Source organism: Clostridium algidicarnis DSM 15099 (assembly GCF_002934235.1).
Classification (GTDB): Bacteria; Bacillota; Clostridia; order Clostridiales; family Clostridiaceae; genus Clostridium_L; species Clostridium_L algidicarnis.
The window spans coordinates 1-115,343 of record NZ_PTIS01000008.1; the positions used below are offsets into that span (position 1 = coordinate 1).

General features: G+C 30.0%; 106 protein-coding genes, 2 pseudogenes, 1 riboswitch and 1 other annotated feature (1 of these 110 running past the window's edge). Of the genes and pseudogenes, 22 read left to right on the plus strand and 86 right to left on the minus strand.

The window, feature by feature from the left end:
• Nucleotides 1-109: 109 nt before the first annotated feature.
• The 7 genes from BD821_RS06870 to BD821_RS06900 all read right to left on the minus strand — a co-directional run bounded on the left by BD821_RS06870 (nucleotide 110) and on the right by BD821_RS06900 (nucleotide 11,095).
• Nucleotides 110-955, minus strand: coding sequence for a PRD domain-containing protein (locus BD821_RS06870; protein WP_104409838.1), 846 nt, complete (start codon nucleotides 953-955; stop codon nucleotides 110-112).
• Between the two features lie 106 nt (nucleotides 956-1,061).
• Entirely contained in the window at nucleotides 1,062-2,180 is a 1,119-nt protein-coding gene (locus BD821_RS06875; RefSeq protein WP_207719915.1) for an AI-2E family transporter, read from the minus strand.
• 82 nt (nucleotides 2,181-2,262) lie between these two features.
• Entirely contained in the window at nucleotides 2,263-3,333 is a 1,071-nt protein-coding gene (locus tag BD821_RS06880; protein WP_104409839.1) for a DUF4097 family beta strand repeat-containing protein, read from the minus strand.
• A 189-nt stretch (nucleotides 3,334-3,522) separates the two neighbouring features.
• Complete coding sequence (locus BD821_RS06885; protein ID WP_242971470.1) at nucleotides 3,523-4,962, minus strand: MATE family efflux transporter; 1,440 nt, start codon at nucleotides 4,960-4,962, stop codon at nucleotides 3,523-3,525.
• Nucleotides 4,963-5,271: 309 nt separating this feature from the next.
• Nucleotides 5,272-7,359 (minus strand): helix-turn-helix domain-containing protein, encoded by a 2,088-nt coding sequence (locus BD821_RS06890; RefSeq protein WP_104409840.1) that lies wholly within the window; start codon nucleotides 7,357-7,359, stop codon nucleotides 5,272-5,274.
• Between the two features lie 214 nt (nucleotides 7,360-7,573).
• Nucleotides 7,574-10,132 carry a magnesium-translocating P-type ATPase gene (mgtA, locus tag BD821_RS06895; RefSeq protein WP_104409841.1) on the minus strand — a complete coding sequence of 853 codons (2,559 nt, stop codon included), beginning with the start codon at nucleotides 10,130-10,132 and terminating at the stop codon, nucleotides 7,574-7,576.
• Between the two features lie 380 nt (nucleotides 10,133-10,512).
• Nucleotides 10,513-10,686, minus strand: a riboswitch (M-box (ykoK) riboswitch).
• Between the two features lie 148 nt (nucleotides 10,687-10,834).
• On the minus strand, nucleotides 10,835-11,095 hold the full coding sequence (locus BD821_RS06900; RefSeq protein WP_104409842.1) for a cysteine-rich small domain-containing protein: 261 nt from the start codon (nucleotides 11,093-11,095) through the stop codon (nucleotides 10,835-10,837).
• A 379-nt stretch (nucleotides 11,096-11,474) separates the two neighbouring features.
• Between BD821_RS06900 and BD821_RS06905 the strand changes: the two genes are divergently transcribed.
• A complete protein-coding gene (locus tag BD821_RS06905; RefSeq protein ID WP_104409843.1) occupies nucleotides 11,475-12,365 on the plus strand; it encodes an MBL fold metallo-hydrolase in 891 nt (296 codons plus the stop codon).
• Nucleotides 12,366-12,936: 571 nt separating this feature from the next.
• Here the strand turns inward: BD821_RS06905 and lplA are convergent.
• From lplA to BD821_RS06940, 7 genes are all read right to left on the minus strand, one after another.
• Complete coding sequence (gene lplA, locus BD821_RS06910) at nucleotides 12,937-13,914, minus strand: lipoate--protein ligase (protein WP_104409844.1); 978 nt, start codon at nucleotides 13,912-13,914, stop codon at nucleotides 12,937-12,939.
• Nucleotides 13,915-14,153: 239 nt separating this feature from the next.
• Entirely contained in the window at nucleotides 14,154-15,551 is a 1,398-nt protein-coding gene (gene lpdA, locus BD821_RS06915; RefSeq protein WP_104409845.1) for a dihydrolipoyl dehydrogenase, read from the minus strand.
• 15 nt (nucleotides 15,552-15,566) lie between these two features.
• Nucleotides 15,567-17,027 carry an aminomethyl-transferring glycine dehydrogenase subunit GcvPB gene (gene gcvPB, locus BD821_RS06920; protein ID WP_104409846.1) on the minus strand — a complete coding sequence of 487 codons (1,461 nt, stop codon included), beginning with the start codon at nucleotides 17,025-17,027 and terminating at the stop codon, nucleotides 15,567-15,569.
• Nucleotides 17,028-18,371 (minus strand): aminomethyl-transferring glycine dehydrogenase subunit GcvPA, encoded by a 1,344-nt coding sequence (gcvPA, locus tag BD821_RS06925; RefSeq protein ID WP_104409847.1) that lies wholly within the window; start codon nucleotides 18,369-18,371, stop codon nucleotides 17,028-17,030.
• Nucleotides 18,372-18,374: 3 nt separating this feature from the next.
• Entirely contained in the window at nucleotides 18,375-18,758 is a 384-nt protein-coding gene (gene gcvH, locus BD821_RS06930) for a glycine cleavage system protein GcvH (RefSeq protein ID WP_104409848.1), read from the minus strand.
• Between the two features lie 12 nt (nucleotides 18,759-18,770).
• Entirely contained in the window at nucleotides 18,771-19,883 is a 1,113-nt protein-coding gene (gcvT, locus tag BD821_RS06935) for a glycine cleavage system aminomethyltransferase GcvT (RefSeq protein ID WP_104409849.1), read from the minus strand.
• 242 nt (nucleotides 19,884-20,125) lie between these two features.
• The gene (locus BD821_RS06940; protein ID WP_104409850.1) at nucleotides 20,126-21,169 is read right to left on the minus strand and encodes a M42 family metallopeptidase; all 1,044 of its coding nucleotides are present in this window, start codon (nucleotides 21,167-21,169) and stop codon (nucleotides 20,126-20,128) included.
• A 176-nt stretch (nucleotides 21,170-21,345) separates the two neighbouring features.
• On the opposite strand from BD821_RS06940, the gene BD821_RS06945 reads away from it, so the two are divergent.
• Nucleotides 21,346-21,615, plus strand: a complete 270-nt coding sequence (locus tag BD821_RS06945) for an ATP cone domain-containing protein (RefSeq protein WP_169994032.1) — start codon at nucleotides 21,346-21,348, stop codon at nucleotides 21,613-21,615.
• A 146-nt stretch (nucleotides 21,616-21,761) separates the two neighbouring features.
• On the opposite strand, the gene BD821_RS06950 is transcribed toward BD821_RS06945, so the two are convergent.
• Complete coding sequence (locus BD821_RS06950; protein WP_104409852.1) at nucleotides 21,762-22,622, minus strand: CorA family divalent cation transporter; 861 nt, start codon at nucleotides 22,620-22,622, stop codon at nucleotides 21,762-21,764.
• A gap of 143 nt (nucleotides 22,623-22,765) precedes the next feature.
• Here BD821_RS06950 and BD821_RS06955 point away from each other — a divergent pair, with 143 nt between their 5' ends.
• Nucleotides 22,766-23,341, plus strand: coding sequence for a DUF3867 domain-containing protein (locus tag BD821_RS06955; RefSeq protein WP_104409853.1), 576 nt, complete (start codon nucleotides 22,766-22,768; stop codon nucleotides 23,339-23,341).
• 47 nt (nucleotides 23,342-23,388) lie between these two features.
• On the opposite strand, the gene thrS is transcribed toward BD821_RS06955, so the two are convergent.
• The 10 genes from thrS to BD821_RS07005 all read right to left on the minus strand — a co-directional run bounded on the left by thrS (nucleotide 23,389) and on the right by BD821_RS07005 (nucleotide 33,233).
• Nucleotides 23,389-25,311 carry a threonine--tRNA ligase gene (thrS, locus tag BD821_RS06960; RefSeq protein ID WP_104409854.1) on the minus strand — a complete coding sequence of 641 codons (1,923 nt, stop codon included), beginning with the start codon at nucleotides 25,309-25,311 and terminating at the stop codon, nucleotides 23,389-23,391.
• 73 nt (nucleotides 25,312-25,384) lie between these two features.
• Nucleotides 25,385-25,609, minus strand: a binding site (T-box leader).
• A gap of 253 nt (nucleotides 25,610-25,862) precedes the next feature.
• Nucleotides 25,863-26,687, minus strand: a complete 825-nt coding sequence (locus tag BD821_RS06965; protein ID WP_104409855.1) for an aldo/keto reductase — start codon at nucleotides 26,685-26,687, stop codon at nucleotides 25,863-25,865.
• A 357-nt stretch (nucleotides 26,688-27,044) separates the two neighbouring features.
• On the minus strand, nucleotides 27,045-27,635 hold the full coding sequence (locus BD821_RS06970; protein ID WP_104409856.1) for a 50S ribosomal protein L25: 591 nt from the start codon (nucleotides 27,633-27,635) through the stop codon (nucleotides 27,045-27,047).
• Between the two features lie 271 nt (nucleotides 27,636-27,906).
• The gene (locus tag BD821_RS06975; RefSeq protein WP_104409857.1) at nucleotides 27,907-28,284 is read right to left on the minus strand and encodes a RidA family protein; all 378 of its coding nucleotides are present in this window, start codon (nucleotides 28,282-28,284) and stop codon (nucleotides 27,907-27,909) included.
• Nucleotides 28,285-28,467: 183 nt separating this feature from the next.
• Nucleotides 28,468-29,304: a YkgJ family cysteine cluster protein gene (locus BD821_RS06980; RefSeq protein WP_169994035.1), complete on the minus strand. Its 837-nt coding sequence runs from the start codon at nucleotides 29,302-29,304 to the stop codon at nucleotides 28,468-28,470.
• Between the two features lie 319 nt (nucleotides 29,305-29,623).
• Entirely contained in the window at nucleotides 29,624-29,989 is a 366-nt protein-coding gene (locus tag BD821_RS06985; RefSeq protein ID WP_029451137.1) for an HsmA family protein, read from the minus strand.
• Nucleotides 29,990-30,009: 20 nt separating this feature from the next.
• Nucleotides 30,010-30,459, minus strand: coding sequence for a MarR family winged helix-turn-helix transcriptional regulator (locus tag BD821_RS06990; RefSeq protein WP_104409859.1), 450 nt, complete (start codon nucleotides 30,457-30,459; stop codon nucleotides 30,010-30,012).
• 241 nt (nucleotides 30,460-30,700) lie between these two features.
• On the minus strand, nucleotides 30,701-31,018 hold the full coding sequence (locus BD821_RS06995) for a P-II family nitrogen regulator (RefSeq protein WP_104409860.1): 318 nt from the start codon (nucleotides 31,016-31,018) through the stop codon (nucleotides 30,701-30,703).
• A 12-nt stretch (nucleotides 31,019-31,030) separates the two neighbouring features.
• Nucleotides 31,031-31,729, minus strand: coding sequence for a DUF1538 domain-containing protein (locus tag BD821_RS07000; protein WP_242971471.1), 699 nt, complete (start codon nucleotides 31,727-31,729; stop codon nucleotides 31,031-31,033).
• 166 nt (nucleotides 31,730-31,895) lie between these two features.
• Nucleotides 31,896-33,233, minus strand: a complete 1,338-nt coding sequence (locus BD821_RS07005; RefSeq protein ID WP_104409861.1) for an MATE family efflux transporter — start codon at nucleotides 33,231-33,233, stop codon at nucleotides 31,896-31,898.
• Between the two features lie 137 nt (nucleotides 33,234-33,370).
• Here BD821_RS07005 and BD821_RS07010 point away from each other — a divergent pair, with 137 nt between their 5' ends.
• A complete protein-coding gene (locus BD821_RS07010; protein WP_169994038.1) occupies nucleotides 33,371-34,558 on the plus strand; it encodes an amidase domain-containing protein in 1,188 nt (395 codons plus the stop codon).
• Between the two features lie 115 nt (nucleotides 34,559-34,673).
• Here the strand turns inward: BD821_RS07010 and BD821_RS07015 are convergent, their stop codons facing one another.
• The 3 genes from BD821_RS07015 to BD821_RS07025 all read right to left on the minus strand — a co-directional run bounded on the left by BD821_RS07015 (nucleotide 34,674) and on the right by BD821_RS07025 (nucleotide 38,750).
• Entirely contained in the window at nucleotides 34,674-36,554 is a 1,881-nt protein-coding gene (locus tag BD821_RS07015) for an LTA synthase family protein (protein ID WP_104409863.1), read from the minus strand.
• A 182-nt stretch (nucleotides 36,555-36,736) separates the two neighbouring features.
• Nucleotides 36,737-38,458 (minus strand): ABC transporter ATP-binding protein, encoded by a 1,722-nt coding sequence (locus tag BD821_RS07020; protein ID WP_104409864.1) that lies wholly within the window; start codon nucleotides 38,456-38,458, stop codon nucleotides 36,737-36,739.
• A gap of 34 nt (nucleotides 38,459-38,492) precedes the next feature.
• Nucleotides 38,493-38,750: a DUF1653 domain-containing protein gene (locus BD821_RS07025; protein WP_029451149.1), complete on the minus strand. Its 258-nt coding sequence runs from the start codon at nucleotides 38,748-38,750 to the stop codon at nucleotides 38,493-38,495.
• A 463-nt stretch (nucleotides 38,751-39,213) separates the two neighbouring features.
• Between BD821_RS07025 and BD821_RS07030 the strand changes: the two genes are divergently transcribed.
• Nucleotides 39,214-39,540, plus strand: coding sequence for a hypothetical protein (locus tag BD821_RS07030; protein WP_029451151.1), 327 nt, complete (start codon nucleotides 39,214-39,216; stop codon nucleotides 39,538-39,540).
• 135 nt (nucleotides 39,541-39,675) lie between these two features.
• On the opposite strand, the gene BD821_RS07035 is transcribed toward BD821_RS07030, so the two are convergent.
• The 3 genes from BD821_RS07035 to BD821_RS07045 form a co-directional block, all read right to left on the minus strand.
• A complete protein-coding gene (locus BD821_RS07035) occupies nucleotides 39,676-40,806 on the minus strand; it encodes a glycerate kinase (protein ID WP_104409865.1) in 1,131 nt (376 codons plus the stop codon).
• Nucleotides 40,807-40,896: 90 nt separating this feature from the next.
• Nucleotides 40,897-42,147: a GntP family permease gene (locus BD821_RS07040; RefSeq protein WP_423236760.1), complete on the minus strand. Its 1,251-nt coding sequence runs from the start codon at nucleotides 42,145-42,147 to the stop codon at nucleotides 40,897-40,899.
• A gap of 230 nt (nucleotides 42,148-42,377) precedes the next feature.
• Nucleotides 42,378-43,448 carry a CdaR family transcriptional regulator gene (locus BD821_RS07045; RefSeq protein WP_104409867.1) on the minus strand — a complete coding sequence of 357 codons (1,071 nt, stop codon included), beginning with the start codon at nucleotides 43,446-43,448 and terminating at the stop codon, nucleotides 42,378-42,380.
• Nucleotides 43,449-43,837: 389 nt separating this feature from the next.
• Here BD821_RS07045 and BD821_RS07050 point away from each other — a divergent pair, with 389 nt between their 5' ends.
• Nucleotides 43,838-44,494, plus strand: a complete 657-nt coding sequence (locus BD821_RS07050) for a pentapeptide repeat-containing protein (RefSeq protein ID WP_104409868.1) — start codon at nucleotides 43,838-43,840, stop codon at nucleotides 44,492-44,494.
• Nucleotides 44,495-44,653: 159 nt separating this feature from the next.
• Here the strand turns inward: BD821_RS07050 and BD821_RS07055 are convergent, their stop codons facing one another.
• The 21 genes from BD821_RS07055 to BD821_RS07155 form a co-directional block, all read right to left on the minus strand.
• Nucleotides 44,654-45,124 carry a cupin domain-containing protein gene (locus BD821_RS07055; protein WP_029451162.1) on the minus strand — a complete coding sequence of 157 codons (471 nt, stop codon included), beginning with the start codon at nucleotides 45,122-45,124 and terminating at the stop codon, nucleotides 44,654-44,656.
• A gap of 123 nt (nucleotides 45,125-45,247) precedes the next feature.
• On the minus strand, nucleotides 45,248-46,339 hold the full coding sequence (gene eutH / locus BD821_RS07060; protein WP_104409869.1) for an ethanolamine utilization protein EutH: 1,092 nt from the start codon (nucleotides 46,337-46,339) through the stop codon (nucleotides 45,248-45,250).
• 74 nt (nucleotides 46,340-46,413) lie between these two features.
• Entirely contained in the window at nucleotides 46,414-46,956 is a 543-nt protein-coding gene (locus tag BD821_RS07065; protein ID WP_104409870.1) for a BMC domain-containing protein, read from the minus strand.
• A 23-nt stretch (nucleotides 46,957-46,979) separates the two neighbouring features.
• On the minus strand, nucleotides 46,980-47,249 hold the full coding sequence (locus BD821_RS07070) for a EutN/CcmL family microcompartment protein (RefSeq protein ID WP_029451165.1): 270 nt from the start codon (nucleotides 47,247-47,249) through the stop codon (nucleotides 46,980-46,982).
• Between the two features lie 59 nt (nucleotides 47,250-47,308).
• Nucleotides 47,309-48,019 carry a TIGR02536 family ethanolamine utilization protein gene (locus tag BD821_RS07075; protein WP_169994041.1) on the minus strand — a complete coding sequence of 237 codons (711 nt, stop codon included), beginning with the start codon at nucleotides 48,017-48,019 and terminating at the stop codon, nucleotides 47,309-47,311.
• A 26-nt stretch (nucleotides 48,020-48,045) separates the two neighbouring features.
• Nucleotides 48,046-48,876 (minus strand): ethanolamine utilization protein EutJ, encoded by an 831-nt coding sequence (gene eutJ, locus BD821_RS07080; protein WP_104409872.1) that lies wholly within the window; start codon nucleotides 48,874-48,876, stop codon nucleotides 48,046-48,048.
• An 11-nt stretch (nucleotides 48,877-48,887) separates the two neighbouring features.
• Complete coding sequence (gene eutD / locus BD821_RS07085) at nucleotides 48,888-49,529, minus strand: ethanolamine utilization phosphate acetyltransferase EutD (protein ID WP_104409873.1); 642 nt, start codon at nucleotides 49,527-49,529, stop codon at nucleotides 48,888-48,890.
• Nucleotides 49,530-49,541: 12 nt separating this feature from the next.
• Nucleotides 49,542-50,303 (minus strand): cobalamin adenosyltransferase, encoded by a 762-nt coding sequence (locus BD821_RS07090; RefSeq protein WP_029451169.1) that lies wholly within the window; start codon nucleotides 50,301-50,303, stop codon nucleotides 49,542-49,544.
• Nucleotides 50,304-50,419: 116 nt separating this feature from the next.
• Complete coding sequence (gene eutM / locus BD821_RS07095; RefSeq protein WP_029451170.1) at nucleotides 50,420-50,704, minus strand: ethanolamine utilization microcompartment protein EutM; 285 nt, start codon at nucleotides 50,702-50,704, stop codon at nucleotides 50,420-50,422.
• 54 nt (nucleotides 50,705-50,758) lie between these two features.
• Nucleotides 50,759-52,228: an acetaldehyde dehydrogenase (acetylating) gene (locus BD821_RS07100; RefSeq protein ID WP_104409874.1), complete on the minus strand. Its 1,470-nt coding sequence runs from the start codon at nucleotides 52,226-52,228 to the stop codon at nucleotides 50,759-50,761.
• A gap of 13 nt (nucleotides 52,229-52,241) precedes the next feature.
• Complete coding sequence (locus tag BD821_RS07105; RefSeq protein WP_104409875.1) at nucleotides 52,242-52,910, minus strand: BMC domain-containing protein; 669 nt, start codon at nucleotides 52,908-52,910, stop codon at nucleotides 52,242-52,244.
• Between the two features lie 15 nt (nucleotides 52,911-52,925).
• A complete protein-coding gene (eutL, locus tag BD821_RS07110; RefSeq protein WP_104409876.1) occupies nucleotides 52,926-53,582 on the minus strand; it encodes an ethanolamine utilization microcompartment protein EutL in 657 nt (218 codons plus the stop codon).
• Between the two features lie 18 nt (nucleotides 53,583-53,600).
• The gene (eutC, locus tag BD821_RS07115; RefSeq protein WP_029451174.1) at nucleotides 53,601-54,485 is read right to left on the minus strand and encodes an ethanolamine ammonia-lyase subunit EutC; all 885 of its coding nucleotides are present in this window, start codon (nucleotides 54,483-54,485) and stop codon (nucleotides 53,601-53,603) included.
• A gap of 14 nt (nucleotides 54,486-54,499) precedes the next feature.
• Nucleotides 54,500-55,867, minus strand: coding sequence for an ethanolamine ammonia-lyase subunit EutB (locus BD821_RS07120; protein WP_029451175.1), 1,368 nt, complete (start codon nucleotides 55,865-55,867; stop codon nucleotides 54,500-54,502).
• 23 nt (nucleotides 55,868-55,890) lie between these two features.
• Complete coding sequence (gene eutA, locus BD821_RS07125; RefSeq protein WP_104409877.1) at nucleotides 55,891-57,327, minus strand: ethanolamine ammonia-lyase reactivating factor EutA; 1,437 nt, start codon at nucleotides 57,325-57,327, stop codon at nucleotides 55,891-55,893.
• A gap of 308 nt (nucleotides 57,328-57,635) precedes the next feature.
• Complete coding sequence (locus BD821_RS07130) at nucleotides 57,636-59,051, minus strand: histidine kinase N-terminal domain-containing protein (protein ID WP_104409878.1); 1,416 nt, start codon at nucleotides 59,049-59,051, stop codon at nucleotides 57,636-57,638.
• Nucleotides 59,052-59,065: 14 nt separating this feature from the next.
• A complete protein-coding gene (locus tag BD821_RS07135) occupies nucleotides 59,066-59,644 on the minus strand; it encodes an ANTAR domain-containing response regulator (protein ID WP_104409879.1) in 579 nt (192 codons plus the stop codon).
• A gap of 66 nt (nucleotides 59,645-59,710) precedes the next feature.
• A complete protein-coding gene (locus BD821_RS07140) occupies nucleotides 59,711-60,145 on the minus strand; it encodes a EutP/PduV family microcompartment system protein (protein WP_169994044.1) in 435 nt (144 codons plus the stop codon).
• Between the two features lie 11 nt (nucleotides 60,146-60,156).
• Nucleotides 60,157-60,501, minus strand: a complete 345-nt coding sequence (eutS, locus tag BD821_RS07145) for an ethanolamine utilization microcompartment protein EutS (protein ID WP_035794219.1) — start codon at nucleotides 60,499-60,501, stop codon at nucleotides 60,157-60,159.
• 196 nt (nucleotides 60,502-60,697) lie between these two features.
• On the minus strand, nucleotides 60,698-61,879 hold the full coding sequence (locus BD821_RS07150) for a 1-propanol dehydrogenase PduQ (RefSeq protein ID WP_104409880.1): 1,182 nt from the start codon (nucleotides 61,877-61,879) through the stop codon (nucleotides 60,698-60,700).
• Nucleotides 61,880-62,208: 329 nt separating this feature from the next.
• Nucleotides 62,209-63,444 (minus strand): hypothetical protein, encoded by a 1,236-nt coding sequence (locus tag BD821_RS07155; RefSeq protein WP_104409881.1) that lies wholly within the window; start codon nucleotides 63,442-63,444, stop codon nucleotides 62,209-62,211.
• 256 nt (nucleotides 63,445-63,700) lie between these two features.
• Between BD821_RS07155 and BD821_RS07160 the strand changes: the two genes are divergently transcribed.
• The 3 genes from BD821_RS07160 (at nucleotide 63,701) to BD821_RS07170 (ending at nucleotide 66,608) form a co-directional block, all read left to right on the plus strand.
• A complete protein-coding gene (locus BD821_RS07160) occupies nucleotides 63,701-64,369 on the plus strand; it encodes an ABC transporter ATP-binding protein (RefSeq protein ID WP_104409882.1) in 669 nt (222 codons plus the stop codon).
• 18 nt (nucleotides 64,370-64,387) lie between these two features.
• Complete coding sequence (locus tag BD821_RS07165) at nucleotides 64,388-65,293, plus strand: COG1361 family protein (protein WP_104409883.1); 906 nt, start codon at nucleotides 64,388-64,390, stop codon at nucleotides 65,291-65,293.
• A 73-nt stretch (nucleotides 65,294-65,366) separates the two neighbouring features.
• Complete coding sequence (locus BD821_RS07170) at nucleotides 65,367-66,608, plus strand: ABC transporter permease (RefSeq protein WP_242971472.1); 1,242 nt, start codon at nucleotides 65,367-65,369, stop codon at nucleotides 66,606-66,608.
• 71 nt (nucleotides 66,609-66,679) lie between these two features.
• Here the strand turns inward: BD821_RS07170 and BD821_RS07175 are convergent, their stop codons facing one another.
• From BD821_RS07175 to arsD, 8 genes and pseudogenes are all read right to left on the minus strand, one after another.
• On the minus strand, nucleotides 66,680-67,420 hold the full coding sequence (locus BD821_RS07175; protein WP_169994046.1) for a Yip1 family protein: 741 nt from the start codon (nucleotides 67,418-67,420) through the stop codon (nucleotides 66,680-66,682).
• A 90-nt stretch (nucleotides 67,421-67,510) separates the two neighbouring features.
• A pseudogene (locus tag BD821_RS07180) lies at nucleotides 67,511-69,193 on the minus strand (WG repeat-containing protein); the annotation flags it as partial.
• A gap of 186 nt (nucleotides 69,194-69,379) precedes the next feature.
• Nucleotides 69,380-69,874, minus strand: coding sequence for a GNAT family N-acetyltransferase (locus tag BD821_RS07185; protein ID WP_242971474.1), 495 nt, complete (start codon nucleotides 69,872-69,874; stop codon nucleotides 69,380-69,382).
• Complete coding sequence (locus BD821_RS07190) at nucleotides 69,871-70,269, minus strand: arsenate reductase ArsC (protein ID WP_029451190.1); 399 nt, start codon at nucleotides 70,267-70,269, stop codon at nucleotides 69,871-69,873. Before BD821_RS07190 ends, BD821_RS07185 begins: the two co-directional genes overlap by 4 nt.
• Nucleotides 70,270-70,285: 16 nt before the next feature.
• Nucleotides 70,286-70,672: an ArsR/SmtB family transcription factor gene (locus BD821_RS07195; RefSeq protein ID WP_104409886.1), complete on the minus strand. Its 387-nt coding sequence runs from the start codon at nucleotides 70,670-70,672 to the stop codon at nucleotides 70,286-70,288.
• 192 nt (nucleotides 70,673-70,864) lie between these two features.
• Entirely contained in the window at nucleotides 70,865-71,923 is a 1,059-nt protein-coding gene (gene arsB / locus BD821_RS07200) for an ACR3 family arsenite efflux transporter (protein WP_104409887.1), read from the minus strand.
• A gap of 15 nt (nucleotides 71,924-71,938) precedes the next feature.
• Entirely contained in the window at nucleotides 71,939-73,696 is a 1,758-nt protein-coding gene (gene arsA, locus BD821_RS07205; protein WP_104409888.1) for an arsenical pump-driving ATPase, read from the minus strand.
• A 1-nt stretch (nucleotide 73,697) separates the two neighbouring features.
• Complete coding sequence (arsD, locus tag BD821_RS07210; protein WP_104409889.1) at nucleotides 73,698-74,075, minus strand: arsenite efflux transporter metallochaperone ArsD; 378 nt, start codon at nucleotides 74,073-74,075, stop codon at nucleotides 73,698-73,700.
• A gap of 402 nt (nucleotides 74,076-74,477) precedes the next feature.
• Between arsD and BD821_RS07215 the strand changes: the two genes are divergently transcribed.
• Nucleotides 74,478-75,326, plus strand: a complete 849-nt coding sequence (locus BD821_RS07215) for a class I SAM-dependent methyltransferase (protein WP_104409890.1) — start codon at nucleotides 74,478-74,480, stop codon at nucleotides 75,324-75,326.
• A gap of 83 nt (nucleotides 75,327-75,409) precedes the next feature.
• The gene (locus BD821_RS07220) at nucleotides 75,410-77,056 is read left to right on the plus strand and encodes a SulP family inorganic anion transporter (protein WP_104409891.1); all 1,647 of its coding nucleotides are present in this window, start codon (nucleotides 75,410-75,412) and stop codon (nucleotides 77,054-77,056) included.
• Between the two features lie 262 nt (nucleotides 77,057-77,318).
• Here the strand turns inward: BD821_RS07220 and BD821_RS07225 are convergent, their stop codons facing one another.
• The 11 genes and pseudogenes from BD821_RS07225 to BD821_RS07275 form a co-directional block, all read right to left on the minus strand.
• Nucleotides 77,319-78,368: a PTS sugar transporter subunit IIC gene (locus tag BD821_RS07225; RefSeq protein WP_104409935.1), complete on the minus strand. Its 1,050-nt coding sequence runs from the start codon at nucleotides 78,366-78,368 to the stop codon at nucleotides 77,319-77,321.
• A gap of 140 nt (nucleotides 78,369-78,508) precedes the next feature.
• Nucleotides 78,509-79,384: a DNA-binding domain-containing protein gene (locus BD821_RS07230; protein ID WP_104409892.1), complete on the minus strand. Its 876-nt coding sequence runs from the start codon at nucleotides 79,382-79,384 to the stop codon at nucleotides 78,509-78,511.
• Nucleotides 79,385-79,388: 4 nt separating this feature from the next.
• Nucleotides 79,389-80,711 carry an ATP-binding protein gene (locus BD821_RS07235; RefSeq protein WP_169994049.1) on the minus strand — a complete coding sequence of 441 codons (1,323 nt, stop codon included), beginning with the start codon at nucleotides 80,709-80,711 and terminating at the stop codon, nucleotides 79,389-79,391.
• Between the two features lie 327 nt (nucleotides 80,712-81,038).
• Nucleotides 81,039-83,708: a transglutaminase domain-containing protein gene (locus BD821_RS07240; RefSeq protein ID WP_169994052.1), complete on the minus strand. Its 2,670-nt coding sequence runs from the start codon at nucleotides 83,706-83,708 to the stop codon at nucleotides 81,039-81,041.
• A 6-nt stretch (nucleotides 83,709-83,714) separates the two neighbouring features.
• Entirely contained in the window at nucleotides 83,715-85,157 is a 1,443-nt protein-coding gene (locus tag BD821_RS07245; RefSeq protein ID WP_104409895.1) for a leucyl aminopeptidase, read from the minus strand.
• Nucleotides 85,158-85,304: 147 nt separating this feature from the next.
• A complete protein-coding gene (locus tag BD821_RS07250) occupies nucleotides 85,305-87,302 on the minus strand; it encodes a beta-galactosidase (protein ID WP_104409896.1) in 1,998 nt (665 codons plus the stop codon).
• Between the two features lie 19 nt (nucleotides 87,303-87,321).
• Nucleotides 87,322-88,170, minus strand: coding sequence for a carbohydrate ABC transporter permease (locus BD821_RS07255; protein WP_029451205.1), 849 nt, complete (start codon nucleotides 88,168-88,170; stop codon nucleotides 87,322-87,324).
• Complete coding sequence (locus BD821_RS07260) at nucleotides 88,170-89,069, minus strand: carbohydrate ABC transporter permease (RefSeq protein WP_029451206.1); 900 nt, start codon at nucleotides 89,067-89,069, stop codon at nucleotides 88,170-88,172. The genes BD821_RS07255 and BD821_RS07260 overlap by 1 nt, the downstream gene beginning before the upstream one ends.
• An 87-nt stretch (nucleotides 89,070-89,156) precedes the next feature.
• Nucleotides 89,157-90,470, minus strand: coding sequence for an ABC transporter substrate-binding protein (locus tag BD821_RS07265; protein ID WP_104409897.1), 1,314 nt, complete (start codon nucleotides 90,468-90,470; stop codon nucleotides 89,157-89,159).
• A 132-nt stretch (nucleotides 90,471-90,602) separates the two neighbouring features.
• Nucleotides 90,603-91,604: pseudogene (fucI, locus tag BD821_RS07270) on the minus strand (L-fucose isomerase); the annotation flags it as partial.
• An 11-nt stretch (nucleotides 91,605-91,615) separates the two neighbouring features.
• On the minus strand, nucleotides 91,616-93,097 hold the full coding sequence (locus BD821_RS07275; protein ID WP_104409899.1) for a rhamnulokinase: 1,482 nt from the start codon (nucleotides 93,095-93,097) through the stop codon (nucleotides 91,616-91,618).
• A 63-nt stretch (nucleotides 93,098-93,160) separates the two neighbouring features.
• Here BD821_RS07275 and BD821_RS07280 point away from each other — a divergent pair, with 63 nt between their 5' ends.
• The gene (locus BD821_RS07280) at nucleotides 93,161-93,916 is read left to right on the plus strand and encodes a DeoR/GlpR family DNA-binding transcription regulator (RefSeq protein WP_029451212.1); all 756 of its coding nucleotides are present in this window, start codon (nucleotides 93,161-93,163) and stop codon (nucleotides 93,914-93,916) included.
• A 77-nt stretch (nucleotides 93,917-93,993) separates the two neighbouring features.
• On the opposite strand, the gene BD821_RS07285 is transcribed toward BD821_RS07280, so the two are convergent.
• The 9 genes from BD821_RS07285 to BD821_RS07325 form a co-directional block, all read right to left on the minus strand.
• A complete protein-coding gene (locus BD821_RS07285; RefSeq protein ID WP_104409900.1) occupies nucleotides 93,994-95,316 on the minus strand; it encodes an MATE family efflux transporter in 1,323 nt (440 codons plus the stop codon).
• 112 nt (nucleotides 95,317-95,428) lie between these two features.
• A complete protein-coding gene (locus BD821_RS07290; RefSeq protein WP_104409901.1) occupies nucleotides 95,429-95,611 on the minus strand; it encodes a hypothetical protein in 183 nt (60 codons plus the stop codon).
• Between the two features lie 82 nt (nucleotides 95,612-95,693).
• Nucleotides 95,694-95,981: a hypothetical protein gene (locus BD821_RS07295; protein ID WP_104409902.1), complete on the minus strand. Its 288-nt coding sequence runs from the start codon at nucleotides 95,979-95,981 to the stop codon at nucleotides 95,694-95,696.
• Nucleotides 95,982-96,178: 197 nt separating this feature from the next.
• On the minus strand, nucleotides 96,179-98,062 hold the full coding sequence (htpG, locus tag BD821_RS07300; RefSeq protein WP_104409903.1) for a molecular chaperone HtpG: 1,884 nt from the start codon (nucleotides 98,060-98,062) through the stop codon (nucleotides 96,179-96,181).
• Between the two features lie 532 nt (nucleotides 98,063-98,594).
• Nucleotides 98,595-99,482 carry an SPL family radical SAM protein gene (locus BD821_RS07305; protein ID WP_104409904.1) on the minus strand — a complete coding sequence of 296 codons (888 nt, stop codon included), beginning with the start codon at nucleotides 99,480-99,482 and terminating at the stop codon, nucleotides 98,595-98,597.
• Between the two features lie 317 nt (nucleotides 99,483-99,799).
• A complete protein-coding gene (dcuC, locus tag BD821_RS07310; protein WP_104409905.1) occupies nucleotides 99,800-101,206 on the minus strand; it encodes a C4-dicarboxylate transporter DcuC in 1,407 nt (468 codons plus the stop codon).
• Between the two features lie 27 nt (nucleotides 101,207-101,233).
• The gene (gene rihC / locus BD821_RS07315; RefSeq protein ID WP_104409906.1) at nucleotides 101,234-102,154 is read right to left on the minus strand and encodes a ribonucleoside hydrolase RihC; all 921 of its coding nucleotides are present in this window, start codon (nucleotides 102,152-102,154) and stop codon (nucleotides 101,234-101,236) included.
• A gap of 130 nt (nucleotides 102,155-102,284) precedes the next feature.
• Nucleotides 102,285-103,202 (minus strand): ribokinase, encoded by a 918-nt coding sequence (gene rbsK / locus BD821_RS07320; RefSeq protein ID WP_104409936.1) that lies wholly within the window; start codon nucleotides 103,200-103,202, stop codon nucleotides 102,285-102,287.
• Between the two features lie 8 nt (nucleotides 103,203-103,210).
• On the minus strand, nucleotides 103,211-103,624 hold the full coding sequence (locus BD821_RS07325) for a GNAT family N-acetyltransferase (RefSeq protein ID WP_104409907.1): 414 nt from the start codon (nucleotides 103,622-103,624) through the stop codon (nucleotides 103,211-103,213).
• Nucleotides 103,625-103,815: 191 nt separating this feature from the next.
• Here BD821_RS07325 and BD821_RS07330 point away from each other — a divergent pair, with 191 nt between their 5' ends.
• The 5 genes from BD821_RS07330 to BD821_RS07350 all read left to right on the plus strand — a co-directional run bounded on the left by BD821_RS07330 (nucleotide 103,816) and on the right by BD821_RS07350 (nucleotide 107,653).
• Nucleotides 103,816-104,829: a LacI family DNA-binding transcriptional regulator gene (locus BD821_RS07330; RefSeq protein ID WP_104409908.1), complete on the plus strand. Its 1,014-nt coding sequence runs from the start codon at nucleotides 103,816-103,818 to the stop codon at nucleotides 104,827-104,829.
• Nucleotides 104,830-105,065: 236 nt separating this feature from the next.
• Nucleotides 105,066-105,503: a GNAT family N-acetyltransferase gene (locus BD821_RS07335; protein WP_029451223.1), complete on the plus strand. Its 438-nt coding sequence runs from the start codon at nucleotides 105,066-105,068 to the stop codon at nucleotides 105,501-105,503.
• Between the two features lie 72 nt (nucleotides 105,504-105,575).
• The gene (locus tag BD821_RS07340; RefSeq protein WP_104409909.1) at nucleotides 105,576-106,694 is read left to right on the plus strand and encodes a hypothetical protein; all 1,119 of its coding nucleotides are present in this window, start codon (nucleotides 105,576-105,578) and stop codon (nucleotides 106,692-106,694) included.
• Entirely contained in the window at nucleotides 106,691-107,122 is a 432-nt protein-coding gene (locus BD821_RS07345) for a DUF6773 family protein (RefSeq protein WP_104409910.1), read from the plus strand. The genes BD821_RS07340 and BD821_RS07345 overlap by 4 nt, the downstream gene beginning before the upstream one ends.
• A 99-nt stretch (nucleotides 107,123-107,221) precedes the next feature.
• Nucleotides 107,222-107,653, plus strand: a complete 432-nt coding sequence (locus BD821_RS07350) for a hypothetical protein (protein WP_104409911.1) — start codon at nucleotides 107,222-107,224, stop codon at nucleotides 107,651-107,653.
• 111 nt (nucleotides 107,654-107,764) lie between these two features.
• On the opposite strand, the gene BD821_RS07355 is transcribed toward BD821_RS07350, so the two are convergent.
• Both BD821_RS07355 and BD821_RS07360 read right to left on the minus strand, forming a co-directional pair.
• On the minus strand, nucleotides 107,765-108,148 hold the full coding sequence (locus BD821_RS07355) for a hypothetical protein (RefSeq protein WP_104409912.1): 384 nt from the start codon (nucleotides 108,146-108,148) through the stop codon (nucleotides 107,765-107,767).
• A 358-nt stretch (nucleotides 108,149-108,506) separates the two neighbouring features.
• Nucleotides 108,507-108,740 carry a hypothetical protein gene (locus tag BD821_RS07360; protein WP_104409913.1) on the minus strand — a complete coding sequence of 78 codons (234 nt, stop codon included), beginning with the start codon at nucleotides 108,738-108,740 and terminating at the stop codon, nucleotides 108,507-108,509.
• 107 nt (nucleotides 108,741-108,847) lie between these two features.
• Here BD821_RS07360 and BD821_RS07365 point away from each other — a divergent pair, with 107 nt between their 5' ends.
• The 3 genes from BD821_RS07365 to BD821_RS07370 all read left to right on the plus strand — a co-directional run bounded on the left by BD821_RS07365 (nucleotide 108,848) and on the right by BD821_RS07370 (nucleotide 109,918).
• A complete protein-coding gene (locus BD821_RS07365) occupies nucleotides 108,848-109,420 on the plus strand; it encodes a nucleoside/nucleotide kinase family protein (RefSeq protein WP_104409914.1) in 573 nt (190 codons plus the stop codon).
• An 87-nt stretch (nucleotides 109,421-109,507) separates the two neighbouring features.
• The gene (locus BD821_RS13770; protein ID WP_278335151.1) at nucleotides 109,508-109,636 is read left to right on the plus strand and encodes a hypothetical protein; all 129 of its coding nucleotides are present in this window, start codon (nucleotides 109,508-109,510) and stop codon (nucleotides 109,634-109,636) included.
• A gap of 18 nt (nucleotides 109,637-109,654) precedes the next feature.
• Nucleotides 109,655-109,918 carry a DUF6483 family protein gene (locus BD821_RS07370; RefSeq protein ID WP_242971475.1) on the plus strand — a complete coding sequence of 88 codons (264 nt, stop codon included), beginning with the start codon at nucleotides 109,655-109,657 and terminating at the stop codon, nucleotides 109,916-109,918.
• Between the two features lie 129 nt (nucleotides 109,919-110,047).
• Here BD821_RS07370 and BD821_RS07375 read toward each other — a convergent pair whose 3' ends face one another.
• The gene (locus BD821_RS07375) at nucleotides 110,048-110,611 is read right to left on the minus strand and encodes a hypothetical protein (RefSeq protein ID WP_104409915.1); all 564 of its coding nucleotides are present in this window, start codon (nucleotides 110,609-110,611) and stop codon (nucleotides 110,048-110,050) included.
• A 119-nt stretch (nucleotides 110,612-110,730) separates the two neighbouring features.
• Nucleotides 110,731-111,918, minus strand: coding sequence for a replicative DNA helicase (locus BD821_RS07380; protein ID WP_341456783.1), 1,188 nt, complete (start codon nucleotides 111,916-111,918; stop codon nucleotides 110,731-110,733).
• A gap of 256 nt (nucleotides 111,919-112,174) precedes the next feature.
• Between BD821_RS07380 and tnpB the strand changes: the two genes are divergently transcribed.
• Nucleotides 112,175-113,260 (plus strand): IS200/IS605 family element RNA-guided endonuclease TnpB, encoded by a 1,086-nt coding sequence (gene tnpB, locus BD821_RS07385; protein WP_104409917.1) that lies wholly within the window; start codon nucleotides 112,175-112,177, stop codon nucleotides 113,258-113,260.
• A 63-nt stretch (nucleotides 113,261-113,323) separates the two neighbouring features.
• On the opposite strand, the gene BD821_RS07390 is transcribed toward tnpB, so the two are convergent.
• Nucleotides 113,324-113,626: a hypothetical protein gene (locus BD821_RS07390; RefSeq protein ID WP_104409918.1), complete on the minus strand. Its 303-nt coding sequence runs from the start codon at nucleotides 113,624-113,626 to the stop codon at nucleotides 113,324-113,326.
• A gap of 586 nt (nucleotides 113,627-114,212) precedes the next feature.
• On the opposite strand from BD821_RS07390, the gene BD821_RS07395 reads away from it, so the two are divergent.
• On the plus strand, nucleotides 114,213-114,770 hold the full coding sequence (locus BD821_RS07395) for a GNAT family N-acetyltransferase (RefSeq protein ID WP_104409919.1): 558 nt from the start codon (nucleotides 114,213-114,215) through the stop codon (nucleotides 114,768-114,770).
• A gap of 146 nt (nucleotides 114,771-114,916) precedes the next feature.
• On the opposite strand, the gene BD821_RS07400 is transcribed toward BD821_RS07395, so the two are convergent.
• Nucleotides 114,917-115,343 carry the 3' portion of a DUF4276 family protein gene (locus BD821_RS07400; RefSeq protein ID WP_104409920.1) on the minus strand. The gene runs 185 nt beyond the window's last position, so the window shows 427 of its 612 coding nt (coding positions 186-612); its start codon lies beyond the right edge, outside the window — the gene reads right to left on this strand; the stop codon is at nucleotides 114,917-114,919.

Sequence of the window (115,343 nt, forward strand, 5' to 3'; positions counted from 1 at the left end):
ATGGATAATTTATGTATTGGGGAGATGTTTTTGCATCTCCTTTTATTTATATAGTTTTTTATACTAGTTCTGCCTACTAAAATTATACTCTAACGAAAATATTATATGATTATGTGTTTTTACTTGAAAGTATATTTTGTATATGGATAGTTAAATATCCAATTTCACCTTCTGGAAACTTTACATTATAATCTTTATAAACCATATCTGCTAATTTACTTGCAAGATCATAAGTTTCTTTATAGTTTTCTTTAATACTTTCAATTAAAATATTTTTTATATTAATTTTATTTCTTGATCTTTCTAGAGCAAATCTAAGATGAGTAAGCATTCTACAATATTCTAAGCTCTCTTTATTTAAATCTATATTAATGTTTTCTTCAATAAATGTTATCATATCGGATATTATAGATGTATCTATTGATGATTTTGAAACATCTTGATTGTTAATAGAAGCATGAATATGCATTGCAATAAATCCAATTTCATCCTCTGGTAAGTTTACATTTAATCCATTATTTATTGTTTCCCATACTTCTTGTGCTGCTTCAAATTCTCCTTTATAAAGAAACTTTATTTCATGCAATAACACATTTTTAATCTCTATACCACTTTCTAATCTTTTTAAAGCGAAACCAATATGATCCGGTAGCGTAATATGTATCTTTTCATTTAATTCTTTATGAAGTTTCTTAGAAATACTTGCTATAGCTTCTTCAGTAATCCCTATTATATTTTCATCTACGATGTTTGATAAGTTCTGAAACTTTTCCCTATTATAGTTATCTACAAGAAAAAACTCCTTTTCTATATTGTTAACATTAATTATACTATCTCCAGATTTAATTCCAAATCCAATTCCTTTTCCAATTAAGATACATTCTTTATTGTCTTTGGTGCATAAAACCACATTATGATTAAAGGGTCTTAAGACCTTATACATTTTTCTACCCATTATTGCGCCCCCTCACCATAGTATATTAAAACTTACCACAGTAATATCTAAATGTGCCTTTTTCTTTATTATTTTTTCTGTATAATTATGAACTGTCCCCTATTTTCTATAATTGTGAACTGTCCCCCACCTTTTCCTTGTGGTTTTTTATAAATTTATCTAAGTACACTTTTACCACTGCTACTATTGGGACGAATAAAACCATTCCGATTGGTCCATACAGTCCACCACCTAATGTAACTGCGAATATTACTAAAAATGGACTTAATCCAACTTTCCCACCTATTAGCTTTGGATCTAGATACCACGCATCAAATTGCTGTAAAACTAGCAAGAAAATTAGCGAAACAGTAGCTTTTATAGGACTAAAGAACACATTTATTGTAAATGCTGTTACCATGCCTATAAATGGTCCAAAGTAAGGTATCATATTAGTAATTGCAACAATAACCGCTATAAGTAGGGCGTAAGAAGACCCTATAATACTTAGTCCAATAAGAGCGATTACTCCTATAATTGCTGAATCTATGGCTTTAGTTCCAACATATGCTCCAACCATATTGTGTAGATTTCTTGTTAAAGATAGTATTTTAATACTATGTTTCTCTTTTAAAAGTAAATAGCACATCTTTTTAAACCAACTAATTATCTTTTCTTTATCATACAATATATATATGGATATTAAAAATCCAAATACCCACTTTATAAAGGAGCTAGTAAAACTTATCGTTTTAGACAACATAGAATTCAAAAATGACATACTAATATTACTTACTTTTGCTAATATATCATCGAATTTGAAACTTGAAAGTGTTGATGAATTAAGAACATCACTTAATCTACTATTGTTTATTAAATTATTAAACCACTTTTGGGTTTCTTCTGCAAAATAAGGTGTGTTTTTTATTATATCAATAATACTATTACTAATTTTAGGTATCAAATAGATGCTTGTAATAGTTATAATACCTATTATTAATAAATAGGTTAGCAGTATGCTAATTCCTCTTTTAAGTTTAAATCTTTTTTCAAAAAATTTCATTATTGGATTCAATATATATGCTATTATAAATGCATATATAAAAGGAGATATTATAGCTATAAGCTTAGTAATAGCTCCAAAAAAATACGCATAATTATCTATAACTTTTATAAGTACGTACGCTGCAACAATTGAAATTACTAAATTAAAATACTTTTTCTCTTTGTACTTTTTAATATTCAAATTCTAAGTTCCTTTCTTAGTAAAATATATTATATATTTTATTTTATTTAAATCTTCTTTTTTAAACAGTTATCTTTTTCTTTTAAAAGTCGTTATTTGCTTGATCTACATTTATTACTCCAAGATCTATTTTTATTTTAATATTTCCATCACCTTCATTTTTATTAAAGGTATTCACACTGATTTTTTTATCATCTACGGTTATTTTACCCTTAGATGCTTGCAAATCCAATTTACTCTTATTTCCAGATTCTAATTTTATCTTACCATTATTACAATTTATATCTGCTTCATTTATTTGGCTACTTTTCACATCTATAGATGAAATATTTGATTCTATATTTAACTTTTCAATATCGCCTAAAATATGAGCCTTTATGTTATTTGATGATATATTAATATTTCTAGTATCTTTAATATTAATGTTACCATTATTAACATTTAAGCCTATAGATTTAAAATTATTTAATATGAAGTTACCGTTATTATTATTTATTTTAAGATTTGAATCGCTCATATCATCTTCATTTTTTATTTCAGCATTATTAAAATTTAAATTTATGTTACTACTACTCGGAACATAAATAACAAAGTTTATAGCCTTTATTTGATTATCATCTAACCTTACATATATTGTGCCATCTTTATCCTCAATCTTTATTCGATAGATATCATCATAATAATTATCAGACACATTAATATCTCCAACTATTCTAATACTGTCACCTGTGGACCTTTTTAAAGTTATTTTTGCATTTACTCCATCTATCTTTATATTTTTATTTAAACTATAAAGTTCCTGGTCTACATTTATTTTTCTTCCATCACTATATTTATCTATGTTAAATTCTTTGACTTCAGCCTTATCAAAGCTTTTAAATTCATCAATAACGTTAATCTTAAATCCATAAAACCCTTCCATAATTATAAAAATTATTATAACAATTATTATTCCAAAATTAAATGAATGACTTACCTTATCATGTTTTTGTTTTCTGTTAACTAAAAGATACTCTATTCCAAGTATAATAAATATTCCTGGCCAAAACTTAAATATAGTCATTGACATAGCAGGATCTATTTGTTTAATAATCAGTACAGCACCTAAAAATATCAATGATAACGCTAATGTAAATGTACCTACCTTTTTCATTTATTTCACTCCTTACCCACTTAAATATTTATTATATTCTATTATAAATATATCACACTTTAATGTATTTGTATTTCAAAATATATATAAATTAATACCATTAAATATAAGTAAATCAAAAAATAGCTTGTATAAAATAAGCATTATACAAGCCATTAGATTAATTCAATAAATTATATTCTAGGTTTTTTATATATCATTTACATAACTTCCAATAGTTCTTCTTGGTTTTTCTACATACCTTTCCTTTTCTAACTCTTCATCTGCCTCCACTTGTCTTTCATCCATTATAGAAAGTCCAGTTTTTAAATAGTAAGCACCAGTAATTGCTGAAATTATATCTGCTGCTGGATAAGAAATCCATGTTCCTTTAACTCCAAATAATCTTATGAATATAAACAGTATTGGAATGAAGATAAGTAACTGTCTATATATTGACAGAATTAATGACAATCTTGCCTCTTCAATAGCTTGATAATAATATATAGCTACAAAGTATATACCGACACAAGGAAATATTGATATTACAATCCTAAAGTCCTTTACAGCCTCTGACAATATATCTGCTTCCTTTATAAAGCTTCCTAAAACCGGTGTTGAAAATACCATCATGCTTACCCAAACCACTATAGACGTTAAAGTAACTGCTACAGTTGACTTTTTTACTACTTCTTTAACCCTTTCATAGTTCTCAGCTCCATAGTTATATGCAACAATAGGTTGCATTGCGGATGTGATTCCAAGCATTGCAATATACATAAACATAGATACCCTTGAGACCACACCAACTATAATTATTGCTGTATCCCCATGAGCACTGAGTACATTATTTAATATAACCGCTACAACAGCATCTGATATTTCTATTATAAATGTAGAAAATCCTATAGTTATTATAGATTTTGTAATATCGCCTTTCAAATTTAAACTTAAAGAAATATTAAAATTCTTTTTTATCTTTAGAAAATGATAATACGCATACGCTGCCGACAAAACTTGTGATGCTACTGTTGCAATTGCTGCACCTTTAACACCAAGTGGTATTGCAACAACAAATATATAATCTATAATTATATTACAAACTGCACCTATAGATATAGCTATTAAGTTAGCCCTTGAATTACCTAATGCAATTAATATATATCCTATTATTACAGTAAAACTCTGAAATATTCCACCTATTATTACAATACTAATATAATCATTTGCATAAGGATATATAGTATCTGTAGCTCCTAAAAATTTAATTATATTACTTTTAAAAATAAATATAAGTGCTATTATAATAGACATGCTTATTAACATTAATGTTAAAGCATTTGCTATGATATGTTTTAGTTTAGATTGGTCTTTTTCTCCAAGTGCTCTAGCAACCGCCGTTGATGCACCTACAGCTATTAAAAGTCCAATGGATATCATAAGTCTTTGCACTGGAAAAGCTATAGTAAGTCCTCCTATTGCTGTGGCTCCTATAGCCCTTCCTACAAACATGGTATCCACCATATTATAAAGTTCTCCTACTAATAATGATATTATTGCTGGTATGGCAATCTTTAATAATACTTTTGTAATATTGCCCGTGGCGAATTCTTCCCCACTTTTGGCAATAGACTTACTGCTTAATGCCACACTAATCACGTCTCCTTTTAATTGATTGTTATAAATTTCTTGTAATAGAGACTTAATTTTGCATAAAAATTAAACATTAAAATCAATAATTTTCATACGGTATTATGTATTCAATATACAATCTTTAAATTTATATTTTAATATATACTAATATTAAATTTATATTAAAATATAAATTCACATTAAAACTCTATACTATAATTGTATTAGAAAAGAGCACTTAAGTACACTCACTTAAATGCTCAGAATAAAGTACTATTTTGCTTTGTTTGAAAAGGAGACTTATATGCAAATAAACAAAAAGCCACCTTAATAATCGTATTTTTGTACCCTTTTAAGTTCAAAAAGTGTAGCTCCATACCCTTTTACCTTACTTACTATGTTAAATACGGAACTCTTTTTGGCAAAATTGAAAGATATGTTAGGAAAAGATGCCTTTTTAAAAAGTTCTAACTCTTCATCATTTATTCTATTTGGTTTTCCAAAACTTATCCAATAGTTGTATACAGATCCTATCGATTCATTTATCTCATATTTAGTTATAGTATAATCATCTATTAGATTTATTATATTAATAGAAAAGTTTCTTTCAGCTATATTTTTACTTCCTCTTCTTTTTAGAATATCATGAAAAGATATTATTTTATCTATATCTTCATTATAAGTATAAATTAATATTTGAATATCATCTCCAGATTTAGTTACAATATACCCTTCACCTTTTTCAATTAAGGTATTACCAAGTTTAGCTAATAAATAATAAGCATAATATGAAGGTTTTCTTATTCCATTTTGGGTTATTATACCGTTATCCCCCATAAATATTTCATTATTTAAATCCTTATCAAAATCTGTTTGATCAAATGCCTTAAAATAAAATCTATTGCCATTTAAAGAGTTTTCAATTATATGAGGTATCATATAAGAAGTATCATATATAGCATCTCTATTTGTAACATCCATTTTTACATTTATTAATTCGAAGTGGCACTCTAAAAGCTCTTTTAATTCTCTAATGTCTTCTAATTGATCCATGGCCTCTAAATCTTCTAAATTAGAAAGTTGAATTCTCCACTTACCCACCTCATAATCTCCATAAAGTTCTCTAAAAAACTTTATAAAACTTTTAAGTGCGCTAACTCCTTCTGAGGAAAACATAGCTTTTTCTAATACTATAAAGGGCCTTAAATTAATAGACAATAAAAATGCTATGACTCTTCTTACTTCTTGCCAATTATAAAAATCACTATATCCTATAGCAACTCCCATTTCTTCTGAAAAAACCTTATCTATTAATGCATATTTAAACTCTATATCATTTTGTATTGATGTAATAAATGTTCTTTGCTTTTCTTTTAATAAATCCCTTGAATCACCAAGGTTTATGAAATCATTAAACTCTTCTTCAAAATCCTTCCCCTCTGATGATGCATCTACATTTAATTTAAATATTCTATCCTCATAATTAAATCTATCATAATCTTCAAGATATACTAACATATACTGTAAGGATTCATTTAAATCTAAGACTTCAATCTTCTTCATATTTTCTAAAACTTCTTCATCTACCTTATACTTTTTTCTATACTGAAAAGGCGTACATTCATAATGCCTTTTAAAATGCTTATTAAAATATCTTATATGAGAAAACCCAAGTTCATCCGATATTTCTGATATAGTTTTATCAGAATCTAAAAGCAACTTTACAGATTCTTCAACTCTAGTTAAATTTAAAAAGTCCTTAAATCCATACCCTACAGTGTTTTTTATTTCATGGGAAAGATAGTAGGAACTCAAATATTCTTTCTTTGCTATATCCTGTAGACTTATCTTATCTTTGTAGTTATTATATATATATCTAACAATTCTATCGTACCTTTCAAATTGTTCACCATTTTCCTTTAAATCTTCCTTTTCATATATTAATTGATGAAAGTTATTTATTAAATGATATAAAAGTTCTACTAAAGTATCATCTATATAATCCTCATACTTATCTCCTTTTTGAATAACCTCACACAAAATTATAGATAAATATCTTCTAAGAATATGATATTTTTCATCTTCTTGAGCACCCTCTTCTGAAGAGTTTGTATAAAAAAATACACTTCTTATATCGTTAAAATATTTCTCGAAAAAGTTAGGGTCTATTTGAAACATTAAAACCTTGTTAGAATCTCCCATACTTTCGTAGCTATGAGCTTCATCACAATTAATTATTTCAAGTTCTCCTTTTTCTAGTTCATATATTTCCGTTTCTATTGTTATCCTAAGTTTACCTTCAAGCACATATAAAATTTCTACACAATCATGCCAATGTATTGGATAACCTTCTATATTAAGCAAAGAAACATTTACTGGAGTTTCTTTTAAGTAACTTATATATTCTTTTCTCATTTTTCCTCCTGTATACAACATCTTATATATTAATTTTATTCATATCTATTATACTATAAAATCTTAGTTCATATGAAATATTAGGTAACAGCGTATCTAAAATTAAGTATAATCTATTTATATTGTGATTTTTACATTATTCTACTTATTAAAAGTATTTTCAGCAATATATTTCCCGGGAAAGTACTTTTTTATATAAAAGCTACGATAACCATTATTCTACATTATACCTTTTTATATACCAACTTTTCATTATTTGGGTTAAGAATATATAGCACATTATTATAACTGACAATATTAAATAATAGGTAACTGGTAATTTAGTAAATCCAAAAGCAGATGCTAGTGGTGAGTTAATTAATATTATTCCAGCTGCTACTATTAGTAGTGAAGTTATCGTAAGTGGCTTACTTGCTCTACTTTGTATAAATGGAATTTTATTTGTTCTTATAACATGAATTATTAGTGTTTGGGTTATAAGTGATTCTAAAAACCACCCTGATTGAAACAAAGCTGGATTATCAAAAGCATGAAATCCATATAACATTATAAAATAAGTAGCATAATCGAATATAGAACTTATAGGACCTATATGGAATATATACCTTTTTATTTCTTCTATATCCCATCTTCTTGGTATCTTTATCCACTCTTCGTCTACAGTGTCTGTAGGTATTGTAGTTTGAGAAATATCATATAATAAATTATTTGTCAAAACTTGAATTGGAAGCATTGGTAAGAACGGTACAAATATACTTGCACCTATAACACTAAACATATTTCCAAAATTAGAGCTTGATGTCATCTTTATATATTTAACTATATTACCAAATATCCGTCTTCCCTCGAGCATAGCCTCTTCTAATACTAATAAATTATTTTCTAAAAGTATCATATCTGAAGATTCTTTTGCTATGTCTACGGCTGTATTTACAGAAATGCCTACATCTGCTACTTTAAGAGCTGGTGCATCATTTATTCCATCTCCCATAAAACCAACTACGTGACCTTTCTTTTGAAGGGCTCTTATGATTCTTTCTTTATGCATTGGTGAAAGTTTTGCAAATATTGTTGTATTTTCTGCCTTAACTTGTAGTTCTTCGTCAGATAGCTTATCTAAATCACTACCAAGTAGCAATGAATCTGCTTTAAGATTTACTTCTTTACATATTTTTCGAGTTATAATTTCATTATCCCCTGTTAACACCTTCACATCTACATTATATTTATGGAATTTAGCTATAGCCTCTTTTGAGGTGTCCTTTGGTGGATCTAAAAATGCCATAAAGCCAAGAAGTGTTAAGTTCTTTTCATCTTCTACAGAATATTCCTTTTTATCCGCATTTCTAACCTTATAAGCAATTGCTATAACCCTAAATCCATCTTCATTTAAAATTTTAACTATAGAGTTTGTTTCCTCTATCATTTCCCCCTTAAAGGTTTCAGTTCCATCTTTTGTTTCATAATTATTACATAGGCTTAAAACTTCTTCCACAGCCCCTTTGCATATTAAAACATCTTCCATCCTTTTATTCCTTACAACTACAGACATTCTTTTTCTCATAAAATCAAAGGGTATCTCATCTATTTTTTCATACTTTCCATCAATATTAAAATCTTCTCCATCTAATTTATGTTCTAATATGGATTCATCCATCATATTTTTTAATCCTGTTTGATAAAAACTATTTATATATCCATATTTCAAAACTCTACTACTATCTTCCCCATATATATTTAAATACTTTTCTAATATTACTTTTCCACAAGTTATAGTTCCTGTTTTATCTGTACATAAAATATCCATAGCTCCAAAATTTTGCAAGGCATTTAATCTTCTTACTATTACCTTTTTCTTAGACATTGCAATAGCACCTTTAGATAAATTAACTGTAACTATCATTGGAAGCATCTCTGGTGTTAATCCAACCGCCACTGCTATTGCAAACAAAAAGGAATCAAACCAATTACCTTTTACAAATCCATTTATTAAAAAAACTAAAGGGGCAATAATAAATATAAGTTTTATCATAAGCCAGACAAACTTATTTATTCCCTTGTCGAAATCTGTAATTTCTTGTTGTCCGCCAAGCTTACTTGTAAGTTTACCAAAGTAAGTTTTATTACCTGTATTTAAAACTATTGCTATTGCTGTACCACTTTCAACGTTAGTACCCATAAAGCATAAATTAGTATTTTCAAAATCATTATCATATTCTTTATCACTTACAATCTTTTCAACAGGCAAGGATTCACCTGTAAGTGCAGATTGATTTACAAATAAATCTTTAGATGTTATTATTTGTACATCTGCTGGTATCATGTCCCCTGAAGAAAGGTGTATTATATCTCCAGGTACTATTACCTTAAGCGGAATCTCATTTGCTTTTCCATCTCTTATAACTGTTGCTGTGGTTCTTACCATAGACTTTAATTGTTCTGTTGAATTATCCGCCCTAACTTCTTGAACAAACTTTAAAACTACACCTAAACTCACCATTACTCCCATTACTATAGCGGCCTTATTATCACCACTTAAATAGGAAATTAAAGCTAATGCCATAAGTAATATTACAAGTGGATTTTTTATATTTTCATATATTCTTTTTATTATAGTAGGTTTCTTTTCACTTTCTAATTCATTAAATCCATACTCATCTAATCTATCTTCTACTTCCTGTTGTTTTAATCCCTCTAAGGAACTATTAAGTTTTTTTAATAATATCTCTGTATTTTTATTTTCAAAACTATTTAACATCTCTTTTAATACCATAGTAATTCTGTTGTTAAAAATCTATAGCTCCTATAATTTTCATAAAATTATAATCTTTATAAGATCTCAAAACAATTATGAATGCTGTAAATTACGCCTCTCACTTTATAATGTTATAATCTTAGTAAAATTTTAATTATATAAATCATATAGTTTCTATAGGAACTTATAGATATCCTACAACAGTTCACCTCCTTTTATTAGGCATCACTATCCTCTCCTAGATGAATATCCGGAAGGGGGTCTATGCCATCTGATTGATTTTTACTTTTTTCATTTTCACTATTAATAATACTTTCTCCCAAGAATACTCACCTCCTTAAAATAGAAAAATCTCTTCACCCAGCGGATGAAGAGATTAAATTGCTCATGAAAAATAAAGACTACTTCATTCGTTGAGCTTTAGCACTATATAACTTTGGCTTTGTTTTAAAACATACCAGCTACATTAAGTAAAGCCTTAATCGACAGTACTTGCTAACCCGTTGGCGTCTCTCGACATTTCTGGGCAGTAGCTTATATTTATATAGTAACCTCACCTAACAATTCTATATTAATTTTTATTTTGTATAATTCATTTTTACTTCTTTATAATAAGACTAAGATTTTTAAAAGTCAATCATTAACCTAAATAAACATTATATTTACAATTAATATAAGCTATGCCTTATACTAATATATTAGGTTTTTTTCTTTCTGTGATTACTTTATTGATTCTCTCTTAGTTTTGTTTACGTCCATTATCTTTTTTACTATGTAGTCATAGCCTTTAGGTGAATGTGGTATTAAACAATTTGAACAATCCTTTATACCATTGATATCATTTTTATTTCCACCACAATCTTCTAAAAAATAAAGTGGACAATAGCAAAACAAGCAGTTAAATTCTTCTTCATTTTTAACTTTGTGACATGGAAAATACTGACACCCATCATTTTTAAAAAACCTATAATTATTATCCATACAAACTCCCCCTATTTTAAACTACATCTTAAAATTAACTTATATAAATAAGTTGTGTCTATAGTTTCTAATTAATAACCTTATTTTAGCTTGTTTGTTAAGAACTTTATAAAGCTATTATATATTAATATCATTAATATAACTTAAATATACATATGGAAATTTTTAAAGTCAACCTTTTGTCCAAACTTTTAAATCTATCTTTTACCAATTCTAAGCTTCTAAACGAAGTATATCCTGCATACTTAATATGCTTTACATCATTTATATTCCTATTTTTAAGTTTATTAATAAAAAAAGTCCTTAATATCCCTATAAATTAAATATTATTTGTTATAATCTAAATAGAAGAACTTAAACATGAGGAGGCCAACTTTATATGGAACTAAAAAAGATTAATGGAAATAGCTATTATATACCCTCTGGTACTAACATTGGAGTATATACATTTAAAAATAAAAATTGCATTCTTATAGACACAGGTATAAATAACACTTCTGCTAGGAAAGTAGAAGAAGCTTTAATAGAAAATAATCTTCACCCTAAATATATAATAAATACTCATAGCCACCTAGATCATTGTGGTGCAAATAATTACTTTTTAAATAATTATCCCGGATGTATAACCTATGCTTCTTTAAAAGAAAAGATTTTTATGGAGAATCCTGAAATTATGCCCTATGCATTATTTTCATCCTACGCTGCTAAAGAACTAAAGAAATCTAATACACCTATAAATGTTGATGAAATATTAGATTATGGTATAAATAAAATTAACGATGAAAAAATAGAAATAATTTCACTAAAAGGTCACTCTATGGAACACATAGGAATAATAACTCCTGATAAAGTATGTTATCTTGGAGATTCCATATTCAGCGAAGAAATCATAAAAAGGCACCCTTTTCCTTACCTATATAATATAGAGGAATCATTAAACACTTTAGAATATATAAAGACCTTAGATGCTGACTACTTTATGGTAAGCCATGCAAAAATCATCTATTCTAAAGATGAAATAATAAATCTTGCAGATATAAATATAAAAAACATAAACAAATATATAAATCAATGTTTAGAACTCTTAGATCAGCCTTTAACAAGGGAGGACCTCTTAGAAAGCATTGCATTATTAAATGATATAGATTTAGGTTTTAATGAATATTATATAAATTTAGGTGCTACCTCTGCCTTTATAGCTTACTTATATAACAAATCATTAATCCATCACTCTGCAGAAGATGGCAAGCTATATTATTTTAAAAAATAGTCTGTTTATTATCAAAATCATCAACAAAACATTGTATAAACTATAAATACTTGTGAACTGTCCCCAAGTATTTATAGTTATGAACTGTCCCCTATATTCCTTATATTTTTTTAAAAGCTATTGACTTAATATTCTGAATAATATATAATTAGTTTAACAACATGAATTAGCAAAACTATCCTCTTCATATTCATAAATCGATTGTAGGAGGTGGTAAAATATTTATAAAGTAATACTTCTAGAATATTAATAAGAAGAGAGGTGAGACCACCAGAAAATTAAATTTCACAAATAAACCGCTTAAATTTGTTTTCCTCTTTGCAAAGGGTTAATTATAAATATAAATATAACCGTTAAGTAATATATAAGAGAGAATAACAAGTGAATCGAAGGAAGGAGACCCTATATTGACAGACACAGAAAGTAGTCCGCCAAAAAACAATGAAAGTTAGAGTGCTTACTAAAGGTATTTATATATATAGTAAGCACTCTAACTTTTTAATTTTATCAACTCATATTCAATAACTTTTACTACTCAGTATTTTAATACTGAAATATGTGGGTAATAAACTTAAAATAATACTTGGAGAAAATCTTCCTTGGTAACATTTGATATATAATTAGACATATCAACATCTTTTAAAGATTCAATAACAGCAGCCTTTTCATGTTTTATTCCTTTAAGTTTATCTTCTAAATTTCCTATGTCTTCTTTACCAAAGAAATCTCCATATATTTTAATTTCATTAATAACTCCAAGCTTTACATCAACATTACATTCTACTGTTCCACCTTTAAACTTCTTTTCTTCTTTAAAATTATACTTAGGTGACTTACCAAAGTTCCAATCCCAGGTACTGTACTTTTCTTCTCTAAGCTTTTCTATAGTCTTTATTTCTTGTTCATTAAATTCTTCAATCTTTGCCCCTTCTTTAATAGCTAAGTGGTGAAATATTTCATCTTTAAATTCTAATACATCCATAGGATTATTTTTAAGATGATCACTTATATTTGTAACCCTGCTGCTAATGGATTTTACGCTTTTATCTGTAAATTTAATAGGTTTTGAAATAAGGGCTTTACTTAAGTCGGACATACTAGAAGAAAATAATAAGGTTCCATGATGCATTACCCTATTCTTGTACTTACACTGAGCATTTCCTGAGAATTTCTTACCTTCTATCAAAAGGTCGTTTCTTCCTGAAAACTCAGCCTTAACTCCAAGTTCACTTAAAACTTCAATTATTGGTTCCACGAACTTTTGGAAATCATTAAAACTTTGTCCATCGTTTACTATAAAGGTGAAGTTTATATTTCCAAGATCATGAAATACGGCTCCACCTCCTGTAAGTCTTCTAACTACCTTTATATTATTTTCTGTTATATAATCTAAATTTATTTCAGAAAGGGTATTTTGATTCTTTCCTACAACTATACAAGACTCGTTTCTCCAAAGCATAAAATATTCCTCATCAGTATGCTTTAATAAATATTCTTCTGATGCTAAATTAAAATAAGCGTCTGTATTTAAATTATTTATATATCTCATGAAATTTCTCCTTTGATTTTATGTAAGATTTTAATAGTTATTATGATTTATTAAAAATATTTATGTATATAATATTTCAAAAAATATCTACTGAATAAAATATATCCAATCTTTTGTCTTTTATTTTTTGCCCTTTATCCATATCTAATGTCTTTTATAACTAAAATCCACATACCCTTAGGTTACTCTAAGAATATGTGGAAGCTAGTATTATTTCTCTCATAACATCATAAGTTTTTTTATTTTCTAGGAGGTGCTATATGAATTGCTTCTTTTTTGAGTCCTAAAGCAGCTTCATAAAATGCTTCGCTTAATGTTGGATGTGCATGAACTGTCTTCTTTATATCCTCTACACCAAGCTTATTATTTATTGCAAGTGCACCTTCATGAATTAGGTCAGAAGCATGTGGCCCCATAATATGTACTCCTATTATGGTATCATCTTCTTTAAGTGATAGTATTTTAATGAATCCATCTCCTTCTCCAAGAGATAATGCTTTTCCGTTAGCACCAAACATAAATTTACTTGCATTATATTCTAGTTCTCTTTTTTTAGCCTCATCTTCAGTAACCCCAACTGAAGCGATTTCTGGGAATACAAATATGCAATCTGGTATTATTGCTTCATATCTTTTATTTGTAAGTCCAGCTATATGTTCTACTGCATAAACTCCTTGACTTGATGCAGCATGAGCTAAAAGTGATATACCGTTCACGTCCCCAATGGCATATATCCCCTCTATATTAGTTTTAAGATTCTCATCTACCCTTATTCCCTTTTTATCCATAACTATTCCTAATGATTCTATATCCAAGCCTTTTACATTGGCTCTTCTCCCCTTAGAAATCAATATTGTATCTGCAGTTATAGACATTTCTCCCTTTTTACCCTCAGCTTTTATTACAAGTTTTTCGCCTTGTCTTTCAATAGATTTTACATCTACTGATGATTGAACTTCTATGCCTTGTTTCTTTAGATAAGCAGAATATCTTTTGGTAATATCACTATCTACAGATGGAAATATTGTTGTTGAAGCTTTAATAACTTTAACCTTAGTTTTCATAGCATTAAATATTCCAGCGAATTCTAATCCTATTACGCCTCCTCCTAAAACTACTAACTCTTCTGGTATTTCCTCAAATTCTAAAAGTTCATCACTAGTTACAACACCTTTTTCCTCAATACCTTTTATGCTCGGCATGTACGGAACAGATCCTGTAGCTATTATAATATTTTTAGTTCTAATATTCTGCACACCATCTGCAGTCTTAACAGTAACTGTATTTTTATCCTTTAAAGTAGCTTCTCCAGAAATAACTTCTACCTTATTAGCTTTTAAAAGTTGTTCTACTCCTGATACTAGAGTATGTACAATTTTATTTTTTCTATCTTGTACCTTTGCTACATTTATGCTGTAATCAGAAACATTTATTCCAAACTCATCTATATTTTCTAATATATTAAGTATTTCAGCATTTCTATAAAGAGCTTTTGTAGGTATACAACCTCTATTAAGACAGGTACCACCTAGCTTATCTTTTTCTACTACTGTAACGTTAAGTCCAAGTTGGGCTGCTCTTATTGCAGCCACATACCCACCTGGACCTCCTCCTATTACAATTATATCCTTATCCATTATACACATATCCTCCTAATTCTCTTTACTCCATTTTACAATTGGAGTTCTTGCAGCCTTTACCTCATCTAGTCTTCTAACTGGAGTATTGTGAGGAGCGGTTTTAAAGATTTCAGGATCTTTTTCTGCTTCTTTAGCTATTTTAATCATAACATCAATAAACTCATCAATAGTTTCTTTGCTCTCAGTTTCAGTAGGCTCTATCATAAGCGCACTATCAACTATAAGAGGGAAATAAACTGTTGGTGGATGGAATCCATAATCTATAAGCCTCTTTGCAATATCAAGGGTTGAAACCCCTGTTTCTTTATTTTTTATTCCTGCAAATACTACTTCATGTTTACATACTTTATCAATAGCTATTTTGTAGTAGTCTCTTAACCTTTCTTTAATATAGTTAGCATTAAGTACAGCTACCTCAGTAGCTTCTTTTAATCCATCACTACCTAAAGTTAATATATAAGTATGAGCTCTTACTAAAACACCAAAGTTTCCATAAAAATTCTTTATCTTTCCTATAGAATCTGGCTTATCATAATCTAAGGTAAATGCATCATTTACTTTCTTAACTGCTGGAACAGGTAAGAACTTTTCTAATTCTTTCTTAACTCCAACTGGTCCTGATCCTGGTCCTCCTCCACCATGAGGGGTAGAGAAAGTTTTATGAAGATTCAAATGACATACATCAAATCCCATATCTCCAGGTCTTGTAAGTCCCATTACTGCATTTAGATTAGCTCCATCATAATAAAGTAATCCACCTGCTTCATGAACAAGATCTGCTATTTGTCTTATATCTTTTTCAAACAAACCTAATGTGTTAGGATTTGTAAGCATAAGACCAGCTATCTCATCATTTAACACCGCTTTTAATGCATCAAGATCTACAGTACCATCTTTATTTGATTTTATTTCTACTATATCAAATCCAACTACTGTTGCACTAGCTGGGTTAGTTCCATGAGCTGAGTCAGGAACTATTATTTTATTTCTCTTTTTATCGCCTCTACTCCTATGATATTCTTTAATTATCATAAGCCCTGTAAGCTCTCCATGAGCACCAGCTGCTGGCTGAAGAGTAAATGCATCAAGCCCTGTAATTTCGCATAAATTTCCTGATAGATTATACATAAGTTCTAGAGCACCTTGTATTTGATCTTCTTTTTGATAAGGATGAATCCTAGAAAAACCATTTAAAGATGCCATATCTTCATTTATCTTAGGATTGTATTTCATAGTACAAGATCCTAGTGGATAAAATCCCATATCTACACTATAATTCTTATTAGAAAGAGCTGTGTAATGTCTTACTACATCAACCTCACTAACTTCTGGCAATTCTATTTCACTATCTCTTAAAAAATCCTTTGGAAGTAACTCTTCAAGGTTCATATCTGGAACATCTAACTTTGGAAGTGAATATGCTTTTCTTCCGTTTTTTGAAAGTTCAAATATTAATTTACTATAATCTTTCACCTATATCACCTCCATTACCTTAACTAACTTATCTATATCAGATTTAGTTCTTTTTTCTGTAACACATAAAAGCATAGCATTTTTATGATTATCGTAGGCTTTTGTTACATTGTAGCCACCTAATATTCCCTTATCTTCAAGACCTTCATTAGCTTTATCTACATCTTTTTCTAAAACTACTGCAAATTCTTTAAAGAATGGTTTATCTTTAAATAAAGGTTTTACCTTACCAGATTCAATCAATTTGTTATAAGCATAGTGGGATTTTTTTATGCACTGCTCTGCTACTTCTTTAATTCCTTGTTTTCCAAGTGTGGACATATAAATAGCTGCTGATATAGCATTCAATGTCTGATCTGAGCATATATTTGAAGTTGCCTTTTCACGTCTTATATGCTGTTCTCTTGCTTGAAGAGTAAGTACAAAACCTCTTTTTCCATCTACATCTTCAGTTTGTCCAACTATTCTTCCTGGCAATTTTCTCATAAGCTTAGAAGTTGCTGTCATAAATCCTACACAAGGTCCTCCAAAGTTTATATTTTGTCCTAGCGCTTGTCCTTCTCCCACTGCAATATCCGCCCCTAGTTTTCCTGGGCTTTTAAGTATACCAAGTGAAATTGGATCCACACTCATTATGAAAAGTGATTTATTGTCGTGTATTATTTTTTCAGCCTCACTAACATCTTCTATTATTCCAAAGAAATTAGGACTTTGAATTAACACTCCTGCAGTGTCTTTATCTATAAGACCTTTTAAACTTTCTATATCTGTAGTCCCATCTTTTTCTTCTATTTCAACATATTCTACATCTCTAAACTTTAGGTAGGTATCTAAAACCTTTCTTGTTTCAGGATTTACTGTTTTAGATATTAATACCTTTTTCCTTCTAGTTGATACAGATGTTAATATTGCTGCCTCCGCTGCTGCTGTAGGGCCATCATACATTGATGCATTTGCTACATCTAAGCCTGTAAGCTCGCAAATCATACTTTGAAATTCAAATACTCCTTGTAATGTTCCTTGGCTTATCTCTGGTTGATATGGAGTATAAGCTGTATAAAATTCAGATCTAGATACTAAATGCTTTATTACTGATGGTACATAATGGTCATAAGCACCTGCCCCTAAGAAACAAATATAATCATCTATGCTTTTATTCTTTCTTGCAAGTTCACTAACCTTATTAGATACTTCTATTTCAGAAGCTGACTTTTCAATTTGAAGTTCTTTATTTAATAAAACGTTTTCTGGAACATCTATAAAAAGATCTTGCATAGTTTTAACACCTATGGCTTTAAGCATTTCTTCCTTATCTTGGTCTATATTTGCGATATAAGGATACATATTTTACCCCTCCTTATTACATAACTCCTGATAATTTTCAGCGTCTATTAATTCATTTAATTCTTCTTTATTAGTTACTTCTACACATAATAACCAATTATCATATGGATTATCATTTAAAATACTAGGGTCATCTACTACTTCTTCATTAATTTCTAAAATCTTTCCACTAATTGGCATAACAGAATCTGAAGCTGCCTTCACTGATTCAATAACTCCAAACACTTCTTCTTTTTCAAATTCACTATCTATTTCTGGTAATTCAACAAATACTATAGATCCTAAAGAATGTTGAGCAAAGTCTGTAAGTCCTATATAAGCTTTATCCCCTTCTACCTTTACCCAATCGTGATCCTGTGTGTATAATAATTCCTTTAAAACTTTCATATTTAATACCTCCTATTTACTTTTAGTTTGTTTATTATAAAACTTTTTACTTATTATAGTTGCCTTTAATTTTCTATTTCTTACTTGAATAAATATCTCTTTACCCATCTCTGAATTTTCTACATTTATTAATGCACAGCCGATATTTTTCTTTAATGTTGGGGAGAAATATCCTGTAGTAACTATTCCAATTTCTTTTCCATCTTCATCTACTACATTATATCCATGTCTTGCAATTCCTCTATCTGTCATTTCAAATCCAACAACTTTTCGCTTTAAACCTTCAGCTTTTTGTTTTTGTAAAACATCTTTACCTATAAACTCTTCTTTATTTAATTTAACAAAATATCCAAGTCCACCTTCTAGTGGAGTTATATCTTGAGAAATCTCATTCCCGTATAAAGGAAGGTTTGCTTCGAATCTTAAAGTGTCTCTAGCTCCAAGTCCTATAGGCTTAACCCCATCTTCTTTTCCTTCTTTTAATATTTCATCCCATAAGGTTACAATTCCTGAAGGGTCCATATATATTTCAAATCCATCTTCACCTGTATATCCTGTCCTAGATACTAAACAATCTATACCTTTAATTTTAACATTTCTTTTAAAATAGAAAAATTTAATATCTGACAGATCTACATCTACCATTCTTTGAAGTATTTCTTGTGCTTTTGGTCCTTGAAGTGCTAATTGAGCATATTTAGGTGAAACGTTTTCTATTTCTATATCAAAACCTTCTTTGTTGTCGCAAAGCCATTTGAAGTCTTTGTCTGCATTACTAGCATTTACAACTAAAAAGTAATCGCCCTCATCAAATTTGTATAATATTAAATCATCTACTACTCCACCATTTTCATAACACATTAAAGTATAAACAACTTGGTTATTTTCTAAGATGCCTATATCATTTGTCATAATATATTGTAAAAACTTTAACGCATCCTTACCTTTTACTGTAATTTCTCCCATATGGGAAACATCAAATAAACCTGCATTATTCCTTACGGCTTCATGTTCTGGGATTATTCCTTCAAACTCTACTGGTAAAAGCCACCCAGCGTAATCAACTGCCTTGCCACCGTATTTTTCATATGAGTCAATAAGTGGTGTTTTCCTTAAATTATCCAATATTAGCCCCCCTATCATTTGAAATATATTATAAATAAACTTGAATTAACAAATTTATATAAATATCAAACTTACTAAGAACTGAAAATACTATAATAACTTGTTCTTTAAGGCTATTATAAAGTTTCCTATAGAAAATTTCAATACATTTCACTGTTAATTACGAATTTTTCGAATGTTTAATTGATTATATTTTTTTACAAGATGCTCTAACTCATTTATGTGCCTTGATTCTAAGTACTTTAATTGTTCTCAACGTACTTTACTAAAAGTTTCACATTATTTTCTATAGCTGAAAAATGTGTTCTTTCATAGTGATGTGTAGAGTCTACTCCAGGTCCTATACATGCAAATTTAAAATCTCCACCTTGAAGTATAGCGTGAGTAGCATCTGAACTATAAAAATTAAAAACATCTACCCTGTAATCTATATTATTTTCTTTTGCTATGCCTGAGAGTTTACGTCTTAATTCATAATCATAAACACTCTTTCTATCTTTAGCTGCAATGGTTACAGCATACTCTGAAGACTCTTGCCCCTTTCCTACAGGTGCAATATCAATAGCTACCATTTCTTTAACTTTATCTGATATATTATTGCCTGATACTCCATGTCCCATTTCTTCATAATTACTAATATAAAATTTTGTAGTACAACATGGTGTTATTTTGTTTTCTTTTAAATATCTGCATACTTCAAATACCATTGCCACTGCTAATTTATTATCTAAATATCTAGATTTAACAAATCCACTTTCTGTTATCTTTGTTCTCGTATCCATATAAATAAAATCGCCAACATTTATACCAATATCTAATACATCCTTCTTACTTTCAACCTTTTCATCTACTCTTATTATCATATTATTTTCATTTCTACTTAAATTTGAAACTTCTTGTCCATGTATATGAGTAGATGCAGTTCTAGGCATAACGGATCCACTTATATCCCGTCCTGACTCAGTTATTATATGACAATTCTCTCCTTCAATAGAACCAAAGCACCCTCCACCTATTCTTTTATATTTAAGCTTACCATCAGCTTCTATTTCCTTTACCATAGCTCCTAATGTATCCATATGAGCAGATATTATTATTTCTTCTTCGGTGTTTTTACCCTCTAACGTAGCAATTAATGCACCTTTTTTTGTTATAACTGTTTTCAATCCTAGCTTTTCAAAATCTAATCTAGCTTCCTCAATAGCCATTTTCGTATAACCTCCAGGGCTTGGTATCTCCATATACTTTTTCATCATATTAAGCAAGTATTCCATATCAATATTCATATTTATTCCCCCTATAATTATATATTACGGTTTTAATTATATCACAAATATTTTTTACATAACCTTACCTTAAATGCTTATAGTGTAAAGTATCTTTACACTTTGTGTAATAAAAAGATAGTCTATATTTTGCAATATTAAAAAATGGGGTTATAATGAAAAAAGGAGGTGTTTATATGAAAGTAATAAAAAAGAATGGTAGAATTGAAGATTTTGATGAAAAGAAACTCGGAACTAGCATATTAAATGCTGCTTTGGATGCCAAAACCAACTTAACTCAAGGTGATATAAATAATATAACCAAAGAGATTTATACAGAACTAAAAAAATTCCGTAATAAAGAGACTTCCAGTTATGAACTATTTGCTTTAACTATTACTATTTTAAAGAATCAAGGTTTTAAAAACTTAGCAAAAGAATATGCAAGTTATTCAATAAATTTTTAATAAAAGCAGCCTAATAAATGAAATTAGGCTGCTTTTATTAAAAACTTATATACAATATATAATTGACACCTTTTTAACAATCCTCATCTTTTGTCGAATAATATGTAATTGATTATTATATAACAAACTAAATATTCCATAATCTTTTATGGTCTCTTTCTATTTGTAAAAAAGTATATTATACCAAATGCTACAGCCGACATCATAACAGCTACAGTTATATAAAATCCTTGTGGATGATCTAATAATGGCATAAACTTAAAATTCATACCAAATATTCCTGATAATATACTAGCTGGAAGTAGCATCACCGTTATAAATGTTAAAAGTTCCATAGTCTTATTCATTCTATTAGAATATATTGAGTTATAAATATCTATACAAGAATATATAGAAGACTCAACATTTTCAGCTAGATTCAATGTATCTTGAAAAGAAAAAAATAATTTATCATAAAGTTTAATATCATTAAATTCATCTTCAAGATAAACTAGTATAGACTTATAATAATTAGTACATCTTTTAATCATATATATTTTCTTCTTATCCTTTAGAAGTGATTCAAGTTGTATACTATCCTTAGCAACAGCATCTTCGAATCTAATTTCCACATCATCTTCTAGCTTTATTAACTTCTGGTCATAACTTAACATAAGGAACTGAAATAATGACAAAAACACAGTTTTATAATCTATTTCCTTATTCCTGCTTATCTTTTCTTCCATAAATTCTATGAACCCTTTTTCTTTAAAATATAAGGATACTAATCCATCTTCAAGCACAGCCTCAACTCTTTTTTTATTTAATTCATCTACATAAGGCATATTAATAACTATCTTATTTTTATCTTTTATCTCTATGTCCCTACTAAAATTAATATTTGAACTCCTTTTAGTGAACATATCTTCATATACGTCTGTTAAATATAATACTGCATCTCCACTTTTTATTTCTTTATATCTTTTATCTTTTTCTATTTTACCATCTTTATATAATACTATACCCAAATTAACCCCTCCTTTAAACTATTATAATTAATTAAGTTATATATTTAAAACAGCGTGGATGCAATAATTACTTTAAATATATGTTGTATACTATTATAATGTATTTAAGAATAGTATAATAGAGTAACTAAGGAGGATTTAAGATGACTGATAATAAAGATGATAGAATTGTTGATTTTAATGAACTTAAAAATAAAGCTAGGGAAAAGGATATAGATAATTTTGAACAATATATATATGATCTATACTATTCTTTATCTCAAGGCGAATTATCTATAACAGCATTTTCTTCAAAAATCAAAGAATATATGGACAAGAACTCCATTTCTTCTGAAAAACTTTTTAACATTCAAAAAGAAATGATGAAAAGATATGGTTTAGATCCTGAAGATATAGAAGCTCAAATGAAAAGTTTAGGTCTAAACTTTTCTGAAATGCCAATAGAGTCGGATTATGAAAATATAAGGAAGGCTATAGGATTTAATGAAAAATATAAGAACAGCCTAAATTCAAAAGTGGTTAGTACCTATTCTATATCCAATAATTCTAATAATGTAGATATAATCTTAGATAAAGAAAATGTAATTCTTAGAAGCAGTAATGCCATAAACCTTAAAGATTTAGAACTAAATGACTTTTTATGTTCATATAAAAAGGTACTAGAAGATAAGCCTTTAAATATATCTTTATGTGAAAATATAAAAACTTATGAATATTAATTAAAAGCGACCCTAGGGTCGCTTTTTTATTATACTCTATTTACTTTTTAAACTTCAACTAAGTAGTTTTCTTTAGTCTCTACTTCTTTTTGTATCTTTTCTATAAAGCTATCTAGTGATGAAACACCTTCATCCCCATTTTTTCTACTTCTAACTGAAATCTCATTATTTTCCACTTCTTTTTCACCTACTATTAATAGATAAGGCACTCTTTCCATACGTCCTTCGCGGATTTTGTAACCAATCTTTTCAGCTCTAAAGTCAGTTTCAACTCTTATATCTTTTTCTTTAAGTTGTTTTTCAACTTGTTTTGCATAGTCATGGAACTTCTCAGATATAGGTAATACCTTAACTTGTACTGGCGAAAGCCATGTTGGGAATGCTCCAGCAAAGTGTTCTATTAATATACCTATAAATCTTTCAATGCTTCCAAATACAACTCTGTGTACCATAACTGGTCTATGCTTTTCTGAATCTGCACCTATATAGGAAATATCAAATCTTTCAGGCATTTGGAAATCTAATTGTACTGTTCCACACTGCCAAGTCCTTCCTATACAATCTCTTAAGTGGAAGTCTATCTTAGGACCATAAAATGCTCCATCGCCTTCATTTACCTTATATTTAAGCCCGGCTTTATCTAAGGCTAGCTTAAGACCATTTGTTGCAAGTTCCCAGTCTTCATCGCTTCCCATAGAGTTTTCTGGTCTAGTTGAAAGTTCTACAAAATAATCAAATCCAAATTTCTTATAAAATTCATCAATTAATTTAATAACATCTACAACTTCATCTGTAATTTGGTCTTTAGTCATGAATATATGAGCATCATCTTGAGTAAAACATCTAACTCTCATAAGTCCGTGTAAAGCACCTGAAAGTTCATGTCTATGAACAAGCCCAAGCTCTGCAAGTCTTATTGGTAACTCTTTGTAAGAGTGCATACCATCTTTATATACTAATATAGATCCAGGACAATTCATAGGTTTTATTGCAAAGTCTTCTTCATCTATCTTTGTAAAATACATATTTTCTTTATAGTGATCCCAGTGTCCTGACTGATGCCATAAAGATTCGCTTAATATAATAGGAGTTTTTATCTCATCATATCCTGCTTTTCTATGAACCTCTCTCCAGTAATCTTCTAAAAGATTTCTTAGAACCATTCCTTTAGGATAAAAGAATGGGAATCCTGGACCCTCTTCATGCATCGCAAAAAGTCCTAGCTCTTTACCTATCTTTCTATGATCTCTTTTTTTAGCTTCTTCTAACATATTTAGGTATGCCTCAAGCTCGCTTTGTTTTGCAAAAGCTGTTCCATATATTCTTTGAAGCATTTTCTTTTTTTCGTCACCTCTCCAATAAGCTCCTGCAAGAGACAACAATTTAACTGCTTTAACCTTTTTAGTAGAAGGTACATGTGGGCCTGCACATAAGTCTACAAATTCACCTTGCTTATAAAATGATATAATGGAATCCTCTGGCAAATCTTGTATTAATTCAACCTTATAATCTTCATTTTTATTCCTCACATACTCAATAGCTTCTGATCTCGGAAGTTCAAATCTTTCTACTTGTAAATCTTCTTTTATTATCTTTTGCATTTCTTTTTCTATCTTTTCTAGTATTTCTGGTGTAAAAGAAAAGTCAGCTTCAAAATCATAATAAAATCCATTTTCTATAGCAGGTCCTATGGCTAATTTAACCTCTGGGTATAACCTTTTAACTGCTTGAGCCAAAATGTGAGATCCAGTATGTCTTAATGTCCATTTCCCGTCATCATCCTCAAAAGTTAATATTTCAAGTTCACAATCTTCATTTATCTCAGCCATAAGTTCAGATCTTTTTCCATTTATCTTAGCTGATAATGCTTTTTTATAAAGACCTTGACTTAAACTTTTTGCGATTTCACTTACCTTTGTTCCTTTTTCAACCTCTATAATACTTCCATCTTTTAGTGTAACTTTAATCATAATAATCCTCCTTCTTTAATCTATATTAATTTGTTTAAACTTATTTTTTTATAAAATAAAAACTCCTCCCGAAAAATGGGACGAGTAAACGCGTTTCCACCCAAATTGGCAACAAATTTTTAAAAAAATTTGTACCCCCTCGAAACTATTAACGCTAGTACACGGAAATGCTTACTATATATTTCAGCACTCTACTCAGAGATGGTATTCGGTTGATTTTATTTAAGAATACTTTCAGCCAAGGTATCCTATCTCTTTAAATTTCTATCCAACCTACTGTTCTCTTCACTGTATTTATATTTTTAATATTGTACAAAATTATATCATGTTATAGCATAATGTCAATACTATTTATGTAAATAAATAAAAATATTTAATATTCAAATATTAGTTAATGAAAAGTCACCTCATAAATACATGGTACATGTCTTAACAATACGATAATATATTTTCACATATCATACTTAAAAAAATTGAGGATTCCATTTAAATTTTCAAATGGAATCCTCAATTGTATTAAGATATATTTTTAAAATGGCTTAATTAATAGGTTAAAAAGTAATTTCATCTGGGTCAGGCCCAATTCTTTTTTCTTTGTTCAAAGAAGCTATCTTTTCCATATCCTCTAAAGAGATCTCAAAATCAAATATCTCTGTGTTTTCTTTTATTCTACTTTTTGTTACTGATTTGGGAATTGCTACAACGCCCATTTGAATATCCCATCTTAATGTAATTTGTGATATGGTTTTATTATATTTAATCGCAAGATCTTTCATAAGATCTATTGAGAAGACTTCACCCTGCATAAGTGGTCCCCAGGCTTCTACCTGAATATTATTTTTTAGACAAAAATCTAAAACCTCTTTATTTTGAAGCTGAGGATGAAATTCAACTTGATTTACCATAGGACATATATTAGCTTTTCTCATAATTTCATTTAAATGATGTACTTTAAAATTACTAACCCCTATAGCTCTTATAAGCTTTTCATCGTAAAGCCTTTCTAAAGCTTTCCAGGTTTCTTTATTTAAATTTTTGGGCCAATGTATTAGGTATAAATCTAAATAGTCTGTTTTAAGTTTTTTAAGGGAAGCTTCAAAAGCTTTAAGGGTACTATCATAGCCATGATCCCCATTCCAAACCTTACTTGTTAAAAAAATCTCTCTTCTTAAAACATCACTTTCTTTAATTGCATTTCCTATTCCCTCTTCGTTTTTATACATAGATGCAGTGTCTATATGCCTATATCCCACATTTAATGCTTCTAATATGGAGGCCCTAATAGCATCATCCTTCTCAATTTCAAAAGTACCAAATCCTAAACAAGGCATCTGTATACCATTATTCAACTTAAAACTTTTAGTCAAAGTTTTCATCTTATACCTCCTGATATGTTACATGCTTTTTAAATATATAGCTTTATTATATAAAATCATTAATAAACAAACTATAAACTTATTACATTCAAGGTTATAGTATGTATTTATTATAACATAGATAATTAAATAAGCATTATATTTTTTGTAATTTTGTATCTATAGAATTGTAATCTGTACTAGCTTTTTAATGTTATTTGAATCAAAGCTTAAAAATTTCATTATTTTAATAGCTAAAAAACACTATATAGTAGACTTTTTAATATCTACCACATAGTGTCTCTTATTATATATGCTGTTTATAATCAACTTTATAAATCATTACTTTTCATAACTTATAAAATTCATTAAAATGCTTTATTCTTCAGGAGTTAAAACTTCTTCTGTTTCATCCTCATCAATTTCTTGTTGTTTTGCTGAAGATATTAATGCTACAACTTCATCTTTGTCATCAAGAACTTCAAGATTAGAATCTATTATTATATCGCTTACGATAATTTTATCACCCAATTCTTTATCTTCTACATCTATTTCAATTCCCTCTGGCATATATTTCATCTTACCACTTAACTCTAATTCAGTTAGGTAATTTTCAATCATTAAGTTTTTACTTTCAATCATTCTTTTACCTGTAAATGTAATTGGTACTTTAATCTTAATTTCTTCATTTTCACTTATAGATTGCATATCTATGTGAATAAGTTTTCCAGTAGCTGAGTCTCTTTGAATTTCTTTAACTATACACCTTGTGCTGGAATTTCCAATATTAACTTTAAATCTAGATGTCTTTGTGTTATCTTTTAGTAATTTATTTAGTTCAAGAAAATCAAATTGAACAGATTTTGCTTCAAAATCTTGTCCGTAAATTATTCCTGGTATGAAGCCCTCTCTTCTTATTTTTTTTGCATTTGAGCTTCTTTCTAAAGCTAGTATATTATCTACTGGCATCTAATCTACCCCTTTCTTAAAATAAATTCAAGTAGACCAGTCATCTACAGTCATTTATACGTTTAATTGTATACCTATGGCTTTTTATGTCAAGCTTTAAGAGGCTTTGTTTATACTTTGTTAACCCTTTGTTCAAATAATTATCTTAAAATTTAGAATTTTTCACATATTTCTTTTAAAAAAAGCCTTGTTTAAAACAAGGCTTTTTAAGTAAAATATTTCTTATATAAAATTTAATCAAATCATAATAAATATGAGTCTAAAAATCACTTTATATTAAAGCTACCACTTCTATTTCTACAATAGCATCTTTAGGTAATTTGGAAATTTCTATACAAGATCTTGCTGGTGGATTTTCTTTAAAATAACTTGCATAGACTTCATTCATATCTGAAAAGTCATTTAAATCTTTTAAAAATACTAGAGTTTTAACAACCTTGTCCATGGATGTTCCAGCTTCTTCTAATATAGCCTTAACATTTTCAATACACTGGGCTGTAGCATTTTTTATATCTTCAACTAATTCATTGCTTTTTGGATTAATTGGAAGTTGTCCTGAAGTATAAATAAAGTCACCTGCCTTTATAGCTTGTGAATAAGGTCCAATAGCCCCTGGAGCCTTCTTTGTAGATATCACTTCTTTATTCATTTCTATTCCTCCTTGTATGTTTTATGTATAAATCTTAGACTAGTTAATAGCATTTTAAACCTATTAGTACCTTCAAGTCTCTTTGCCATATCACTTAGTCTCTAGTATTATAATACATTTTAATTCCTTTTATTTCAACTTTTAATTCATGTACCTCCTTAACTTTATAGATAAAAGCTTAATTTAAGGTTGTCTATTTATATCATCAAAGTCTTCTTTAATCCACTGTATAAGAGGTCTTTTAATTGGACTTTTATCACCTTCATTTATGTAAATTAAGCTCTTATATCTTCCTGTAATCATGGACAAGTGATCTATTGAAAGTCTCCCTATATTAGTTGGAGCCAAATTAGGTGATATTACTTTTGAAACATTATCTTCACATTTATCCCTAGGTGAAAATACTATAAACTTTCTACAACTTAAAGGTCTTGCTTTGTATACACTACAAGATCCATCTTTATTTAAAAACATACAAGGTATATCTTTTAAAGCATATTCATAATGCAGATTGTCTAAATCTTCTTTACTTAATTCATAAGGTCTTGAAGTAGTTTCTACCTGTTCTTTAATTTCTTTTAACTTTGTTTTGTAAATATTTATTTCATCATGGCTTTTATTGTCTACAACATATCTTCTAATATTTTCAGCTTCAATAGCTGTAAGGTCTATATAAAGACTGCAACAAGAGGAACACCCCTTTTTACAAGGAGCAAAATCTACAAATTGACTCATTCCTTTATTAACCTTTTCATATATGTTATTTAAAATTTCTATGGATTTACTAATGGTTAAAACTGATTGTCCTTCTAAATCAAAAATATTATACATAGCATAATCTGTTATCTCATCATAGACTTCCATATTAAATGTATGATTAAATATTATGTCTTTATCTTCATAATTTTTTCCTAAAGTATAATACTCTTGTTTTTTTAATTTACAACAATCCTCATAAGCTTTACCACTATTACAAAGACAAAGGTTTTGATCTTTAATCTTTACCTTTTTTTCTTTCATAAGAATACTGCCCAACTAACTCACTCCTAAAGATTTTTTAAAGCTTTTATATTCCCATTTGGAAAGCTTATTATATTCTATCATATATTTAAATAATATGTCTAATATTTACACATAAAATGGAACTCATTGTATTAAATCCCTTGTGATTTCCAGTTAAATACTATGTAGCTATTAAAATGCAATACACTTTAAATACAAAAGAGATATTAATTACTTTTAATTTAAAGTAATTAATATCTCTTTTATAGCTTTAACTTTGTAATTAACTTATTTAAGAAAAACTATACTTCAGCCTTTCTTTAAAATTACTAAATCTTTATCTTTTCATTGCAATAACCATGCCTGTTATATATGGTATGAGCCATATAACCCATACTACCAAGCTAAACTTATGGAAGCTTTTTGCACCCTTTTCTCTTTTTTTATAGATAACAACAGTAGCCCATATTGCATGTATTAACATCAAAGCTAAGGCTGAACCTCCAGTTACAGAGTGTAGATTAAAACTAGTACTACCACTAAGTTTTTTCATAAGAGTTGTTCCAATTGTATCAAAAACAAAGCCTATCCAAAAAAAACTTAAATGCCATGTTTTTAATTTGCCTTGTATCTTTTCACTCCATACTCCTATGGTATAACAAACAAGCGCTAAACTTATAGAAATTATAGCTGCTACTAACATAATACCCTCCTAAACTATTTTTATTTGTCTTCCTTACAATTTTCATCTAAAACACTTTTAAGTATATCTAACCCATTTATTATCTTTTCCATATCCTCTTCCTTACATATTGAAAAAATAGTATCAAAATACTTATTTATTGTTCCACGCATAGTTTTAGTTATATCTTCACCTTTATTTGTAAGTGCTACACTCACTATTCTTTTGTCTTCATTAGATCTATTTCTTTTTACAACTTCTTGGTTTTCAAGCCTGTCTATAATGCCAGAAACTGTACCCTTAGTAAGAAACATTTTTTCACTTATTTCACTAACATTAAGAGGCCCCTCTATTGAAAGCAGCTTTATAAGTAATATTTGAGGCGTAGTAAATCCACTATTTTTAAAATTATTACTTATATTATTATTAAGCTTTAAATTGATTTCTCGTATTAAACTTGCAATTTTAATACCTTGAGGCTTTTTCTCCAATTAAATCACTCCATACCATCTTTTTTATGAAAAAAGTCAATAAACTCATTTACCATTTAAGTACTATTACTTTTTAATTTTAACCCTTACAAAAAAATGAACTATAATTAGTTTCTATGCAAACTAATTATAATTCATTTTTTTATTTAAATCAATATTTAATCTACTATTATAAATTACATCAAAATCACAGTTTAATATTAATTTTTTCTTTATGAACATCATAACTATAAAAATCTATTTAAAGTTCTCTATGATGTAAGCCTACTATGCTAGATACTGGTACTGTAAATACTATTCCTGTACCTGGTTCATTAAGCTTTCCTACTTTAATTATTTCATCCATTATCTTTTTACTATTTTCTTTTTCGGAAAGTATAATTATAACCTCTTTAGAGGGTTCTACATCTAAATTGAAAAACCTTTTCCCTTCACTTTCCCCTGTTCCTCGTCCATAGAAGGTTGTAGCACCTTTTGCTCCTACACTTTTGGCACTTTGAATTAACTTGTGAGCTCTTCCTCTATCAACTATGACTATAATAGCCTCTACTTCAAACATAAAATACCCTCCTTAAAACTTTACTATAATACCTAATAATAATACAGCAATTATAGGAGTAATGGAAGCTAGACCTATTATACCAAATCCATCAATTAAAGGGTCGCTGCCACTTATTACAGAGGATAACCCTATAGCTAGTGCCATATTTAATGGAACCGTAACAGGACCTGTAGTAACTCCCCCTGAATCAAAGGCTATACCAGTTATGCTACTTGGTGCAAAATAAGCAAGAATTGATGCAAGCAATACCATTGGTATTATTATATGAGTATACGGAATATTATACATTATCTTTATCATACCAAGTGATATACCTATTCCAACACCTGTTGCTACTGCATGAATGAGCCACTTATTCTTCATAGTTCCAACTGAAAGTTCCTCTATTTCCATAGCTAAGGATGCTAGTGCTGGTTCTGCAAGTGTTGTGGTATATCCAAGTATAAATGCAAAAACTATAACTAGTAGCTTATTATCTAATAGTGGTAATTTAGATCCTACAGAGCTTCCTAGTGGCATAAGTCCAATTTCTAGCCCTTTTATAAAAATATATAACCCAACAGTACTTAATAAAATACCTAATATAAGTGGCTTAATATCGCCTATAGGACTTTTAAGTACAAAAATCTGAAATATTATTAAAAATAAAGATACCGGTATTATATCTTTAGCTGTTAAAGCCAGTCCTTTTAAAATGTTTAAAACCAAATAAACCCCTCCCAAAATGTCAAGTGTTATCATATTTAATAAACAAATAAATATCATTAAATATGGTCATTTTTACGGTGAAACATCTTTATATCTTACCATATCCTTTTAATACGCACCTTATTATAACAAGCTAGTCTAGTTATATCAACAAGTTACAATATTCTTAATACTTTGTTAACCTTTTAAATATCTTATACTTAAAACATATAAACATTAAAACACCATCTATTCCCCATTGTAATGCAGTAATCCACCATACTGCTCTTATGCTATATTTTAATATATACAGAAAATAATATATTAAAGGAAGTCTTATAAAAAAAGCAGTAAACACAGATATATAAAAGGGTGTTTTGGTATCTCCAAGTCCCTTTAATCCTCCTGCAAAAACTAAGGATACAGCAATAAGAGGTTGTTCTATCGCTCCTATAGCAAGACATTCCCCTGCAAGATAGGCTACCTTTAAGTCACCCTTACCCACAAAAAACTTAACAAGAAAATTAGGCATAAAAAGAAATAGTAGAGAAAAGCTGCACATCATAATTAAAGCATAAAATGCACATTCAAAGGCAACCCTGTTAGCTTCTTTTATATCCCTTTCCCCTATTTTAATTCCAACAAGAGTAGTTGTAGCAATACCAAAACTAGTACCAGGCATAAAAGATATAGATTCTATAGTATTTGCAATTTCATTAGCTGAAAAATACATACTTCCTGAGTACATAATTATACTTGTACATATAAGCCTACTTATGCTATAAGCTGCCTCCTCAAAAGAAGATGGAATAGATAGCTCTATTATTTCCTTTGCTATACTTAACGAAAACTTAAGATTCTTAAATAAGATATTAAATTTAAATCTATATTTTCTAACCATGCAAATACAAAATATAAAACCAGCTATATAGGAAATTAAAGAAGAAATAGCTACAACATTTATGTTTATGTGGTTTTTAAATAGAATAAACATAAAAATATAATTTAGAAATATTTTAGTAACAAATTGAATCAAAGAGCTTAGTAATGGAATATAACTATATCCATAAGCTATAAACATGGCATTTATTAAGCTAGATATTATATAAAAAAACATAGCTACTGCATTTATCTTACTAAAGCTCAAAGTTATATATAATAAATCACCTCTAGCTCCCATTAGATGCAATATCTGATTTCCAAATAAGAATGTTATGGCAGTTATAATTAAACCCATAAACATCCCAATCATAATTCCATTATAAGAAAAAAGAGATGCTTTATAACTATCTTTAGCACCTATATACCTTGATATTATTGATATCATACCTATTGATATACCATTTATAATAATTATATTTATAAGAATTGTAACCATAGCATTACTAAGGCCTAATATATTTACAGCTTTATTTCCTGCATATTTTCCTACCATCATCATATCAAAAATAGACATGAAGGTATAAACTACCATCTGACTAATTATCGGAAGCGATACACTTAAGACGTCATTTTTTTTATTCATAAAAAACCTTCTAAGAATTGTTATTAGTTATAAGCATTTCCTTATATATCACTAAATACTTATAACTTTTATCTATATTAAAGTGTATCTTTGGAAATACTATATTAGAACCATGTTTAATGCTGGAGGGATTTATTATGAAAAATTTTTCTAAGATTTTAACTATATTTTTAATTTTATTTTTTACTATGTTTAACCTTTCAAAAGCTAGTGCTTCTAACGAACAAAAGGTAAGCGATGAAACAAAAGAAGAGATTGAAGAAGTAATAAACTCTATATATAATTCTAGATGTATGTCCTTTTTAGATGGTGATCTTTCAGTCCTTCCTAGCCATTTTGACACCTCAAATAAATTTGGAAGGTGGTCCCTTGAGCATGAGGTTAAGAGGATAAAATATCTTAGGGACTGGGCATATAAAAGAGATATGATCTTTACTGATGTAAGCTCTCAATCTACAATAAAAAGGATAAGTCCTACTAATAAAGGTTTCAAAATAACATTAGATGAGTACTATAAATTTAAATATACTTACAAAGATGACGATCTATTAACTGAAAACATATTTGGTGTAGGATTACTACATTCATTAGAGATTATAAAAAGAGAAGATAAATTTGTAATATATAATGATTGGTATACTGACTGTTTCGAAGATGCACTAAAGGCTTATTCTGGTGAAATAAAAGAGGATATTCATATTTCAAAGTCCCCTTTTGATTTTAAAATACCTAATTATGATAAGCCTAAACCTTCTTATCCTAATGTAAAAAAGGGTCAATACCATAGATTAGAAGCTGTAAATTATGCTGATAGATATTGCGGAATACCCTGGGCTATTGGTGAGGGTAAACGGTACAATAAAAAATACAAAAACTTCACTGGAATTGGAGGTAACTGTACCAATTATGTATCTCAATGCATAGGTGACAAGGAGGAGGGTGGTGGATTAAACTTTGATGGCACTTGGTTTTGTGTTTATAACAAAGCTGAAGGTGCTAATGGTAGTTCCGCCTTTGTAAATGCAGATGCTTTTAAAAACTATCTTATATATAGCGGCAGAGGTACCTTAATAAAAAAAGGCACATTTAACACTCTTGCAGCACCTTCCAACACTAGTGCAAATGGAGAAGTTTCAAAACTTAATCTCGGAGATGTAATTGCATATGCCAAGGGCAATGATATAGATCACTTTGCCATAGTTACAGATTTTGATTCTCATGGATATCCTTTAATAAATTCCCATACTACAGATAGATATCACGTTCCTTGGGATTTAGGTTGGGGAGATAAAAATATAAGTTTTTATTTAATTCATATAAGATAGGCCCTTAACGCATTAAAAATAGCACACTCATAAAGATACAAATTATGTACAGTAAAGGCTAAAGAACTTTGGATAAATCCTCCAAGATCCTTTAGCCTTTCATCTATATTTAAAACTATTTATTAGATTTTAATTTAAAGTAATTTCCTTTTATAATATTATGAGAAACCCAAAATCCATCTAATATGTGCGCTTTTTCCTCTTCTTTTACATCTCCAACTATACTATTGTCATTTAAGAGAGCATAGTTTTTGTTAGTATTTACAAGAACTTTTCCTACAGAGGAATTTTCATATTTATCTTTGTCCACACCTAAAAGATAGGACAAGGTAGGTAGTATGTCTATTTGGCCTCCTATGGTATCAACAGTCTCTCCCTCAAATCCTTCACTGTATATTATGAAAGGAACCTTTGGGTGCTCTCCTGCTATCCATGGATAGCTATCCTTAAACATTGAAACATCTTCCACACAATACTTGTTTAGCCCACCATGATCTCCTGTTATTATTACTATAGTATCTTTAGTTAAATCTTTTTCTTTAAGTTCATTTATAAAGTATTCTATTTCTTTATCCACATAATTTACACTTTGAAGATACTTTTCCACCATACTACCACTTAAATCTGAAGGAAGATTTAATCTCCATTCCTCTCTTGGCACATATCCAAACCCAAAATGTGAATTTAAAATTACACCATGGCCATAAAATGGCTTTTCCATCTGTGTTATATTATCTAAAAATGACATTAATATAGTCTTATCTGATATACCACCAAAATAATTTACCTCTTCAGGCTTTATATCAATAGCTCGTCTATCTAAAACCGTATCAAACCCCATATTTTCTGTAGCAATTTTGAAATTCCAATTACCACCCTTCTCTCCGTGAAGCAATAAGGAATTATAATTATAATATTTTAATATTTTAGGTAGAGATTCATACTCAGTATAAGGATTTTCCCAAAATGTACTTTTACCCCTTATAGGAAATAACCCCGTATTTGTCATAAGATCTGCATCAGAACTTACTCCTGAGTTTGTTTGATCATAAAAATTTGGGAAATATAAACTACTTTTAATCATCTTATTCAAATAAGGAGTAATCTCTTCCCCTCCAATAGATTGATTTATCATAAAATTTTCAACTGACTCAGTTTGAATTAAGATAATATTTTTCCCTTTAAAGATTCCTTTATAATCATTTTCAGGAATATCCTCCTTATTTACATCAAACCATTTCTCAATATCATCTGTCTTCTCTTTTGTAATTTCAGATCTTTTATTTCCCTTTAAATCATCATAAAAATCAAATGCAATATATCCTAAAGGTGAAGTGTCATATATGCTACCAAATGGTTCCCAGTAATGAGTTATAAATCCTACATCATCCACTTTTTCCTTAACATCTAGCATCTTATGCAGGTAATTTGCACTAAATATAGCCACAAGAAATACAAGTAGGAATACTGGTATTCTTCTTTTTTCTCTATATAATAAAGCATCCCTTTTGTAATACTTTATAATAAATGGTATGTCTACTAAAAATATTATATCTATAGGTCTTAGGTATTTATAAAAATTTAATATCTCCTTAAAGCTTAAATTTCCATGTTTTAAATAATTTATTGTTATAAATCCTCCTATAGATCTAGCCGTTATAAGATCTACAATCATAAGTAATGAAAATATAATATCTACAGTAATATAAAACTTTAGTCTACCCTTTTTCTTAAATAAGAATGCAAAAGATAAGATTATAATTATTACTAAAGAATGTGTAAAAATCCTCATCTTTCTTGGGTCCATAAATTGTATTATAATATCTTTATTAAAAACATTTATATTATCACTGTGGATAATAGATAACATGAATATATCCTTAATTAATATAATAGACCAAGTTAATATAAACATATAATCCACATTTTTATTGTTCTTATTAACATTATTAACAACAGATCTATTTTTTTCTTCTTCTAGCTTACACTTATTCATAAAATTCCTCCTAAGTTAGATCTAATATCACTCATAATGATATTTTATGTACTATATAATCATTTTTACTTTAAAGTTCTTAAATTAACTCTATACTTAAACGAAAACAATCCACAGCTTGTCTTATTTCTTTAATGCAGCTGTGGATTATTTGTTAAAAATTAATTAGTTTAACTATTTTACTAAGAAACTTCATTTGTAACAAATTGAGCGTTATATAATTCGCTATATATTCCATTTAAATTTAATAACTCTTCATGACTTCCGCTTTCTTCTACACCATTATCAGTTAAAACTAATATTTTATCAGCATTTTTTATAGTTGATAATCTATGTGCTACCACAATTGTAGTTCTACCTTTGCATAACTCTTCTAATGACTTTTGTATCATATACTCTGTAGTATTATCTAGGGCTGAGGTTGCCTCATCTAATATAAGTATTGGTGGGTTCTTAAGAAATACTCTTGCTATGGATATTCTCTGTTTTTGACCACCTGATAACTTAATACCCCTCTCCCCAATAAATGTATCATAACCTTTTGACATTGACATTATAAACTCATGTATATTAGCTCTTTTAGCTGCTGTTATAATATCCTCATCACTAGCTTCTTGATTACCATATAAAATGTTTTCTTTTATTGTACCTGTAAATAAAAATACTTCTTGTTGTACAAGCCCTATGCTGCTTCTTAAATCTTCTAAGCTTATATCATAGATACTTTTATTATCTATTAGTATATCCCCAGAATCCACATCATAAAACCTTGGTATTAAGTTACATAAAGTTGTTTTACCTCCACCAGAAGGACCAACTAAGGCAAGCGTCTTACCTGCTTGTATTTCTATATTCAAGTTACTTAAAATATATTTATCTTCATATTTAAACGATACTTCCTTAAAGTCTATCTTCCCTTTAACATTATTAAATTCTATTGGGTCTTTCTTATCTTTTTCAGGTTCTGCATTTAATATCTCTATGTATCTCTTAAATCCAGTCATTCCATTTTGATATTGTTCTACAAAGTTTATAAGTTTCTTTATAGGTTGAGTAAACATCTTAACATACAATATGTATGCCATAAAATCTCCAATATTTATCTTTCCCTGATAAGTAAAATATCCACCAACTATTAAAACTACGTAATCTAATAAATCTGTACAAAATCCAAGGCCTGAATGGTATTCTGCCATAGCCTTATATGCTCTTTCTCTTGCTGCCTTAAAATTTCTATTTCCTACTTGAAATTTTTTAAGCTCATGATTATGACTTACAAAGGCCTTTGATACTCTTATTCCAGATATGCTATTTTGTAAACTAGCATTTATATCCCCTGTTTTCACTCTAGTTTCCATAAAAGCCTTTTGCATCTTATTCTTTTTAACAAAAGCAAATATAAAAACAAAAGGAACAAATGCAAAAACTATTAAAGTTAAAGGTGTATTTATTGTAATCAATATTAAAAACGAACCTATTATCATAACTATAGATATAAACAAGTCTTCCGGACCATGATGTGCAAGCTCTGATACATCCATTAAATCGTTAATCATCTTAGACATAATATCCCCTGTTTTGTTGTTATCAAAATAATCACAAGGAAGCTTTTGAAGGTGTTTAAACAAGTCCCTTCTCATATCTGCTTGCATTCTTACACCAACTACATGTCCCCAATACTGCATAAAGTAAGTGCAAGCAACCTTAACTATATATATAACTAAAAGAGCTCCTGCAAATATAGTTATCATCCTTATATTTTTATTTGGGATGCTATCATTTACTAATTTTCTTGTCATCATTGGATAAAACAAATCACATAAAACAGCTATAATAGCAAATAGCATATCTAAAAAGAAAAGTTTTTTATAAGGCTTGTAATAACTTACAAATTTTTTAAACACTAAAACACCACCTCAATTTTTATAATTGAACACTCTACTTATATTCTGTTATACTTTCTAAATCTAAATTAGAGCACTCTTCAAATCTATTTACCATATTCCCGTTGAATTCAACCCTTTCTAAAAACATAGAAAGTGGTCTTACCCATATATTCATCTCTCCATATTGTGGCTGGTAAACCACCATATCTTCAAGAGTTTCTGAATGTGTAGCTATATATATTACTTTATAATAATTACCTTTAAAATGTTTATAAAAAGTCCCTGGTTTAATTTTTCTTTCACCACACATATTTAAAGCTCCTTTATTAGTTACTTAATATTTTCATACAAAATTCTGTCACACTTTAGTTTGTTACATTGATAGCACTATCTTCTCATTATATTCTACCACATTATTATTTTAAATTGTATATGGCAATAGTTAAATCATACAAATCTGTTTCGTACCACATTTTTTTTGCATTTTCAAATTTAGATATTTTAGATATTTTAGATATTAATGAAGCTAAATTAAACTAAACCTTCTTTGTTCGGCAAAATCTGCTAACACATTGAAAATTATCCCTATTTTACACTAATATTTATATTTATTTTTATTTAATATTAAATAATATATTTACATTTTCCACATAATATATTAATATTAAATTTGTCTATTTTACAATCTTGATGTGCTAAAGTGACTTTTGTTTATGTATAAACATAAATATCGAAGTAAAATGGCATAATATAGATTAGAAAAGGAGTTTATAATGAAATTATTTCAAAATCTTATGGATGAAACTTTAGAGGTTGAGGACTTAGAAGAATTAGAATCAGCAGCAGATCTTTTCCAATTTGGAGCTGAAAAAGGATATTATAACAAAAGACAATCTGATGAATTCAACAAACGTTACTGGGATATAAAACACAGATTTTTAGCTAAAGAATTAGCAGAAAACATAAAAATCAATAGATTAGATCTTATTAACATAATTGCCAATGCACCTTTAGAAATTAAAAATGATAGGAAAGAACTATCTATTTATGTAAACGGGCGAATTAAAGCTTTAAAAGGAAAAATAACCGGCTTAAGATAGGCCATGTTTATTCTTTCAATTTAATTATATAAAAATGAAGGACTGTGCCAAACCAAAAGTTTTATACAGTCCTTCAACTTTACATAATTTAAAAAATATAATTATACTTTTCTATATTCAAATCTACTTATATGCTTATATACTTATAAGTCTTACTACACTTTCTGTAGCTCTTTCTATATTTTCTTCACCATTTTCTAAAGCTTCTTTTAATGTTACTATTCCTGGAACTATGCCTATAATGGCTGTTATTCCTTCTTTATATAGCTTTTCTCTCTCTTTACAACAGACCTTCCCTGCAAAGGCTACTACTGGTATGTTGTGTTTTAGTGCTGTTTTAGACACCCCAATTGGAGTCTTACCAAAAATAGTTTGATCATCTATGCTTCCCTCGCCAGTAAATACATAGTCTGCACCTATCATCTTCTCTTCTAAACAGGTATGTTTTATAACTATATCCACACCCTTTAAAAGCTTAGCATCTAAAAACGCCATAAGTCCTGCACCAAGGCCTCCTGCAGCTCCAGCTCCTGAAACCTTTGCTATATCCTTATTAAGTAAATTCTTAATTATATTTGCATAATGAGTAAGGCTCTTGTCAAGTACCTCTACCATATCTTTTGTGGCTCCCTTTTGTGGCCCAAATATATAAGATGCACCTTTAGGTCCTATTAATGGATTATTAACGTCGCAAGCAACTTCTACGGTAACATTCTTTAGTCTCGGGTCTAGGCCTTTAAGGTCTATACTTTTTAAATTTATAAGGTATCCCCCTCCGTAAGGAAGTTCATTTAAGTCTTTATCTAAAAGTCTTGCCCCTAAAGCTTGAACCATACCCGCACCACCATCATTGGTTGCACTTCCTCCTATACCTATAACTATGTTAGTAGCTCCCTTGTCAAGAGCAGCCTTTATAAGCTGTCCTGTACCATAGGTTGTTGTATAAAGCGGATTACGTTCTTCCTTTTTAACAAGTTGAATACCACTGGCACTTGCCATTTCTATAACAGCAGTCTTTCCATCTCCAAGCATTGCAAATTCTGCCTTTACAGTATTCAAAAGAGGTCCCTTAACATCTATTTCATACAATGTCCCCTCTGTTGCATCTATAAGTGACTGTACCGTACCTTCCCCTCCATCTGCCATAGGTACATGGATACACTCTGCATCAGGCATAACCTTTTTAATACCTCTTTCCATTGCCTTAGCTACGCTTTTTGCGCTCATACTCTCTTTAAATGAATCCGGTGCTAAAACAAATTTCATAAATAATCCGCCTTTCTAATAGTTATTAAAGTATTTTTACAAGATAATTAATTAACATTTTATTATATAAACTAATATTCTTTGGGCTACTTATTTAAGTAATCCAAATATGATAGTAGATACTATTGTCATAGTAAGTCCTACTAAAGATTCATAAGGTATAAGTTTAAGCCTTTCTTTCATATCCATAAACACACTACCCCCAGTTGCATGGAAGAAGCTTCCGTGTGGAAGATGGTCAAGCACAGTAGCCCCTGAATGAATCATAGCAGCTGCTGATGTTGGTGCTATACCAAGTTCCAGTATAGTTGGTCCAAAAACTTGGCTACCAACAGCTGTACCCGAAGTAGTTGATGCAGTAGCTCCTGACATTAATATACCTGCTACAGGTGCTAATAAGAAAGCTGGAAGTCCTAAAGTTTGTAGTCCATTAATTATTACATCCTTTAACCCTGAGTTAGCTATTATTCCTGCTATGGTACCTGTTCCTATAAGCAATATAGCAACTCCACTCATTTTACTTAATCCTAAAATAGAATATTTGTTTAAATTCTTTATTTTACCCATACACAAAGCCCCTACAGCTCCTCCAACAGGTAATGCAATAAGTGGATCTATGTTAATTTTAAATAATGGTCTTAGTGAAAGCAGTATTATAGCAACTAAAGGTCCTGATATAGCCGCTATAAAGCTTGGCTTATCTTCAGATGATGTTTGAATTTCTTCATTAATTATGTATGATCCTTTATTTATAAGTTTTTTAGCAATTATACAGGTAACTATAACTCCAAATATGGCAGGTATAATCCCAGCTGCCATAACTGATGTTAATGGTATCTTAAAAGCATCCGCTGCTGCTATAGCGTTAGGATTTGGAGACATTATATTTCCAGCTTTTCCTCCACCTATCATTGCAATTAATATAGATGATCTACTAAGCTTTGCTTTATTTGCTATAGCAATTGCTATTGGTGCTACAGTTATTACTGCAACATCTATAAATACGCCTACACAAGTAAGTACTAATGTTGCAATTGTCAATGCTATAAGTGAATTTGATTCACCTACCTTATCTACTATAGTTTCTGCTATTTTAGCTGCTGCTCCAGATTCTATAAGTACCCCTGCTAAAACTCCTGCTGTTAAAATTCTAAGTATAGCTGGCATTATTCCCTTTGCCCCATCTATCATAAGTGTTACAGTTCCAGTAAGTCCAGCTCCGCCTACAAGTCCCCCTACTAATGCCCCTAGAATAAGACCATAGGCTGGATGAACCTTTTTAATTATAAGTACAATTGCAACAATTAATGCTACTATTGCACCTAGTGCTGTTACTCCCATAGATATACCCCCTATTTTTTATATATTTAATATTAATATATCAATTGTAACCCTTTGCATTTCATAAATCATCGTCATATTGTTAAAATTTCAGTTCATATTATGGTGCATTCGCCCTATAATATATGTAATTATTAATTTAAGTGACGCTCTAAATCTTCGATTTAGCTAGCGGAACTTACTCCTACGTAGAGTAGTGCAGTAGGAGTTTCCTTTAGTTTATGATACTATTATTTACCTTCATTACAATCTAACTTATAAATTGTATAAGCACTAAATAACTGAAACAAATCTAAATAATTCTTAGTATTCTTTCCTGTAATGTCTTGTATCTTTTGTAATCTATAGTTTAAACTATTCCTATGAATATGAAGAGCTTCTGCTACTAAATTTATTTCACCATTTAAATTTATATATTTATCTAATGTATTTATTAGGTCAGACCCAGTGCCTCCCTCTATAAGTTTTAATATAGGCTCTAAGATCTCTTTTTTATCTCCACCTTCATATATCCTATGAATAAGCACAAAATCCTTATAATTGTAAATATATTGATTAGGTTTAAGCCTTTCTCCAAGCTCAATTGATTTGAATGCTTGATTTACAGACAATCCAACTATCTCTTGTTTAAACCCAATACCTATATAAACATTATCTATTAAAGATGATATTCCTTCAATTAACTTATCTAAGTTTTTGTTAAACTTTATAAATAGTACACAGATTTGAGGATTAAGTCTTATTAAATATTCATCTTTTGATATCTTAATCCTTAATTTGTCGAAATTAGGATCTTTTACTGAATCTATGGACTTTACAATTACAGCTACCCTTTCTATATTAAGATTTATATTTAAGGCCTTTGCCCTTTCTTTAAATACTGCATCATACTCTTGATTTAAATAAGCCCATTGGTGTAGAAATTCATCCTTCAATCTTTCTTCCATTCTTTTTTCCTTGAAAGTGTATTCCTGACTTATTAAAAGCTCTGCAGTTATTTTTACAAGCTCCGCGAAAGATCCTACAACTTTTGGATCGCCGCTTATACCTATAACACCCATTATCTCATTGTTATAGTATATAGGCATATTAACTCCAGGCTTAGCTCCCCCTGAAGACTTATAAACTTCTATTAGTATTCCTCTTTCTATAGCTTCAAATGCTCCCTTATGTACCTTACCCACCCTTAGGCTGTCTCCACTAGCTATAATAATGCCTTTACTATCCATAATATTTACATTGTAAGGTATGACCTTCATCATCCTATCAACTATCCGCTGCGCAAAATTATAAGTCAACATAATACTTCATCCTTTCCATAGCTTTTGCATATATCTACAACTTTTACAAGTTCCATGTTGCTCTCCCCTTTTCCTATGACTTATATATTTAAGATATCTCTTATATATTAAATGATAAAGCATTATTATTACAATTCTATAAATATTATTATTACAACTTTGTAATAATAGATTCTTTACCTTGTATGTAATTAATACAAAGTGTACTTCCTAAAATCACATTGACTTTTATGAAAGTTATGTATAACATTTATAATGAAATACGTGAAAATACTTAGTAAAAGGTTAGAATATTAAAACTTCTATAACTTTTAAATTAGCTAGGAGTTTTTTAAAGGTGTTTTGAAAATAAAAGACTGCAAATAATATTATTTGCTTTGGAGGTAAAAATGGCTAGAAATCAAAGCGTTAAAGGGAACTTTAATTACAACAATATAGAAAAAAAAGATAAGAATTTTATGTACAAAAACCTTGCTAGAAGTAACTGCTATAATTGTAACTTTTCAAACTCAAATTTTGATTATGTGAGTTTTAGAGGTGCGCATTTTAAGTCTAGTGATTTCTTTCAGTGTACTTTTAGATGGGCTGAATTTATTGGTGCTAACTTAAAGGGAAGTAGTTTTAAAGATGCTATATTTGAAAATGCTATATTTGATTCAGTAAATTTAGAGGCAGTTAACTTTAAAGATGCAACCTTTATAAATACTGTATTCTTATCTACTGATGTAAAAAAGGCTAAAAATTTAGATAGGAGCAATCCTAATATCAAGATCTTTGATGAGATGCCAGATATAAAAATAAGTGAAGATTTAAGAATTGCCACTGAAAATGTAATGACAAATGCCCATGTAAAAGCTGCTAGGATTTTTGATACAAAGGATGGAGACCTGAATTTATTAAATTTAATGATTTTATTAGAATACTTTGATGAAAAGACTTTAATTGAAGGCTTACGTAGAATTCAACTTGAATTAGATAGAGATTTTCATACATTAAGTTATGTAATTAGACTTTTAAAGGATTCTAAGATAGATAAACCTTTATAGTACCATTATAACCATCAGCCTATTCCCCGGTAGCATTGTGGTGTATAAAATTTAAGAAATATAGATTCTTGCTTTACCCTATACCTATCTCAATACATAAAAGACCTATAAGACTTTATAACGTCTTATAGGTCTTTTTATATTTAAATTATAATATTCTTATTTTGCTTGATCTGCCCAATCTGCTGGGTATGTTACATACATAAACTTTGAATAATTTGGAACTGTAAAGTGAATTGTAGATGCTTTTGGTATATATATTATATCCCCTTTATTTCCTACAACCTTTTTACCGTTTATATCTACTTCTAAAGTTCCTTCTATTACATAGTCTATTTCATCATACATTAATGTCCACTCAAAGCTAGTTTCTTTCATTTCCATGATTCCACAACCAAGTCTTGGACTTTCTTCTACTGATACTACGTCTTTTAAGAAAACTTGGTCTCCAGCGTGTCCTGTATCAAATTTTTCTGGCTTAACTGTTTCTGTCTTTATTGACATGATACCACTTTTTGGTTCTATGTCTCTTGACATTTCAGGCTCAGCTTTTTTAGATACATCCCCTAATTTTTCTGTTATTAATTTTCTAACTATTTCTTCTATCATTGCTTCATTTAAATTTTCCATTGTAATCTCTCCCTCATAAGTTTTTATTTGTGTGATTTTAAAACCTACTAGACTTATAATTTAATATCTTCTATAAGTCCAGTGATTTCAAAATCTCTATCTTATATAATATTTAGATTTATATTAAGCTTTTTTAGTTTCTCCAAGGTTTTTAGTCATCATAACTGCTACTATTACTGCAGTTACACCACCTACTAATTTACCTACTATCATAGGAGCTATAAGTTCTGGATTAACTCCTGCTGCAAATCCTAGATGATCTCCAAATACGAAGGCTGCACTTACTGCGAAAGCAACGTTAATTATCTTTCCTCTTTCGTCCATATCCTTCATCATTCCAAACATTGGTATACTATTTGCAAGTGATGCTATCATACCTGCTGCTGCAACATCATTAATCTTAAGTAATGATCCAACTTTCATAAGAGGTTTCTTAAATACTTTTGTTATAAAGTGTACTAGAGGATACGCTCCTGCAAGTATTACAACAATATCACCAACAACACTTAGTCCTTCTTCTATTGGTGCCATACCTTTTATTAAAACAAGTCCTGTAGTCTTTTGTAATACAGCTGCTACAAGTCCTATAGTTATAACTATAGTTATAAACTTTCCAAAATAAGTGAATCCCTTTATCATTCCGTCTGGTGCAAACTTAAGTCCTATAACTATAAGTAATGCAACTATTATTATTGGTGTTAAGTTTTGAAGTACAACTAGTGCTGGAAGTCCTGATAGAAGTCCTCCTACGAAAGTTCCAACTGGTACTGTTATAATACCTGCTAAAACACCTTTAGCTAAATATTTTTGATCTTCTTTTTTTATTATTCCAAGTGCTACTGGAATAGTAAATACTATTGTAGGTCCCATCATTGCTCCAAGGATAAGTCCTGCAAATTGTCCTACTGCTGCATTTTCTGCAAGTTCTCCTGCTAATTGATATCCGCCCATATCACAAGCAAGTAAAGTTGTAGCAAACATTGATGGATCTGCTCCTAATGCTTTATAAATTGGTACTATTACTGGTTTTAATACATTTGCTAAAACTGGTGCTAAGCATATAGCTCCTACCATTGCTAAAGCAAGTGCTCCCATAGCCATAAATCCTTCTTCAAACTGTTCTCCATATCCAAACTTATTTCCTAAAAGTTTGTCTATAGCACCTATAACTAAAAATACCATCATAATATATACAATAATTTCATTTATTCCCACTTATTACACCTCTTTTTTCATATTTTTATTTCTATAAATACTTATGTATTCAATTTTAAAATGCCTCATTAAATTTAAAGGTTACCTAAAAGAATTTCATTAGGTGAGGGGATCACTGAACTATGAACTATTTTATTAGGGTTTATATTAGCTTTTGCTGACTTTATACCTTCTTCAACACTTGATACGGAACCATTAATTATAAAATAAGCCTTTCCTGCAATACCGTTTCCTAAAACCAATTTAACAATCTGAGTATCTGAGGCCTTTAAAGCTATGTCCAATGCCTTTAATGCTGATGTAACATTTAAAAACTCCATTATACCTATGGCATTAAAATTTACTACAATAGGTCTTTTCTTAAATGCCTTTATAATTTCTTCACTAGCATTTGGTATAACGGTATCTTCAACTAATTTCTTTTGATCTCCAGCCTTAGCCTTTTCCATGGCTTCTTTAACCGCTTCTACATCACCTGAAATTATGGTTAAAAACTTTCCAGGGCATATATGTTTAATCATCTCTACATCTACAAAGGATGCCTTTAGAAGTACATCACTCACTTCGATACCTCTTGATATACTACTAAATTCTAATATTCCTAAAGCTTTTTTCATACTTTAAATCTCCATATCTTTTCTTACTTTTCAAGTTCTAGTGTATCTATAATGCCTACTATAGTAGCATCTATTGGTGCTTTCTTTTCTCCAAGGACATGCCTTGCAGAGCTTCCTCCAACTACAATAACTTGATCCCCTGACCCTGCTCCTACAGAATCCACCGCTACAACCATATCTTCAGTAAGCTCGCCTTTATAATTTAGCTTTCTTACAACCAAAAATTTAAGCCCATTAAGGTTCTCATCTTTTTTAGTTGCCCATAAGTTTCCTGTTACTTGCCCTATAAACATATTCAGCTCCCCTTTCCCCTCCTAAGAGTTTCCTTAATTTTGTATATTAGTTTTTTATTTTAACCTTCTATTTTAATATCAATATTGTTTATTCTTGCAAAATCTTTTGCAAGTGGAGTTACTATAGAGCCCTTACAAATCAAAATTTCATTTAATCCTTCTTTTTTTAAGTTTCTGATATCACTTTCTGATATTAACTTTTTATTTAATACTGAACTTAAACACTTATTATTATCTGAATTTCCTATGTTACAGCTTTCCTTAACTAAAGATTTTCCTAAAACTTCAATATTATTGTTTTCTTTAGTATTACCTAAGACAGCTCTTAATGATTTAAATTCTATGCCAAAAGATACTAGTTTATCTTTATAATTTTCAAATATTTTTAATAATGCTTTAGGTGATTTACTTTCATGCTCTTTATACTGTAATCCTTTTTCTAAAGCATATAACCTTTTACCTTTTAAAAGCATATCTATAATCATTTTTTCCTTAGGTGAATTTCCATATCCCTTTGATATATTAACTAATTCGTTATTAGAAAGATTTTGTATTAATATAATTTCATAAGAATCTACATCTTTCATAGTATCTATATAATCTACTGACATTTCATTTTGCTCTATTTTTCCCTTAACTACTTGGCATGAGTTCTTAGTCTCTTCTAATATTAATACTGTTTTTTTATTAATACTACTAGTTTCCATCATAAACTTAATTCTTTTCATGACTTCTTTAGTTATATTCTCTACTAATTCTTCGTTATTCATAAGTTCAACTCCTTTCATTAGATAAATTATTGTTTATCAGCACAATTAATTGCAATTCCTAAAGGAGTAACTAAAAATGGATTTAATGGTTTAATGGTTTCTATGCCTGTTTCTTTTTGAATTACTTTTTCAAAATTCTTTAAACAACAGGTACCACCAACTAAATAAATTTTATCTACATTGAATGCTTTTATATGTGTGTTAATAATAGATGCTACCTTTTGAATAACAGGAGTTACCATATGAAATATCTCTTCTTGATTTTTAGTACTCTTTTTCTTTTCTTCTGCCTCTTCAAATGGAATCTTATATGCACCTGCAATTACCAAAGATAACTGTGTACCTCCTGTAGCTTCATCTGCGGTATATATAACCTTTCCATCTTTAAATATGGAAAGGCCTGTAGTACCACCACCTACATCTACAACTACTCCATTATCAATTTGTAATACAGCATTTGCAGCTGTTGGTTCATCTTCTACAGATATAACTTCCATACCCGCACCTTCAACTACATAAGAATGAGTCTTTATGTCTCTTTCATCAGTTCCCGGTGGCACAGCTATTGCAGCCTTTGTAAGTTCGATGCCTATTTTATCTTCAATTTTTCTTTTAAGCTCTTTTACTATTTTAGTAGCTCCAATAAAATCTACAACTAAGCCATCTCTAACCACTTGTGCAAATTGCATTTCGCAGGCTACTGGCCTTTTTTTGTCATCTAAAACTACTATAACAATATACGCTGTACCTAAGTCTACACCTACATAAAGTTTTTCATCTCTGTTAACTTTTCTTGGTTTTTTTATTGAGCTTTCAACTTCTTTTATAATGGTATCAACTCTACCTAAATTCATCATAATTAACCTCTTTATTTAAGTATTTCACCACGAATATTCTTAACAAATCCGCATGCATTTGCCTCATCATAGTCTATGTGAATTACTGTACTAAATTTATCACTTACTCTAACGGCTACCTCATCAAAAATTAAGCTTCTATCACCACTCACTTTAACTTTAATAATATCTTTGTCCTTTACTCCATATTTTGCTGCATCTTCTGGAGTTATATGAATATGTCTTTTTGCAACTATTACACCTTCATCAAGTCTTATAGCTGCAGTTTTAGTAGCTAAACTTACAGCTGCACTTTCTTTTGTAGATCCTGACATTCTAACTGGAGCATTAACTCCTATTGAAACCGCATCACTTTTAGAAAGTTCAACCTGTGTTGTTTTTCTTATAGGTCCTAATACAGCAACATTTTGCATTACACCCTTTGGTCCTATTACAGTTACCTTTTCTTCGCAAAGATACTGTCCTGGTTGGGATAAGTCTCTTGCTTTCTTTAGTTCATATCCAGGTCCAAATAATGTATCAACATCCTTCCTTGAAAGATGAACATGTTTTCCTGATGCTTCTATTAGTATACCCTTATCTTCTTGTTTTTCTTTTAATCTTTTTAAAACTTCGGCTATTATATAATTAACTTCAATATTTGATATTTCCATTTTCTTCACCTCTTATTTGTACTTTCCAGAAACGACCTTACACATCATGACATAAAAACAACTACTAAGCCTATTCATGGCTAGAGCTATATCATTTCTTGAAAGTTCACCGTCCTCATTTTTAAATGCATTAAAGGCTACTATCTCTACTTCTCTGCTTTCAGTTCTTAATCTATTTAATTCTACAACTACGTCTCCCATTTTATAACTTGGATATATTATATGATCAGTGTTTAGATACTTTTTAGGATCATGAGAATACGCTCTTAACTCTTTTTCAGAGAGTCCTATAAGATTAACCATTGGCAATGGTTTTTCTGTCACTTCACATTCTAATATCTTTCTTACGTAATCTAAAATTTCTTCTAAATCCTTTAAAACTAACTTTTCATCTAAATTTTTACATAAGATTTGTGCTCTTAATATTTTAGATTGTAGTGAGTCAAGTCTGCCCCTTAAAACTATTCTCCTATGATCTTTACATACTAGCTTATTTCCATTAAGCTGAGTCATATGCTCTGGCTTATCTTCAAAAAATCCACCATCTATATGTTCATATCTAGGATTAAATGTTTTTTCTTTAAGTTCTAATGCATTTGAACTTTTAATAGTCTCATTAACTTTTATATCATTGTTGTAAACTAATTTTATCTTTTTGTCTTGTAAATATTGCTTCGCGGATGGGGTTATTATAACTCCCTTTTCCACTATATACTCACTGACATTTTGATTTTTAAGTTTACTTCTAAGTGTACTCTCTGTTAAAACACTCATTATTTCACATCCTTTATAAGATGTTTTATTATTATTTTAATCATGCCCATGACCAATAAGATATAAGTTCATGAGCATGATATAATAGTTTACAAAATATTTTTTATATTTTTATTTTATAATTCGGATTTTGGAAGTAAAACTTCAACTTCACTATGTGGTCTTGGTATTACATGAACAGAGATTAATTCTCCAACTCTTTCAGCAGCAGCAGCTCCTGCATCTGTAGCAGCTTTAACAGCTCCAACGTCACCTCTTACCATTACTGTAACAAGTCCTGCACCTATTTGCTCTTTACCTATTAAAGTTACATTTGCAGCCTTAACCATTGCGTCTGCAGCCTCTATTGCCCCTACTAATCCTTTAGTTTCTATCATTCCTAATGCGTTCATATTTGCCATTTTGAATTCCTCCTAATATTTATTATTATTTTTTGTTATTTATAATTTATAATCTTAAGAAAGTGCTGATAGTTGTTCAACAACTTTTCTTATTATTAGCTCTAATTGATCCTTAGACATTGAAGTTTCATTTGAATTAACTTCTGAAGTAGTACCTGTAATCTCTTCTTGCTCTTTAACTCCAAAAGCAACTCTTTTAATGTCTAGTAAGTTTAAAGGTCCTATATTGTCAGAAGTTGAACTTCCTCCAATAGCTCCACAACCTAGTGTAAGTGCTGGGACAAGATTAGTTGTTGCTCCTAATCCTCCAAAAGTACCTGAAGTATTAATAAGTAATCTAGATACTGGCATTCTAAGTGCAAAAGCTTTTATAACTTCTTTATCTTCTGTATGAAGTGTTGATGTGTGTCCTTTTCCTTCATTCATTAATATTTCTATACAAAGCTTAATTGCTGCCTCTAGGTTATCTACTGTATAAAAAGCTAATATAGGTGTAAGCTTTTCTCTTGAGTAAGGGTTATTTTTACCTACTGTATTTTCTTCAGAAATTAATACTCTAGCACCCTCTTTAACATTAAGGCCAGACATTTCAGCAAGTTTTTTTACACTCTTACCAACTATTTGTGGATTCATAGTTCCATTAGCTCTTAGTATAAACTTCCCAAGCTTTTTGGATTCAACTTCATTTAAGAAGTAAGCTCCTTGTTTTATAAGCTCTTCTTTAACAGCTTCTTTCATGCAATTTTCAACAACTATTGATTGTTCTGATGCACAAATTACTCCGTTGTCAAAAGTCTTACTATCAAGTATTCTTTTAACAGCTAATTTAACATCTGCTGATTTATCTATAAATGATGGTCCATTTCCAGGTCCAACTCCTATAGCAGGTGTTCCTGAACTATATGCAGCCTTTACCATTGCTTCTCCACCTGTAGCTAATATAAGTGCTGTATCGTTATGTTTCATAAGTTCTGTAGTTGCAGGAAGTGAAGGCATTGTTGTAACCCCTATTAGTCCTTCTGGTGCTCCAGCCTTAGTTGCTGCATCACTTAATATTTTTGCTGTTTCAACAATACAATTTTTAGCATTTGGATGTGCTGAAATTACTACAGAATTTCCTGATTTTATTGAAATCAATGTTTTATAAATTGTTGTTGATGTTGGATTAGTTGATGGTATAAGAGCTGCTATGACTCCAAGTGATACACCAACTTCAAAGTACTTATCTACATCATTTTCTTTTATTATTCCAACTGTTTTTAAATCTTTTATACTTTCATAAACTACTCTGCTTGCAAAAGTATTCTTTACTACTTTATCTTGCCATATTCCAAATCCAGTTTCTTCATGAGCCATTTTAGCAAGTTTTACAGCTTCTTTTTCAGCAGCTTCTGCTACGGCTTTAACTATTGAATCAACCTTTGATTGAGAAAATGTTTTGTATATATCATGGGCCTTTTTAGCCTTAGATATAAGTGTTCTTGTTTCTTGTAATGATAATAAATCTTTATCTAAAAGTTCCATATCTCATACTCCTCTATTTCTCATTAAGAATAGCTTTTATCAGTTCATCTTTTTTACTAAACTTAATTTGTTTTTTAGTCAAAGAAAACTTGTGATTTTCTTTTAATACTCTAGCCATAGTCCTAAGCTCTTGAACTTTTAATGCCTCTAATTGCTTTTCTGACATTTTTATAATTTCTTCAACTTCAAACCCTTGGTTCAAGCCTCCATCTTTATTCTCTAAATCTTCTTTAATAACTATCTCTTTTTTAATGACTTCTTCTGTCTTTTCTTGCTTCTCAGTCTTTTCCAAGTCATTTATTTGCAAATCATCTGTTTCTTTTGATTTATTTATAGATTCTGTTACATTCTGAACTTTAGAGACTACATGAATATTTTCTTTTTCTAAATCTTTTACTTGATCATTATGATCTTTATAAAACATATCTAAAACCTGATCATCGGTTCTAGCTATTACATTGGCACTTCTTAAAGTTCCTATCCTATCTATTGCTATGCATGCAGCTTCCACTGCAGCTTTTACAGATGATACATCTCCTGTAATTATAACGGTAACTATTCCACTGCTTATAAATTCACAGCTAACAAGCTCTACATTGGCAGATTTCAAAGCTACATCAAGGCCTTCTACAGCAGCAACAAATCCATAAGTTTCTAAAAACCCCAAGGTGGATTTATTCATATCTTTCACCTAATCTTAGTATTCTTTAGGGTTTTCTGCTACAAATTTAACTGCTGATGCGAAAGCTTCGCAAGCTGCCTTACATGCTGATTGGCTTCCTGTTAAAAGTGCTCCACCAAAGTTAGTTTCAGATGGTGGACCAAAGAATGCCTTAAGATCAACTGCTGCTGCTTTCATAGCTGCATCTAATGCATACATTGCTTCTAGTGGTGGAGCTATTAGATAAGCTAATGCTTCGCCTTCTTTTATTCCTGCTGTCTTAGAAAGGTATGAACCTGTTCTTGATATACATTGTGCATAGTATGGAATTGAGTCATCATCATTGGCACTATAAAATGTAGCAACACCACTTTCTATAAAGTCAACGATTGTATTAATTCCACTTCTAACTTCTGCTGGGCTAGGTCCTGCTAATATTCCTATAACTTCACCTGCAAGTTTACTATTAGCATTTGCAGCTCCTGCATATAAGGATTTAGCATAAACTACTTCAACCTCTACAGATTTAGTAGCTTCATCTAAAGCTGTATAAGTAACATCATCACAATCTGATGTTATGATTCCTATGCTCTTATGTTCTGGTTTCAAATTAAGTTCTCTAGCCATATCAGCACTTACATTAGGTATTAACTTAACGCTTAATACTGATGGACGAAGTTGATCGTTTTTCATAATAATATCCTCCTTAGGTTATAATTTTAGATCGAGTCCACTTGCTTTTTTCTCTAACATAAGTTTTATAATATCGGCTATATAAGCTCCAGCTTCAACTGCAGGAGTACCGCCTCTATGTATGTTAGATACAACTGTTCTTCTTGATTCTTCCATACCAATTGTTCCCTTGTAAGCTATATAAGCACTCATACTTTCTGCTGTTACAAGGCCTGGTCTTTCTCCTATAAGAACGCAAGTTACATCTGCTCCAAATTCTTCAGAGATAACATCCATAGCTCCAACTCTTCCAAGCTTTACAAAGAAAGGCTTTCCTACAGATATTCCGTATCCTTCAAGTCCTTGTATTAATGCAGGTAATATACTCTTAACATTAGCTTCTATAGCTTTTGAACTTAGTCCATCAGAAACATATATTTGCACTTGTGGATTTCTCTTATAAGATTTTAACTTATCGAGCTCTTCCTTTGAGATCTTTCTTCCAAGGTCTGGTCTAGTTATGAATTCATCTTTAGATGAACACATAGTTTTAACTATTTGAAGATCCATATCTTCCAATACCTTTTCATCAACATCTGTAAATACAGCATCTTGAGCTGCAGCATGGTCTGCTCTAAATCTGAGTGTTGTTTCTGTCTTGTATCTTGCCCCTGCTCTTCCAACACCAAGTCTAGCTGGTGTATGCTTTTTCATTTTTAGATATCCTTCTCTATCAGCTGGATTCTTTACTAAAAGATTTGTTCTAATATCAACCTCTGTAATATCTGGAATCATTCCATCTTCAACTACAGTTGCTGTTTCTAAAATCTCTTTAGCTATACCTTCTGCACTTGATCCTTCTTTTGTAGTCATCTCAACTAAAACTTGTTCTACTAATCTTTTTAAATCACTTTCTGAAAACATATTCTTACCTCCTTTTACTTTTTAAGAAATACAGAAGCATCTCCTGCTCTTGCTGTTAATTTACCATCTTTTATAAATTCCCATTTTTCTAACCAAGCTTCAAATTCAGCAATTGGTCTTTTATTTAACAATTCTCTTAAAGCTGCTGTTTCATGGTATCCTGTAGTTTGGTAGTTAAGCATTACGTCATCTCCATGAGGTATTCCCATAAAGTAGTTACATCCTGCTGTAGTTAACAATACTGCTAGGTTTTCTACATCATTTTGGTCTGCCTTCATATGGTTTGTATAACAAACGTCGCATCCCATTGATATTCCTGTAAGCTTACCCATGAAGTGATCTTCAAGACCTGCTCTTATAACTTGTCTGCTGTCATATAGATATTCTGGTCCTATAAATCCAACAACTGTATTAACTACAAAAGGATCATATTTTTTAGCAAATCCGTAACATCTAGCTTCCATTGTCACCTGGTCAGCACCAAAATGTGCTTCTGCTGATAACTCTGAACCCTGTCCTGTCTCGAAATACATAACATTCGGGCCAGCTGCTGTTCCTTGTGTTAATGCTAACTGTCTAGCTTCTTCTATTAAGTCTGCTGTAATTCCAAATGCTGCATTTCCTTTTTGAGATCCTGCAATACTTTGGAATATTAAATCTGTTGGAGCTCCTTGTTTTATAGCTTCCATTTGAGTTGTTACGTGAGCTAAAACACAGTTTTGTGTTGGTATTTCATATGTTTGTTTTACCTCTTCAAATTTCTTTAATATCTTAACTACACTTCCAACTGTATCATCAACTGGGTTTAGTCCTATAAGTGCATCACCAATACCAAATGTTAATCCTTCTAATAAAGAAGCAACTATTCCATCTACATCATCTGTTGGGTGATTAGGTTGTAATCTTGCAGATAATCTTCCATCTTCACCTATTGTAGTATTACAATGAGCTGTTATTTTTATCTTCTTTGCTGCATATATTAAATCTAAATTAGACATAAGCTTTGCAACAGCTGCAACAACTTCACTAGTAAGTCCTCTTGAAACTCTTGTTATATCAGCACCTGTTGTGTTTTCATCTAAGATCCATTCTCTTAAATCTGAAATTGTCCAGTTTTTGATTTCAGCATATATCTTTTCATTTACTGCATCTTGTATTATTCTTGTAATTTCATCCATTTCATAAGGAACAACTGGGTTGTTTCTTATATCTGAAACTAAGAGATGACTTAATACAACCTTTGCTGCAACTCTTTCTTGAGCTGATTGTGCAGCTATTCCTGCTAATTTGTCTCCGGACTTATCTTCATTAGCTTTTGCTAATACTTCTTTAACGTCCTTAAACTGATACGTTTTTCCAAATAATTTAGTTTTAAGTATCATTTTGTTCACTCCTTTTAATAAATTTATGAATTAAATACTAGGGTTTTTATTACTACTGGGACTACCTTACCATTTACTAATGGTTTTCCAATATCGATATAATCTCCATTTTCTACCTTCACACTATCTATGCATATTACATTGTTCTTCCTTCCAAGTTGTGCATAAATGGTTTGCCCTAAAACTTTCGCTATATCATTTTCTACAATTACAAACAACGGATAATTGCTTTTTATTAATGACTCCATTCCCTTTATAATTGAAGCTGCTAAGTTTTGTATATCTATAAAAGAAGGATTTTTACTCCCTTTTAAAGCTAATGCTATTAATTGACTTTCATTTTCTATATTAAACCAACTTATTTTTTCTCTTACTGCCTTTTCTATGGATTCAAATCCTTGCTCTTCATCACTCTTTGACAGTTTCAAAATAGGAAGATTTTTTATTGGAAAGACATCCTCTGTAGTATAAGTAATTGTGCTGCCACTAATATCTGTGGTATGTGATCCTGCTCCAACTACTGTAGCTCTTATAGTTTCAAGAGCTGGTTTTAATTTTAAGTTTGAAAGTATACTGGATTTTTTTATTTCTTCTCCTAAAATTACTCCCATATCTCCAAATTTAAAGTAGTCACTGTAATCTTCTTTGTATACATAATCTGCTACTCCACCTGAAAATGTTATATATTCTATGTTGTAACCATCCTTTAGTCCCTTATTGGTTTGAAGATAGTCATACATCTTACTTCTTTCTTTTAAACAAACAGATTCTTCTAAGATTCCAACCATTCTTTGTGCTATCTTTCGAAGCTTATATATGTCTGCTTTATCTCCAACTTGAACTTTTACGCCTATAGATTCTGCAAGTTCTTTAATTTTAGGATATATATAATATATTTCTTTGGTATCCATATCTATTTTAATAAGTCTACCGCCTATATCCATGCATCCTGTATCAACAAGTTCTCCATTTTTAAATAGTGCTAAGTTAGATGTTCCTCCACCTATATCAATATTTACAACATAAGCATTTTCTTCATCTGATACCTTATCAGCACCAGCTCCTCGTCCTGCTATTATTGATTCTAGGTCAGGTCCAGCTGTTGCCACAACAAAGTCTCCTGCAAATCCACTTAATGTTTGAAGTACATCATTAGCATTTTCTTTCCTTGCAGCTTCTCCTGTTATTATTACAGCTCCAGTCTTCACATCATTTATGTTTACTTTAGCTTTTTCATATTCACCCTTTATTATCTCTTTTACCTTTTCTTTATCTATTTTCTTTTGAGTAATAAGTGGTGTAAAATAAATTTCACTTCTATATATTATTTCTTTATCTACAATATTTACTCGTGGAACTGAAAAATTACTAGCTGTATTTTCAATTGTAATATGAGTAAATACTAACTGTGTAGTAGACGTTCCTATGTCAATACCTACGCTTAAAATTTGTTCTTTCATATCGTTACCGCATATAACTTTAATTATTATAATAATAAGTTAAGTTATAAGTTACGGGCTTCCCCCTTTCTTGTTTTTTATAAACTAAGGCCAAGGTTGGATATACTATTGGTAATGATCTTAATTTAAGGGTAATACAATTTTATCTTTCCCTAAAGAATGAGTTATTAAACCTACTGTCTTAGATAAAATAAAGCCCAGAATATTCATTAGCATATCTAAAATTACTTTTAAATATTTTCTAATAAATATTCTGGGCTTCATTGCCTTCTATAACCAAAAACCACTTTGTCTTTGGATTTCCTAATTTAATTTTTAAAATCAAAAGTCATGGTTGTTCCATTAGAGTTAGATTGAATATCAAGCTGTCCTTTTAACTTATCTGAAATTAAACTATTCATTATCATAAGACCTAAACTAGTTTTTGGTGCTTCATCTACTTTAAATCCTACGCCATTATCTATGACAGATATTTTTGAATAGACATTTCCTTTTTCTACTTTTATTGTTATCTTTCCAGTTTCCCTACCAACAAAAGCATGCTTTAAACAATTTTGAATAGATTCATTTACAATTAATGATATTGCTGTAGACTTATCTGAACTAATAATTAAATCATCACCTATAACCTCAATTGCTAAATCCAACTTTTCACTTTTTTCAAAGCTTATCATATAAGATTTAATCTTATATATAACATCTTTTATATTAACATCATCAATGCCTTCTTTTGCAAGCATTTCATGAGTTATTGCTATGCTTAAAATTCTATTTATACTATCATCTATAGCAGATCTAAACTCTTCGCCTTGAATCCTTCTTGATTGAAGTCTTAAAAGGCTTGCTATAGTTTGAAGATTATTTTTCACTCTATGATGTATTTCTTTTATTACCACAGATTTTAAAACTAATTCTCTTTCTTTTTCCTTTAAATCTGTAATATCTTTTATAAGCATTACTACCTTTAAAACCTTACTACTTTGAACTATATACTTTACCTGGAAACACATTTCTCCAATATCTACTTCTTCTACTTCTATAGACTTACCAACAATTAGCTCATCTATAGTATACTTTGATAATGATAAATTGGAAAAGTCCATTCCAACTAATTGTTGATGATAACCGAGCTTTTCGTACAGTTCTTCTGCTACTGGGTTTTTGAATCTTAATACTCCATTTTCATCAAATACAAGTATAGCATCATCTATATGATATGTTATATTTCCATCTTCATACTTGCTCTTTTTACTTTCTATTTGCGATAGTAATTCTTCATTAGTTTCTGCTAATATAGCTAGCTTTCTACTTTCTTTTGTGTCTTCTGTAACATCTTGTTCTGAAATAATAACAGCAATAACTTCATCTTTATGATTCTTTATAGCTTCAACATTTTGTTTTACAATTATATTTTCTTGTGTAGTTGCTTTAATATCTCTTGAAGGCATCCCCGTTTGCAGTGTTCTTAGTACAGCAGGTTCATTTTGCCTTATGGCAAGCTTCCCTACAACATTTTCTTTGTAAAATGATGTTGCATCTCGATTTTTTGCACTAGCAATTACTATTGCAGCATCTTTTTCATTTTTCACCATACAATCTATAAACACGTCAGCTTTTGAAGAATCAGCTACAAATTGGAGAGTTTTAGCTATGCTCTGTATTATTTCAATATCATCTTCAGTTAAAGAAGTATACTTTAAACACATTTCTCTTATTTCATTCATATTCATTCCTACTTTTAAGCTTCTTCTTCGCTAATTATTATTATTCTAGCTACTTCTTCCATGGTTATTCTCTTTTGCATACTAATATCTCTTATATTTGTATAAGCATCATTTTCAGAAATATTATTTTTTGCCATGAGTATGCCCTTGGCCTTTTCTATAATTTTTCTTGACTCTAGCTTCTTTTCTAAAACTTTAACATCTTTTTTTATCTTTTTGATTTCCTTATGTCTTGATAAACAAACTTCTATAGTTGCAACTAAAGATTTATTGTCTATAGGTTTCACTAAATAACCGATAGCTCCAACTTCTTTAGCTTTTTCTATAAATATTTTATCACTATAAGCGCTTAATAATATTACCTCTCCTGCAAGCTCCTCTTTTAAGATTATCTTAGTGGCATTTAAGCCATCTAAAAGTGGCATCTTTATGTCCATAATTATTAAATCAGGTAAATGCTTTCTTGCAATCTCTATAACATCAAAACCATCTGAGGCTTCAGCTACCACATCGTAGCCTTCTTCCTCAAGCATTTCCTTCATATCCATTCTTGTAATAGGTTCATCATCGGCTATTACAATTCGTTTGTTCATGGTCTTCCACCTCTTTTAATAAACATCTATAGGTTATTTCTTTAAAACCATTTTATCATAAAAATCTTAATTGCACTCTAAAAATCTTTTTAATTCCTCAATTTCTTTTTTTTCTGCAGCATTTACACAAAATATTTTTTCAGCTCCTGCTGTAATTAAAAATTCTTCAGTTCTTTTTAGAGACTTTTCATCCTTACATAAATCAATTTTAGTACAAATACCTATAACTTCCTTATTAAACATACTACCAAAGCCTGGTGGAAAGTTACTTGTGTCATTGCTTGAGTCCTGAACTAATGCAATTACGTCTGCTTCTGCTGATGTTACTATTAGTGCATTGTAATATACTCTGTTATCTAAATACTCTCCTGGAGTATCTATTATATAATCACCAAACTCTATAGATTGCGTCTTTTTATATCTTATGATTTCATCTATTAAAGCTTGACTTAATGTAGTCTTTCCAGCTCCTATAGATCCTATAAGCATTATTTTTTTCAAACTATTTCCTCCTAGGATTTTGTTATATCAGTGATTGTGAATTTTAAAACATTTTTAAGTACATTACAGACTTCTCTTAAAGCTGCCTCTACACTTGAAACATCTCCAAGCACCACAAGTGATCCGCTAAATCTATCAATAAATCCTATTTCAACTCCTGCTGCTTTAGTAGCAACATCTGATGCTATTATGGCTGCTTCACTTGGAGTTATTGTTAGTATTCCTATTGCTTCTGCATTTTCTTCACTAAGTCCCAACTTTTTGTATATTGATTTATTAGGATGTGCAATTAAGTGAGCTAAAGTAACCTGTTTACCAGGAACATATTCCTGAATAACTCTTTGTTTCTCTTCCATCTTTCCCACTCCATTCCATTTAAAGACATAAAAGCTCCTTAAAGCATTATTAATGCATTTTAAGGAGCTTCATTGCTCTAATTATAATTGTACGCCGTTGCACAATTAATGTTTGTTTAACTTATATTTAAATTATAATAGTATCTACTTTAATTGTCAAATGTTTTTGAAAACCTTTTTCAAGTTTATATCACAATTATTTTCCTTCGTAGACAGCATTAAATAATGTGTTAAATTCTTCTACTGTTGGCTTTCTAGGGCTTGTAATTGTACAACTATCATTTAAAGCTATTTCTGAAAGCTCTTTTAGATTGTCATCAAAATCCTTTTTGCTAATATTAACCTCTTTAACGCTATATGGTATGCTTAAAGTTTTCTTTAAAGAATTTATAGCTCTTACTAAAGATTTAACGCCTTCTCTAACATTATTGCTACTTGTAAGATTTAAAAACTTAGCAATTTGTGCATATCTTATTGCAGTATCACTATATTGAGTTTTATTATCGAATCTATTTTCAGAACTTAAGTCTGCATTAAATTCTATAACATAAGGAAGTAATATTGCATTTGCTTTCCCATGAGGAATATGGAATCTTCCACCTAGTATGTGAGCCATGCTATGATTTATTCCAAGTGAAGCATTTGTAAATGCCATTCCTGCTATACAAGAAGCGTTATGCATTTTTTCTCTTGCCTCTAGGTCATTTCCATTTTTATATGCTTTTTCTAAATATTCAAATACTAACTTTATAGCTTTTTCTGCTAAAGCATCACTAAAATCTGAATGTTCAGTAGATACATAAGCTTCTATAGCATGAGTTAGAACGTCCATACCTGTATCTGCTGTTATAAAATTTGGAACACTTTTTACAAGAGTTGCATCTAATATAGCCATCTCTGGAACCATAGACTCTTCAACTAATGGATACTTAACATTATACTTTTTATCTGTTACAACTGAGAAAGATGTAACTTCTGATCCTGTACCACTAGTAGTTGGTATAGCTATAAGCATAACCTTTTTGTTTTCTGATACATTGTTTAATCCTTTATTTATAAGATCTCTAAAGTGACTTATAGCCTTTGCAGCGTCAATAGCTGAACCTCCACCTAATGCAACTAGAGCTTCTGGTTTAAATGCATCCATAGCTTTAATTCCTTTTGATATTGTTTCAAGTGGTGGATCTGGAACTATGTCAGAAAAGATTTCATATTCAATATTTGCAGCATCTAAATTTTCTGTAACCTTAGTTACCATTCCTGATGTAACCATAAATGGATCGGTTACAATGAACACCCTTTTACATTGAAGTTTACTAAGCTCTTCAAGCTTTCCAACTCCAAAATAAACATTAGGCCCTACTTTAAAATTACCCATACTTTCACTTCCTAAGTTTAAATTTTATTTTTCTTTAGTTTCTTTAGTTTCTTTAGTTTTAACCTTATTTATTCCTTAGCCAGCTTTATTTAAATTTATATTTTTATATAAAAATATAAAAACCCCCTAAGAAAATTCTTAAGGAGCTTCATCACTCTTTATAATTACACGCCATTGTGTAACTTTATCTTTATTATCTTTTTAAATTGTATACCCTTAACTTATAATTTTGTACATATTCATTTTATAACTTTAAAATATTACTGTCAAGGTGATTTGAAGTTGTTCATATGGATAATACTAAGTAATCCTCTATTAAATCATACTTATCACTTTAGCTCATAGTAAGTATCTACTTTAATTCCATTACCATCCTTATCCTCTTCCCTAAAGATTTTGTTAAATACTATAGAATTGCTATTATTAAATTCATATCCATATGCCGCTAATTCCTCATCCACCATATCTATATACACTTTATTTTTTCTATCAAAAATATAACGTGATGAGTGTCCACCGATACTTATGAATATATATTTATCCGTTATTTGAACTTCACCTGTAGCAAAGTAACCATATCCTTTATAAATTTCATTATCTTTATATATAAGTTTGCTTAACTTATCCACATCTAGGTCATAAATTAATAAATCATCCTCAAGCTCTTCACCTGGCTTTTGTATTGATATAACTATAGTATTATCCTTAATAGCTCCCGAGTTTACAAACATGTCCTTTGTTACAACCCTTTTTTCTTCGGTTTTAATATCATATAAATACAAATCAGAGTATTTATAAAAGTTTCTTCCGTAATCAACAAATGTTCTTAACTTCGTCCATATTATCTTGTCACCATCAGTCTTAGGATGATTTAACAGCTCATTTTCCACCTCTTCTGAACCTTCAACTTCTTTAAGCTTATTTTCAGATAAGTTATAACTCATTATCTTTGTTATTACAGCTCCATCTTCTCTCTTATCTGTAGACCTATAAACAACTATATCATTTGCTATTGAAATTCTTATAGGATTATATATTTCATCCGCCTTCAATTCAAATTCATCTTTAGTATATTTAGCTTTATCAATTATTATGACCCTACCATCTTTTATATTTTTTGCTGCTACAAACCAATTGAACCCTTGGCTTAGATTTTCATTTCCTACAGCTTTGTCCTCATCTTCAATCCAAACAACCCATTCTCCATGGTTTGAGACCTCATATAGATAGTTTTTATCATCAATAACTTTACAAACCTTTTTCGCCTCTTTTGTTTCTAAATTATAAGAGTATATATTCTTACGATCATCTCTACGGGTCACCGCTATTTCACTTTCATTAATTTTTCCCCTATATGATAAATTTTCATCTATCACTACCTTTTTTACATAATCATCCTCCGTCATATTCCGAATGGGATAATCTAGTAATTCATGCTCTACTTCTTTGGATTCTATATTATCTTTTTTTTCATTATCCAAATTATTTATACCAGTATCTTTCTTGCAAGAAATAAATAGTGTACTCATGAGCAAAACAAGAGCCAATAGCTTTTTAAATTTCATATATGCATTCCCCTTTATATTATTTGTAATACTATACCATCGCACCCCCTTAATGTCAATATATTCTTATTATGTAATATTACTGTCAAAATGTTTTAACTATATTGGGGACAGTTCACAATTAACGATACGATGGGGACAGTTCACAATTTTAATATTTATGGGAAATTTAATATAACATATATTAGCAAAATGTTATAATAATAGTAGTTCGTATTTTTCAGCATATTTTTTAATGTGAAATGGAGGTTAATTAATGTCCTTAGTACAATGTTCTAATGTAATAAAGAACTTTCAAATGGGTAAAGTACAAGTTGAAATTTTAAGAGGGGTTAGTTTAAATATTGAAAAGGGAGAATTTGCTGCTATTATTGGCGAATCAGGCTCTGGTAAGTCTACTCTTTTAAATATTTTAGGGGGACTTATGCCCTTTGATAAGGGTGAGGTATCTATAGCTGATACTAATTTGCATAATTTAAACGAAAATCAGCGTGCGCTTTTTAGAAGAAAAAGTATTGGATTTATATTTCAATCTTATAACCTTCTTCCACAATTAACAGCCTTTGAAAATGTTGAGATGCCTTTAATTTTTACTGGCATGTCTAAGGTAAACAGAAAAAAAACTGTTCTAGATATTTTAGAACATGTAGGTCTTAAAGATAGGATGAATCATAAGCCATCAGAGCTTTCAGGGGGACAGCAACAAAGAGTTTCAATTGCTAGAGCCTTAGTTAATAATCCTTCTATAATTCTTGCAGACGAACCCACAGGAAACTTAGATAGTAAGACAAGCGTTGAAATCTTAGATTTACTGAAAGGACTTAATGAGTCGTTAAATATGACCTTTGTAGTGGTTACTCACTCTAAAAGGGTTTGTGATTATGCTGACAGCATAATTAAAATGAAAGATGGTCTACTAGAATAATTATTACAGGAGGTTTATATGAAAAAGACTTTTATAAAAATTACTTTAGCCTTAGGTCTTGCTTTATCCATTGGTATTAACACTATTCCAGCCTTCGCTGAAACCCAAGGGGGAATTCCCGGAATGCCAAGTGATGGAGCAATCCCAAACAGCATGCAGCAAGTACAAACTCCAATCCAAGGTATACAATCCAAAAAGCTTATTATATCTGAAGTTACAACAGACCCTGCTTTTATAGAACCTGGGAAGGAATTTACCCTTAATTTCAAGATACAAAATAAATCTTCAAATAAACTTGAAAATATCGCTTTAAGTATATTAGGTATTGAAGGTAAAAATGTTCTTGAAGGATTTTCCCCTGTTGGAACTACAAATGAAATCTATTATGGAGGATTAAACAAAGGCGGAACTGGAGAAATATCCTTAAAACTTATAGGTTCTCCATCCATTAAATCGGGAATATACAACTTTAATATTAATTGTTCATTTAATGAAAGTGGAAGCTCCCCAGTAGAAATAAATAAGGTTTGTGGAATAATTGTAAAAAACACTTCTAATATGATGATTACTGAATTCAAACCTTTAGAAAATGGAAATGTAACTGGAAGCTTTCTAAATGCAGGTAAAGGATCTTTAAATAACGTTATGGTAAACATCACAGCTGGCGATAAAAATATTTCAAAATATATAGGGGCCATGGAAGCTGAAGTTGAGGAAAGTTTTGATGAAGCTCTTGGAAGTTTTGAATCAGATACTTCTGGTAATGTAGTCATTAGCTTTAATGATGAAATGGGCATAGAAAACAAAATAGAAAAACCATTCACAATTAAAGGTACTAATGTAGTAACTGCTTCAAAACCAGCTTCAGAAAAAAAGTGGTCTTTTAAATCTGTGTTTAAAAAGCTTTTTGGACTAGGTTCTTAATATGCGTCTTACAGATTTATTAGAAATGATCTGGAAGAATCTTTGGAAAAGGAGAAGCAGAACTATATTTACCATGATAGGTGTTATAATTGGCTCTGTAGCCATATTTACCATAATATCCCTTGGAAATGGTTTTAAAAAATATATAACCGATGAGATTGGCTCTGTGTTTGATACCTCAGTAATCTCAGTATCTCCAGCCATACCACCCTCAGCTTATGGGGCGCCTGTAACCCCTGATGAAAAAAAGCTAAAAACTAAATTAGATAAAAAGGCCATAAAAGATTTAAAGAGCTATTCCTTTGTTAAATCAGTTATTCCAAAACTTAATGACTACGGTAATATAGAATATAAAAAGATTAGCACCGGTGCTAGTATTACTGGTATGCCTATGAAAGAACTATCTAAAAAAGATGATCTTTTAGTAGGCCGCTATCCAACAGATAATAAAAATGAAGCAATCCTTGGATATAAAATGGCTACTCTTCTTTTAGACTATAAACCTACTGACAAAGTGGATTCAAAGGAAATTGAGTCCTTATTAAGAAGATCCTTTAAGTTAAATATCTCTAATAATGGAATGATGCCAGGTACTAAAGACTCTTCTAAAAAAGAAGATGAACATATTATAAACTTAACTATAGTTGGAATATCTAAAGAAAATGCCATGGATGACTTTACAGTTAAAGTTCCACTAAGCACTGTAGAGGATATTAAAAAATGGAAGGCCTCTAAAACTCAAAATGATGATAATAAAGAAGAGGGATATACCAGTGTAGAGGTGGTTTTAAAAGATACTAATAAAATAGATGAAGCAGAAAAGACTCTTAAAGAAAACGGATACCAAATAAATTCTTTTAAAGAGATACAAGGCAGCATAGGAAAGCTTTTAGATGGTGTTAAAATAATATTAGCAGCCCTTGCTGGAATTTCCTTATTAGTAGCTGCCTTTGGTATAACAAATACCATGAACATGGCTATATATGAAAGAAAAAAAGAGATTGGTATTATGAAAGTAATAGGCGGAAGTGTTAATGATATAAAGAAAGTATTTGTAGGAGAAGCTTGCACTATCGGTCTTATGGGTGGAACTATTGGACTTACCCTAGGATTCATAGCTAATTTTCTTATAAATATGTTAGCTAATGCCTTTATAACTAAAGGACAAGTTCCAAAAATAAAAATAGCATCTGCGTCGCCAGGTCTTATTCTATTCATATTACTCTTCAGCACCCTAGTTGGCTTCCTCTCAGGAGTAGTCCCTGCTTCAAAAGCAGCAAAACTAGATGTTATAAGTTCTATAAAAGAAGAATAAACGTATTGGAATAAAAAGGAAGCACCTCTGGGGTGCTCCCAATTAAAGGGAGTACCCCAGAGGTGCTTCCTTTATTTTACTGGTGATACGGATGTTGCAGGCGGTACTATATTCTTTATTGAGTTTGACCCAATAGCTAATATAAATCCTAAAGTCCATACTATGATTACAACTGCTGCACTCTTTTTCTTTGATATGTTTCCAATAACTGCAATACCTATAGCTATTAAAACCATTTGCCATAAACCGAATACATTAAGCTTTGTAATTAAAATATCAGCTATTGTCATATTTGCAGTGGCTTCAGCAATAGCTGCTAAATCTAAAGGCTTATTTGCTATAATATCATAAATAGCTTTTATTATTCCACCTATTAGTACTGGAAAATATGATATTAAATAAACCCCTACCATTTGACGATAAGTTGCAGTGCTCTTAAATATCTTAGCTATTAAAAAATAAACTAAAGACATAAAATACACGGCTATTATCGTTACAATTATCGTGGTAATTACTGCTGAAATAGGTGATGTAAAAACTCCTGCTAATTTCTGAGCCGTAGCTGCAGTAGCAGGATCCACCCCTTTAACTGATTCACTTACAGCTCCACTTAGTTTGTCCTTAGAAGCTATTGCTAAAATAAGCGCTGTGATAGCAGAGCATACCACCACAATAAGAAGCCTAATGCCGTAACTTTCATTATCCTTATAATACTCAAAAAGTTTCTCGGGACTCACAAAAAAATTCTTTACCTTTTCCCCCAGTGTTAACTTTAAAACTGGCACATTATCTACTGAATTATTATCTTCCATGATTATCCCCCTTTTATTTACTATTACCATTTTATCACATCACTATGCTAATTTCCATAATTTTAGTCACTTGTATGGTAGATTTAACATTTAATTAAATGACCTCCAAAAGTCCCCTTTTAAATCAATTATATTAATAATATCTTTGTATAGTATTTTAAAAGTAGGAAATCCTGCAGAGTAAGGCCCAATATCATAAGGATAAAAGTAAATATATAGTCCATCTTCTGATACATAAAATGCTTGATCTTCTTTTATTCCAGTATAAGAATACTTAGGATCATTTTTTATTTGGTATCCTATTATGTCACTTAGAACTTTTACGTAATTGCTATGCTTTTTAAATAAATCTTTTAGCTCATAGAAGGCTCCTGTAACTAAATTTATATGAGCATATATCTTAGTTGGCATACCATGAGCTGCTCCAAAAGGGTAATTATATCCATTAAACTCTAATACTAATAGTTCCTTCTTAAAAAATTGTACCTGAAAGTTTCCAACATAACTATAACCTAATTGAACATCCTCTTCTACCTTCTTTACCTTTGATAAAACCTTAAGCTTATCATTAACCTGACTTTGTAAAATTCTATCTCCCATGCCTTCAATTCTTGGGTAATAAACTAGATAATCCTTATTAGGCTTATACTTTTCTTTTACAACCTTATATTGCTGATTTAAATGAATTACTAAATTTTCTTTCCATAATAAGATACCTTGTTTATCAAAATAGGAAGTTATATAATCCACAAATGCCATTATAAGATTATTTTGTAATGTTAAAGTCCCGCTGCCACTTACTACAGGTAAATCTTTAGCTCTCTTACCCTCTTTATCAATAAAAAAGGTTTCCTTGTCATCATAAACAGAAGCAACTCCGCCTTTATAATTAGAAACTCCGTAATAAATAAACTTTGTAAGCGCATTACCATCTGTATCATAAATAGCATATTTTGAACCTATATAAGGTGAATTTTCATCTATTGGAATACCGACAGCTACCCTGCTTTCTCCTATTGAAATTATAGAATTATACTGAGGTTTTATTATATAAAAGCCAAGTTTATCTATAAGCCCATAATTGTTTTTAATATCCTCTGAATTATTTACTATAGCTCTTCCAAAACTAAAGTCATCTGCATAATAAAATTGTGGTTTTATAACTACCTTACCATTTATATCAATATATCCATATTTCCCATCCTCATTTTCCTTAAATGCTAGGAGTCCATCACCTAAGCTACCTACAAAGGCATAATTGTATTTACTTAGTATAATTCCATCAATATTTATTAAAGCATACTCATTTTCTTTGATCTTAACTACAGCCTTTCCATGTCTAAAGTCATTTACATATTGATATTTTGCAGGTATAACTTCTTTCCCTTCCTTACCTAAAAATCCATAAAGAAAGTCATTATTAGAAGATTCGATATTAAACTGTGCTCTTCCGTCTTTAAAGTTTCCTATATAGCTATAAGTCTTATTTGTTAATATCTTTCCCATTTCATTAATTATGTTAAACCCTTTATCATCCATAACTGCAGCCCTATTATTTGAAAACTCGCCTATAAAATTATATTTAGGACTTACTATATAGTTATTGTTATAATCTATAATTCCATAAAGACTCCCTACCCCGACAATAGCAAGTCCATTATCTTGGAAACTTGAAGCTGAATCGTAATAAGGCTTAATTATGAACTTACCACTTTCATTTATATAACCCCACTTAGTTCCACCTATCATGTTCAAAGGTGCTGGATATAAATTCGCCCTTATTATTAGAGGCTTATTATCTTCTGTAATTACTATTTCAGCCCCTATAGGTAAGTACATTTTTATAAAATTGATTAAACTTATATTATACAAAATAATACACCTTTCATATAGTACTTCTAAAAATATTATATGAAAGGTGTATCGAGTAAGTTACCATTAGCCCTTTATAATAAATACCTAAATTATCTTTTCATAGCAAAAGAAGTTTTCCTCTCTTCCTTGAAATCGTAGTATACCAGCATATTTGTAGCCACACTTTTCAAATAACTTTTGTGCATTTGGATTTGAAAACATGGTATCTGTCTTTAAATAATTTATGTTGTTTTCTATAGCTAAGCTTTCAGCAAACTTCATAAGCTTATAAGCATTCCCTCTTCCCCTGTATTTACAAGCAATAGCTAATCTATGTATTATGTACGCCTCCTTGTCTTTTGACCATTTTATGTCTTTATATTCTATAGGCTCATCCTTATTAATACATGCAAATCCTGAAACCCTTCCCTCTTCTTCTATTACATATAGTTCTTTATTTTCTATATCCTTTTCAAAATCCTTGCTTAAAGGATACTCATTATTCCATTGATGATTATTATTTTTATCCATATCTACAATTGTTTCCTTAACGATATCCATAATTTCATTCATGTCTAAAATAGTAGCAAGCCTAATCATTTTATCCCCCTAACCCTTTTCACTAAATCTATTACTTTTTCTTCAATTATATCTCTAACTCTTCTAAATTCATCTAAAGATTGCCCTGCAGGGTCATCTAGCCCCCAGTCTTCTTCTATTTTTGAATTTACTACTGGACATCCTTTTATGCATCCCATGGTTATTACAATATCTATATTCTCTGGTATACTTTTAAGTGTCTTTGGATATTGTGTTCTTATATCCACTCCCACCTCTTCCATAACCTTAATTGCATCAGGATTTACAGATTCCACTGGTATAGTACCTGCACTATATATATTTAAAATATCAAAGCCATACTTTTTAGCAAATCCTTCTGCCATTTGACTTCTGCAAGAGTTTCCTGTACATATAAATGCTACAATTTGTTTCATATGAAGCCTCCCAACATTATTTACAGTTACATGGGCTTTTTGAGTTTATATCACATTCCTTTAAAGTCTCACAGGTTATCCCACTTTTTCTATACTCACTTAACTTTTCTAAATCTTTATTATAAATATCTATACCTTTTAATTCATTATTAATTAATTCTTCTAAAAACTTATAATCAGTTAACATTTCTTCATTAATTTTATAATAAACCCATTGAGCCTTTTTCTCATAAGAAACTAAGTTTAACGCGCCGAGTTTATTTAAATGCCTAGATGCATTAGATTGATTTATATCTAATACATGCTCTATTTCTCCAACACACATCTCTCCATTTTTTAATACATTTAGTATTCTCATTCTATTTTCATCTGCTAGTGCTTTTAGTATTTGTATTAAATCCATTTTATTCTCCTATATGATTATTTTCTTATTAAACAATAACTTTCTTTGGTAATTACGTTATCTTTGTATAATTACGCTTTCTTAACATTAACATATTTTCTTACTATAATTACATTGTCTTAACGAAATTACATTTCTATAATATAATTCTACTTATATTATAACATTATTAACCTTTAATAATGTAGACTTCTATGCATTGTCATATTTAAAATACTTCCTTGTATTATTAGCTATTCTAACTAGAACAAGCATCACTGGAACTTCCACTAGTACTCCAACTACAGTTGCAAGTGCTGCCCCAGAATTTAATCCAAATAGTGAAATAGCTACAGCTACAGCAAGTTCAAAGAAATTGCTAGCACCTATCATTCCTGCAGGAGCTGCTATACTATGTGGTAATTTCCATGCTCTTGCCCATCCATAAGCCACTCCAAAAATCAAGAAGGTTTGTATTATTAGTGGAATTGCAATTAGAACAATATGAATTGGATTATTTAATATTGTTTCTCCTTGGAAGGAAAATAATATTATAAGTGTTAATAAAAGTCCTATTATTGTTACATTACTAAACTTTTTAATATATACATTTTCGAAATAATCTAGTCCCTTTTTCTTAACTATTATAACTCTTGATAGGTACCCTGCAAGTAGCGGTACTACAATAAACAATATAACGGATAAGAATAATGTATCATAAGGTACAGGTACATTGCTAACACCTAATAAAAATGCTACTATAGGTGCAAAAAGTACTAATAATATCAGGTCATTTATAGCCACTTGTACTAATGTATATGCCCCGTCCCCCTTAGTCAAATAACTCCAAACAAATACCATGGCAGTGCAAGGTGCTGCACCTAAAAGAATAGCTCCCGCTAAATAACTTGTAGCAAGGTCTGCTGGTATAATAGACTTGAAAACTACCTTTAAGAAAAACGAAGCAATTATATACATAGTAAATGGTTTTATAAGCCAATTAGTTACACAGGTAACAATAAGTCCTTTAGGCTTTTTAGTGGCTCTTACTATACTTGAAAAATCTATTTTAAGCATCATTGGATATATCATAAGCCATATTAATATCGCAACTGGAATAGATACCTTAGCATATTCAAATTTACTTAATGTTTCAGGTATTATAGGTATAAATTGTCCTATCATAACCCCAAGTACAATACATACAATTACCCACAAAGTTAGATATCTTTCAAAAAAACTAATGCCTGAACCACCTTTACTCTTTTCCATACTATCTCCTCTTTTCTATTTAATTAAGTTTACTAATTCTTCACCTTTTATTTCTTCACTTTTCCAGGGTATTACAACGAAGTTACCCTTTGAGATTTCATCTACTTTATTTATCCATTGTATTTCACTTGAGGCTTTGGTTTTAAGTAAGGGACTTTTAGTATTAGTCATAAATAAGCTGGAATTTATTATCCACCATTTATTTTTGATTCCAGCTCTTTTTAAATCTTTTTCAAGTCTCATAGCCTCATATACTGGGGTTGCTTCTGGAAGAGTTACAATTACAACTTCTGTTTCATCTTCATTTCTAAGCCTTGGCAATAGATTTTGAACTGAGGATGGTATATCTCCCTTTGATCTTTGTATTTCTTTATTATAGCTTTCAGTAGAATCTAATAATAATAAGGTATGTCCTGTTGGTGCAGTATCTATTACAACTACCTCTTCTTCCGCCTTTTCTACTATCTCAGCAAAGGCACGAAATACCGCTATTTCTTGGGTACATGGTGAACGTAAGTCTTCTTCTATATATTCAATATCTTCTTCACTCATAGTTTCTCTAGATTTTTTTAATACCTCTTCTTTGTATTTATTAAGTTCCTCTTTTTCATCTATATTACTTAATGTTATTCCTAAATCTTCATTTACCACAAATTTTAAATGGTGTGCTGGGTCTGTAGTTGCCAAATGAACCTTTACACCTTTTCTTGAAAGTCCAACAGCAATAACTGCCGCTAAGCTTGTCTTTCCTACCCCTCCCTTCCCCATAGTAAATATGACCCTTTTCTTTGAAATATATAAATCATCAATTAATTCTTTAAGATTTGGTATGTCTTGTCTTTTTAATTTACCTTCTTCAGTTTCTAAATAGTTTTCCTTAAGCATCAGCCTTATATTCTTGACCCCTGTCATGCTGTAAGATCTTAGTGGAATTCTATAAGTTTCCATATCCTTTAAATAATCAGGTATATTTTTTAATGCTTCTTGTTGTTTTGAATATAACTTATTTGATACATCATCATCTTTTGAGCCTTCGTCTAGCTCTAATATCCCATTTATAATCATCATTTGATTATTAACACCTAAATCTCTAAGCTCTTTTGATGCCCGCTTTGCTTCCTTAAGTGGTGAATATTCTGCTCTAGCTATTAATATTAATTTAGTTACCTCACCATCTCCTAAAGTTTCTACAGCCTGTTTATACATATCCTTTTTGCTTTCTAATCCAGATAGTTGTCCTAAACAAGAGGCTCCATGAGTACTCTCGCTAATAAAGTCACTCCATGCTGAAGGTAGTTGCAACATTCTTAAAGTATGACCTGTTGGGGCTGTATCAAAAATTATATGATCATATTGTCTTTGTATATCCTTATCTGTTATAAATGTTGAAAATTCGTTAAAAGCTGCAATTTCAACTGTACAAGAACCGGATAGCTGTTCTTCCATGTTATTTAAAACTGTTTCTGGAAGCTTTCCTCTATAAGGTGCCATTACAGATTCTTTGTACTCCCTTGCAGCCTCTTCTGGATTAAGATTCAAAACCACAAGGTTTGATACTTCTTTTATAAGCGTTCCTTTATTATCAAGGTCTATACCAAATACATCTTGAAGATTGGAAGCTGGATCTGTACTTATCAAAAGCACCTTTTTCCCTTTATCCGCTAAGCCAATAGCTGTAGCTGACGCAATAGAAGTCTTTCCAACACCGCCTTTACCTGTGAAAAACAAGTACTTAGGTAATTTTATATCATTAATATTAAATACTTTAAACATCCTAAAAGCCTTCTTTCTTTATATGTTTAGTAGACTTATCCATCCTTTGTATTTTAATTTTGTTTAAGCTTTCTTTAGTTTCTCCTGACCAATTAAAAAACTCATCATTTGTGGGATATTCTTTTACCTTAACTATTTCTCCATCCACTAAAGTTATTGGTAAAATATTTGCACCCTTATCCATTAAATATTCATTAACCTTTTTATTATCTATAAAGGCCTTAGCCTCGCTTGAAAGATTGTATCTTTTTATATCAATACCTTTTTTACCAAGTTTATTTACAATAGTTGCAACTCTTAAAAGATTCTTATCTATACTTGGTCCACAAACTCCTGTAGAACAGCACATAGCTGGATCAAAAATTTCAATTTTACTCATCTTTAAACCACTCCTTTTAATATATCTCACAGCTTACCCTAAATGAATTAACATTACTCCTTTAAGGTAAATGTAAGCTTATATGATTACATTACTATATACTCATATACTATTCGTTATTACTATATTTGTCAACTATCTAGTTAATTATTTTTAATTACTTTAACTTATATAATTACTTTTAATTAAAACTTTTTAATAACAAGAATAATAAGCGTGACATAGGGCTAATCCAATTAAAAGTTGGGTTTTATTATGATTAACATAGGTTTTCTTTATGCATTATAAATTCAATTTAATTTATATGAGATTAATTATAGGATTTAAATGAAATTTATTATATAATGTAAAAGTATATTTTCTAGCAAATAGTCAAATACTTAATATAAAGGGAGATTTTAAATGGAATGCAAAACTAATATAGATGATAAAAAAGCATCTTTGAATTCAGATGAAGAGAGTTTGAATAAATCATCTCTAGATTCAAATGAAGAGGCTTGGAACAAAGAAACTTATGATGCCTGGGTTAAAAGATTAGGCTCTCCGAAAGATGCAGCAAAAAAGATTAAAGAAAACCCAACACATAGTATATCTACACTTTACCATAAATTTGGAGACTTAAAGGGTAAAAAGGTTATGAACCTTATGGGCTCTAACGGTAATAAGGCTGTAGCTTTAGCCTTGCTTTTGGCAAATGTAACTGTGGTAGATTTTTCAAAGGGAAATAAGCGTTACGCTTTAGAACTTGCAAAAGAGGCAGGGGTTAACATTGAGTATATCTTATCAGATGTACTTAAACTTCCTGAAGATAAGATTACTTCTGATTATGATATAGTATTTGCGGAAATGGGGATACTTCACTATTTTACAGATTTAAAACCTTTTTTAAATTTAGTACATAGGCTTTTATCACCTGGTGGCATATTTATTATAAGAGACTTTCACCCAATTTCCACCAAGCTCATTAGCTCAAAAGGTTCCACAGCAAAAATTCGTAAACATAAGGTAACAGGAGATTATTTTGATACTTCACTAGAAGAAAAGTCCGTATCCTATTCTAAATATTTAAATGACACTGATGAACCCGAAAAGGTACTCCTTAGGAAATGGACCATTGGTGAAATAGTAAGTTCCGTTGCAAAGGAAGGCTTTATTATTAAAAGCTTAGATGAAGAACCTAATTTATCTTCTGAAACTTTTGATAAAGGCATTCCAAAAACCTTTATTTTAGTGGCCGAAAAAAGCTTTTAGACCCCACATTATTTTTTACCTCTAACTTTATATGGTATAATTTAAAATTGAAGGCTAAAAAATATGATTTGAGGGTGATAAATTTGTTAGTTCCAAAGTCAATTACATGTCTAAAAGGTTATACTAAAGAGCAATTTATGAAAGATTTTAGTGCAGGAATTATAGTTGCAATCATTGCACTTCCACTATCAATTGCTCTAGCCATAGCCTCTGGTGTTTCTCCTGAAAAGGGATTATATACTGCAATCATTGGTGGATTTATAGTTTCACTTCTAGGTGGTAGTAGAGTACAAATCGGTGGGCCTACAGGTGCTTTCGTAGTTATCGTGTATGGCATTGTCCAAAAATACGGAATGGATGGCCTATTAATTTCAACTATTATGGCAGGAATCTTCCTTATTCTTATGGGACTTTTAAAACTTGGTGGTCTTATAAAATATATTCCATCTTCTATAACTTCTGGCTTTACTAGTGGTATTGCCATAGTTATTCTGTCTACTCAGGTAAAAGATTTTTTGGGCCTTACTATGAGCTCAGTTCCTTCAGAGTTTTTAGCTAAGTGGACAGCCTATATTAATAGTATGAACACTATTAATATTCAAAGTTTATTCATTGCCGTTTTAACACTTCTAATAATTATTTTCTGGCCTAAAATAAGCAAAAAGATACCTGGAACCTTTGTTGCCATAATTATCGCAACAATAATTACCATGGTATTTAATTTGAAAGTTGATACTATAGGAAGTCAGTTCGGGGAGCTATCTTCTGCCTTACCAAAACTTGTAGTACCTAATGTAAGCTTTGAAATGATAAATCAGTTAATGTTGCCAGCTCTAACTATTGCAATACTTGCAGGGGTTGAGTCTCTACTATCAGCAGTAGTTGCAGATGGTATGATTGGCGGAAAACACCGTTCTAATATGGAATTAATAGCTGAAGGAGTAGCTAATATATTTTCAGGCATGTTCGGTGGAATACCTGTTACTGGAGCTATTGCAAGAACTGCAGCTAATGTTAAAAATGGAGGTAGAACTCCCGTAGCTGGAATAGTCCATTCTTTTGGTATTTTGATTATTATGCTGCTATTTATGCCTTATGTAAAGTTAATTCCAATGGCATCTTTAGCTTCTATACTAGTTCTTGTGGCCTATAACATGATGGAATGGGAAGCCTTTAAACAAATCTTCAAAGCACCTAAAGGTGATGCTTTAGTGTTTATAGTTACATTTATTTTAACTATATTCTTAGATTTAGTTGTAGCCATAGGAGTTGGCGTTGTTCTCTCTTCATTCTTATTTATGAAAAAGATGGCAGAGGTTACAGATGTTAAATACATAGTAGATGATATTAATGATAATGAAGTATCAGATGTTATAAGAAATGTGAAAACCCCAAAAGATGTTTCAATTTATGAAATTAGTGGACCTTTTTTCTTTGCTGCAGCAAATAAATTTGTAAATGCAGTAAGAGAAATGGGTACACCTCCAAAAATATTAATAGTAAAAATGGAAAGCGTGCCTTTTATAGATGCTACTGCATATCATTCACTAGAAATGTTATACGATCTTTGTGAAAAACATCATACAAAACTTATAATACTTCAAATACAAGAAGGACCTTTAAAAGTACTTGAAAATTATGGTTTTACAAAGCTTCTTGGTGAAGATAACTTTTGTAATGATATAGATGGAGCCATTGAAAGGGCTAATACTTATATTAACTGTCAGTAAATATATATAAACATATAACACTAAAAGTCCACAGCTTAACTATTTAATTAGCCTTTGCTGTGGACTCTTTTACATACTTAGTAAGGTCAGTCCATCAATCACCAATTCCGCTGACTTTATGAAGTACCTTAAATATCATTCTTTTATTTTACCTATAAAATAGCAAAAGGACTGTAATATTAATCACAGCCCTTTAATTCATTAAATAAATCTAATTCCCTTAACTCTTCTATACTTAAAGCTTTCATAAAATTTTCCTTTACTAAGCAGTTACTTTATCTTCCATGCCTAATTCATCTGTTTCTTCACTAGCTACCTTTTTACTTTTTCCATAATTTTTGAATACTGCTGAACCTAAAAGTCCTGCTATAGTTCCTCCAGCTATTGCAAATGCAATGGCTAAAATTACTTTTATAGGATCATTAAATCCAAAAGGTGCTAAAAGTCCTGGTATTGGAGATGCTGTTCCTGGTGCATTATTTATAATTTTAAAATATGCTGCTGCGAGTCCTGCAAGTCCTCCACCTAAAAAGTTTGAACAATATATTGGTATTGGATGTTTTGTTATAATATGAGCTTGTGTTAAGGGTTCTAACATAACAGCTATTACATTGCTTTTATTTCCAAGCTTTAGCTTTTTAAATATAATACCGTTTGTGAAGGAACCCCCAACACAGGCTATTGAAGCTATACCCATTGCTAAACCTTGAAGTCCTATCATTGCAGTAAGTGCCATAGAACTAAGTGGAGATGTACAAGTTATCTTCATTATTCCACCAAGTAAAAATCCCATTACATAAGGTGATTGCTGTGCTGCTGTGGATATCATTTCTCCTATGCTAATCAATGTTGAGTTTACTATTGGATCCACTCCTAAAGCTATAACTCTTGCTAAAGGTGCTATTACAAGTGCTCCAACTATGGTATCTAATCCTTCTGGAAGTTTCTTCTCTATAATTGGTGCTACAAGTCCTACTATATATCCAGCAACAAATCCTGGAAGTATTCCATATCCTCCAAGAGCCACTCCTGCTACTACTGCATATATAGGATTAACCCCCATTGCTATTGGAACTAATATAGCTGCTGCAACTCCACCCATGGAGCCTGAAGATTCTCCTACCTGTCTTAAAAAACTTAAGTTTAAAAGATCACCACTTATATACTTATGTATTGCCTCTACAAGAAAAGTTGCTACTGCTGCATTTGCAAGTCCCGACATTGCTTTATTTCCTTTTGGCGCCTTAAAACTAAAAAGTGAAAATAAAGCTAGTGTAAATAGTAACAGTCCTATACCTATTATTATATCCATCATAAAGCTCACTCCTTTAAATTTTTAATCAAAACAATTCAAATTTATTAATTATTCTGATTGTAACGCTTTACCTTCGTAAGGTTTCAAGGAGTTTCAAATTGGTATTTATAATGTGCTATATAATATTCTTATAGGTACTATTTGTTAATATAATAACGAATTCCTTGTAAAAACTTCTTTAAATTAACTTTGCCTCTTTCTTTACCCTTACCCCTTATGAAATCCATTTCCTTTTTTATTTCATCAAAGCTAAAAAGTGAAGTAGAAAACTCTGCAAAAGTCTCATTCATATAATCTTCTATTCCAAGGCTAGCAAGATTTGTCATAGCTCTAAATGCAGTTCTTCTTATTCTTTGTTCTGTAGATTTAGGCTTAGAGGATATCTTTTTGAAAAATTCATTTAAAGTTGTTCTATCTAAAATGCCATCATGTTCTATCATATATGTTAAAGCTCTTATTATATCTTCTTCTCCGCCTTCGCTTAATATTCCTATTTGCTTCATAATAACTTTAATACTATCTTCAACATTTGACATAACTTCTTCATTTTCGTCAAAGCTCTCTTTGTTATTTAATTCTGCTTCATTTATTTTAAAATTATCAACTTCAAATAAGGTTTGTATTTTATTTAACTTTTCTCTCATAACTATATCATTTATTACTCTAGACAAAACTGCTTTAACTTCCATAGCATTTATAGGTTTATTAATAAAAAATTCTATGCCACTTTCATAAGCCTTTTCTATCATATCCTTTGATGTTACTTGAGATATCATAATAAACTTTATATTGTTATATTTGCTTCGTATTTCTCTAATTACTTCTATTCCATCCTTACCTGGCATTAATAAATCAACTATAATAATTTTAGGTTTCTCTCTATCTATTAATTTAAAAATATTAGTACTATCTAAATCCTTATTTTCTATTACCTCACCTATTTTTTCATGTTCTATTATCATAGTTAATATTTTATGTATATTAAAATCATCATCTATTATAAGTATTTTCAAAAAATCACTCCTCTAGTTCAGATTGTGGGATTAAAATAATAAATTCTGTACCTTGATCCTCTATAGAAGTAAATTTAACTGTTCCTTTTAACTTTACTTCTATTATATCTTTTACAATGCTAAGTCCAAGTCCCCTATTAATACTTCCAGTTTCAAAGTTTATCCTGGTAGAAAATCCTGGACTAAATATATGTTCAGCATCCTTTTTTGAAATTCCCCTTCCATTATCTATAATCTTAAAGGCATGATATTTTTCATCTTCTCTTTCAACTATGTAATGAATTAATTCTATATTTCCATTATAACTTTTTGATAGACTACTTGAATCTATTGATATTCTTTGATCTATTGAGTCTATGGCGTTATTTATAATATTCCTAAATATAGAAATTAAATAATAATGCTTCATAGTGTTGAAGTTTTGTCCTTTTTCTATATGTAACTTTATATTTTTATCTTTAAGTGAAGGTTCCATAATTTCACCTATAAGCTCTAGAACATCATAAAACTCCATAACCTTTTCATCAACCTTATCATCAGTTATCTCTATAACCCCTCTTGATATAAGTGCTATTTGCTTTTTTATTTCATGTATATCCTTAGCTATTTCTACTGCTTCACTCTCCCACTTTGGATACTTTTTAAAGGACTTTATTTCATTATAAAATTTATAGGATTTACTCATAACTATTTCAACGTTATCCATAGTCTTTTCCATTAAATATACTTCACTTTTCATCCTTGAACTAGCCATGACAAGGTTCATATACCTATCTTTATGTTCTTTTTTCAAAAGCTTTATACTGTATCTATTCATGAGATTTAATATAATCCATATGAAAGATGATCTTAATATTGCAACTATACCTAGACCTATGTATATTTTTATACCAACTACCTCTTTTAAAAGATAAGTCCTCACCATCATTTCTGAAATGTTAGCAAAAAGGTCACAGATTATGGTATAAAAGAAAAGTTTATTCACTGTTTTTATCCTCTTATTAAATATTAAATAAAAGATAACATAACTTGTGTAAAATATAGTCTCTGGAAAGTAATTAATTAATCCTTCACTAAAATAATGAAGTACTCCTCCAGACTGCAGAAAATATATAAATGCTCTTAAAATACAGACAAATACCCCACAAAACATCCCCGTCTTTAACTTATCTTCTGTATCTTCTTCATAAAAAATTATTATTAGTATTACTATACCAAAAGATACATTAAAGTTTTCTACGAATATCCCCATATAAACCTGTGAAAATAGCGCTGCAATAGCTGCTATGAATATAATATTTTCTTTTAGCTTAAAACCTTCCTCCATAAAATCCATCCTTTTATATGTATTATATAAATATTTCGACATTTTTATCTGAAAACCTTTTATCTTTATAAAGTTATGTTACATAAATAACAACCTTAACCATGATTATATTATATTTATAATTATAAAAAAAGCATGTATTTAAAGATAAAATCTAAATACGTGCTTTTAGTGTATTTAAAGACAAAATCTTAATACATGTTTTTTTATATGATTATCCATATAAATCTTTAAGTGAAAGATGAATATAATGTTCACTGATACCTATTTTTTAAATAATTTAAATATAACACCACATAATATTCACTTCTAACTTTAAACTTTACCTTAGTTGCCTTGTATGATTTTAATAATAAGTTCTGCTGTACCTACATTATATCCACTGGTGGCATAAATTCCATTTATATACTCTTTTGAGTGTTGCACAGTTTTTAAGCCCTCAGCTATAAGTATCAATGGAAGTTTATCCGGATCTAGATACATTCTTCTAGCAATATTATTTATATTCTCTTTAGAATTATCAAAATAAGTTTTAATATTTGGTATTAGTTCATAAACCTTTTCTAAAGTTTTATTTTTAAGAGCCTTAATATCTTTTAAGATAAATATAATGTTAGCTTTTATATCATTAAAATCTTTATAGTTATTTATCATTTCATTTAATATATGCTCTGTTGGTTCCATGCCTTCTTCTATCCAAATAATAATGCACTTCTTATCCTTTACTAATTGATGAAGATTAACTATATTATCATTTTTATCTTTAATACTTAAATCATCAATTTCATAATTTTCCATCATATCTGATATTTTTATATCTCTAAGGTTTATATCTATAACCTTAGTTTCTTCAGCTCTAAGGTTAAAAGTATACTTTTTCACAAATACACCCCCATTAGGAAGCCTGTTTGAAGTTAATATTCTATAATCACCTGAATTTAAATTTATATTAATATTGTCATTACCTTTTATATTCTGATCTAAATTAAGGGTTTTATAAACTCCATTTTTTAATGTGGCTATAGATAGGTTTTGAAAGTATTTTAATTCTGATTGACTAACATTATTAATTATAACCTCTTGTGTAATTAATTTAGCCTTATCTTCTACTTTTATAAATCCGTTGTCATAATATTCTATGGCTAAATCAATTTCATTTATTCTGGCAGGTATTCCTATACTTCTACATATTGCAACAAACAAAATTTTCTTTGACATTAAGCTTCCAATCCCCGCATTAAGCAAAGCTACTGGTGTAGTATATAGTTCTTCGTATTCATATTCTTTAAGCTCTTTTATATCTTGTTTTACATAATTCCATATTTCTATAGGTTTTTTTACAAAACTTTCTTTTAAATTATTATTAAAATACTTTATTATAAACTCTCTGTAATTAGTTATGGATTCTAAATATATTCTAGGACAAAGTACATAGCTAAAATATATTTCTTTTGGATAATCTCCAGTAAATTCAACTACATTATTAATATGCCCAGTTAAAATATTAGCTTTACTATCTATATAATCTTTTTTCTTAAGGCAGCTTAATAAACTTATAGCTTCTTCAAATTTGTGGCTATTATAACTCCAGCGCAAGAATTCTAAAATTTCATTATAATTTTCCATGGAATCCAATAATATTTCTTTCATCTTAGAATTATATTTTTCTATATTATCTATTGATTTTAAAATATTTTTTGTGGTCTTTGTATATTTTTCTTCTCTTATGGTATTACATTTTGTTACCCTTTCCTTATGTTGAAGTTCCTCATCCTTAGTTATATGCGCATATACAGCCTTTTTATCACTTGGGGGAATTATATCTATATCCTGTCCATTACTTATTTTATTTCTATTTTCTAAATTTATGTATTCTTCATTTATATTTTCATTTGTTTTGTTTAAGATTTCTTTGTTGGTTTTTATTGTATCCATTTCTTCTTCACTATAAACAAATTCATTAATATTAAAAGTTATTTCATCTAAATCTTTTGTATTTACTACTTTGTACATGAACTTTTTATCTTTTACTACATGAATTACCACAGTTCCAAGTCCTATATTTATGCATACTTTTCCACTTTCATCCGTATTTAATATAGCTATATTTGCAAATTCAGAATAATTTAGTATTTGAAATGTTACTTTTGCATCCTTTATGGGCTTATTTCTAAAGTTTAGTACTTTAACAGTGATTTTCTTTGACCTGGCATAACTTCTAATATTATTTATAGTAGTTACTACCTTATTGTTTGAAATTACATCCTCATCTTTAAAATATCCAGAAAATATTCTACTATGAATTATCATAGCCCTAGAAGCTGCTGATGTAAACCATCCTTTGTCTAGAACCTTTTCTGGCTCACAAGCTCCAAGATAATGCCATTCTCCATCACACCACACTTCCACCCAGGCATGGTTATCATCACAATGGGCCCACCTTGGAGTATATATCTGCCTTGCTGGAATTCCTACACTACGAAGAGCTGTAACTGTAAATGTTGACTCTTCTCCACATCTTCCATATCCACATTTTAACAAGGTTAGTGGTGATGCTGTTCTTTCATCTGTAGACTTGTATGTTACCTTCTCTGCACACCAATAGTTAACTTCTAAAATTGCTTCCTCCATGCTTTTATTTGTCAATTTATAATTTAGCATGTCGTAAAATGTCTTTCTACAGTCTTCTATTTCTTCATTGTTTACACGATAATGAACCACATAATTTAAAAATATATCTTCAGGTATTTTATATGTCCAAGTACAAGTCTCTCTTAAAAATATTGCATGTTTAACATACTCATAAAAAAGTTCGAAATCATAACTGAAAATATCATGTACATTCATAGAAGCATATAAATATTTAATCAAAAACCGCTCCTCTTCATTGCATAATGAGATTTTATAAAGTATATCTTCTTTTTTTTCGCCACATATTTCTAACATGTCACAAAACTTAGAGTTTGCATATTCTTGAACCTCATTTGTATATACCATATACATCTACTCCTTTTCCAAAAATAAATAATACATAGATGTTAACCCAGCCCCTGTAGCCCCTTTGGATTGGTATTCATAAAGTGGAGTATCTACCCAGGCAGTACCAGCAATATCTAAATGTATCCAAGGCATATTTTCCACAAACTCTTCAATAAAAAGTCCTGCTGTTATGGTTCCACAATAGCTTTTACCCATGTTTTTAATGTCTGCTATGTTACTTTTTATCATATCACGATGTTCATCACATATAGGAAATCTCCAATATTGTTCGCCTGATTTATTGTAGGCTTCTTTAAATTCCTTGAAAAACTTATCATTATTTGTCAAAACTCCTGCTGTACTAAACCCTAGGGCATTACCCACAGATCCTGTTAATGTTGCTATGTCTATAATCTTAGAGGCACCTTCCTTTTGAATGGCATAGGTTACAGCATCCGCTAAAATAAGACGCCCTTCCGCATCTGTATTTAAAACTTCAATGGTTTTCCCTGACATTGAACCTATTACATCCCCTGGGATAAAGCTTTCTCTTGAAATTCTATTCTCCGATGCTGGTATAACTCCAACTACATTAGCCTTTACATTGTTTTTTGCTAAAGAATATATAGCTCCTGCAACTGCAGCCCCACCGGCCATATCTCCCTTTATACCTTCCATAGAATTAGAAGGTTTTAAGCAATATCCTCCAGTATCACAGGTGACTCCTTTACCTACAAGTGCAGTAATATCCTTGCTACTAGGATCAGCTAAATATCTAAGTACAATAAGTCTTGGAGGATTTCCACTGCTTTTCCCAACTGTATAAAAAGCCTCCATACCAATATCTTTAATGTAATTCTCATCGAAAACTTCTACATCCACTGCTGTATCTTCATGAATTGATGCTATTGTTTCAGCCATAATTATAGGAGTTAACATATTTGCCGGTGTATTAACTAAATCTCTTGCAAGCATAACTCCATCAGAAATATTAGTTCCAAGTCTTATTTCTTCTACTATTTTTTCCTCATTGTAGCCTTCATAACCTTGAATGAATATATTATATTTTTCTTGTTTTTTTGATGTTTTATAATTCTTTAACTCATAAAGCCCTAAGTTTATGCCAAGTACCACCTCTGTTATACATCTAACGTCATACTCTTTTAAAAACATAGAAATATCTATAGCAATATCTTCTACCTCATATTTTTTAATCTGTTTTATACTGTACGCCACAATATCTTTAATCTTATTAAAACTAAATTTTGATTTTTCACCAAGGCCTACATATAATAATGAAACGCCCCCTTCTTCAATAAAAGGAATGCTTGTCTTATACTTTTTATAAAAAACCTTATTAACTTTTTCTGGCAAATCATTTAAGTTTCTATTTGTATTTATACTTTCATCTTCATAAACAAATACAATCTTAAAATCACATTTTTTAAGTTTATCTACACTTATCATAAAATCACTCCTAGTTAATTTTAATAGTTCCCTTTATATGGGGGCACCTCTGAGGTGCTCCCATATAAAGGGAGTACCTCAGAGGTGCAGCCAATTTATGGAATAACGGTTTATGATATTTAATAATCTTTCTGCTTACTTCATAAATTAATATTCTATTGAAAACATATTATGTCCTTCTATTTTATCTACATTAAATATTATATAACCATCAGTGTTTGTGAAATCTATAGGTTTTAACTCAGGTACCATTTTTACTGCCTTAACCTGTTTTTCTCCAACATATAATTTAAACTCTAAATTATAAAGTGGAATAACATCTTCTATTGTATAGATATCTTCTGAACGTTTCTCTGTTATATAGTGTAGGACATGAAGTATGTCTCTATTATAGTCTGCTTGTCTATTTATAGCTGTAATAACTGTAGAGGGTCCGTTATGATTAACAAGCTTGTGATCTAAAAGCATTTCTATAGCATCTTTTATAATTGACTTGCACCATCTAGCACAATTTTTTCGATATATCTTAAATATAGGATGTGCAAAATATATGACATTTCCTTTTCTAGTAGCTGCTGGATATCCAATTTTTCCTGAAGAGGGGGTATGTTGATGTGAGCAAAAGGTCTTACCCTCTCTATTAAAATAAGGTTCTATAGAATTCATTAAAACTTTTGCGTCATTAACCTTAGTTTTAGCTCCTCTTAAATACATAACATATTCTTCTTTATATAAATCTTTTCCTATAACATCATTAGGTAAAATAAAATCTCTATAATACTCTGACTCACCTTCATAAGAAATTCCATATAGACTACTATCTTTATTTTTATCATCTATTAAAGACTTATTAGTTCCAATTACTTTACCACCATTTTTAATATATTCTAAAAGCTTTGACTCTAGTGTAGACATAAACTTTATATCATCTGGCAATATAATAAGTTTATATTTTTCAAAATCAAATTTACTATCTATAATCTCAAATTGATAGGATAATTCTTGAAGCATCCTTACTGTTCCTATTAAAGCATTTGGAATGCCAAGGTCATGATCTTTAAAAGAGTAAAATTCTTCAGGGGTTAGTACTGCTATTTCTGATACTGGCTTTGCACCTATGCAATAATCTTCCTTTTCTTTTACCTTTTCATAAACAGAACCTATTAAATCATAAGCTGCTTTAGACATCTTTCCACTAGGATGAAGCTGATCTCCTATAGAACATCCAGCCCCTAATGCCAGCATATTAAAACACTCAAATTCTAACGCTGCCTTATTTTTTAGAGAATGAAAGTCTCCCCAATAAGTGTGAAACTTTCCTGTCATACCTATTATGTCTTTCCCTAAATTTCTAGCATACCTAACCGTTGCTGGAAAATGATCATAGCCCCAACCACCACTAGGCAAAGATTCTAATTCTAAATGAGTATATTCATCTAAGGACTTTTTAGAATTTGGTCCTATATGAGAGCTATTATAAAATATACTTGCCTTTGGAGCTCTAGAATTTATAAATTCAGTGATTTCCTTTTTAAATTCATCTAACATCACTATAGAATACTCAATTCTACTATCCTTAACCTTTGAATCAAAACCTAAAGCTTCCATCTTTTCTACACAACGTTTACAATTACAATCTACTTTAAAAAGTATATCCATAAAAAATCCATCTATATTCTCTACACCTACAACATCTATAATATCTTGAAGGTGGCTTTTAAAGTATTGTCTATAGTCACTATTTAAACAAATAGTATAATAAAAATGTGGCTCTTCAACTCCTTGGCTATTAATAAACTCACCATTTTCATCTATAGCTAGCCACTCTTTATGTGTTCTTGCAATATATCCATCCCACTGAACAGTTGTATAAATAGGCACTTTAATATCATTTTTATGACAAGCTTCAATTTGCTCTAATAATAAATTATGATTAGTTAAATTCGGATGTATAAGCTCCGGTGTATTTTTAGAAGGGTAATATAACCACCCATGATGACATCTTGCAAAACAAGTAATCGAATTTACGTTTGCCTTTTTTAAAGTAGCTACAAACTCCTCTTTTTTAAAATCCTTAGCCACATCTTCTATATATTCACTGCTATGAAAATCTAAATGGACTTGTCTATACCTTAATTCATTCATATGAAAATCCTCCTATAATTTATTCTTTTACAGCTCCTGCTGCTAGTCCACCTTCAACTTTTTCTTGGAATAATAAGTATATGATAAGTGGTACTACAACTGTAATTACTATAGCTGCCATTAAGGGTCCATATTCAGATCCCCTCTCACCACTAAAATTTAAAAGCCCTAATGAAATAGGCTTTAATCTATCATCATTTATAAATAATAATGGGAACAGTATATTGTTCCAAGCTCCTAGAAAATTAAATATTGATATGGTAGATATTGCTGGTACTGATAACGGCAATATAATTCTAGTGTATATTTGAAAATATCCTGCACCATCTATAATTGCCGCCTCTTCTAGTGATAAATTAATTCCCTTCATAAAGTTTGTTAATACAAATATGCTAAAAGGAAGTGAGAAGGCCACATATAACAGTACAAGTGCTACTAAATTATTTTTAAGTCCTAGTCTCCCAATTAAATAGGAAACAGGAACAAGTATTGTATGCATTGGTATCATCATACCTAACAAAAAGAATATTGATATATATTTATTTACCTTAAAATCAAATCTAGCAAGTACATATGCAGCCATAGATGCTACAATAGCAAGAATTATAACTGTAGCTAACGAGATCATAATACTATTTAAAAAATATTTACTCATATTAGCTTCTTTCCATGCTACTATATAGTTTTCATATCTAAAAACTTTAGGTAAGCTAAATGGATTGCTAAATATTTCATTATTTTGTTTTAAAGATGAAATTATAGTAAACAACATTGGGCATATAAATACTAGGGACATTATCCCTAGAAATGCATATAACCCTATTTTATTATTTATCCTTTTATTTGGATTATACTTTTCTCTTTTCATTATTTACCCTCCTCATATTGTTTTCTTTTATCCATAATAAAATTGCTTCCTATGGTTAAAATTAAAGCAATCACAAGTATAATTACCCCTATTGCGCTACCAATTCCATAATTATCATATCTAAATGCTTGATAATACATAAGTGTAGTTGGAAGATTTGTAAGTCCATTAGGCCCGCCCTCAGTCATTACAAAAATAAGATCGAATACTTTTATTGACCCTATTATATCCATAAGTATACACATACTTAAAATTGGTTTAAGCATTGGAATAGTTATATGAAAGAACTTTTTAAAAGAGGTTGCCCCATCAATAGATGCCGCTTCATAAACCTCTTCTGGTATAGTTGTAAGACCTGCCATCAATATAACCATATAATATCCAATACCAGCCCATATGTTTACAAATATTATAGTATTCATTGCAGTTGCTGGGTTTATAAGCCATCCTTTTGCAAGATTCATAAATCCCATAAGTTCTAGAATTTTATTTAAAGAACCATTTGGCATAAATATAAAATACCACAATAATCCTACTGCTGTTAATGGAAATATAGTCGGTATAAAGTACATTACCTTGAAAAATCTGTATCCTCTACATTTGGTATTTATAGCAACAGCTAATAGGAGTGCTATTGGTGTATGGAAAAGCACACTGAAAAATACCATCTTAGTCATGTTTTTTAAAGACAACATAAATGCTGGGTCTTTAAATACTGAAATGTAGTTTTTAAGTCCTACAAAGTTTATAGGTGTGCCCATAATTCCTTTCCAATCAGCAGTCGAAAAGTATATGGCTCCAAACATAGGTAATATAAGAAACACTATGTAAATTAATAACGCTGGCACTAAAAAAAGTATTACTTTAGATTTATCTTTTTTGTTTTTTAACTTAATCAAATTAATATCCCCCTTTTTAAAGGTGGTTCCAAGGATAAATCCTTGGAACCTTTATAACTGATTTATTCATATTTATTTAGCCTTACCTTATTTTGACTTGTCTATTTCAGCTTGTATTTCTTTTGCTGCTTCCTCTGGTGTCTTTCCGATAAACATACTTACGATTGAATTTCTAGTTCTATCTTGCATAGATGGAAGTGGGTCAAAATCAAATACATCTACTGCTATTCCTGTAGAAGTTGCACCTAAATTCATATTATCTAAAAACAATGAGGAAACTTTTGATTTATCAATTTCTATATCATTTCTTGGAATAAGAAATTGTGATTCTTCTGCAAATGTTTTTGCAGCCTCAGCTGAAGTTAACATTTTTAGTAATTCAACTGTATATTCCTTTTCTTTACCTTCAAGCTTCCCATTAACCATATAGGGACTTAATATTTGCATATCATCATTTTTAAATTCAGGTTTTTCTTCAAAATAAGGGAATTTAGCTACTTTTATAGATTCAGTATATTCAGTTTCACTTGGATTTGTAAATTTACCTAAGTTCCAAGGTCCAGTAATAATCATAGCAGATTTTCCTTGAAGAAATTCTGTTAAAACTATATCATCGCTAATACCAGCAGAATCTTCACCAAAAGCTTTCATATCATTTAATTCTTTTACAAATCCCAATGTTTTAACTACTTCTGGATCTGTCCATTTTGCATCCCTAGTGCCCAATTTTTTTGCTGCTTCTGTGCCCATCCATTTATAAAATATCTGATCATGAAGGTGCCCTGCCATGTAGGTAGTTTTAGCTCCAAGTGCAATTGGTGTAACTTTGTTATCACTTAATTTTTTTATGGCTACTTTAAATTCTGTCCAAGTTTCTGGAAACTTTTCTATACCTGCTTCTTTAAACAGCTTTTCATTGTAATACACTCCAACAAGTCCCGACTCCATAGGAATTCCATAAGTACCCTCATACCCCTGAACTTGATAGTAACTAAGAGCTCCCTTAGTAAATCCTTCTCCCCATTTTGGATCTTCTTTTAAAATTGGGTCCATATCCATTAACAATCCACCTTTAATATAGTCTCCAAGGTTAGCTACCCCTTGAATTCTGAATATATTTGGAAGTGTCCCTGATGCTAAATCGGTTTTTAATTTATTGTTAAATGATGATTCTTCTCCTTGAGATTCATCCACCACAGTTACATCTGGATGCTTAGCTTCAAAATCTTTTATAATATCTTTATATATCTTTACCTGATTAGATGTACCTGCCATTCTAGTTAGAAGCCTTATTTCTACTTTATCTCCATCTTCTTTACCAGTGCTTGTTCCTTTGCTTCCACACCCGACTATTCCAATACTAAGTGACGCTGCAAGTAATAATGCTAATACCTTTTTCATTTTTTTCCCTCTATCTTTTTTTATTTTTCATTTAAAAAATGTATCTACTTTATTTTTAATAACATTGTAGGTGTATATTTATTTGTATAATGGTCCATAAGCCTTACAAGCCCTAAAATCAGCACTTTCTATTTCTGTAGCTAATGTAGTCGGCTCTTTTTTACCATTCCAATCAAAGGATGAGTTTAAAATAGCTTCTGTAAAATCTCCATTAGGTAGCCAGTCTGTCCACATTCTTTGACCTTGAAATCCTCCTAAAATAGCATTTCGTCCCATATCTTCTTCAAAAAAGCCTAATTCTTTTAACCTTGGATTGCCTATCATGATATCTTTACAGACTAAAGTCATTTTAACTACAAACTCCCACTCTTCTTTTTTCTTTTCAGTTGAATGTCTTTTGTCCTCTGTATTTAGCTCATAACCTTCTTTACAATTTTCCTGCACCCACTTAATTGCTACTTCATATTCCTCATTATCATAAATTTCATTATTTATTCTTCTTAATATCTCAGTCATGTCTACCCATTCAGCTCTTATTCCAAGATACTTTTGAAAAAATTCTGGATCACAGAAAGATCCCATTATTCCCATTGCTACTGAACCTAAATTAACATATGATTTATTTTTCATAACGCCTACTGCTATAGCACATTTCCCAAATCTTAATATTTTTTCTTTAACGTCTTCTGGTATTTTTGTATCATCTAAATCTTGTACATCCTTACCGTATATAGAGAATGCTGGTAGTCCCTTTTGTGCGTATGCTGCCATTACAGCTGCTAAATAAACAGCCCCCGGTCTTTCTGTTCCATTGAATCCCCATACAGCCTTTATAGTGAGTGGATCTAAATCCATAGTTTCACTTCCATAACACCAACAAGGTGTTACAGTCAAAGTTGCACAAACGTTTTCAGTTGAAAATTTTTCAGCACACTTTGAGGCTTCGTAAGATCCTCCAATGGTGGTATCTGAAATCACGCACTCTAACTTAGTTCCATCTGGATACAACAAGTTTTCTTCTAAAAACTTTGCTGCAGCTTTAGCCATGTTCATCGTTTGATCTTCCAGCCCCTCTCTTACACCTCCCCAGCGTCCATCAATAGTAGGCCTTATCCCTATTTTAGGATAACTCATATTATCTCCTCCTATAACTTATCTTCTACCTTTTCAATTATACTTTTATATTTAATATAGTTATCATTCCAAATCTTACTTTTACATGGAATATATTTATCTATTTCAAAGGATTCTCTGACTATATTTCTTCCTTCTTGAAGGTTTTTAATTTCACCTTGTGCAATTAATTGAACTACTATGTTGCCTATAGCTGTTGCCTCAATTGGTCCTGCAATTACTTCAAGTCCTAAGGCTTCCGCCGTCATTTGACATAATAATTTTGACTTAATTCCACCACCCACCATGTGTATCAATTTATACTCTTCTTTTATACATTCACTTATTTGTTCATAGGTATATCTATATTTAAATGCAAGACTTTCATAAATACACCTAAATATTTCTCCATGAGTTTTAGGTATGTACTGACCTGTACTCTTTGCATAATTTTGAACTTTTAGCGGTATATCACCCGATAGTTGAAATTCATCTGAGTCAACATCTATAAAGCAGGTGAATTCATCAGCCTCATAAGCAATTTTTTCAATATCACTATAGCTGTAACTTTTACCTTTTCTTTCAAAATACCTCTTTGTCTCTTGTATAAGCGAAAGTCCTCTTATATTTTTTAGAAACGTTGTGGTACCATCCACTCCAGTTTCATTTGTAATATTATACTTCATGGACTTTTCATTTATTAAAGGTTCTTTTAGTTCAGTTCCCAAAAGAGACCAAGTTCCACAAGATATAAATATAAAGGGCTTTTTAGAAGGCACAGCCACAACGGCACTTGCTGTATCATGCCCACAAACAGCAATTACAGTTTTTATATTTATCTGAAGTTCCTCTATTAATTCATCTTTAATAGTACCAATTTCTGTTCCTGATGAAATAATTTCAGGGAATATATCCTTATTAAATCCAAGCTTATTTATAATATATTGATTCCATTTCTTATTATAAGGATCAAATATTTGAGTTGTTGATGTTATTGTATTCTCCGATTTTCTTATCCCAGTTAAAAGATAGTTAAATAGGTCTGGCATCATAAGAATAGTTGTTGCATTGTCAATAATTTTCTCTTCTTTTGAATACTCATAGTAAAGTTGAAACAAGGTGTTTATCTCCATGATTTGGTTTCCGGTTAATGTATATAGCTTATCCATTGTTATATCTTGAGATACACTATTTATAATTCCTATAGTTCTTGTATCTCTATAATGGACAGGATTTCCTAATAAATTTCCATTCTTGTCTATAAGACCATAATCCACTCCCCAAGTATCGATTCCAATGCTGTCATATCCACCTTCAGCTTCACCCATCTTCATAGCCTTTTTAATTTCACTAAATAGTTTTTCTAAATCCCAATACATCCTCTCACCTTTAATAATAGGTGTATTTTCAAATCTATGAATTTCTTTAAGCTTAATCTTATTTCCATCAAAGGAACCTAATATGCCTCGACCACTAGAAGCACCTAAGTCAAAAGCAAGAACATTTTTTAACATCTACGCTCCTCCAATTCACCACTAATTAATTTATTCATCTTTAGCTTTAAGGAGAGTGTTAATATGTTTTCAAAAGAGAGATCTGAGGAAATACTTAATATACTAAAGGTAAAAAAGCAAGTATCTACAAGCTATCTTTGCGAAAAATTATATTGCAGCGTAGCAACTATAAGACGAGACTTAATAGAACTTGAGAAGGCGGGCCTCATTAAAAGGTTTCACGGAGGAGCTTCTTTAGTTCCAAATTTCAACATAGAATATTCTCATATGTTTAGAGAACTTGAAAATCAACAGGAGAAAAATTACATATGTAATCTTGCCTTAGATTTTATTTCTGATGGATATGCATTGTTTTTAGATTCAAGCAGTACTGTAGGAAGCATCTGCCACCTTCTTAAAAATTATAATAATATAACCGTTGTAACTAATGGAGTTAAGACAGCCTTAGAATTAGTTCAACTAGATTCAATTACCACCTTCATAGCAGGTGGACAGCTAAAAACTAGATCAACCTCTATAGTAGGAGAATTTACAAGCAACTTTATTGATAATTTCAAAGCAGATCTTTCTATAATTTCTTGCAGAGGTCTAGATGAAAATGGTGCCTATGAAGCTAGTCAAACGCAAGCTTTAGTAAAGCAGCATATGATTAGAAATTCAAAAAGCACCATACTCTTATGTGACAGTAGTAAGTTCAATCACTCAAACTTTTATAAGCTTGATTCCTTTGAAAATATAGAAGCTATTATCACTGATATTGAGCCTTCTTCTAAAATATTAAATAGCATTCTATTATCTGGATGTGAAGCAATATATTAAACACCATTTTATGGATGCACCTCTGAGGTGCTCCCATAAAAAGGGATCACCTCAGAGGTGCATCCAGTTCAATCCATTTATACCACAACCTTTGATTTAAAATAATGAATTCCTCCTATGGTGTCTGCTATAATCCATCCTATAGGAATTGCCCACCATATACCTTTAAGTCCAACTATAGGTGCTAAAATATAGGCAAGTACAACTCTAATTCCTAGAGAAATAACTGAAAGCACTATGGACACTTTCACATGACCAAGTCCACGATATAATCCATAGAACATAAATAAATATCCAATAAAACAATAAAAAAGCGATACAATTCTTAAATAGGTTACACCAATAGCTATAACCTGTATCTCTGATGAATTAACAAAAATAAGCATTAGCTTATCTGCAAATACTTTAACCACTATTGTAATAAATAAGCAAAACACAGTAATAAGGATTATAGAAAATTTAATGCCACTTTTAATTCTTTTATTCTCTCCAGCACCTTTATTTTGAGCCACATAGGTAGAAAATGCGTTACTAAAATCTTGGACAGGCATATATGCAAAAGAATCAATCTTTACTGCTGCAGCAAAAGCCGCCATGGTAGTCGCTCCAAAAGAATTTACTAAACCCTGTATCATCAAAATACCAAAATTCATAATAGATTGTTGCATGGAAGTAAGTAATGAATAGCTTGCCGTTAATTTAAATATCTCTTTACTAAATTTGATTTCATTAATCTTAAACTTTAAAAATCCTAGATTCTTTATACAATAAATGATACATAAAATAGCTGACAAGGCTTGTGATATGATTGTTGCTAGAGCAGCCCCACTAACACCCATATCAAAGTAAATCACAAATATAAGGTCTAATGCTATATTTATAACTGCAGCTACTATAAGAAAATAAAGTGGTGCTTTAGAATTACCAAGGGACCTCAAAAGTCCAGATGCCCAGTTATATAAGAATGTAAAAAATATTCCACTAAAGATAATAATCAAATACTTTCTTGTATCTTTACATAACTCTTCTGGTATATTCATAAATATCAAAATGTTATCCACAAAAACTATTGATAATATGCTAATTACTAAGGATATTATCCCAATAAAGATAAAAGATGTGGACATAGTTGTTTTTAAATCTTTAATATTTTTTGCTCCAAAAAATTGAGCAAATACTACAGAGGTACCCATACATAATCCTAATAAAATGGATGTAATGAATACCATAACAGCAAAAGATGAGCCTACTGCTGCTAATGCATTTGTTCCAATAAATTTACCTACAATAATAGAATCTACAATATTATAAAGTTGTTGAAATAAATTACCAAGGATCATAGGAATAGAAAATGCTACTATTACCTTAGATGTAGACCCCTTAGTTAAATCTTTTATCATAATTTATGTCACTCCTAATGCAAATTAAACTTTAAATTTGTTCACTTCTACGTTATACATATTCATACTAAATCTTTATCACTATGTGCTATAATTGTACCATCTTTTCTTATCATAAATCCATTATTTCTATTTGTATTAGATCATTACATACCTTTTCCACTTCATGTATCTTAGCTACAAATTCGTCACATAGTAAATTACTTAAACAGGTAGCAATTTTAGCCTCTGCTTTTAAAATTTCAATAGCATAGCTTTCTGCATTACAACTATTCATTCTATATGGAATACTCAAAATCAAAGCCCTCCCTAATTTTATTATATGAAGCCTACTTATGATGTTAGTGTTAACATCATAAAGTAAGCTCCACTAATATCTATATCTTATAAACTAATTTTAGCAACTTTTTTTTAGAATTACAGTCACATAATTCTCTTGGATCGATACCTAAATCAGCTGCTCTTTTTTTAGCAGAAGCTCTAACTACAGCAGCTATTGAATTTTCTTTTGCTGTATATCCGCACATTATATCTTTAAATAATCTAAGCTTTTTATCAATGTCTTCTTCATCTTTAAGGTCTGGAACAAGAGTATTACAAAATAAATCTGCCATACATTGAAGTATTGCAGCTTCCGCCTCTATTAAAGCATCTGTATTTTGCATTTCAGTTAATTCTGAATGGGTTACTGGAAAAGCCCTATTATAACTACCTCCCTTTATATGATCTAATACTTTTTATATTATCTTATAATTTGTTTCCCACTATTATATTATCATTCTTATCAAAACTTATTACATTTTGTAGTTTAAATCAAAAAAATAAGAGACCCCCAAAACATAGGAAGCCCCTTACCTTTTATTTATTTCATTATCTTACATATATCATTTGTAAATTCTACTGGGTCATTAATTGGTAATCCTTCAATTAATAGTGCTTGAGTATATAGTAAATTAGTATATAAATCTAATTTTTCTTTATCCCCTTCAAAAGCACTCTTTAAAGCCTTAAATACATCATGATTAGTATTAATCTCTAGTATCTTATCTGCCTTTATTTCTTGATTATTTGGCATGGAATTTAATATTTTTTCCATCTCTATAGATATTTCACCATCATTAGAGAAACATACTGGATGATGTTTTAATCTTTTAGATGCTCTTACCTCTTTTATCTTTCCAGATAATGCTTTTGTCATATATTCAAAGAGTTCTTTATTCTCCTCTTTTTGTGCTTTTTCTTCTTCTTTTTCGCTTTCCTTAGTTTCAATACCTAGGTCATTGCTAGAAACTGATCTAAACTCTTTTTCTTTATAGGACATAAGCATTCTAATTGTAAATTCATCCACATCATCTGTAAAGTATAATATTTCATATCCTTCTTCTGCAACTAATTCAGTTTGTGGAAGCTTTTCAATTCTTTCATTAGATTCACCTGATGCATAGTATATATATTTTTGACTTTCAGGCATTCTAGAAATATATTCATCTAAAGTTACCAGCTTTTTCTCTTTAGAAGAATAGAACATAAGTAAATCTTGTAACATTTCTTTATCTGCTCCAAAATCATTGTAAACACCATATTTTAGTTGTCTACCAAAGGACTCATAGAACTTTTCATACTTTTCTCTTTCATTTTTTAATAAAGATACTAACTCGCTTTTAATCTTATTTTTAATGTTTTTTGCAATAAGTTTTAGCTGTCTATCGTGTTGAAGCATTTCTCTTGAGATATTTAAAGATAAATCCTCTGAATCTACCATACCTTTTACAAAACTAAAGTAGTCTGGTAATAAGTCTTGGCATTTATCCATAATAAGTACTCCACTTGAATATAGCTCTAACCCTTTTTCATATTCCTTTGTGTAATAATCATAAGGAGTATTTTGTGGAATAAATAATATTGAGTTATATCTAACAGCTCCATCTACAATTATATGAATATGCTTTAAAGGCTTATCATATCCGTAATGCTTTTCCTCATAAAACTTATCATAATCCTCTTCTTTAAGCTCACTTTTATTTTTCTTCCATATTGGCACCATTGAGTTAATAGTTTGTTCTTCTATATACTCTTCATACTCATCTTCAGTACCTTCTTTTAACTTAGTATTAGTTATATCCATCTTTATTGGGTATCTTATAAAATCAGAATACTTTTTAATGATTTCTTTTAATCTATATTCATCTAAGTACTCGTCATAATTTTCATCTTCAGTATTCTCTTTAATCTTTAATATTATTTCAGTACCAACAGAATCCTTTGTACAAGGCTCTATGGTATATCCTTCAGCTCCTTTAGACTCCCACTTGTAAGCTTCACCACTATCTAAAGATTTACTAATTACAGTAACTGTTTCAGCTACCATAAATGCAGCATAAAAACCAACACCAAACTGACCTATAATGTCATGTCCATCCTTAGAATCATTTTCCTTCTTAAAAGCTAAAGATCCACTTTTTGCTATAACCCCAAGGTTATTTTCTAGCTCTTCCTTTGTCATACCTATACCAGTGTCAGTAATCTTTAATATTCTATTTTCCTTATCTGCTGCTATCTTTACATAGTAGCTTTCCTTATCAAAGCTTAGACTATCATCTGTTAATGCTCTGTAATAAATTTTATCAATAGCATCACTAGAGTTAGATATAAGTTCCCTTAAAAATATTTCCTTATGAGTATAAATTGAATTAATCATTAGATCTAGCAGTCTTTTAGATTCTGCTTTAAATTCTTTTGTTTCCATGTAATTCTCTCCCTTCAGAATAAAAACCACGTAACAAAAAATGTAGCGCAGTAAAAAATATAGTATAGAAACTCTTTAAGCCTTCAAAATAAATAGTAAATGTATTAATAACACTTTCACATTACACAGTTATTTCCTAAGATCACTTAGACCATAGCGCTTAAATAGTCACTCTATTATTAGCACTCTATAAGAGTGAGTGCTAACTCCTAATACAGATATACCATATTTTATTTAACATGTCAATATTGAAATGAAAATGTATGAATAATGTCTTATTTATTTATCCGATGCCTACCCGCTCTAATGTACCTCCTATGATTATGTCCCAATTTAAAAAATATATTACAATTAACCTCACGAATAAAAGTGAAGTGTAATATTAATTTTCCTAAACCTTTATCCGATGGCTACCAGACCTAACACCCCTATCCTCTGCAAGTTGGGGGATGACGGCTGCTACGCCCCTGGATAAGTTCTTCTAAGACTTTGATGGAGAGATGTATTCCTTATAAGTAAACTCCACCTGAGTCTAAGAATCACTTGATAGTCCAGGAAGCACCAACTGCTCATAACTTTTTTTATCCTCAAATTTATGAAGATATTCAAAGCATTGGTCCACACCAAACAAAATATCATTATCTGCACATACGTCCCTAACAATATTCATTAATTTCTCATTGTCAGCACTAGTTAATTCATAGGAGTAGCCATACCTTTCTATATACCTATCTTTCATACCGGGAAAATATTCATCCAGTTTCTTATAAAAATATTCCCGATTTCCCTCTCTCATAGTAACTCCCATACCAAAACAGATAATGCCATGTACTTTCGCCTCTACGCAATACTTAAGAATGCCTCTTATATTTTCTTCTGTATCATTTATAAATGGCAAAATGGGACTCAGCCAAACTACTGTTGGAATTCCATTATCACGCATAACCTTTAACACTTCAAACCGTTCTTTTGTAGTACTTACATTGGGTTCAATAATCTTACACAAATCTTCATCATAAGTTGTAAGTGTCATCTGAACTACACACTTTGTCTTCTCATTAATATCTTTCAGTAAATCTAGGTCTTTTAAAATTCTTACAGACTTAGTTTGTATAGAAAGCCCAAATCCATAAGTATTAATAATCTCAATACACTTCCTAGTATTCCTAAGGCTTTCCTCTAAATGAATATATGGATCACACATAGCTCCCGTAGCTACCATACATTTTTTTCGTTTTCTACGCAGTGCATCCTCCAATAGCTTTGGTGCATTTGTTTTTACTTCTATATCTTCAAAATCATGATTAATCTGATAACATCTGCTCCTAGAATCGCAATAAATACAACCGTGCGTACAACCACGATATATATTCATCCCATTCTTTGCAGATAAAATCCCCTTTACCTCTACTTCATGCATAATGTTCTCCTACAAATCTTATCTTTGTTCTCATTGCGCTTTAAGTTACCTCGTATAATTCTACGAATTTTAACCAACCATATATACCTATTATACATTTACGTCCTCTGAGTTATCAATATAAAACAGATGTTTAATTAATACTACACAAAAAAGAACAGATTATTAAATTCTCTGTTCTTTTTTGACCTATTATTATAAACTTCTAATATAGATTTATCTTTAAGTAAGGTGTATCGTAATTTAAAAGCTTACCTAATTGCTATAAGTGAACTTACCCCACCCAAAAGGGGAGTGGGGCTTCCTGTTTCTTCTATCTATAAGAACATTATCATTGATAGAATAAACATGAATATAACTCCACCAATCATTGGCACCGATGTCCTTTTCACAACGTCTAGAGCACTTTTCTTTACAGATCCTGCTACAATTACGGTAACTGCTGCCACTGGTGACACTGCTCTCATTAGGTTTCCTGCAAGTCCCATTGGAACTGAAATTGCAATAGGGCTAATTCCTGCTGCCTCTGCTAATGGAACCATTAATGGAATCATTGCAAAGAATAAGGCTGTCCCACTACCTGAAAGCAATACTATTAGCATAGATAATGCTACCAAAATTAGTGGAAGAACTATTCCCATACCTGTTCCTTGTGTAGAAGTCATAGCTTTTTGTAAAGTGCTAATCAATCCAATTGAATTTAATCCTGCTACAAATACACTTGCTGCTACTAATAATGCCACAATTGAAATTCCACCTGCCATTCCTTTAAAGAAGGCTTCTGTTTCTTCCAAAACCTTTTTATCTCCCTTGTGTCTAATTAATTCGCAAATAATTGCAATGATAAAACTTAAGATTGATGCTACCTCTACTGATAATGCTGATGATGAACCTGTGAAGTAAACCATAATCAATAATAATATTGGTAGTAATGGTAGTAATGCATATACTGTTTTAAACAATGCCGATCCCTTAATTTCACTAACTGCTTTTATTTCAACCTCTTCTTGATCCAAGTTATTTATTTGTTTTTTATCCATAAACTTTTGCCAGAAATAATGTAAAGCTGCCATGAAACCTAGTGTAGGAATTGAGATCATAGCATGATATTTAAGCACATAATCTGTTACTGTTAATCCTGCATATGCTGGGAATTTTGCTAATTCCTGAGCAATTGCAACATTATCACTTCCAAGAGGTGTTGGCATTACTGTTGCTGTTGTTGCAATAACTGCCGCTGCTGTTAATGTACTCATGCCTGACCTTTTTAAAACTGGAAATAATGTAGCTAATAATATAATTGCTAAGTTAGAAGCACTTGGAATTACTAAAGAAAGTAAGTTACCTAGTAAAAATACAATTGGAACTAATATATAAGTTGATTTAATTTTACCTATTGGTTTTGTTAAAACACTTACAGTAACATCATTTGCTCCTATTTTACTCATATAAGCTGAGTATCCGCCTAAGATCAAAATGATAAATCCTGCCGCTGATAAGGTTTGTTTAAAGATATCTGCTGTGGCTTTTAATGGGTCAAGTAGTATGAGACCTGTAGACTCAAACTTTTTAATTGCTATACCATTTCCCATTGCAATGGAAATATACATTAATATTATACCAATAGCAAATAGGGTTATTTTTATATCCATTTTCTTTATTAGCATGTATATTACTAAAGCAATTGCAATAATAGCTGTCCCAATCATTATAAAATTGTTCATAATAAATTCCTCTCCCTTATATTTATTTTATATACAGTTTTTAATTGAGCTCATAAACCATTCTTTAAATATATTTGGATTTATGTCTGTACATACCTTTGCATTTGGCGCTTTTCCTAGATATCCTTTTAAATCAACTATAGTGCAACCCATAGTTAAGTTACTTTGTGTTTCAACATCTATAAATGTTTCTGTTATCTCATACATTTCAGGACAAAGTATATAAGCTATTGCACAGCTATCATACATTTTTAATCCTGTTTTAAAGCTTCCGCCTCTATACTTTTGGAATAATGAATACATCATGTGGCCAGTTTTTCCGAAGGTTTTAATTTCTTCACTATCCTCTGGGTATACTAATGCCTTAAGTCCCATATCTAATCCTGCCATCACTAGCTTTACTCCACTCATAAATACAATTTTAGCTGCCTGTGGGTCCGTTGCTATATTAAATTCACCCATAACTGTCTTATTGCCTCTTGTCAAAGATCCGCCCATAAATACAATTTCGTCAATATTAGCTTTAACTTCTGGGTACATTTTTAATAACACTGCGATATTTGTAAGAGGTCCAATAGCCATTATAGTTATTGGAGTTTCACTTTGAAGGATAGTCCTTCTCATTGCCTCAACTGCATGCTCTTTTAATAAATTACTACGACATGGCTCTCCAAAGTCATATCCATCCATTCCCGATGCACCATGAACATTTTTTGCATCATCAAACTTTTCTAGTAAAGGCTCTTTAAGACCTTTTGCTACAGGTATGCTTTTCTCAAAAAAGGTCAATAGTTTTAATGTGTTCTCAGTTACTAAATCAAGACTAACATTCCCAGCTACAGTTGTAATAAGTTCTACATCTATTTTATCCGAAAATAGTGCTATTGCTATTGCTATTGCGTCATCAATACCTGGGTCAGTGTCTATTATTAATTTTCTTTTGTTCATTGGGCTTCAGCCTCCTTTATATTTGGACAATTTATTAATTTTTTATTTATGTTTAAAAATTTATTTGCTTTTTAAGTATATTAAAATATTTGTTAGCCTTTTATTTATTTTCAACAAATTTATTGAATTTTTATTTGTTTTCAAAAAACTTATTAACTCCCTCAAGAGTTGGAATAGATATTTGAGCTCCTTCTCTTGTAACAGTTAGAGCAGAAACCTTTGTTGCATATAATAAAGCCTCATGTAAAGTGCTACCAAATGATATCTTTGCTACTAAAGCTCCTATAAATGAATCTCCTGCAGCCGTAGAGTCAACAGTCTCCACCTCATATGCATTTATCCTAATTATTTCATCTAAGGTTACAGTTACACTACCTTTTGACCCTAATGTAATTATAATGTCTTTTGCTCCCTTATCTTGAAGGATCTTTGCTGCCTTTTCACACTCCTTGGAGTTATTAGGATATATATCCGTTAACAGCTTACATTCACTTTGGTTAATAATTAAGATATCTATATGTTTATAATACTCATCTTTAAATAGCTTAGCTGGTGCTGGATTTAATACTGTTACCATTCCAATACCTTTTGCATACTCTATTAACTTAAGAGTCATATCTACGTTGTTTTCAAATTGAGTTACAAATATATCTTCTTTACTTGCAAGTTTATCTAAGTTATCCTTTGCAAAATTAAAGGTTAAAGCGTAATTTGCACCTGGATTTAAAATTATTCTATTATCATTTTCATGGCATACAATCATCGCTATACCCGTAGGTTGATTTTTATGTACTTCAATACCATCTGTATTAATTCCATTATTTTTTAAAGAACTTAGCACTTCAGCTCCAAAAGGATCATTTCCAACACTTCCTATAAATGATACCTCTGCATTTGATTTTACTGCTGCAACTGCTTGATTCCCACCTTTGCCACCTTCATTTAGTAAAAAATCATGTCCTTGAATAGTCTCTCCCTTACTCGGCATATTATCAACTTTAATTGTGAGATCCATATTAAGACTTCCAACTACAATAACTTTTCTCATACTATTTATCACTTCTTTCTCTTTAAGCAAATCATACCTGCTCCAAATCCTTCACTTGGCCTTTGTACAAACCCAAATCTTTCATAAAATCCTTCTGTATTAGGCATAGCCATAAGCCCTATATAAGCATTTTCACAGCAACATGATTCTATATAATCTAATAAGTTATCTACAACCATTTTTCCTATCCTTTTACTTCTATACTTAGGATGAACCACCACATCTTTTATGAAAAATACAATTCTTCCATCTCCAACTACTCTTCCAATAGCAATAGGATTTTCATTATCATATATAACCACACTATAAATCGTGTTTTTTAATGCTTCGATAATATCTTCTTTATGATATTGTTGCATATTTGCATACTGTCTTAAGTTGTTATATATATCCCATGTTAAGCCATTTTTGCATATTTTCATTCTGACATCTCCTATGGTAAAACGTTTTATCATTATGAAATATAATATCATCAGGTGTAACCGTTGTCAATGTTTTTTATGAATTTTTTTGATTTTCTTCGTGAAATATAAGATATTTTTTATTTTCTATATTCAATTGTATTTAACAAAAATCACCCAAATAATATGTTATACTTATTTGGGTGATTAAAATGAAAATTAAGTTAAAAGATATTGCTAAAGAGGCAAACGTATCTATAACCTCTGTGTCTTTAGTTTTAAATAATAAACCTTGTAGAATCTCTAGTGAAAAAAAAGATTTAATTAAAAAGATTGCAAAAGATAATAATTACACTCCAAATATTAATGCAAGAAGCCTAATTACAAATGAAACCAAAACCCTTGGACTAATTATTCCTGATATTGAAAACATATTTTTCTCAAGGCTTACCAAAACCATTGAAACTTATTGCAGGCAATTTGGATATGCTTTGATTATAGTAAACTCAAATGATGAATATAAAGAAGATCTTTATTTGTTGGACCTATTATTAGCAAGAGGTATAGATGGTCTTTTTATTACTATTTCTAATTCCGCATATAATAATAAAGAAGAGGTATGTTTAAGGCTAAAGAAATTAACCATACCCTATATAATGATTGATCGGGTTTTCGATGAATTAAACTGTAATCAGGTGTATTTCGATAATGTAAAAGGCTCTTATCTTGCAACAAAGCATTTAATTGAAAATGGACATTCTAAAATTTCTTGTATTACAAATTCAATTTATTCAAAAAACACTGTATCACGCTTTGAAGGCTATAAAAAAGCAATGCAGGAACATGGTTTAGAAATAAAGAAAGATTACATTATTGAAGGAGATTATCGTATGCAAAGTGGCTATAATACTGGCGATATGATAATCAAAAATCACACCACTGCTGTATTTGTTACAAATGATATGATGACCCTTGGACTTCTTAAACGATTAAGCGAAAAGGATATAAAAGTTCCTGAATACTTGTCTATTGTAAGCTACGATAACTTATTAAATGACTTTATCCTGGGTCCAGGCATAACTTCTATTAATCAAAACATTTCAAATCTAGGAAAAACAGCTTGTGACTTGATGCTTAGCCTTATTAAAAATGAAGAAACAGCAATTAAAAAGATATGCTTAGATCCTGAGCTAATTATAAAAAAAAGCGTTAAAAATATAGTGTAACTTTTAAAAATATGTAATATCCACCAAGACATTATCTTGTAATTAGAGTATTCCTATTTTTGTTTCCGAATATATTAACAAGGATTTACTATAAAATTTACTTTACTTTTGTAAAAAAGATGTAAAGTGCTCAATGGTAGAAACATGCGAAGTCGTGTTATTTATGTTGTATGTAATTAATGGCATTAATTAAGTTTATTCGGATCGACACAAGCTTATACTAGGAGGTTTTTGTTATGAAATATAAATACAAAGAATTAACAATAGAAGATTTAGATTGCTTAATAAACAAATATATAATCTACTACAATGATGAAGGTGGCAAATGGACATATGATTTAGCTAAGAAAAGACTTGAGCAAATATTTTTGACACCATATTTTTACGGTATTGGGCTATATGATGAATCTGAATTGGTAGGATTTGCAGTGGGCTGTTTTAAATACTTTGACGATGTTCTGCTTTTTTATTTGGAAGAAATACTAGTGTTTAGAGAATATCAAAACAAAGGATTAGGAACTAAAATATTACAAGAACTAGAAACCTTAGTAAAGAAACAAGGTGCACAAAAAATAGACTTATCTACAACCTTTGAGGATAAACACCAAAGATTTTATTCTAGACTCTTTTATAAAAAGTCTACTTTTCTTATTCCTATGTATAAAAAGATTTAAGACTTAAGACACATTCTTCTTAAATTATTCCACAAATGTAATCTATTAAGAAGTTATAAGGAGTAATTAGAAATGAATAATTTTAACCAATTTAATATAATAAAAGAGATTTTACAATTTGAGTATGAAAATAAAATGATTTCTAAAGGAAATAATTTTCCAAAGCTTAATATAAATGAGTATAATCTAAAAGATATATGTATATTACTACACAATAAAATAGAAATTAGTGAAATAAGTAGATATTTCGGGTGGTCTCAAAAGGAATTATCTGATAGATTAGAGCTATTATTAAAAGAAGAACTTATTATAAAGAAACAGAATGAGTATATTCCTTATTTAATGGTTATTTCATTGGAAGAAGGGAAGAAATTAAATGAACAATTAGATAAAATCGCGTATAACGTTATAAAATTGATTAAGGATAAATTTGATGAGATAAAGAAAGAAACATATAAATTTGAATGCTTTAAACAATTTAAGTTTAATGAAATATCTCTGTTTATTTTGAGTAATGTTGTATTAGACTCTATACAAATAGATAATGTAGAAAAGTTATTTTTGAAATCTGAAAGAACAAGCCGAAATGGTATGAACTACTATTATTCATTACAAGAGAAATATAACCATACTGAAAAAGAGTCATTAGGCATATACGGAAATATGTTTAGATATTATGGAGATATTGCATTTGGGCTTTATGGTAATGAAAGAAATGGAATTAACTTTCATACAATTGATAACCTTTGTTTGGAAACATACTTTGGTAGTTTTAATTTTAAAAGTGTAAATGATTTTAAAGGATACTTATTGAAAGAACTTTTAAAGTGCTTTAAGAAAAAGGATTATGAACTAACTGAGAATCTTGTAAGTGGATTTAATGATTTGGGAATAATGAAGGGTACTAAAATTAATATTCCAGTTTTAAATAAAGATGATTATTATAAATTAAATGATATAGCTAATATTATAAAGGATGATTATATAAATATTTTTAATGAAAATTATAAAAGTATCCATTATAGCTATAATAATTCTGTATATTCAAATGAAATATCTTTTGAAGAATATTTCATTTGGTGGTATCACCTACTATATTCAAGAGTAACGGACCTATTAATTGGAGCTCACATAATTGACATACCTAACACAGGTAATTTTAGTTATGTAGTGGGGAATTATAAATCATGAATAAAATCAAAGATGAACGTTTAGTTTTAAGAAATTTAAAAAATATTCGTATTGCTTTTTTGTTTCAAACCCTTGGCATAATCACTATTTTATGTAAAGAACATTTTATGGATGGTAAAAGTTTTTCAGATCTTCCATTGTTTCTTGTATTTATTTTAACTGGTGTAATAATGAGCTTTCTTAGTATGGGGATTTCAGTAGATAATGAAGTTCCAGAAAAAAGCTCTATACTTAATTCTTATAAGTGGATTTTAATACTTTCTATTACGGTTGGTGCTTTATTTACATTTATATCTCTAATGTCTTCTAATGAAATACCTTTTACTCGTGCTTTAATAGGAGGATTAATAGTATTTATATGCTTTTTGGTAGCATTTTCAGTCGGATATTTTATGAAGAAAAAACGCTCTGATGGGTTAGATGATTAGTATAATTTATTTTAAAGCCTATTATATTTATAAACTACGTCTTTATAATTATAATAAAAAACTATTTATTAGAGAACACTATATTATGGAGGTGTTTTCATGAATGGCAATGTTGAATTTTTAAATTACATCCACCAAAATTCTGGAATGGGAACAGATACAATAAAACAACTAATTGGTATATGCAAAGATGAAGAGTATAAAAAGGTATTACACTCTCAATTAGCTGAGTACAAAATGATTCACTCTGCATCAGATCAAAAAATAAAACAGTTTAACAAAGATTCTAAAGATATTAATGTCTTTTCTAAGGTATCTAGTTATTTTATGATCAACCTAAATACACTATTAGATAAAAGTCCTTCCCATATTTCAGAAATGCTGATTCAAGGTAGTACCATGGGTATTATAGATATCACAAAAAAGTTAAAGGAATACCCTAATGCAGATAAAGAAATCCGTGATTTAGCAAATAAGCTCTTAAAACTTGAACAAAATAATGTAGACCAATGCAAAAAGTATCTCCAATAACTTATCATTAAATTCTGTTACATTGTATTTAAATAATCCTTTACTTATAGTTTGGGATTTATAAAGGTTTAGACCACTGAACCCGAATCAGTGGTCATTTTTTTGTCCATTTTATTTCTTCTTGAAAACATTGTTATCTTTATCTTTTATTTCACTTTCAGAAATAATTTCAAATTCCAAACTTAATCCATCTTTGTTAAATATTTTTATATTATTATCATTTTTTTCAACTTTTACATTTTTATGAGCACCCATATCATATATCTCTTCATACTTTTTGCCTTTTTCGATGTCTGTCTCATTTATATCTGGCTTTACGTTTATGTCTATAGATAATGAATCACTTGTAAATTTTAAAGCTAATAATTTATCACTAGATTCCCAGGTAGTATTTGAAAATTCTTTAGTAATGTTTTTATTTGAGCAAGCAACACTAAGAGAAAAAATTATCAAACATAAAAATAATAAGGTTTTTTTGCTTAATTGATTAATCATACTAAACACCTCTCCCTTCAAATCGCAAACTTGTTTTAATAAAAGAAATACTTTTCATAATATCCTTTTTAGTGCTATCTATTTTATTATATGATATAAAGTTTGAAATAGTTGTCGAAACTTGTCCGAGATAAATAATTTTCACTTTCTAAATTAATTTAAAAAGCCCCTTTATTCTTTTTCTTTTTCGCTCTCTAACATTAATATTCTTTCTTTATTAGTATCTAACTCTTTTGCTATTTCTAAAATAGTATACGTGAACTACCACCACTTATAGAAGTGGATGGCTTCTTGGTCAATATCTCTAATGAGACAAGTTTACCCAAGCTATCAAGGTCAGAACCGCCCTCCTTTAATTTTAAGATAGTGTTAACACTACCTTTGTTTTATTTATTTCAATCCATGCTACTGCAAGGGCTTGTTCTATTTTAAACCTAAAAAACAATGCACCCCTCTTTTCTGATATAATTGTTGTATCGAATCCAACAAAAATCTCCAAAAAGGAATGTGTCATCATAAGTACAATTATATCAATATTAGTTACATATAATCGACTATTACTTTCACAAATAAATGAATTACTTATTTTCATTGCGAAAAACATACCTTTAAAGGCTACAAAATATGATATAACAAGCCCTAAATACAAAAAGCTTACTAATGATATGATACGAAAATAAAGTTAATTAGGAGGTACTTATGATAAAGAAATCATTAATAATAGCAGTATCAGGTGTTACAGCCGGTGGAAAAACAACCATAATAAACGAACTTAAGAAAAAAATGAAAAGTGCTAAATCACTTCATTTTGATGATTATGATTTTGAAGGAGAAGTTGATGATTTTCATCAATGGGTGATGAATGGAGCAGATTACAATGTATGGAACTTAGAACCACTAAAAAAAGATATATTGAAATTCATAGGAGATAATGAGGTTCAATATATTTTATTGGATTATCCATTTGCATATAAAAATGATTTGATTAAACCATTTATAGATTGTGCGATTTTCATTGACACTCCTTTAGATATTGCAATGGCAAGACGTGTGTTGCGTGATATGCTTAATGCTAATGGAGATGAAATCAGGGAAGATATGAGTTTTTATTTGAAATATGCGAGAATTGCATATGAAGAAATGCTAAAGACTATTCTGCCAAATTCGGATTATGTTATAGATGGCAGTATGCATTTAGGTGAGATTGTCAAACAAGTTATGGATATAATAAAAATAAATTATGAGAGCAAAACGAATAAATTTAATTCGTAATGTTCATAAAATGTGCACCAAATTGTAATTAAAAAATAATAGATAGACTACATTCTTTATATGTAGTCTATACTCAATAATTGCAGCGTGTGTTACACTAGATATAAGAAGGAAGAAAACAATAAGGAGGCATTTATGAATATAGAAAAACTTATAAAGCAACTTGGTAAAGCACTTGCGTCAATGGTTATGCAAGAAGAGGTTACAATGTATTAAAACATTGATTTTGGAAATGTGAATTCATTAACTATTCTACCTATAACATTAAAAAATCTTATCCTTAAAGGAGAGTACAATAAAGCGGAAAATGTTCTTTTCAATGAGGTAACAAAGCATCCATCAAAAGAGGTGTATAGTATTGCAGAGGATTTTTACAATATACTGCTTTCTAAAAGTGATGATGAATTAATAAAGAATAACTTTTCAAAATGTGAAATTTATCAAGGACTAAAAGATATCAAAAATATAATTGAAAAGTCTAAGTTAACGAAATTTTAAAAGTATACACCCCTGATCCATTGATACGTGCTTCTAATTCCACTTCATATTTGCCATTATCATCTGTATGCGTAACAAAAAGGTCCTTTTATAAAAACACTTAACCTTCCCCACATTCTTTGAAGGTTTTTATAATCTATTATTATAAAGTAGATCATCTATAAATATCCCCCTAGCTTGAAGGGCTTTAATGTCTATAAATCCACATCTCATACAATAAGATTCATCGCTACTAGCATCCTTTTTTAGCCAACCTATGCCACTATAATTTAAGCAATAAGGCTTGTCTTTTAATGTATATTTAAATGCCTTTATGTTTAACCTTTGATGGCTTATATTATAGTTTTTGCAGTAATCTAGTAATTTCCCATAAAACTTATTATAATTTATCCTAAGAATATATGCTCCGTCTTCATTAACATAGGTATCATAATCTACCTTCCAAAGTAGTACTTTATTAAATGCCATGAGGTTCATAATCTGGAAGAACTTCTCGAAAGCTATCTCTCTCATTATTGGATTATCTTCTCTAAGATTTGTCCCCCTCATTACAGAATCATTTTCTACTAGGCTTGCCCCACCAACTACTGAATTATTTAATATTAAGCTTGCTTTCCCTGTTATAGAATTACCTACTTTTGAACCTTTTTCTTTAACTATAGAGCTACCACCCTTAAAATTTCTATCTAACATTATAATTTCCTCCTTATATATTAATAATTTTTCTATGTTAATAATGCTTTCTACAATTAATAACTTTTATATATTAATAGCTTTATATATTGATAATCTTTTATATATTAATAACATTTCTAAGAGCCTACACTTTGATATTCCCCACTCCACTTCATTTTTACTGTGCCTACAGTACCATTTCTATGTTTACCTATTATAAATTCTATTAAATCTTTATCTTCACTATCTGGATTGTAGTATTCATCTCTATATAAAAATATAACAAGGTCTGCATCTTGCTCTATGGCCCCTGATTCTCTAAGGTCCGACAGCATTGGCCTATGATTTGATCTAGATTCTGGAGCACGTGAAAGCTGTGATAATACAACTATTGTTATATCAAGTTCCTTTGCTAAAAGCTTTAGTTGCCTTGATATAAAGGATATATCTAAATTTCTATTTTCCTTAAGCCTACCTATTTCTATAAGTTGAAGATAGTCAATAAACACCACATCCAAGCCCTTTTGAAACTTAATTCTCTTACATTCTGCCGTTATGCTCCTTAGTGTATAAATATCATTGAACATATGAAAGTTTGATTTAGATATTTTGTCACAAGCTCCTACTATTCTGCTCCACTGATCATCCTTTAACTTTCCAGTTTTTAAGGTCTTCATAGGTATAGTAGCTGAATTTGATAAAATCCTTTCAACGGTTGGTAACTGACCCATCTCTAAATGGAAAAATGCTACTTTAAGATTACTTTTAATTGCCATATTAAGGGCCATAGTAAGGCTTACCAAGGACTTACCCATAGATGGTCTACCTGCTAATATATTTAAATTATGCCTTTCAAAACCTCCAATAAAATTATCTAAATTACTAAGACCTGTTTTTAAGGTTAACCCTTGATCCTCACCCTTTAATCTTTTTTCTAGAATCATTAAATAGTTTTGAAGAATAATGTCCATATCCTCTACAGTTTTTTCCTTATTGCCAAGATTAATAAAGGAACTTTGGAGACAATCAACTACATCAAAGTACTTCTTCTCACCATTTGTCAAACTCTTTAAGGCAACTTGAAGTTCTTTTATAACCTTTCTATTATTAGACTTTTCTTTTACTATATTTGCATAGGATTCTATAAGTGAGGAGCTTGTCCCACTAGCTACTAGTTCTGAAATGTAGCTTATTCCTCCTATTTCCCCTGAAAATGAGTTTAGACTTTCAAACAAGGTTATAGGAGTTATATTTTCATTTTTACTATAAAGTTCTAACATGCCCTTATAAATGATTTTGTGACTTGTTATATAAAAATCTTTGATAACTTTTCCTTTGAGTGATCTTTTATTATGTCAATATCTTCAAACATAGTATCTAAAGAGAACTTGGTGCTTTTACAAAGCTCATAAAACTTAGATAAAAAGCTTTTACTCTTTATTCTTTTAACAAAACGGGTGAAATTCTCCTATCCTCTGCAGGTGGGGGATGAATAGCCCTTATTATTTTAGGTTCGATACATAAAATAATAACCTTTTGACATAATACTATTAATGACTAATTATGAAAAGGGGTGATAAAATGCTAAAGGCTTATAAATTCAGACTATATCCAAATGAAGAACAAAAAACATACCTAGCCAAAACTTTTGGATGCACTAGGTTTATCTATAATAAAATGTTAGCTGAAAGAATTAAGTCATATGAAGAAAATAAGGATCTAGATATTAAGTCGATAAAATATCCTACACCAGCACAATACAAAAGTGAATTTGAATGGCTAAAAGAAGTTGATAGCCTAGCACTGGCTAACGCTCAAATGAATTTAGATAAAGCATATAAGAACTTTTTTAGAGATAAATCTGTTGGATTTCCGAGGTTCAAGAAGAAATCCAATACTAATAACTACACAACTAATAATCAGAATGGTACTGTATCCATTGAAAATAACCATATAAAAGTACCTAAACTAAAGTCTATGATTAAGATAGAGCAACATAGAAAGTTCAATGGACTGATTAAGTCTTGCACTATATCACAAGTACCCAGTGGTAAGTATTTTATATCTATATTAGTTGATACTGAGATTGCTCAGTTACCTAAAATGGATAATAAAATAGGTGTGGATCTAGGCATCAAGGAATTTGCAATAACAAGTGATGGGGTGTTTTTCAGTAATGCTAAACACTTAAAGAGATCAGAAAAAAGGTTAGCTAAACTTCAAAAGGATTTATCAAGAAAACAAAAAGGTAGTAACAATAGAAAGAAAGCAAGGTTGAAAGTTGCTAAATTGCATGAGAAAATATCAAACCAAAGGAAAGATATGCTTCACAAAGTAAGTACTCAATTAATTAACGAAAACCAAGTTATAGTCATTGAGGACTTAAAGGTAAGTAATATGATAAAAAATCATAAATTAGCAAAATCAATAGCTGATGCTAGCTTCGCAGAGTTTAGAAGAATGCTCACTTATAAAGCAAAATGGTATGGTAGAGAAATCATAATAGCACCATCAAATTATGCAAGTAGTCAGCTATGTTCTAACTGTGGTAATAAATCAAGTCAAACAAAAGACTTATCCTGCAGAATCTATATATGTGCAGTATGTGGAATGATAATGGATAGAGATATAAATGCTGCTAAAAATCTACTAAAACTAGCAATATAATAAAAGATATATTGTTAGAGAGGTCGGTGCGACCTTGATAGCTTGGGTAAACTTGCTACAGTATTAGTATTGACCAAGAAGCTCACACCTCTTAGGTGGAGAGTAGTTCACTATCATGATCTCCTCAGTCTTTTCATCATAAAGAATCTTTTCATCAGCTACAAACTTTTCAATCAATTCCATTACCCTGCCATTACTTAATCCTGTCTCAAATGCAGCTACAGGAAGAGAAAATGAGTAAATACCACATTGACTACTACCTGGATTATTCATTAAGTATTGGTAAAAACTCTTTTCCTCAAAGGACAACTTTACAATGAAATTATCCCTCCAAAAATCCACCATAATGCTTCTATACTTTGCCATACTAAAACCTCCTTAATAGTAACTTCTCTAATCATTAAGTATGCAAAACTTAAAGAAGTTACACTAAGAATTTAAAATTAATTATATTTGTAGTTATATTTACAGTATCCAAGTTGTAAATATTGAAAATTATAAATAAATAGTGAAAGTAAAAAGAACTTACCTCACCCCTAACATCTGAAATTCTTATATTAAAACAGCAACAAAAAAGAGACCCTACTAAAATAATCAAAAGATCATTTTAGTAGGGCCTCTTTTTGCTCTTTAATGTTAATTTTCATAGTTATTATTATTCTTAACTATAATATTCTTTATTATTCATATTGATATTTATATTATTATTGTTATTTATATTATTATCTTTATTGTTATTCTTATTTATATTATTTTTATTTATATTATTATTATTATTGTCATTGCCCCTTGTGAGGGGCTTATATTTTTTATATTTATGTAAATTTTAGATAATATGTAATCTGAGTGTGTTGCATATTTCCTAACAATACTATATATTATTACTTAGTAATATATTGTAAAACTTGAGATTAATTTTATTTAATTAGAATATTAATAGGGGGGGATAATCATGCCTATTCAACCAGTAATTCATACAGATAATTTACTATTAAGACCATTTGAAATATCTGATTCCAGTAGGGTAAAAGAGCTCGCTGGAGATTCAAAAATAGCAACAACAACTCTCAATGTTCCACATCCCTACGAAGATGGGATGGCAGAACTGTGGATTAATTCACATAAAGATATTTTCATTAATAAGAAAGGAATTATATATGCAATAATAAAAAAATACAGTAATGAACTAATAGGCACAGTAGCACTAATGATAAACAATATTCACAGAAAAGCAGAATTATCTTATTGGATTGGAGTTCCTTACTTTAATAAAGGGTATTGTACTGAATCATCTAAAGCTCTTATAGAATATGGGTTTAAAGAGCTAAATTTAAATAAAATATATGCATTATGCATGGATTCTAATGTAGGTTCTTATAGAGTAATGGAAAAGATAGGAATGAAGTATGAAGGCACTCGTAAACAAGATGTTATAAAGAATGGAGTACCAAAAGATTTAAAAAGTTATGTAATTTTAAAAGAAGAATTTAATAAAAGGGCTATATCTTAATATAATATTAATAAATTTATATGAACTTTTTAAAATACTGTTCAATATAAAAGATGAAGTCATTTATAGGTTTATCTCCTACAACGCCTTCATCTTTTAATATCTAATTTACCTTTTTCAATGCTAAGCCTCTTTTTTGTTTAATTTTAATCTAACCCAAAATCCTCATTTATCATGTGGATACCCTCTTTCAGAGCAGTACATTTTCTCTGAATTTTGTCTATATCCAATTTCTCTAGAAAACCTTTTTCCCCTTTTATATAATGTTGCCTTCTTGTTCCTTTTCTAAAAAGTCCTTGCAATTCTTTATGTGTAAGCCTTTCTGGATTAGAATATGTTCTCTGTAAACTATCTGTATAGGACAAACCAATATAATCACATATTCCTTCTAAATCATAGAAAAACCAGCTCTCTATCATTATTATAGCTTCAATATTTTCTATTTTCTTAACTTGTTTCTTATTTAAAGCTTTTTTTATTGCTTCACCATCAAACTCGGAAATATCACTTTTCATACCCTCTCTATCGGTAAAAGCATATACATATATGTCTAAACCTTTATTTTCTTTTTTA

Coding starts and splice junctions, on each gene's coding strand:
- BD821_RS06870 (WP_104409838.1), bottom strand. CDS start 955: ATGGGTAGAAAAATGTATAAGGTCTTAAGACCCTTTAATCATAATGTG.
- BD821_RS06880 (WP_104409839.1), bottom strand. CDS start 3,333: ATGAAAAAGGTAGGTACATTTACATTAGCGTTATCATTGATATTTTTA.
- BD821_RS06890 (WP_104409840.1), bottom strand. CDS start 7,359: ATGAGAAAAGAATATATAAGTTACTTAAAAGAAACTCCAGTAAATGTT.
- mgtA (WP_104409841.1), bottom strand. CDS start 10,132: ATGGTATTAAAAGAGATGTTAAATAGTTTTGAAAATAAAAATACAGAG.
- BD821_RS06900 (WP_104409842.1), bottom strand. CDS start 11,095: ATGGATAATAATTATAGGTTTTTTAAAAATGATGGGTGTCAGTATTTT.
- BD821_RS06905 (WP_104409843.1), top strand. CDS start 11,475: ATGGAACTAAAAAAGATTAATGGAAATAGCTATTATATACCCTCTGGT.
- lplA (WP_104409844.1), bottom strand. CDS start 13,914: ATGAGATATATAAATAATTTAAATACAGACGCTTATTTTAATTTAGCA.
- lpdA (WP_104409845.1), bottom strand. CDS start 15,551: ATGGATAAGGATATAATTGTAATAGGAGGAGGTCCAGGTGGGTATGTG.
- gcvPA (WP_104409847.1), bottom strand. CDS start 18,371: ATGTATCCTTATATCGCAAATATAGACCAAGATAAGGAAGAAATGCTT.
- gcvH (WP_104409848.1), bottom strand. CDS start 18,758: ATGAAAGTTTTAAAGGAATTATTATACACACAGGATCACGATTGGGTA.
- BD821_RS06940 (WP_104409850.1), bottom strand. CDS start 21,169: ATGAATATTGATATGGAATACTTGCTTAATATGATGAAAAAGTATATG.
- BD821_RS06945 (WP_169994032.1), top strand. CDS start 21,346: ATGAAAGTAATAAAAAAGAATGGTAGAATTGAAGATTTTGATGAAAAG.
- BD821_RS06955 (WP_104409853.1), top strand. CDS start 22,766: ATGACTGATAATAAAGATGATAGAATTGTTGATTTTAATGAACTTAAA.
- thrS (WP_104409854.1), bottom strand. CDS start 25,311: ATGATTAAAGTTACACTAAAAGATGGAAGTATTATAGAGGTTGAAAAA.
- BD821_RS06965 (WP_104409855.1), bottom strand. CDS start 26,687: ATGAAAACTTTGACTAAAAGTTTTAAGTTGAATAATGGTATACAGATG.
- BD821_RS06970 (WP_104409856.1), bottom strand. CDS start 27,635: ATGCCAGTAGATAATATACTAGCTTTAGAAAGAAGCTCAAATGCAAAA.
- BD821_RS06975 (WP_104409857.1), bottom strand. CDS start 28,284: ATGAATAAAGAAGTGATATCTACAAAGAAGGCTCCAGGGGCTATTGGA.
- BD821_RS06980 (WP_169994035.1), bottom strand. CDS start 29,304: ATGAAAGAAAAAAAGGTAAAGATTAAAGATCAAAACCTTTGTCTTTGT.
- BD821_RS06985 (WP_029451137.1), bottom strand. CDS start 29,989: ATGTTAGTAGCAGCTATAATTTCTATAAGTTTAGCGCTTGTTTGTTAT.
- BD821_RS06995 (WP_104409860.1), bottom strand. CDS start 31,018: ATGTTTGAAGTAGAGGCTATTATAGTCATAGTTGATAGAGGAAGAGCT.
- BD821_RS07005 (WP_104409861.1), bottom strand. CDS start 33,233: ATGAATAAAAAAAATGACGTCTTAAGTGTATCGCTTCCGATAATTAGT.
- BD821_RS07010 (WP_169994038.1), top strand. CDS start 33,371: ATGAAAAATTTTTCTAAGATTTTAACTATATTTTTAATTTTATTTTTT.
- BD821_RS07015 (WP_104409863.1), bottom strand. CDS start 36,554: ATGAATAAGTGTAAGCTAGAAGAAGAAAAAAATAGATCTGTTGTTAAT.
- BD821_RS07025 (WP_029451149.1), bottom strand. CDS start 38,750: ATGTGTGGTGAAAGAAAAATTAAACCAGGGACTTTTTATAAACATTTT.
- BD821_RS07030 (WP_029451151.1), top strand. CDS start 39,214: ATGAAATTATTTCAAAATCTTATGGATGAAACTTTAGAGGTTGAGGAC.
- BD821_RS07035 (WP_104409865.1), bottom strand. CDS start 40,806: ATGAAATTTGTTTTAGCACCGGATTCATTTAAAGAGAGTATGAGCGCA.
- BD821_RS07040 (WP_423236760.1), bottom strand. CDS start 42,147: ATGGGAGTAACAGCACTAGGTGCAATAGTAGCATTAATTGTTGCAATT.
- BD821_RS07045 (WP_104409867.1), bottom strand. CDS start 43,448: ATGTTGACTTATAATTTTGCGCAGCGGATAGTTGATAGGATGATGAAG.
- BD821_RS07050 (WP_104409868.1), top strand. CDS start 43,838: ATGGCTAGAAATCAAAGCGTTAAAGGGAACTTTAATTACAACAATATA.
- BD821_RS07055 (WP_029451162.1), bottom strand. CDS start 45,124: ATGGAAAATTTAAATGAAGCAATGATAGAAGAAATAGTTAGAAAATTA.
- BD821_RS07065 (WP_104409870.1), bottom strand. CDS start 46,956: ATGAAAAAAGCTTTAGGAATATTAGAATTTAGTAGTATATCAAGAGGT.
- BD821_RS07070 (WP_029451165.1), bottom strand. CDS start 47,249: ATGTTTATAGGGCAAGTAACAGGAAACTTATGGGCAACTAAAAAAGAT.
- BD821_RS07075 (WP_169994041.1), bottom strand. CDS start 48,019: ATGAATAACGAAGAATTAGTAGAGAATATAACTAAAGAAGTCATGAAA.
- eutJ (WP_104409872.1), bottom strand. CDS start 48,876: ATGATGAATTTAGGTAGAGTTGATACCATTATAAAAGAAGTTGAAAGC.
- eutD (WP_104409873.1), bottom strand. CDS start 49,529: ATGGAAATATCAAATATTGAAGTTAATTATATAATAGCCGAAGTTTTA.
- BD821_RS07090 (WP_029451169.1), bottom strand. CDS start 50,303: ATGAGTGTTTTAACAGAGAGTACACTTAGAAGTAAACTTAAAAATCAA.
- eutM (WP_029451170.1), bottom strand. CDS start 50,704: ATGGCAAATATGAACGCATTAGGAATGATAGAAACTAAAGGATTAGTA.
- BD821_RS07100 (WP_104409874.1), bottom strand. CDS start 52,228: ATGGAACTTTTAGATAAAGATTTATTATCATTACAAGAAACAAGAACA.
- BD821_RS07105 (WP_104409875.1), bottom strand. CDS start 52,910: ATGAATAAATCCACCTTGGGGTTTTTAGAAACTTATGGATTTGTTGCT.
- eutL (WP_104409876.1), bottom strand. CDS start 53,582: ATGAAAAACGATCAACTTCGTCCATCAGTATTAAGCGTTAAGTTAATA.
- eutC (WP_029451174.1), bottom strand. CDS start 54,485: ATGTTTTCAGAAAGTGATTTAAAAAGATTAGTAGAACAAGTTTTAGTT.
- BD821_RS07120 (WP_029451175.1), bottom strand. CDS start 55,867: ATGATACTTAAAACTAAATTATTTGGAAAAACGTATCAGTTTAAGGAC.
- eutA (WP_104409877.1), bottom strand. CDS start 57,327: ATGAAAGAACAAATTTTAAGCGTAGGTATTGACATAGGAACGTCTACT.
- BD821_RS07130 (WP_104409878.1), bottom strand. CDS start 59,051: ATGAATGAAATAAGAGAAATGTGTTTAAAGTATACTTCTTTAACTGAA.
- BD821_RS07135 (WP_104409879.1), bottom strand. CDS start 59,644: ATGAACAAACGAATTGTAATAGCCGATGATGAACCTATTACAAGAATG.
- eutS (WP_035794219.1), bottom strand. CDS start 60,501: ATGGAAGAGAAACAAAGAGTTATTCAGGAATATGTTCCTGGTAAACAG.
- BD821_RS07150 (WP_104409880.1), bottom strand. CDS start 61,879: ATGGGTAATTTTAAAGTAGGGCCTAATGTTTATTTTGGAGTTGGAAAG.
- BD821_RS07155 (WP_104409881.1), bottom strand. CDS start 63,444: ATGAAATTTAAAAAGCTATTGGCTCTTGTTTTGCTCATGAGTACACTA.
- BD821_RS07160 (WP_104409882.1), top strand. CDS start 63,701: ATGTCCTTAGTACAATGTTCTAATGTAATAAAGAACTTTCAAATGGGT.
- BD821_RS07165 (WP_104409883.1), top strand. CDS start 64,388: ATGAAAAAGACTTTTATAAAAATTACTTTAGCCTTAGGTCTTGCTTTA.
- BD821_RS07170 (WP_242971472.1), top strand. CDS start 65,367: ATGATAGGTGTTATAATTGGCTCTGTAGCCATATTTACCATAATATCC.
- BD821_RS07175 (WP_169994046.1), bottom strand. CDS start 67,420: ATGGAAGATAATAATTCAGTAGATAATGTGCCAGTTTTAAAGTTAACA.
- BD821_RS07185 (WP_242971474.1), bottom strand. CDS start 69,874: ATGATTAGGCTTGCTACTATTTTAGACATGAATGAAATTATGGATATC.
- BD821_RS07190 (WP_029451190.1), bottom strand. CDS start 70,269: ATGAAACAAATTGTAGCATTTATATGTACAGGAAACTCTTGCAGAAGT.
- BD821_RS07195 (WP_104409886.1), bottom strand. CDS start 70,672: ATGGATTTAATACAAATACTAAAAGCACTAGCAGATGAAAATAGAATG.
- arsB (WP_104409887.1), bottom strand. CDS start 71,923: ATGGAAAAGAGTAAAGGTGGTTCAGGCATTAGTTTTTTTGAAAGATAT.
- arsA (WP_104409888.1), bottom strand. CDS start 73,696: ATGTTTAAAGTATTTAATATTAATGATATAAAATTACCTAAGTACTTG.
- arsD (WP_104409889.1), bottom strand. CDS start 74,075: ATGAGTAAAATTGAAATTTTTGATCCAGCTATGTGCTGTTCTACAGGA.
- BD821_RS07215 (WP_104409890.1), top strand. CDS start 74,478: ATGGAATGCAAAACTAATATAGATGATAAAAAAGCATCTTTGAATTCA.
- BD821_RS07225 (WP_104409935.1), bottom strand. CDS start 78,368: ATGGATATAATAATAGGTATAGGACTGTTACTATTTACACTAGCTTTA.
- BD821_RS07235 (WP_169994049.1), bottom strand. CDS start 80,711: ATGGAGGAAGGTTTTAAGCTAAAAGAAAATATTATATTCATAGCAGCT.
- BD821_RS07240 (WP_169994052.1), bottom strand. CDS start 83,708: ATGGTATATACAAATGAGGTTCAAGAATATGCAAACTCTAAGTTTTGT.
- BD821_RS07245 (WP_104409895.1), bottom strand. CDS start 85,157: ATGATAAGTGTAGATAAACTTAAAAAATGTGATTTTAAGATTGTATTT.
- BD821_RS07250 (WP_104409896.1), bottom strand. CDS start 87,302: ATGAATGAATTAAGGTATAGACAAGTCCATTTAGATTTTCATAGCAGT.
- BD821_RS07255 (WP_029451205.1), bottom strand. CDS start 88,170: ATGAAAAGAGAAAAGTATAATCCAAATAAAAGGATAAATAATAAAATA.
- BD821_RS07265 (WP_104409897.1), bottom strand. CDS start 90,470: ATGAAAAAGGTATTAGCATTATTACTTGCAGCGTCACTTAGTATTGGA.
- BD821_RS07275 (WP_104409899.1), bottom strand. CDS start 93,097: ATGTTAAAAAATGTTCTTGCTTTTGACTTAGGTGCTTCTAGTGGTCGA.
- BD821_RS07280 (WP_029451212.1), top strand. CDS start 93,161: ATGTTTTCAAAAGAGAGATCTGAGGAAATACTTAATATACTAAAGGTA.
- BD821_RS07285 (WP_104409900.1), bottom strand. CDS start 95,316: ATGATAAAAGATTTAACTAAGGGGTCTACATCTAAGGTAATAGTAGCA.
- BD821_RS07295 (WP_104409902.1), bottom strand. CDS start 95,981: ATGCAAAATACAGATGCTTTAATAGAGGCGGAAGCTGCAATACTTCAA.
- htpG (WP_104409903.1), bottom strand. CDS start 98,062: ATGGAAACAAAAGAATTTAAAGCAGAATCTAAAAGACTGCTAGATCTA.
- BD821_RS07305 (WP_104409904.1), bottom strand. CDS start 99,482: ATGCATGAAGTAGAGGTAAAGGGGATTTTATCTGCAAAGAATGGGATG.
- dcuC (WP_104409905.1), bottom strand. CDS start 101,206: ATGAACAATTTTATAATGATTGGGACAGCTATTATTGCAATTGCTTTA.
- rihC (WP_104409906.1), bottom strand. CDS start 102,154: ATGAACAAAAGAAAATTAATAATAGACACTGACCCAGGTATTGATGAC.
- rbsK (WP_104409936.1), bottom strand. CDS start 103,202: ATGAGAAAAGTTATTGTAGTTGGAAGTCTTAATATGGATCTCACAATT.
- BD821_RS07325 (WP_104409907.1), bottom strand. CDS start 103,624: ATGAAAATATGCAAAAATGGCTTAACATGGGATATATATAACAACTTA.
- BD821_RS07330 (WP_104409908.1), top strand. CDS start 103,816: ATGAAAATTAAGTTAAAAGATATTGCTAAAGAGGCAAACGTATCTATA.
- BD821_RS07335 (WP_029451223.1), top strand. CDS start 105,066: ATGAAATATAAATACAAAGAATTAACAATAGAAGATTTAGATTGCTTA.
- BD821_RS07340 (WP_104409909.1), top strand. CDS start 105,576: ATGAATAATTTTAACCAATTTAATATAATAAAAGAGATTTTACAATTT.
- BD821_RS07345 (WP_104409910.1), top strand. CDS start 106,691: ATGAATAAAATCAAAGATGAACGTTTAGTTTTAAGAAATTTAAAAAAT.
- BD821_RS07350 (WP_104409911.1), top strand. CDS start 107,222: ATGAATGGCAATGTTGAATTTTTAAATTACATCCACCAAAATTCTGGA.
- BD821_RS07355 (WP_104409912.1), bottom strand. CDS start 108,148: ATGATTAATCAATTAAGCAAAAAAACCTTATTATTTTTATGTTTGATA.
- BD821_RS07360 (WP_104409913.1), bottom strand. CDS start 108,740: ATGAAAATAAGTAATTCATTTATTTGTGAAAGTAATAGTCGATTATAT.
- BD821_RS07365 (WP_104409914.1), top strand. CDS start 108,848: ATGATAAAGAAATCATTAATAATAGCAGTATCAGGTGTTACAGCCGGT.
- BD821_RS07375 (WP_104409915.1), bottom strand. CDS start 110,611: ATGTTAGATAGAAATTTTAAGGGTGGTAGCTCTATAGTTAAAGAAAAA.
- tnpB (WP_104409917.1), top strand. CDS start 112,175: ATGCTAAAGGCTTATAAATTCAGACTATATCCAAATGAAGAACAAAAA.
- BD821_RS07390 (WP_104409918.1), bottom strand. CDS start 113,626: ATGGCAAAGTATAGAAGCATTATGGTGGATTTTTGGAGGGATAATTTC.
- BD821_RS07395 (WP_104409919.1), top strand. CDS start 114,213: ATGCCTATTCAACCAGTAATTCATACAGATAATTTACTATTAAGACCA.